Genomic DNA, 115,343 nt, shown 5'->3' on the forward strand with positions numbered 1-115,343 from the left:
ATTTAAAGCCTAGTGTGTAATCACGCTGAGTGCGCTTAACGTAGGTATTATTTGAAGTAGTCATAATTCGTCCTCAATGTGTAAACACATTTCAGGACGGGACATATGAGAGATTCCTTACTCGCCCCTTCGCGTTCGATGGAATAGCCGATGTGGGTTACTTTCTCAAATCTGGCGGAATCGGTAGCTCAGATGTTTTTAGGTTTGGACGCTGACCGCCTTTCTTACGGTATTGCTTAAGTTGAAATACATACGCAAGAATTTGTGCCACAGCGGTAAAGAGACCATCTGGGATCTCTTGCTCGAGTTCAGTGGAGTGGTACAGGGCTCGAGCTAATGGCGGAGCGGGTACGACATAAATATCATGCTCGCGGGCAACTTCACGAATTTTGAGAGCCATGTGATCCGTACCTTTTGCCACAACAATCGGTGCTCGGTCACTGTCTTGCTTATAGCGCAGTGCGACTGAGAAGTGCTCTGGGTTGGTTACGATAACGTCCGCCTGAGGCACCTCCGACATCATCCGGCGCTGCGCAGCTTCACGTTGCAACATACGGATACGCCCTTTCACCTCTGGCTTACCCTCAGTATCTTTATACTCGTCTTTGACCTCTTGCTTGGTCATTTTTAGCTGGTTCGCGTGTTGCCAAATCTGAAACGGAATATCGATCGCGGCAACAATCAATAATGTACAGCTAATCAGCAAAACAAAGTTAAGTAAGATATCCAATGCATGGAAAATATTTTGAGGATAAACATCCATACTCAGCTGGAAGAGGTCTTCTCGCGCCGCGCTGATAAGATAGAAAGCCATCCCTGAAACCAGAGCCACTTTTAGAATCGATTTGATCAATTCAACCCAGCTCTGCATGCCGACCATACGTTTTAAACCACTGAGCGGGTTCATTTTAGACCATTTAGGCATGGCCGCTTCGGCAGAGAAACTGATCCCACCAACACCTGCAGCCCCTGCAACAGCAGCAACAAACAAGGTCACGAGAATCAAGAGCAGTGGCATTAAAAGGCTGCCCATAGAGCCAATGACGATATCGAAAAGCTTAACGTGATCGAAAATCTCATCTCTTGATAAGCTGAATAGGCGACTCATCAATGTAAAGAGCGCGCGCGCTAGACTCTCCCCAAACCACATTAGGGCAACAGAACCAATGACTAAAACAGAAACCGACGCCAGCTCTTTTGACCTTGCAACCTGCCCTTTTTCTCGGGCTTGTTGCAAGCGTCTGGGCGTGGCGTCTTCTGTACGTTCTTGACCGTCTGACTCTGCCATTCAGCCTCCTAACAATCCAACCTGATGAACGAACAAATTTGTTGCTCACCTTGGATCCAGAATAGCTCATAGTGGTTATATAAACCGGCAATGAGGTACCAACAAATAAGTAAGCCCACCATTAAGGCGAAGGCAAAACCCAGTGAGAAAATATTTAGCTGCGGGGCAGCACGGGTCATAACACCAAATGAGAGGTTGATGGTGAGTAGAGCAATGATGCCGGATAACGACATGCTTAACGCAACTTTAAACATAATGCCGAGCCATAGAGCCAGCTCTCTGAAGTCAACGGTGGTAAGGGACCCAGTTCCAATCGGCAATGATTTAAAGCTCATCACCACCAGCATTATCATTTTTAAGTGACCATCAGTTGCGAGGAAAAACAGCGTCGCTAAAAACATAAATAGCTGACCTAAAACCGGAGTGTTTTGTCCGTTGGCAGGGTCAACCATTGACGCAAAACCCAAGCTCGACTGCATACCTAAGATTTGGCCCAATATGACGAATGTCTGAATCATAAACTGGGTTATCGTCCCCATAGCAATACCAATAATGAGCTGCTCAAGTAAGGTCATAAAGCCTTCAAACGAGAGCAGTTCAATGGTATCTGGTACGGCTGGAATCGCCGGCATAACCGCAAAAGTAATCGCCAAGCCTAGATAGAGGCGCACTCGTGTAAATACAAAACGCGCACCCGTCACCGACATCACCATTAACATGGCTGAGATGCGAGCATAAGGCCAAAAGTAGTTGGCCAACCAGTCTAGAACGAGCGTCGCTGGATATTCCATAGCGTAGCCTAGTAAAGCACCTGAGGCATTCGCTCAATCATGCTAAAGAAGAACTCCATCAAGGCTTGAGTCATCCAGTGAGCAAACATCATAAGTGCCAGTAAGGTCACGATCAGACGAGGTAAGAAGCTTAGTGTCTGTTCGTTGATAGAGGTAGCGGCCTGGAAAATAGCGACAACCAAACCGATTAAAAGACTCGGAATAATGATCGCACACACCATGATAAGAACTAACCATAGTGCATCTCGAAACAGCTCTACAAACATCTCAGGAGTCATTTAATCCCTCCCGTCACAAGGCGAAACTGCCGGCGAGCGTCGACAGTATTAGGTTCCAGCCATCCACCAGCACAAACAGCATCAGTTTGAATGGTAGCGATACGATCATTGGGGACAACATCATCATACCCATTGCCATCAAAACTGACGCCACGACAAGGTCGATGATCAAAAATGGCAAAAAGAGCATGAAGCCGATTTGGAAAGCCGTTTTTAGCTCGGAAGTTATGAATGCAGGGATCAATACCGCCATCGATACGTCTTCAGGGGCGGTCGCCGTATCGCCAGAAATATTCACAAACGTTTCGAGATCTTTCACCCTCGTCTGCTTGAGCATAAAGTCTCGCATCGGCCCTTGCGCCAGATCGAACGCCTGACGCGCTGAGATCTGTTCGTTGATATAAGGCTGTACGGCTTCTTCATTAATTTTGTTCAGCACAGGGGACATGATGAAGAAAGTCAGGAAGATAGCGATACCAATGATCACTTGGTTCGAAGGCGTTTGTTGTAGACCCATCGCTTGACGCAGTATCGACATCACAACCACGATTCGGGTAAAAGAGGTCATTAAAATAACCATAGCCGGCAAAAAGCCTAGCATGGTCATGAGGGCTAAGATCTGTAAGTTTACAGAGTAGTCTTCGCTCCCATCAGGGTTTGTCGTCATGGTCAGCGCAGGAATACCACTACCGCTTCCACCAACTAACGTGCTGGTTGAAATCGTTTGTGCGTTACCTTGGGTACTTTCCATCGCTGAGACTGTCACTGAATCACCCGCTGCAATATTCGCCGGGACATTAGTGTCTAGCTCTTCTTGTGCCCACGTTACTGCCGAAAACAGCAGAGCACACACCATAAGCAGTGTTGATGCGAACCTATTTGTTTGTATCATTCTTCTTCAGCAGCTGAGTCAATTGATTGGCAAATGGACTGGCAGCCATCTCCTCCTGAGACAAGGGTTTATCCAGTTTTGAGATAAGTTGAATTGATTGAGCTGTAACCCCAACCAAGAATTGCTCTTCACCCGCTTGTACAATCATAATTCGCTCTCGGTTGCCCACTGCGATTTGACGAACGACCGCAAGGCCTTTCTGATTAACCAGCGAAGGAACACGCATACGCTTTAAGAGCCAAGCGAGAAAGAGTATGAAGGCAATAACGAACAAGAGCGACCCAAAAGTGGTCGCCCAGTCTAACTGGCTGCCTGGGGTGGCAGCCATCGCGGTTGGTGTTAGTAAAGCCAGTGGGTAAAGTAAGTACCCCTTAACTTTTAACGTCATACATAACCTTATTTTAGCGAAGCTTCTTGATACGTTCAGTCTGGCTGATTACGTCAGTTAAGCGAATACCAAACTTGTCATTGACGACAACAACTTCGCCGTGCGCGATAAGTGTCCCGTTAACCAACACGTCCAGTGATTCACCCGCAAGACGCTCAAGTTCAACAACTGAGCCTTGGTTCAATTGCAGTAAGTTACGAATACTGATTTGAGAACGCCCTACTTCCATTGAGATAGTGACAGGAATGTCTAAAATCGTATCTAATTTGCGACGTTCATCATCTGAGATTGGTGTAGAGGTATCTTCCAGCTCATCAAGTTGAGCATTCATTACTTCATCAACATCAATACTTGGCGCACTTGGGTCCTCACCTAACGCTGCAGCCCATTCGTCCGCCAGTTTTTGGTCGTCACTCGGTTCCATACCTGTTACCTATCTAATCTTCTTTAATCGTCAATTTCGCCATCATCGTCTTCAAGATCGGAAATTACATCTTTTCCGAGGAAGGCGATATCGGTTTTCACCACATCAGGGCGTTTAATTTTTTCTGAAACTTGCACCGCAAGATTCTCACCAGAGCGTCCCATCTTAGTTCGGAAGGTTGGCAGTTCTTCCACGAACATAGTGGCGTGTTCTGGCATCGTAATTGGGATAATGTCGCCCGGTTGGAGCTCCATTAGATCTCGCAGTGAAATATCTTGCTCAAGCAGTTCAACCCTGAAATTCACCGGAACATCCATGATCTCTTCGCGAAGTGCCGTACTCCAACGTACGTCAGTCTCCATCTTATCTGACTGAACACCCGCATCGAGAAGTTCGCGAATAGGCTCTACCATTGAGTAAGGCATAACCACGTGGAAGTCACCACCACCACCATCCACTTCAATGTGGAAGGAGCTAACAACAATCACCTCTGTTGGGCTGACGATGTTGGCCATACTCGGGTTAACTTCGGAATCAAGATACTCAAACTCAACTCCCATCACTGGAGACCAAGCTTCTTTGTAGTCTTCGAATACAATTTTCAGTAGCAACTGAACAATGCGTCGTTCTGTCGGTGTGAATTCTCGACCTTCGATACGAGCGTGGAATCGACCATCACCACCAAAAAAGTTTTCTACCAATATGAAAACTAAGCGCGCTTCCATCGTGATAAGCGCCGTACCTTTTAGCGGGCGAAACCTCACCATGTTCAAACTGGTTGGAACGTACAAGGTGTTTTGGTATTCACCAAATTTCATCATCTGTACGCCGTTGATTGACACTTCTGCCGTTTTGCGCAGCATGTTGAACAAGCTAATTCGCATATGGCGGGCAAAACGCTCGTTAATCAGTTCTAGGGTCGGCATCCGACCACGAACGATACGGTCTTGTGAAGAGAAGTCGAAGTCTACGGCACTCGCATCGGAGGCAACAACCTCATCTTCTGCCTCATCAACATCATCTACACCGTGTAAGAGAGCATCAATCTCATCTTGGCTTAATAGATCCGTCACTCGTCACCTACTGAATTACAAAATCGGTAAACAGCACTCGTTCAATCACTGGCTGACCGACCGCTCGGGTTAAGCTTGCTTTAATGTCATCAGTCGCTTTATCTCGCAGCTCGACACGACCATTCACGCTTCGCAGTTGATCAACGGTGGCTGATGCAAATGTGCTAAGCAGTGAGCTTTCAATCAACGGTGAATGATAGCGTGCTAAATTCTCATTATCGCTACCTCGTACCATTAGCTGGACTTTAATCTGAACTAGACGGTCTTTCTTATCACCTGTCACATTAAACAAGAAAGGTTGAGGGATGTTCACATAAGCAACCGGATCAGTCGGAGTCACAACCTCTTGTTGAACTGCCGCTTGTTCCGCAGCTGGCTCATCTGAACCCATTAGAAAAAATGCCGCACCACCGCCACCTAGCAATAAGACAACGACAGCAACAATTATGATAATTAACTTACCCTTCCCTTTCGGTGCTTCCGTTTCGATTTCTTCGACTGCCATACTTAACGTTCTCTATTTCTTTATATTTTACAGTTTAAGCGTAATAACTAATTCCATCACGCTTTGCAGCGACATTCAAATCAAGATTGACGTCTGGTTCAAGATTTTCTTCACCAGAGAAGCCCTGATTGCCGCTACCTTGACCATTATTGTCTTGCCCTGCGTTCGCGTAACCTTTTTGCTGCTGCCCTGAAGATTGCTGCTGAACCGAGCTTTCGTTCAATTGTACACCTTGCTGAGCGAGCATCTCGCGTAATCTTGGCATGGATTGTTCAATCACGTCACGAGCCTGTTGGTTAGCAACTGTAAAGTGAACCGTTGTTCCATCACCGTTCATGTTCATGCGAATTTGCATACGTCCGAGTTCTGGTGGGTCAAGACGAATATCGATGTTCTTGAGATTTTTCGACATCATCATTTGAACTCGCTCCGCCACTTGATCACCCGCCATTTCACGGTTCAGCTGTAAGGGTGTTTGTGCTGCTGCTTGTTCAGCGCGAATTTGAGTCGCACTATTTGCTGTCTGTAGGCCCGCCGCTTGTGACAATTGTTGAGCAAAATTCGACTCTTGCCCAGCTTGTCCGCTCTCAGAACCTTTAGCCAATTGACCCACGGTTCCTACCGTTTTCGCTCCCAACGCCGCTTTCAGCAAAGCTTGATCTTGTGCCACAGCCACATTAGGTGCAGCAGCGACTTGTTGTAACTGACTTGCCACTAAATCATTTGGCATCGGGGCTACAGCATTCTGAACAGAGGCTTGGGATTGCAATGCCACTTGCGCAGCTTGAGCCTGCTGGGCTGACAGAGCTTGCTGTACAGATTGTGCGACCACAGCTTGCTGCGCTTTAGGTGCCATATCCGGTTTGACAGCCATCTGATCTGTAACAGGAGCATCAGAGCTTGAAGCCCAAGCGATTGCGGCGGCAGGCGCGGCAGCAGTCAGCGTCGGATCCACCGCTTCGCTACCTTCAACACCTACTGTTGAAGTAGCAGGATCCTGGCCAGACGTAGCCTGCTGAGACATAGCACCCGATGCTACCGCGCTTGTCGCGGCGACACTGGCACCAGCGACCACTGCGCTACTCGCAAGCTCGGCACTACCGACTTCTTCAACGTTCTGTGATTGAACCTGCTGAGATGATGCTTGTTGAGACAACTCTTCTGAGCCAACAGCTTTACTGCTCTGCTGCTCTACTAAACTATTTGAATCGAGTTTGGTTTGCCCTTGCACTGCAACTGCAGCGGTAGACGCAACAACAATGCCATCGTCACTATTGCTTTTAGCAACCACTTTCTCAACGTTCGCTACATCACTTTCGGCTGCGTCATTTGATTGCTGAATAAAAGGTTTCGCTGCAACAGGGATTTCAACCTCTTCACCTTGATCATTGAGAACGGTCTGAGTCTCTACTTTGTTAGGCTCAGTTGACGTGTCGTCACTCTTCGCGGTACGAGCACTGGCCGCCGCTAATGCGGGTGCACCATTTTCAGCAGTTACTGTTTTATCACTCTTACCGTCAACGCTATCCGATTTAACTTCTTTGGTTGGAGGCAACTCTTTGCCGTCTTTTGACTGAAGTGCACTGCTTGATTCATTCAATCGTTGGAGTACTTCTTCATTTTCAGAAACAATATTCTTTGCTGATGCAGAGGAGTCTTTAGCTACAACAGCTTCGTTTGATTTATCTGACTTATTGTTTTGGTCTGCCGTCTCGGCATCAGCCGCTACTTTTGAGCTTTCAGCCGACTCATCATCGCTCGAAAGCAATTCATCCGAACTCTGACCTTCGGTCTGAGCCTTTGTTACTTTAGCATCGTCGGAGCTGCCCTCAAAGCTCGCTTCAACCTCTTCGCTACCTTGAGTCGCTTTAACTGCCTCAACCTCACCTTCCGACTTACCCTCGCCTTTGATCATTGCTGTGAGCTTGGCAAAAAAGCCTCCTGACTCAGAAGTTTCTTCTGCTCCATCACTGCCACTAGCTACCCCTTTGGTCGCTTTGGGACTTTCCGATACTGATGATAGATTGATATTCATAAAACAATTCACTCACTGTTGCGCAAAGCAAAGAAGGTTGAAGTACTGAGCCGGTTGAGAGTAAACGACAATTTAATCTATAGCGGCAATCTTTGAAGTGAACTTTGCAAAAAATGAGCCAAGTAATAGGGTTATTAGGTCGGGTTAAAAATCACTGGATTGGCGACGAGAGAACTGCAAAGTCGAGAACTCATCCATTTGCTTTTGCTCGCGTTGATTTTCTAAACGCTGCTTCTCGGTCTGTTTTTTCTCTATTAGCCATTCATAGGAGCGGCGCTGTTTACGAGTTTCAAGCCAGTTTTGTTCGCAACCCTCGACTTGCCCTTTAAAGTGGGATTCTGCCTGCTTCTGTTTTGCAAGTGTTTCATCAAGAGTGGTAAGAAATCGATTCAAGTGCGCGTACTGACTGGCTGTCAAACCTTGCTGCCCACGTTCAATCAACTGCTGGCAGTAATCTAAGCGATATTTTTCAATTTGTTCAAGCTGTTGATAGTAACCATCTAACTCGGTACGAGCTTGCGTGAGCGCCATAACCGCTTGGTTTTCTCTCTCTTTGGCCTGTTCAACAAGAAATTCAAGTGCATTGTCCATAAACGATTACTCCCCGTGCAGCAGGCGGCTAAGCATGTTAACGCACATGTCGTAAGGGACGGTCTCTTTCATGGTCTGTTGTAAGTACTGATCAAGCTTAGGTTTGATGGTGAACGCACCATCAATGGCGGCATCCGTACCCGGTTTGTACGCGCCAATGGAAACGAGATCTTGATTCTTGCGGCATATTGATAACACTTGTCTGACCGCTTTCGACATCAGCACGTGTTCTTCCGTCGTGATTTGAGGCATCACACGGCTGACCGACTTCTCGACATCAATCGCTGGGTAGTGGCCTGCATCCGCCATTTCGCGAGATAATACAACGTGACCATCCAAAATCGCTCGAGAAGCATCGGCAATAGGATCTTGAAGGTCGTCGCCTTCGGTTAAGACAGTAAAGAATGCGGTGATAGAACCTTGATCAGGGCTGCCGTTACCTGCTCGCTCTACCAATGCAGGGAGCTTAGCAAATACAGAAGGCGGATAACCTTTTGTGGCAGGCGGTTCACCTACAGACAGGGCGATTTCACGCTGGGCTTGGGCAAAACGTGTTAATGAATCCATCAAAAGAAGGACATCAAGCCCTTGATCGCGGAAGTACTCTGCGATGGTCAATGCAGTCTGACAACCTTTTAGCCTCATCAAAGGCGATGAGTCGGCAGGCGCTGCTACCACGACAGAGCGTTGGCGCCCATCTACTCCTAAAATCTCTTCAATGAACTCTTTAACTTCTCGTCCACGCTCACCAATCAAGCCAACCACAACCACCTGAGCGGTTGTCCCTCGGGTCATCATTCCAAGCGTGACCGACTTACCTACGCCGGAACCAGCAAATAGACCAATACGTTGCCCCTTACCAACAGTAAGAAGGCCATTGATGGCTTTGATGCCAACATCCAGAGGTTCTGAAATAGGTTTTCGGGCGAGTGGGTTGATAGGCTCAGCGTTAAACGAGGCGCGTTTCTCAGTATAGATAGGACCAAGCCCATCAAGCGGGTTACCAACGCCGTCAATGACTCGGCCAAGTAGTTCCATACCAACGGGAAGACCAACTTCACCCGTCATTGGTGTGACTTTGGCTCCAGGTAAAATGCCAGTGATTTGCTCACTTGGCATTAGGAATAGGCTATCGCCAGAAAACCCGACGACCTCCGCTTCCATTTCACCTGTCATGGTTTCAACAATACATAGGCTACCAATAGGCGCTCGGCAACCCGTAGCTTCAAGGGTTAAACCAACAACACGAACTAATCGACCAGAGGCAACAGGGCGGCAAGTATGACCTTGCGCTTTGTATTGTGAAAGACGTTCAGCAAGTGCGAGCACTACTCACCACCTTGGTGGCGGTTCACCCCACAAAAGCTTTGAATAACGCTACGTATACGATCTTCCATGCGGTAGTTTACACTCGACTCACCCGCTTCGATCTGTACATCACCTCGGTTAAGAGCCGGTTCAGAAGCAAGCGTCCAGTTACGCATGTCGATCTCTTGCTCACCATATGCAGAGCGCACGATCTCAACATCATCAGGATGTAGCTTTAACGTAATGGCATGGCCTGAAATAGGCAGTGATTCAACGGACTGTTTGATCGTATCAAGAATAATTTGAGGATTGGTCTGCACTTCAACATGGACAACTTCTTTAACAAGGACCAAGACCATATCCACTAGCTGCTTTTCCACTTGAGCGTTCATCAGCTCTAGTGGCTGCGCAAACTGGTTTGCAAGACTAACGAAGGTTTGAACTTGTTGCTGAATAAACTCTTGCCCTGAAGCTACGCCTTCAATTTTACCTGCTTCCAGCCCTTCTTGATGACCATCTTGCAGACCTTGCTCTTTGCCTTTTTCGTAACCTTGCTTGAAGCCAGCTTCTTGCCCTTGATGGAGACCTTCCTGATACGCCTGTTGCTTAATCAGCTCGATCTCTTGCTCGGTCAGCTCAACAGGAGCTTCTTCTTTGCTAGGTTCAGAGATAGGCATCCAGCTTGGGTCATAGTTCATTGCGGTATCACGCGCTTTCTTATGGGCTTGTGCCGTGTAATCAGGCATGCCCCAGCGCTCTGGCTTTTCAACCAGTTCGTCATTATCTAGACGTAAAAAACCACGTTTGCGTTCCCCAGACATAGACACCTTATCTTAATTTATTGCGATTATAGGAATTCGTCCGCACCGCCACCCAGCATCAATTCGCCAGAGTCGGCCATGCGTCGTGCAATTGCCAGAACTTCTTTCTGAGCCGCTTCAACATCAGAGACTTTAATTGGCGGCATCGCTTCAAGATCGTCACGCATCATTTCAGCAGCACGCTTAGACATATTCTTGAAGATCTTCTCACGGAGACCATCATCAGCGCCCTTAAGTGCACGTTGTAGTGCATCTTGAGGAACATCACGCAGCAACTTCTGAATACCTTGATCGTCGACTTCGATAAGGTTTTCGAAGACAAACATAAGATCTTGAATTTGCGTCGCCATATCTTCGTCTTGGTCGCGGATCTGATCCATCAACACGCCTTCGACGTTGTTGTCCATGTAGTTCATGATCTCGGCCGCTGCTTTCAGGCCGCCAATTTTGGCCGCTTGAGCACCCGCTTGACCTGCGAACTGCTTCTCCATGATCTCGTTCAACTCTGCCAGTGCAGATGGTTGAACTTCTTCTAGGTTAGCAATACGCATCATCAGATCGAGACGGTCACGTTCCGCAAACTGAGAGAGAATTTCCGCTGATTGATCGGGCTCTAGGTAAGAAAGAACAATGGTTTGAATCTGAGGGTGCTCGTTGATAATGATGCTCGCCACTTGTCGTGGGTCCATCCATTTCAATGAATCCAGACCTTTAGAACCAGTACCCAATAGGATCTGGTCAACCAGGTTGTTCGCTTTATCTTCACCAAGGGCTGCGACTAACGCATTACGCATAAAGTCTTCACTGCCCATACCAATGTTGGTGTATTTCTGAATATCTTCCAAGAATGCACGATGCACAGCACCGACTTTATCTTGGCTCAGGTCGGCAGCTCGAGCCATCGCGCTACCCACTCGTTGTACTTGTTTTGGTTCTAAGTGGCGAATAATGCCTGCTGCGTCTTCTTCATTCAGACTCAGCAAAAGTATTGCTGCACGCTCTTCACCCGGAATGGTTGATATATCCACGGTGTTTTCTGCTACCTCACCGCCCTCTTCCTGTGGTACTAATTCGTTAGGCATCCTGCATCCAATTCTTCACTACTTGTGCTGCAAGTTCTGGTTCGTTGGCAACCAGTGCACGAACCGCTTTCAGCACATCTTCATCTTTATGTAAGTTAGGTAAGTCGATGCTAGAACCGAACTCAAATAACTCACCACCGTCTAAATCGCCACCGATCAAGCTCGTTTCACCATCAGCACCGATAGGCATGCCATCTGGGCCGTATAGTTGCTCATCATCGTCATCAGAGGCAGGGTTGAGCAGTTTCTTCATCGCAGGGCGAACGAGTACAAGCACAACCACAATAATAACTAACGCACTTGCGAACCAACGAATCCAATCGTTGAAGTTAGGATGCTCCCAGATCGGAACGTCTGCAATCACGTCTGTTTCTGGAATTGCAAACTGCATACTCAGTACGTTCAACAAATCACCGCGAGCTTCGCTAAAGCCCACAGTGCCAACCAATAGCTGTTTAATAGAGTTTAGTTCAGTCTCAGAGAGAGGCTGGTAAGTCGTTTCACCTGTATCAGGGTTAACCACTGGACGGTTCTTAACCGCAACCGCCACCGTTTGACGATTCACGACACCTGTTTGGCGTCGCTCATGACTGATCGTCGTATCGAGCTCAAAGTTACGCGTCGCTTCTTTATGAACCGAGCCTTGCCCCATAGCTGTACCGTCTTTCATTTGTGCCACATCTTGTGGAATCGACGCATCCGCTGGAGGCTGATTGCTTAAAGCCCCTGGTACACCCGCGACCACACTGCCGTTGTTGTAATCCTCTAACGTGTATTCACTTCGAGTTGCTGGCGTGTTTGGGTCAAAACGCTTACGGGTCTGTTCTACCGCACTAAAATCGAGTTCAATATCAACCTGAGCCGTATAGTTACCAAAGCCAAGAATTGGGATAAGTACAGAGTCAATTTTTTCACGCAGTGCTTGTTCTTGTTTACGCTCTAGCTCATGCTCTTTACGACGAGCGGCTGATGCAGGGTCTTGAGAACCCGAGCTTAGAAGACGACCATGCTGATCAGTCACGGTAATACGGTTTGGCTTCATACCTGGAACGGCACTTGCCACCATATCAACCACCGAGTCGACTTCTTCTTGTTTTAAGTTGGTACCTGTTTTGAGCGTCAAGAAAACCGACGCCGACGCCTCTTGATTATGACGAACAAACACACTCTGTTTTGGAAGAGCCAGCAACACGCGCGCTTTACGCACTTGCTTCATCTCTTCAATCGCTTTGGACAACTGACGCTCTCGACTCAGTTTTAAACGCTCTTGTTCAAGACGCTGAGACACACCAAAACCCATGTCTTGAAGCAGGATGTCGTCACCCGCTTGCTTCTCTTGGTTTAAGCCGGCACGCACCATATCCAGTTTAAGCGTATTGTATTCACTGGCTGGCACCAAGATGGTGTTGCCATCGAGGGTATAGTCAAGTTTCTGTTGGTCTAAGTAATCTAGAATTGGGATCAGTTCTTCTGTTTCATACGCACCAAGAGGTCGCATTTCAGGCTCTTTCACCCAGAAAAACAACATTACGATTAGCGCAACACAGATTGAAATAGAAAGGACAAGAACCACCTGACGTAGCAAGTCGAGATCACCGACCGCCATATCAAATTTGGAACTGCTTTTTTCGTCCAGATCAGGGTTTTGTACGTCAGAATCGAGATCCGATGTTGCTAGCATCGAGCTCTCAGCTGCGCTGTCTGAAACCGTGAGATCCGTTGAATGGTTTTGCTCTGCCACAGATATTACCTAACTTAAACTGGCATGTTCATCAATTCTTTGTACGACTCAACAAGCTTGTTGCGTACTTGAATTGTAGCTTCGAAAGCGACACTAGATTTGTTTCTAGCAATCATGACATCAGATAAAGACACATCGGCATCACCTCGGTCGAATCGCATCTGAAGGTTGCCTGATGTCTTCGAGAGGCTATTGACGTTGTTGATTGCGTTGTTCAATAGCTGGCCAAAATCCGCACCGACAGTTTGTCCAGTCGCAGTAGGTTTAGTCCCACTGGCTTCAAACATCATCGCCTGCATTTCGCTTTGAAAACCGTCAATTCTCATCAATACCTCAGTAGTCAACTCTTTGACTCAAATTTGTGCTAGATTAATGACGCTGCAATCCTCGTGCCACGTCATTAGGTAGGGCAAAATAACACGTTAGTTAGGAATATCAATCCCAGCATCACGCATTTTTGCTAACTTGTAGCGAAGTGTGCGCGGGCTAATGCCCAACTTCTCTGCCATCTCTTTACGGCGGCCATTACACTCTTGAAGTGTTTCTAGGATAATCGCGTATTCTTGATCTCTCAGTTCACCGCCTAACCCTGATCCTGCCGCCAAATTATTGTTCGCTTCCGCTATTGGTTTCACTGTTGGTGCGACAGCCTCACCACCTTCGACAGCAACTTGCAAGCTCGATGCATCTTGCCAATCAAGCCCTTCGAGTAAGATGTGCTCAGCATCAATATGGTTGTTTTCACTCAAAATGAGGGCACGTTGAACAACATTATCCAATTCACGTACGTTACCTGGCCATTGGTAAGCGAGCAGTTTGTTGACAGCACTTTCGCTCACACTTGGCACTGGCATGCCCAATTTTTGGCAATGACGCTCTACCAAATGTTTTGCTAATGGTTCGATATCACCTTGACGCTCATACAGTGCCGGCCATGCAATTGGGAATACATTTAAGCGGTAGTACAAGTCTTCACGAAAGTTACCCTCTTGAACATACTGCTTGAGATCGCGGTTACTGGTCGCCAATACACGCACATCAAGTTTGATGCTCTTACGGCTGCCCAAACGTTCAACCTCTCGCTCTTGCAGAACACGCAGTAATTTAGCTTGTAGGCTCAGATCCATTTCACTGATTTCATCTAGCAAAATCGTACCACCTTGAGCCTGTTCGAACTTACCCGGACACGCTTGGACGGCGCCTGTGAACGCGCCTTTCTCGTAACCAAATAAGGTCGCTTCTAGCATATTGTCTGGAATCGCCGCACAGTTGATCGCCACAAAAGGGCCATCTTTACGGTTCGAAGCGTTGTGAATATAACGAGACATCACCTCTTTGCCCGATCCGCTTGGACCAAGCACCATCACGCTCGCATCGGTTTTCGCTACTTTGTCGGCCAACGCAAGCAGCTTAATACTTTTCTCGTCGGCAACGACGGCATCACCGTTATCGTCAGATTTAACAGGCGCGTATCGACTGACCATATTAAGCAGAACTTCGGGTGCAAACGGCTTCGCCATGTAATCAATCGCACCGTCTTTCATCGCAGATACCGCATCTTCGATGTTGGCGTAGGCGGTCATCAGCAAAACTGGAAGATTAGGCCAGTGCTGCTTGATATTACGCAGTAGCGCGAGTCCACCCATGCCTGCCATCTGCACATCTGAAACGACAATATCAACGCTATTTGACTTAAGCTTGACCAATGCATCTTCAGCACTGTCGGCTTCTAACCACTCATAGCCAGCTAGAGCTAAGGTATCGACTAATGCTTCGCGTAGACCTTCATCATCTTCTACGATTAGTACTTTGCTTTGAGCCATTATCATTCTCCAGTCATAGCTTGTTGTTCAGTCTGTAGCTGACGGTCTAGCGGGATACACATGGTAAAACACGCACCGTCACCTTCTTCTGAAATGAGTTCTAACCTTCCATCATGCGCTCGGCAGACCATTTGAACGACTGCAAGACCAAGGCCTGTACCTTGGGAGCGAGTGGTGAAGAAAGGTTCCATAATTTTGTTTTGCAGCTCTTTTGGTACACCTGGGCCACTGTCTTGAACCGATATTTTGAGTTCACCATTTACCGGTCTAAAGAAAACGTCGACTTGTGACTGTTTGCCTGCAATTTGAATCGCGTTCATGACCAAGTTGCTGAGTGCAGAGGCAATCGCGTTGGAGTTACCCAGCAGTTCAATTTGTTCCTGCTCAACTTCTAGATAGTAATCGATTTGATTGTTATTAATTGCAGTCTCAACCATTGGTGAGAACTCTGCCACTAAACTTTCGATCGTGAACGGTTTCACGACCTTATTGTCCCCACCCTTTGCAAATAGAAGCATATCGTTGACCTGCTTTTCCAAATCATGCAGACGATCCATCAATTTGCCTTGAAAGCGATCTTTGGTTGCAGGTGGTAGGTTCGGAGCAGCTAAATTGGACGCATAAAGCATGGCGCTTGATAACGGCGTTCGCACTTGGTGAGCAAGCGAGGCGACCATTCGACCTATCGATGACAGTCGCTGCAAGTCACTAATGCGAGATTGCAGCAGGCGAGTTTCGGTTAGGTCCGTGATAAGGATAAGCTGCCCAGTCGTTGAGGCTGAAATCGCCAATCGAACCTTACGCCCATTTCGCAGTGATATCTCATGACCATCATCTTCACGAGGAGCAAAAGCTTGCTGGATAACTTCAAACCACTTTTCACCCACTAAAGGGATCTCTAGCAGACGGCTTGCCTCTGGGTTGGCTTCTTGTACCACCCCTTGGGTATCAAGCAGAATCACACCAGCAGGCATCACATCTAACACCTGCTGATAACGCTCTACTTGTTGTTCTAATGTACCGAGTGGTGTTGGGTTATCAGCCGGTGATGTTGAGTGCATGACGTATTTCTGCCTTAAAAAACTACAATAGCCTGTCATGCAATAAGCAAGCCAGGCTATTTTATATATTTTTCAATAAGTTAACTTTAAGTCGAAAAGTTGACAGTCAAATTTACATCGATTTTAGCGTTGTAAATTGTACTTTCGCATCTTCTCAACCAGCGTCGTCCGACGCATCCCTAGCATGTCAGCAGCACGAGCGACAACACCGCCTTGGGCTTCAAGCGCTTGATTGATCATATTGACTTCAAGCTCTGCTAGCATCTCTTTTAAGTTGACCCCTTCAGGCGGTAAACTTTGAGGTGCATTCTCGTTCTCTGGGAAGAAATCTGTCGACTCTAAGCTGAAGTCCTCAGAGAAAATATCATGCAAAGCATCACGCTCTTGATCTTCTACAGATTCAAGGTTGTTGTACTCAGGCTGGAACTCAGGGATATCACTGTAGCGATATTTCGTTGGCAGATGATTTACGTCCACCAAACTATTTGGATAGAGGATGATCATACGTTCAACAAGGTTGGCAAGTTCGCGTACATTCCCAGGCCAATCATGCTCGGTCAATGAATTCACCGCCCTTGGAGTAAAGCAGATAGGCTGTGCGCCCTCTGACTCCATACGTGTCATGAGCTCTTGAAGTAACAACGGAATATCTTCAATACGATCACGCAGTGCTGGCATTTCAATTGGGAAAACATTAAGACGATAATAGAGATCTTCACGGAAGGACTCTTCATCAATCATAGTCTCTAAGTTGCGATGAGTCGCAGCGATAACACGCACGTTAACACGGATAGTCGTGTTACCGCCCACACGTTCAAAAGTTCGCTCTTGCAGCACACGCAGTAGCTTGACCTGCATCGGCATTGGCATGTCGCCAATTTCATCAAGAAACAGCGTGCCGCCTTCAGCCAGTTCGAAGCGTCCCTTACGTGAGGTAATCGCGCCCGTAAATGCGCCTTTCTCGTGACCGAATAGTTCACTCTCAAGCAAATCAGGTGGAATCGCGCCACAGTTGATCGGCACAAATGGGCCTGTTCGACGCGCTGAATGATAGTGGATATTACGAGCTACCACCTCTTTACCTGTCCCTGACTCGCCAAGGATCAAGACATTCGCTTCGGTTCCTGACACTTGTTCAATAAGATGTCGGACATCTTTAATGCCATGGCTTTGACCAACCAAGCTACGAAACAGAGTATTTTTGCGTGTTGACGAAGGAACATTAACGCCTTTACGTCCGAGGAAATCTTTACAGTGGCGTAACGCCTCACTGAGTTGCGGATAATTTAGGGGATACTCCAATTCGCCGACATAGTTTGTCAGCTCTTCAACTGGATAAGAATGCTTTCCGGCAATCAGAAGTGGGACGTGATTGGCTTGTAGTAACTTATCACTCAGCTTGGTCGATAATTTGTCGTTGGCTAGAGAGCCTAAAATGCAACCTGCCCATACTTGAGACCAATCTAGATCCTCAAGTTGATCCGAGCTGATCGCCTCACACTGTTCTCCAACAAATTCTAATATATTACTGAGATTGATACGCGCTTGTACGTCGTCCTCAATCACGAGTAGTTTTGCTAAACCTTGCATAGGTGAGATTATTCGCCTTTTTTAATAAAACGTTGTGGCTGGGTAAAAATGCTAGCGTTAACAGTAACTATAGACTAGAAACTCGCCAGACAATGTATAATTTTCAGCAACAAAAAAAGCCACTAGGCTGTATAGTGGCTTCTATTCTATTTTAAAAAAAAAATAAGGCAACCAAGCAATTACTTGATGTGATGTTTACCCAAAAGCGAAATTTGAACAGCTCCGAAGAGTAAACTATATTTTCTATCTATATTTACCGTTCGTTATTTCGTTCTAGATACCAACTTCGCCTGCTGTCAGGTTGTGATATTCATTCGGAATTTGATCCCATGCAGACTTAATTTCGCGGATAATGTCGATAACATCATCAATTGGTGCAGGGTTATTCTGATGGTTTGCTTCGGTAATCTGAGTGATCATGAACTCATACAGTTGATCTAGATTTGAAGCGATATCACCGCCGTCATCCATCGATAGACAGCTACGTAGGCTGATGATGATATCTAACGCTTTACCCAAGCGTTCACCTTTCATTGGTATATTGCCTGCCTGCATAGCAGCTTTGCCTTGAATCAAACGTTCAATAGCGCCCGCCATCAACATCTGGACAATTTTATGCGGGGAGGCCGCACTGAGCTGGCTATCAACCGATACCTTCTTGTAAGCCTGTAATGAACCGCGCATAACAACCCTCTTAAAATCTATAAAAACTTTTGATACTGCTGAACGGAGCGCTTTCCGTGACGGTACTTTTGTAACGCCGCTCCTAATTCAGCAGTTTTACTCTGCATTAATTGTACAACAGATTGGGTTCGAGCCACTGTCTCTTGCCACTGCTGCAGCTGAGCCAACTCAGAGTTGGCCTGAATCGCTTCGAACAACTTTTGCAATATCTGTTCCCTTGTATCGACAAGATGGACAATTTCTTCAGCATTAATCTCGTCGGCTGCAAGAGTTTCACTAATTTTGAGATCTAAGTCACTAACTTTCGTGAGATTGGCCTCAAATTCATTATCCAAGAGCATTCATCATCCCTGCTAGCTGAGACTGCATCTTACTGGTGGCATCCTGCATCGCCGTAAATTTGGCGTGAGTACGTTTCTCTAGATTATCCATTCGACGATCTAGAGAGGCTTGATCATCTTCCAGTCGATAATTTCGCTCGACCAAACTACGTTCTCGGCTGCGGATTGAACCAGTTACCCCCGTCAAACCTTGAATTGCATCTTCCACTTTTTTAGCAAAGCCTTGATTACCGCCAAAGAAGTCTTCTAACTTGTTGAAGTTATTGTTGAGTTGGCGATCCAGCATGTCATAGTTGATTTCAAGGTTACCTTGCCTTGTCGTGGTAATGCCGAACTCCGTCAGAGTTTTTAAATCTTGTGGAGCGGGTTCCACGCGAGAGGAGAAAACCGCTTTCAAGCGAGAGTCCGCACTACGCACGATACTGTCGCCAGACAATGGGCCTGCCATCCCTGTTCTAGGATCGACGCCACCTAACTCTTTAGACACTTGATAGAATTGATTATATGCGGCAACAAATTGCTCGATATCTTCACGCACACCTTGACGATCGTATTCGATGTCGATCTCTGATGCCGGTTTACCTTTTTCGGTGCGGCCTTTAAGGGTCAAATCTACCCCATCGATCGCATCTTCAATGATGTTGTTGTCACTCGACAGTTGAGCAACTCCATCAAGCATGACTTTGGCATCTTGAGCCGATTGCACTTCCGTCATTCCTCGATACGTATCAAAGGACTCTTGTGCAGCATCGAGATCAGCCTGCGCTTGATCGATGCGTTCTAAATACTCACGTTGGTCTTTAGGAAGGTTGGCGCGTTCGAGCTCTTTCGCTTGTTCAGGCGTTAACTCACCAGAAGCAACACGCTGTTGAAGCGCCACTTTTTCATCAACAAAGCCTTGTTCAATGCGCGCCTTTTCAGCATCCAATTTCGCTTTAGCTTCTTTTGGCGTCACATAAGAGTCAGTCAATGTACCAGACGCAGCCGCAGACCAGCCTGGGATATCAGGCATTTTCTCTTTCGCTTTCGCATCAAGTTGCGGCTCTGGCTCCCAGTAAGAATCAAGTAATGTACCAGAAGCGCTTTCACTCCAACCCGGAATGCGCTCTTCGGGTTTAAGATATTTGTTCGCTTCAATCCCCGCTTGCGCTGCGGCTGCCGTTGCCCCACTCGACATTTCATTGCCAGGTGTCGCCTCTTTAGCGGCATTTGGATCGGCATTTATTGCCGCTTGCTTCGACGCATCGGCAATCTCTTGGTCTACAATTTTTGCCGCATCAATATTGCGCTGAGCAATTTTGTCTGCAATCAGCTGCTCGGCGGGATTAAGTGGAGAAAGCAGTGCTTGCGCCGCTGCCCTTGCGCGCTCTAAATCTTTAACGCGTTGTTCGAGTGTTTTATATTCAAGAAGTTTTAGTGAATCACCAGGTTTGGCGTCCACTGTCATAGAAACGTCGTTGGTTTCGCCCGACTTGTTCGAAGCAACAATGAGTCGCGGGCCTTGTGTATCGTTGATAACAGCGGCTCGAACACCAGGATTAGATTTGCTGCCATTGATACCGCGTACGACATCAATCAGCTTAGAATTTTGTTGTACATCGACAGAGAACTTTTGGTCCCCTAACGAAATCTGCAGCTTGCCCGGGCCAAATTTCGCATCTTCAGGAAGTACATCTGATGCAATTTTATGACTTTGAGCAAGCTGCAACACATCGATCGCATATCGACCAGCGATAGCTTCAGTGGTTGCTGTCGCAGATACGACCGCCTCGTCCGTAGTCTCGACGGTTCTTGCGGCAAAAGCTTTCTCCTGACGAAAGCTCGCCATTAAGTTTTTCATCGTATCCAGCGACTCTTTGAGTCTGCCATAGGCACTGATACTGGAATCAATATTGGTCCGCTCATTGTCGATACGTTGCTGTTTAGGCACACGCTCCGCATCTACAATTTTGCTGACCATAGAATTGATATCCATGCCAGAATTCATGCCTATAGGGCCAAAACTCATTCATTCACCTCAAGTACGATTACACCGATTGATTCACTAACCCTGAAGAGTATCGGGCCGTTTGTTCTCTCAATCGTCGTAATATTTCTAACATTTCCTCGTCGGGAATCTGACGAATAATGTCGCCAGTGTCCGCTTCGTAAATCGTTACAACATCCCTACCTGACTCTTCGTCAACACGGAAAGACAAACCTTTGTTGATTGATGAAATAAAATCATTCATCTCAGCAACTATCCGCTCTCGTTCTGCTTTATTCAGCTTTTCACGTTCTTTCGAAGCTTCTATCGCCTTTTCAACAGATTGAGCAGCTCGCTCTGTCATCTCCGATGTAGAAACCTGTTCCTTTTTTGAGGAAACCTGCTGTACACCATCGTACCTTGAAGCAAATTTAGTGCCACTTTCTGAGCCATAAGGCTGGATGTTCGATGTGTAGGATGGTATTTCCATAACGATCTCCCTTCCACCTTAGCAGGTTACAACATTCTGTTGCACCAATAAGCTCTAACCGAACTTATCGATTAACCTAGTAAGCTAAGAGCTGCCGACGGAGACTGCTTCGCCTGGGCTAGAATCGAAGTACTCGCCTGCTGAAGGATTTGCGATTTAGTCATCGCCGTCGTTTCCTTCGCATAATCAGTATCAACAATACGACTACGAGACGCGTTTACGTTCTCGTTGATGTTATCTAGGTTACTGATCGCGTGACCAAAACGGTTTTGGAAAGCACCCAATTCGGCACGTTGACTATCAACTGTTTTTAGTGCTCCATCGATAACAGAAACGGCCATCTGAGAACCCGCAACCGTTGTTACGTCCACATCAGAAACAGTACGCTGCTCCGCTGCACCAAAACCAATTTCACCGCCTAAACCACCTCCGATAGTGACGTCTGTAGCGACTTTGTTAGTCGCTGCAAATAGCTGAAGCTTACCGTCTTCACCAACAGAAGCTTTCACATCCTCACTTTGTCCATTGATGTACGTAGCTAGCTGCTCAATATCGTCGCCTTCTTTAGCGTTGATAGTGATGTTTTTCGCTTCACCATGTACATCAGTATAGCCTAGAGTTAGATCCGTCGAACCAGCAGAAACCGCCCAATCAGGAGCCTTAGCTGCAGCAGCTACATAGGCTTTACCGCCCATATCAGCGGTATCAGAACGCATGTTTCTGATCGAAAGCTGAACCGCCTCACCTGAGCTTGCTCCGATTTGGAATGATTTATCACCAAACGTACCGTTAAGAAGTTTGTTACCACCAAAAGAGGTCGTTTCTGCGATACGGTTTAGTTCATCATTAAGTGCGGTTACCTCTTCTTGGATCGCAATACGCTCACCACGAGAGTTAGAACCGTTTGAAGATTGAAGTGCCAAATCACGCATACGTTGAAGGATGTTGGTTGTCTCATTCATCGCACCTTCAGCGGTTTGAGCAATTGAGATACCATCATTGGCATTCTTTACAGCCATGTCTAGACCACGGCTTTGTGAGTTTAAGCGGTTGGAAATTTGCAAACCAGCAGCGTCATCACGAGCACTGTTGATTTTATAACCAGAAGATAGACGCTCCATCGATTTCTGCATGCCATCAGTCGCACCGTTTAGGTAACGCTGTGCGGTCATTGCAGACACGTTCGTGTTTACATTAATTGCCATGTTTGATCTCCTTAGGCATTAGGGCGATGTACCTTTGCGTCTCTCACCTCGCATCAGCACATCTCATTTCTCTCAATCCTTTAACGGCGAGTGAAAAAATACCTTTAGAGAAAATTTTAATTATTTCTTACTTTTTACAATTAACAGTATGAAATGTGATAAAGATCATCTATTTAGCAGACATAAAAAAATCCAGCCGAAGCTGGATTTTTTCGTGGTAACTAAGATTAACCTAGCAGACCTAATGCCGAGTTCGGCGCTTGCTTCGCTTGAGCAAGGATAGAGCTTGACGCTTGAGAAAGAATTTGCGACTTAGTTAGTGCCGTTGTTTCTTTCGCGAAGTCAGTGTCTTTGATACGGCTCTTAGATGCATTCACGTTTTCGTTGATGTTATCTAAGTTGTTGATAGCGTGGTTGAAGCGGTTCTGGAATGCACCCAGCTCAGCACGGTGGCTATCTACGTTTTTAAGTGCAGCATCAACGATTGCAACAGACTCTTGTGCACCGCCAACTGAGGTTACGTCGATAGTATCAACAGTTACCGATGTTGCTGCGCCCATTGCAAGTTCACCTGCTAGACCACCAGAGAAAGCAACTGCGCCATCAACCTTATCTGAACCAGCAAATACTTGTAGTTGACCATCTTCGTTTACAGACGCTTTAACTAAGTCAGTTTGACCGTTAATGTACGTTGCTAATTCTTCAATATCGTCGCCTTCTTTAGCGTTGATAGTGATAGTTTGAGCAACACCGTCAGTGTCAGTTAGGTTTACTGTTAGGTCGTTTGCGCCAGCAGCGACTGTCCAGTTTGCATCTTTCGCGTTTGCAGCTTGGAAGCTTTGACCACCCATTTTAGAGTCATCAGAGCGCATGTTGTTTAGTGAAAGCATTACTGCTTCACCGTTGTCCGCACCAATCTGCATTGATTTAGTGCCGAACGTGCCGTTTAGTAGCTTGTTACCACCGAAAGAAGTTGTTTCAGCGATACGGTTAAGTTCGTCGTTAAGTGCTGTTACTTCTTCTTGAATCGCTACACGCTCAGATTTTGAGTTTGAACCGTTCGCAGACTGTAGTGATAGGTCACGCATACGTTGTAGGATGTTCGTCGTCTCATTCATCGCACCTTCAGCAGTCTGCGCGATAGAGATACCGTCGTTCGCGTTACGTACAGCAACGTCTAGACCACGGCTTTGCACGTTTAAGCGGTTAGAGATTTGAAGACCCGCTGCATCGTCTTTAGCGCTGTTGATCTTAGAACCAGATGACAAACGCTCCATTGAAGTTTGTTGAGCATTGTTCGCGCTGTTTAGGTAACGCTGAGCTGTCATTGCTGATACGTTGGTGTTTACATTCACTGCCATGGTGATTTCTCCGTTTGATTTTCCGATGTTTCCGGTTTCCGACGTCTCGGAAAACCAAAGTAGTTCTCTCAAAGTTACAATTATTAACGGCGCTATTTTCGAAACCTTGAGGATTTTTTTAAGTTTTTTTTGAAAAAAGTTCGTTTGAAAGGAAAAGCGTGATTAAAGGTCAATAAAGTCATTTTTTTGCTAAAGCTTTCACTTTGGCTGTCGATAACCCTTTCTTGCTTCAAATTAGCCGAGCAAAGTTATGGCTAAATTAGGCTGTTGCTTGGCTTGAGCAAGTATTGAGGTACTGACTTGCTGAAGAATCTGCTGCTTGACCATCTGAGTCGTTTCTTTAGCGTAATCGGTATCTTTAATGCGGCTATTGGATGCTGAAAGGTTTTCGTTCACATTGCCTAAGTTGTTAATGGCATGCTCGAAACGATTCTGCATTGCACCTAGCTCAGCACGATGACTATCGACATACTTTAATGCCGTATCAATTACCGATACCGCTCTCTGGGCTCCACCGACGTCAGAAATATCTATATTATCAACCGCTTCATAACCCGAGAGGTTCATTCCTAGTTCACTGGCTAGCGCCCCAGAGAATGCAATAGTGCCTGACGTTTCACTGCCCGCCATAAAGATTTGCAACTGCCCTTCTTCATTCACAGACGCTGATACTTTGTCAGTTTGGCCATTGATATAAGTAGCTAACTCTTCAATATCATCCCCCGCTTTCGCGTTAATAGAGATGGTTTCTTGCTGGCCTTGCGCATTGGTGTATTGCATAGTGAGCGCTTCATTGCCTTGGGTGACTTGCCAACTATCATCAGCTTTACCCGAGGCCATATAGCTAAACCCGCCCATATCGATACTGTCAGAGCGCATATTTTTCAAAGAGACTTGAACGGCTTCACCCGAACTGGCACCAATTTGAAAAGAAGAAGATGAAAACGAACCATTGAGCAATTTTCGACCACCAAAAGCGGTCGTTTCAGCGATTCGATTCAATTCATCATTTAAAGCGCCCATTTCTTCCTGTAGGGCAACACGCTCTGACTGACTATTTGAACCATTGGACGACTGCAAAGACAAATCACGCATGCGCTGTAAGATATTGGTGGTTTCATTCATTGCACCTTCAGCGGTTTGCATAATTGAAATACCATCATTGGCATTACGCATCGCAACATCCAGGCCGCGCATTTGCGACTCTAGCCGATTGGAGATCTGCAAGCCTGCTGCGTCATCTTTCGCACTGTTAATTCGACTGCCCGACGCCAGTCTCTCTAGAGACTGGTTAAGCAAATCCGTCGCATTCGTCAGGTGACGCTGCGCGGTCATTGCAGAGACATTGGTATTAACAGTAATGGCCATAACAAGAGTTGATCCTTTTTCCGATTACTCTTTGTATCGGCCAAATGGTTAATTCTTTAATCAAAAAGGAATAAAAAAACCGAGCACTTGGCTCGGTTCATCATGATTCAATTTGTCGACTTAGCGATTTACTTTACAGATAGTGATTGAAGCATGTCCGCTGATGGTGCAAAGAAATAAGCGCCCGTCACTGCTTTAGTAAAGCGAAGCAGTTGGTCTGTCTTGCCATCTGTCACGCCATACATGCTTTCCAGCATAGCTTTGAAGTTATGCAGCGTATTACAGTAAGCAATAAACAGTAGACCATGTTCACCAGACACACTGCCGTATGGCAAGCTATGACGAACAATCTTCAGGCCTTTGCCCTCTTCTTTAATATCAACGCGACCAACATGAGATGCGGCCGGAACATCATCTAACTCGATAGAATCTGGCTTAGTACGGCCGATCACTTTCTCTTGCGCCGAAACATTCAAGCGGTTCCATGATGGTAGGTTATGAATGAAACGCTGCACCATCACATAGCTGCCACCAGCAAATTCACCTTGAGGAATGATTGCCACTTCTTCACGCTGAGCCTCTTTCGGGTTCTCAGTGCCATCAACGAAATCGGTCATATCGCGTGAATCTAGATAGCGGTAACCGTATGTTTCATCAACCACTGACACGTTCTCTGAAACTTGAGCAAAGAACTTACGCAATAGATAGAAATGCAGATCGTGACGATTCGAATGGCAGTGAATCAGAACATCCACATCAGAACTAGGCGCGACAACCTCTCCCTCACCAAGTTCTGGAAAATCGATTAACTCAGCAGGCATCTCAGCATTTAGCTTGCTCCAAAATGCTTTGGTAAACGCGATTGATAACGTTAGCTCTGCACCTGGCTGTTGAGCATTCAGTTCCGATACCAATTCTGGCAACGCTTTTAATTGCTCTAGAACGGCCTGTGGGTTTTGGCTTACCTTTAATAAGGTGTATTGAGCGAAAGGACCTGCTTCAGGAAGAATCGCACTTTGAGGGTATGACATTATTTTTTCCTCACTGTTCTAATTTTTGCTCAGTGTATTTCGTTTTGATTTATAAATATTGATAGTGATCATCGCTTGATAAGATCACGGTGTAGGAGGTGCCTGAAAGCTGTCTCGTACACTACGGCTGTTACCAATATAAAGAATTAACCATAGCAGTAGCAACATCTCGACACCATTAGTCCAACTAAAGGTGCCGTGCACAAGGTAAACATGGTAAAGGCTTTGCGATAACTGCGCTGCGGCGGTGATTAGGGTAATACTCCTTCCCCAAGCCACCATCTTATTCAATCGGGTTCTGTCGGGGTTTCTCAACCCTATCAACCACATCAATATAATACTAGGAACGCCCATTGCTAAACCTAGATACAGCATTGTGTGGTCAGGGTAGATAATAGATAAAATCTTGCTACCGCTTTCTCGGCTTGCGCCTGCAACAACAAAGACTATCCAAGCCTTAGCCAAAAACAGCCAACTCAGCCAAAGAAGTTTCGGGGCTTTTAAAAAACCATGTTTATCGTATTGTTCGATCGCGTAACGCACTGAGACTAAACCGCAATGATGATCTAAAGTTCCACTCTATACTAAACATGGGCATTTGCTAACTGATAGATTGAAGTCATCATGATTTTGTTCATCGCCCTATAATCAGATCATGATAGGATAACTTCATCTTTGATCTCGCAAGACCTATCATTATGAAAAACAAAGTCGTTCCGTCACAAGAAACGCAAACCGAAGCAATGAAAATTGCTAAAGCGACGCAAAAGCCAGGTCAAACCAAAGAGCAAACGAAACTTATTGCTCAAGGGATTGAGAAAGGTATCGCCCAATATAAGAAACAACAAAAAGAGCGTTCAAGACAAACTGACAAAGCTAAAAAGAAAGCTCAGAAATCAAAGCAAGTGGCTGCGCAAACTCAGCAATCTAACGTCGCAGTCGAGGAAACATCGCCAACCTCCACCAGCAAACACTCATTGCTACCTTGGGGGCTGCTAGCGCTCAGTTGGATAGGGTTTATCTTCTATGTTACGCAAAACTAAATCGCTACTTTTCGTTTTATCGGCACTCTTTATTGCAGGTTGTTCAACACCAACTAAACAGCTTCATGCCGAGGCTGAGGTGGTGCACTTAAGAATTGACGCATCGTTTGATGCTGACGACTGCGAATGGTTAGGAGAAGTTACGGGTAGTGAAGGACACTGGTACAGCTACTTGTTTTTTCCAAACGATGTGATGGTACAAGGAGCACAAAACGATATTAAAAACCGTGCGAAGAAGCTTGGTGCTAACACCGTCTTTATGGTCAACTCTCAGAACTTTGTTACCTCGTTTACATTGATGGGCAACGCTTACCACTGTCCAAATTAACTCACACCCTAAAACGAAAAAACCTAGCGTCTCATGCTAGGTTTTTTATATCTAGGCGTTGAACCCTAGGCTCGCGGCAATATCGGTTCGGCGATCAATGACCCATTGGCTATCAAAAGGCCCCCAATCGGACAGCTGATAATAACCATCATTGTGGCGTCGACCATCTTGCACAAATGCGAGTTCAATGCCTATCCCAGGTAGCGCTTTAATCACGTCTTGAATCGTACGACGTGGCCAGCCTGTTTGCTCAATCAGTTTTGGGACATTTGGGCGCTCTAAGTTTTCGACCAATAATGCAAGATACAAGCGCCTTGCAAAAACAGGACTCAATTCCATTGATACCTCCTATAAATTTCTAGAGTCATTATTTCTGTTTTGTCCTGCTATGTGTTGCGTTTGATCAAAAACTCTACGATCGCCATAGTTTGAAACACATTTTTTTTGCTCAATGAAATATATCCATCACACTTTTGTCTCTGTAGATAGTTCCTGATAGGATGCTTGAATAACAAAAAAGTCACTTTCAAAGGTTCAACAATGACAATCACTATGTATGGTATTCCTAACTGCGAGGCGTTTAGAACACTTCCGTACATTAAAGCAAAACCCCTTAACTGGTCGCTTTTATTAGAAAAATAGGAGTAATATGAACCAATTTCACTTTTGGCAGGTTACACACCAAAGCTTCTACTTAGAATTCAATGGTGTTCGCCTCGTCAAAGCTTCATATATCGATGAGAAGTCACACAAACACCAACTCAAGAGCAGCCATAGCGGCTTTGAAACATGTGATGGCGAGCAGGTCAACATCACAGTCAAGGAACGCTTTATTCAAAGCACTACTGATTATGTTATACAAAAAGGTTTGGCTTATATTTTTATTGACGAAAGTGCTTTAAAAACAATCAGTTACACATTTAGTCCTCTGCTTGGAGGGTATATCTACGCAGAAACAAAAGAGTCGTTACTTTCTCAATAGACTCAGAGCCTATGAATATTCCTTTCCCAAAAAGAAAAACCACCCTATTGGTTCACAATCGGGTGGTTCTTTAAGTGCGTCATTAGACTATGCCCCTAAGAAAAACTGTTCATTGGCATGACTAGGTTACTGCACTTTTTACTTTTTACTTTTTTGTTCCAAACATGGTGAAGCCCTACTGCACCAGCACCGACACATTTAACGGTAATCAAAGCAGGCGATATTGTAGTAGCTGCCGCAAGTACAACTCCAGCTCCAGCAACCGTACCTACTACCCCTACAGATTTAACCGACTTATCTAATGTATCTTTCGTTTTGTTTAATAGTGACATAGAAACCTCACTTCAATTATTTAATTCGATAAACACTTGAAAGACTAATACCTAGTTCAGTCGCTACCTGCGACTTACTCATACCACCAGCAAGCAATTCACGCACTTGCGCCTGTTTTGCTCTAGCCGTTGGTTTACGTCCTTTGTATTTGCCTTTCTGTTTAGCCAGTGCAATGCCTTCTGCTTGACATTCGAGAGATACTTATTCTTTGCAGAGTAAGACCATAAATTACAGAACAAAATACCAAAACAAGTTATAAAATGAAATACCGCTTATGGAAATGTGCTTTTATTTCCTTAGTCTCTAGCTAACGTGGGTTGAGCTAACTCATATGTAACGGTAAGCTGTCTGCACTTCTTAAGTGCTACTCCCAAAGGTTCAACAATGACAATCACTATGTATGGAATTCCTAACTGCGATACGATTAAAAAAGCCAAGAAATGGTTAGAAGCAGAGGGTGTCGAATACAGCTTTCACGATTACCGTAAACAAGGTGTTGATAAAGCGATGGTGGAGACATTTTGTCAGCAACTTGGCTGGGAAAATGTTCTAAATAAACGCGGTACAACTTACCGTCAGCTCACTCAAGAGCAAAAAGACTCGCTTAACGAAGCGAACGCAATTGAATTACTGGTCGAACAGCCAGCAATGATCAAACGCCCTATTCTTGTTACTGGTGATCGCTACCACCTAGGTTTTAAAGCAGACCAGTACGCCGCAATTTTCTCATAATTTTTCGAAAGGATTTCAAGGATGACAGATAGCCCAACTCTGGCTCTCGCTAAAGACTTAATTAGCCGCCAATCAGTCACACCAGAAGATGCTGGCTGCCAAGATGTAATGATTGAGCGTTTAAAAGCGCTTGGTTTTGAAATCGAAGTGATGGTGTTTGAAGATACGACTAACTTCTGGGCTCGCCGTGGTAGTGAAGCGCCACTGTTTGCTTTCGCCGGCCATACAGACGTTGTACCAGCGGGTAATCTAGACCATTGGAACACAGCCCCATTTGAGCCAACCATTAAAGACGGCTTACTATATGGTCGTGGCGCAGCCGACATGAAAGGCTCATTAGCCAGTATGGTGGTTGCGGTTGAGCAGTTCATTGCCGAAAACCCAAATCACAAAGGCTCGATTGGCTTCTTGATCACGTCTGATGAAGAAGGCCCGTTTATCAATGGTACCGTTCGTGTAGTTGAAACACTCATGGAACGCGGCGAAAACATCGACATGTGTATTGTGGGTGAACCATCAAGTACTGAAATCGTCGGTGATGTCGTGAAAAACGGCCGTCGTGGCTCAATTACTGGTGACCTCACAGTCAAAGGAATTCAAGGACACGTTGCTTACCCTCACCTAGCGAAAAACCCTGTGCACCAATCATTGATGGCAATTCATGAACTGGCGACAACTGAATGGGACCAAGGCAACGCTTACTTCCCGCCAACAAGTTTCCAGATCCCAAATGTTCATGCAGGTACTGGCGCATCAAATGTCATTCCTGGTGAATTTAACGTGCAGTTTAATCTACGTTTCAGCACCGAATTGAACAACGATGCCATCGTGTCTCGTGTTACTGAAACATTGAATAAACACGACTTGGATTACGATCTTAAATGGACATTCAATGGCGACCCGTTCCTAACCGATACTGGCGCCCTACTTGATGCCGTTGTCGATGCCGTTGATGCGGTTAACCAGACTAAGCCTGCGCTATTAACGACAGGCGGCACGTCAGATGGCCGCTTCATCGCTCGCATGGATTGCCAAGTGGTTGAATTAGGCCCGGTGAACGCGACAATTCACAAAGTGAACGAGTGCGTGAAAGTGGATGACCTAGAGAAACTGACTGACATGTACCAGAAAACACTCGAGAACTTACTGGCATGATCATGACGCCTGAGCAGCTGACTGGACAGGTAACCACTCACTTGGTTGAGACCCTATTTGGGCAAAAGCACTTTTTGGTTCACCGAGAGGTAAGCCAAGATCTTTTGGCTCTAAGAGAATCAGCAATTCAGGCGGGGTTTAATCTCAATATCGCCAGTGGCTTTCGCGATTTTGAACGCCAAAAAGTGATTTGGGAAAATAAAATGGCAGGTCGCACTGCCATTTTAGACACAGAAAGCCAGCCATTGAACGCCACTCTGCTCAGTGACTCTGAAAAAGTGTTTTCTATTTTGCGTTGGTCTGCACTGCCCGGCGCAAGTCGCCATCACTGGGGCAGTGACTTTGATGTGTTTGATCGCGACAGTCTACCAAAAGGTACCCAACTTCAATTGGAACCTTGGGAATACCTGAAAGGCCATCAACATGCCTTTTATCAATGGTTAAAAGAGAATATTGAGACTCACGGTTTCTTTTTCCCCTATGCTGAAGATAGAGGGGGTGTTGCCCCAGAACCTTGGCATATCAGTCATCGAAGTACGGCAACGGCATGTTTGCAGCAACTCGATATACCAACCTTAGAACAACAACTACGATCTGCCCCTATTTTGGGTAACCAAATAGTGTTGGAGCAGTTAGAAACGATCTACAATCAGTTTATTAGCAATATCCAACAGTAGGAATCGAGATGGACTTACTTACTAACCCTTGGGTTATCATCTTTATCGTTTTAAGCGTCGTGATTGGTAATATTGCTGCTCTCAAGTACACCGCCAATATGAAGTTCAATCAGCTTGATAAAAAACCTCGTACCGAGTCAGAGGAAGGCGAAGAAGAGTCGCAAGAGACAAAAAAAGACGCTTAATTTAGCGTCTTTTTTTTTCGTTCGAACTGACTTGATGCTCTATTTAATGTGATCCCAAGAGATGTTCGACACAATTCGGCAGTCATCGCATTTGAAGTAGAAAATATCATGCAGTGGCTCGTCTAACAGCCATTCGCCGCCACACTTAGGACATTTACGCGCTTTCTCGTCGGCTAAGCTTTTCCCACCAACGCGATACTGATAATAGTATGTTGGGATCTTACTGATGTACTCCATACGACCACGTAAATCCCACCCTCGCTTAAACAGCACACTATCAACATCACAGATTTCATGCAGCGCCGCATGTTCTGCTCGACAGCCGCCCGCCATTTGGATCTCGTCGCATGCTTGCCACTCAGTCTGCCACTTCACCACCGCTTTATGGTCGCCGTTAAGTGTCGGCGGATTGCGATAAAGAGGAATAGGCAACAAGGTCTCACCCGATCTCAGAGGGGAACAAGTATGAACATAGGTGGTGTAGAGCACTTGCCAACTCGGCACTTCATCTTCTGCCGCTTCTTCAGAGTTTAAGTCACGGCCAAGTAAGCGCATTTTCGGTGCCAGTAAGCTCGCATCCGATAATCGGTTTAAGCACACTTTAACAAAATCAGAGTGGTAACTTGGATGTAAGCTATCTTGTTCAGGACAAACAACTCGCACAAAGAATTCACCATCGCCCATGACAATTGGAAACTCACGACCGAGTACTTGGCCGTTATAACGCAGCGCATCCATCAAGCCGTTGATTGCTTTATCTACAGCAGAAACCGTTGTGTTATCAAAACACTCAAATTGAAGTTCAACAACGTACATGATTACACCGCAGGTTTCAGTTTAGTTAGGAACTCGGCCAAATCATCAGCAAGCACATCTCGCTTATCGGTGCCAAGGCGCTCAAGAATCACGTTGCCAGACAAATTACAGATAGAGATAACATCAAGTTCCGCATCTGTCGCCGCGATAAACACGGTTGGCTTTAACTTTAAGCGGCGCTGAGTCACCAAGTGACCTAAGATGTTTTCTTGCAGACGGACAAAGTCATCATCACTCCACACTTGCAGCAAGGTCAGTTCGTTCCCCTGCCAAGTGGCCTCCATATCGGCGCTGTATTGCGAGCCGTAAAAGGTTTTAATGTCTTCATGTAAACTAAGTTCAATGCCGTTCTCGACATTCGTGAAATCAGCTGGTGTCTCACGCTGAAACGCTTGCCACTCTACTGCCTGTTCAGTTTTACGTTCGACGCACGGTGAAACCAGATCCACCAGCTCTTCACTTTTCGGTAAATGACCAGAAGTATCAAGGTGAGCCTGACGGTATGTGTCACTGAATGAGAGTAGTGCTTGCAAGGCATTGTCAGCCATTAGATTCTCCAACATGAATATTCGCTTTTAAGGGCGGGATTGCGTAAAATTCTCGACATTCTAATAGAAAACGAACAAAAGTATGAGCAAATATTCTGATGCGAAAGAGCTTGCTGGCCTAACTCTAGGTCAAAAGACCGAATACGCTAACCAATACGACCCAAGCTTGCTGCAGCCTGTGCCCCGTAGCCTAAACCGAGACGACCTTGAACTCGGTGATGAGTTACCGTTTCAAGGCTGTGATACTTGGACACTGTATGAGCTGTCTTGGCTAAGTGAAAAAGGGTTGCCTCAAGTAGCGGTAGGTGAAGTGTCTATACCTGCGACGAGCCAGAACCTTATCGAATCAAAATCGTTCAAGCTCTACTTAAACAGTTTCAACCAGACTCGTTTTGCTAGCTGGGACGATGTCGAAAAAGCGCTAATCAAAGACCTGTCTGCATGCGCAGGCGAACAGGTATCTGTTACCGTTCGTTCTGTTGAAGACTACACTGACTCTCTGATTGTTACTATGGGTGGAGAGTGTATTGACGATCAAGACATCGAAATCACTAGCTACGACTTCGACCGCACTTTAATTGAAGGGGCAGCAACAGGCGAGATAGTCGATGAGACCATTCACAGTCATCTACTCAAATCGAACTGCTTAATCACCAACCAGCCAGATTGGGGAAGTGTTGAGATTCAATACACAGGTAAGCAGATCGACCGTGAAGCACTACTAAGGTACATTGTTTCATTCCGCGAACACAATGAGTTCCATGAACAGTGTGTTGAACGAATCTTCAGCGACATTATGGAGTTTTGCCAGCCGAGCACACTGACGGTGTATGCGCGATACACACGCCGCGGCGGCTTAGACATCAACCCATATCGTTCTAACATTCACGCTCAACCAAGTCACAATCAACGCATGGCGCGTCAATAGGGATATGCTCACCATGATTAAAGTACGCTGGCAACGCATTTTAGGTACTCTGTTGCTGATGCTGTCATCACCTTTGATGGCCAGTACGATCTACTCATCTGCAGTGCTCAATGAAGCAAACAGTCTTGTGGACATCGTACCTACACAGGCCAAACAATTGGCGTCTAACTATCTCGTTCAGCGTACTTTATCTGACAAAACAGAGAAGAGCCCTTCTTCGATTTCGCGTGATGAAACAGACACCCGCACCAGAACGCCAGGCGGAACCATTGATGCCTTACGCATTTTGGCACGTGCCGAGTTTAATCTTGGTAGCAAACGGAGTGCGTTACGTCATTTGGCAGAAGCGTTAAAGCTTGCTGAAACCTACAAGCTGCCCTATCTACAAATTGATATTAAACTGATTGCCGCGCGACTATCTTGGCTGATTGATAACAACGCAATTGTTGCACGCGAAAAAATTCAAGAGATCGAAAGCAGCTTTGTTAAAGTATCCAATCCTCAACTTATTGCCCGTGGTCTGGAATACAAAATCACCATGCTCAAGGCGGACATTGCCTCAGCAGAAGGGGAATTGGACCTCGCTAATAAGCTCTACCTTGACGCAAAACCTTTCGTCGATAGCGCCAAGTCGACTCATACCTTGATTGAGTATCACACAACGGTTGGTAAGCATTTACTCAACAACAAAAAATACAACCGCGCATTGTCTGAGCTTTTGATCAGTTATTGGAAAGCCATTGAATCCGATTCTGCTCGACAGCTAGCGGAAGTCAATCGACTACTAGGCCAACTGTTCTATGACCGCCGAGTGCTCGACAAAGCCAATGACCACTTTTCTCAGGCGGCTGACTTTTACGATAACTATGAGAACTCCCCGACGCTAGCGCCGATATTAAAGCGTATGGGTGATATCTACTATCACCAAAACAAGTACAACCTTGCGCTTGTTCACTACTTCAATGCGATGGATCATGAGCGAATGCAAAACAATATCGAGAGTGTTATCGATATTCGTATCTCTCTTGCCGCAACCTATTTGAAGCTAGTTAACTATACTCTTGCTGAACAGTACCTAGATCGAGCGAGAGAGCTGTTAGATTACGCCAACATTCCACGGTTGGAGGCGTATGCCTTACTACTTGAAGCGGGGTTAGCGAAACACAAACATGAACCAGAGCAAGTGCTAACTAACGCACGTAAAGCTCTGGAGATTGCTCAGAAGACCCAAGATCTTCGCACTCAAAAATCGGCCTACTTCTTACTGTATTTAGGTTACGAACTCAACGGCGAGTACAAGCTTGCACTAGAGTATCTCGAACACTACAACTCACTGTCCGTTATCCAGCAGCAAGAACTTGATCTGCTCAGTGAAGATGCGTTCCGTCAGCAAAAAGATTTTGTTGAGCAAAGCCTCCACCTGAGTGGCCAGCAAGAAGAGCTGGAAGACACGTACACTGAATACCGTAAGTTCCAAAAGATAACCCTGACACTGTTCATTTTGTCTGCTCTGCTCTTTATCTTCTTATTGCGTCGTGGGCATGTCATCAATGTGCAGAAGAATGAGCTCGAGATTCTTAACGATGACCTTTTCACGCACTCTCGTTCTGGGTTAAAAAATCTACGAATGCTGAACGCAAAACTGCCTGCGTCTTTGGAGGAGAGTAGCCATAAGTTTGAAAAGTGGCATGTCGGTGAGTTGATCCATGAGCCACTGAATGATCGCTTACGCTTCGTGATGATCGACATTCCATTCTTGAGAAATATGTACCTCCAACACGGATACCAAGCGGGACTAAAATTAGAGCGTGAGTTTGGCGATTATCTAAAACAGAAAGTCGATCACCCTGCTCGTATTTACCATTTCTCAGACGCGAACCTACTCTACATTGAGCCAAATAGTGAACAGAATACAGATCCAGAACAGCTGTTTGAAAAAGTGCAGCAATGGATCATGGAATTTGAGCCAGAACGTATTCTCAACCGAATCATTCGTATTGGTATGGCGGACTACCCGTTCCTACCTAGGGCTTACACGGCAGTTAATGATAAGGAACTAATTGATGTGCTACTGATGTCAACCAGTACCGCTCGCACATTAAGTATGAAAGAACACTCAAGCCAGTGGGTTTATTTGAAAGCGATAGAGAATGCACCTGCGGCAAGTTTGGCAACAGGTAATATCCGCAAGGCTTGTAAGCATTCCATTAACCAAGGGTTAATAAAAGTACACTCTTCGTTCAAGAATGAGGACAGCATCAAAAAACTATTAAAAGATGAGTAAAAGCGCATCAATCAAACGTACTAAACCGTGACGCCCGAGATTTATTTGATATTATCTACAGATTCATAAATAGAAGTAGATTATATCTTTAAGACTATATTTCATGGGCGTTCTCGAACAAGATCTTCAGTTACAGCTGCACAACCTGAAATCTCAATTGGAACAAGTTCGATTGACACAAAGGGATACCTCGTTCAAATTTAAAAGAGAACAGAAGGTACTTCAGCGCATTATTGCATCGCTGACTAGCGCCTATAAAAGTGAAAACCCACGACTTCAAGCGGGTTTAACGGAACTAAAACAAGCTATAGAGCAGCAGCAAGACGTTAGTACACTGATACCCAAACTCGCGGTATTAGAGCGCTTGCTTAAACAACAAGGCTTGGCTATGGATAAGCAAACCGAACACTTAGATACCCAAGTTAAGAGCAGTGGGGAAACACTTCTGCGCTTGACGGGCTTGCCTGCGAAAATCAAACGCGATCTTCGCGATCTCCTCAGCTATTCCAACGGCCTAAAGCACCCAAAAGCAGAGCAAGCCATGCGCCTGCTTAGCCTCTATGAACGTTCCGTAAAGATCATTACTTCAAACCCTGAATACAGCGTTAACCAAGTTGCGAGCAGTGCCGATCGCGAGTTACAACTGAGATTATCAGAAGAGCTCCAACATCTTATTACCGAGCTCGACTTTGAAGGTGAATCAGGTGAGTTGCTCGCAGATATTCGAGCTAAGTTACTGGTTGGAGTAAGCAGCCACAATTTGCTTGAACTAACGCTCGATACATTGAAGCTGGTCATTGAAGGTACGCATCACGAACGCAAGACTTCGGAACAGTTTCTTGAACAAGTAAATTCCTCTCTCTCTTCTTCATTGAAAAGTTCAGCGCAAAATACTCAACAGTCCCAGAGCTATTTTGACCATCGACAAGAGATGAATGTCGAACTAACCGAATTACTGAATAGCACACAAGAAAAGGTCACGAACGCCAACGACCTTGACACTCTTAAAGGCCAAGTAAATCCGCTCCTTGATCAACTCAGTTCGTTGTCAGAACGTTTAAAACACGCAGAGCAGCGTGAGCAAGCGTTAATTGAACGTATGAGTTATGGAAAGAACCAGTTGGAAGCGCTGTTTGAGGTCACACAAGATTATCGTCGCCGCCTTGAAGATCAAGCTCAACGAATGTTGCTTGATCCGTTGACTAAGGTCTATAACAGAGCCGCATTTGGTGATCGACTAGAGCTAGAGTATCGACGCTGGATTCGATCTCAACATACCCTTCGTATCGTTATTCTTGATATTGATGGCTTTAAAGCGATCAACGACAGTTTTGGCTATACCGCCGGTGACAAGGCACTGAAGATCATCGCTCGTACCATCAAGAAAGAGCTGAAAGATACCGACACCGTTGCACGCTTCTCAGGCGAAGAATTTATTCTGCTACTACCTGAAGTGGCGGACAGCGATGCGTTCAATTTGATCAAACTGATTCAAGAGCAAGTCTCTCAACTGCCGTTTAAATTCCGCGATCGTAACCTTAAAATCACGCTTTCTGCTGCAAGTACCGCATTTAAAGATTCTGACACACCTGAAGAAGTCTTAGAGCGTTTAAACCTGTGCTTAAACGAAGCAAAAAATATCGGCAAAAATCAGTTAGTGTGGCGCTAGGCCACACTGCTCTCTCCTCTCTTAACTCAAAAAGCCAACATTTAGATGCGTTACAACACGGTTTTGTGACTCCCCTTTATATATCAGTTAGTTAGCTTCCCTCTTAAACAAAACCTGCTAAGCTTAATAAACCACTGCCTTTTCGTATTTCTGTTTGTAGCTAGGCATTGGCAGGAAAATAATAACTATGACGCTTCGCTCTTTTCGAGTGTCGCTTTCGTCAAGGAGGTCACCATGATCACACACATCAGCCCTGCAGGTAGTATGGATCTGCTCTCTCAACTCGAAGTTGAGCGCCTTAAAAAAACTGCTGCTAGTGATCTGTATCAGCTATACCGTAACTGTACTCTCGCGGTATTGAACTCAGGTAGTCACACCGATAACTCAAAAGAACTATTGGACAAATACAAGTCGTTTGATGTCAATGTCGTTCGCCGTGAACGAGGCATCAAGCTAGAGCTGCACAACGCACCTGATCACGCGTTTGTCGATGGCGAAATTATCAAAGGCATTCAAGAACACCTGTTTTCTGTACTACGTGATATCGTCTATGTGAACATGCATTTAGCAGATAATCAGCGCCTGAATCTAACCAATGCTTCTCACATCACCAACCTTGTATTTGGTATTTTACGCAATGCAGGCGCACTCACTCCTGGTATTGAACCAAACCTTGTCGTTTGCTGGGGCGGCCACTCAATCAATGCTACCGAGTATCAGTATACCCGTGAGGTCGGCAACGAACTTGGCCTTCGTGAAATGAACATCTGTACAGGTTGTGGTCCTGGCGCAATGGAAGGACCAATGAAAGGTGCTGCGATTGGTCACGCAAAACAGCGTTACTACGAGCAGCGCTATCTCGGCCTCACCGAACCCTCCATCATTGCCGCTGAGCCACCAAACCCAATCGTCAACGAACTTGTGATCATGCCGGACATTGAAAAACGTCTTGAAGCCTTTGTTCGTATGGCCCATGGTATTGTGATTTTCCCAGGTGGTGCCGGCACTGCAGAAGAGCTGCTCTACATCCTTGGCATCATGATGCATCCTGAAAATTCAGACCAACCTTTACCGATCGTATTAACCGGTCCGAAAGAGAGCGAAGAATATTTCCGCTCCATCGACCGATTCATTGGTGATACCTTGGGCGAAGAGGCTCAAAAGCACTATGAGATCGTGGTTGATGACCCAGCGCGTGTTGCTCAGATCATGAAACAAAGCATGGCCGATGTACGCCAATATCGTAAAGATACTGGGGATGCCTATAGCTTTAACTGGTCACTGAAAATTGAACCTGAGTTTCAACTTCCGTTCGACCCAACTCATGACAACATGGCAAGTTTGGACCTCCACCTAAATCAACGACCAGAAAACTTGGCAGCGTCGCTTCGTCAAGCCTTCTCTGGTATTGTCGCAGGTAATGTGAAAGCAGAAGGCATTCATGAAATAGAACGCCACGGGCCGTTCATTCTTGATGGTGACATTGAGTTAATGAAGAAGATGGACAAGCTACTGAAAGACTTCGTCGCACAAGATCGTATGAAACTCCCAGGAGGAACCGCTTACGAACCGTGCTACCAAATTAAGACCACCAGCTAGCGGCTAGTATTCTCTCTCTCATGCTATACAATAAGGGCCTCGTGCCCTTATTATTTGATTTTTATGTCTATCCATCTTGTTATTATCGATGCATTAAACCTTATCCGCCGAGTTCATTCGGCTCAGCCAGATCCTTCCGATATAGCAAGAACCATCACAACGACTTCGCGCACGCTGAACCGAATTCTGTCAGAATCGCAGCCAACACACATTATCGCCGTATTTGATCACCACCTCCAAGAACGAGGCTGGCGCGCGGAGGTTCTGCCCGAGTACAAGCAAAACCGTAAGCCGATGCCTGAACCTCTGATGCAGGGGCTAGAGTCCATTCAAGATGCGTGGTGGAAACTGGGCATCGACTCTCTGTTGTCCGATGGGGATGAAGCGGATGATTTGGTCGCGACACTTGCTATGAAGGTAGCGAGCCACAATGAGAAGGTCACCATCATCTCTACCGATAAGGGGTACTGTCAGTTACTTTCACCGACCTTACAAATTAGAGACTATTTCCAGCATCGTTGGTTAGATGAACCTTTCATTGAAAAAGAGTTTGGTGTGAAATCTAACCAGCTCGCGGATTACTGGGGGTTAACTGGTGTGAGTTCGAGTCAAGTTCCAGGTATTCCAGGGGTAGGTCCAAAAGCCGCGAAAGAGATTCTGACCCAATATAACGACATCGAACAGGCGTATGTGAGCGATGAACTCGCGTCTAAATACCGAAAAAAGTTTGATGAGCATATTGAGTCAGCACGCAAATGTAAGTTGATATCCGCGCTGAAGACCGACATCGAGCTTGGGTTTAACCTGCAAGACTTACGCTTCAATGGGCCCAATGAATAACCAATAGAACAAAAAGGGTTGGCACTAAGCCAACCCTTTTTATTAGTCATTCGCACATTGTATTAACGCGGCGAAATGTTCGATAAACACTGAACGTGGACAGTAATCTCTTCACGGTCGTGATATAGATGCTTAGCTTGCAGCTTAAACTTCACACCGTTTTCAATCATGAACAATTTCAGGTTCTCAATATCTTCCAATACTTCGTCGTATCGGCCTTTCATTGGCAACTTGAGGTTAAAGATCGCTTCTTTAGCCCAACCGCTGATGATCCATTCACCCATCAACTGAGCCACACGTGATGGCTTCTCAATCATGTCACAAACCAACCAAGTCACGTTCTTACGTGCTGGTTCAAATTTGAAACCATCTTCTTGGTGGTGCTTCACCTGACCAGTATCCATTAGACTGTCTGCCATCATGCCGTTATCGACTGAGTGAACAAACATCGAACGTTTCACCAATTGATAAGTCCAACCACCAGGACACGCACCAAGGTCAACACCCCACATGCCCGCAGCAAGACGCTCATCCCACTCTTCACGAGGAATGAATACATGGAAAGCTTCTTCCAGTTTCAGAGTTGAACGACTAGGTGCATCCGCTGGGAATTTCAATCGAGGGATCCCCATAAAGAACTGTGAGTTGTTACTCGGCAAAGAGTAACCAATGAAACAGTGAGTAGGCCCAACAAAACAGATATGCAGCACTGGTTTTTTCGGGCTATCTTTCGGGAACAAGATCTCTTTACCACGTAATGCCTGACGCATTGGAACCGTGAACTTACGGCAGAACTTGAGAAGTTCTTTCGCTTCGTTGGTATCCGGTGTTTCGATACGAAGATCACCACAGCGCGGCATAGACTCAACAAAGCTTAAATCATGAAGAATTGGCGAAATACGGTCTTCTCTAGGAAGCTCTTGAATTTCAGCAGCAACAGCAAAGATTTGGCGAGCAAAGATCAGAGACTTAAAATCGAGCTCTTTGACAAGCTTTTGAGCATCACCGTCTTGGTAACATTCAAAAATAACATAGCCGCTGTTTCTTTTTACACGAGGAAAACCGAATACTTCTAGTTGAGTTGCACGATCTTGAATTTCACCTGCACACTCTTTTTCAAAGCCGCTACGGCAGTAGAGCATTAACTGTTTCACTGATTTACCTCTTTAGTCTGTAGTGCTGCATAAACAAACAACCCCCACCCCAGCATAAACGTTACTCCACCTAAAGGAGTAATTGGACCAAACCACTTGATCCCCGTTATCGCGAGCGCATAGAGACTGCCGCTAAAACAAAAGATGCCGATGATAAAGCAAATTGCAGCTAGGGCGAAATATTTTTGTGACTTATCCGACAATTTCTGTTGAAGCAAGAGACCACAGAGCAAAATCGCGATGGCGTGAATAAATTGGTATTGAACACCTGTGTTAAATACCTCAATCAGATACGGTGATAAAACCTTCTTTAAGCCATGAGCCGCAAATGCACCCAACGCCACACCTAGCCCAGAGAAAAGCCCACCAATCGCAAGTAAGTGTTTACTTTTCACCATACACCTCAAAAATGAACTGAGCTAAATGGTCAACCGCCAAAGCAATATTACCTTCCTCGGTATGCCCAGATTTCTTACGCGGCTTAAAGCTATGATCGCCATCTGGAACAAATTCAACGGACACTGAACTCGACAAAGTAAAGCCTTCAAACTCTTCACGTTTTCCGAATGTATCTCGTTCGCCTTGAAGAATGAGAGTTGGTTTGGTTAATTCAGCCAGATGGTCTCCTTTGAAGTTCTCTGGCTTGCCTGGTGGATGAAAAGGAAAACCTAAACACGCTATACCTGCAACATACTCATTGTCTGCTGAAAGGCTGGACATACGGCCTCCCATCGACTTACCACCAATGACTATAGGGCCTTGTGAGGAGAACTCTTCTATAACGGCTTGGTAAGCATCAAGCAACTTAGGCGCTCTGTCTGGCGGGCGTTTTTTGCCGTCTTCAGCACGCTTCACCATGTAAGGGAAGTTAAAACGAACAACTTGAATTCCTTTCGTTGCTAACCCTTTTGCGACCGACTCCATAAACGCATGATCCATGCCCGCACCCGCGCCGTGTGCAAAAATAAACAGTGGGTTTCCATTTTCACCATCAATCAGGTAATCAGTCATCAAGAAGTTCCTCTTGCTCACTTTGAGCTTTCGCTAACATCCAATCTCGGAAGGTGGCGATACGGCCCATGTCTGCTTGTTTGTCATGGCATACCACGTAAAACGCATTCTTCGATAAAAGTACCTCGTCAAACGGGGCAATGAGTCGCCCAGCTTCCATCTCAGGCTGCGCAAGTACATTGTTACCCAATGCGACGCCCTGACCGTGTGCTGCCGCTTGAAGCACCATGGTTGAGTGACTGAAGATTGGCCCGTGGTTGACATTCACTCCCTCAATACCATTTTGCTTAGCAAACTGTTTCCAATCTTTACGCGAGGTATCATGCAGCAAGGTATGTTGTTTCAAGTCACTTAGAGTTTCTAATGGTTTGTTGCCTAAAAGTAACGAAGGTGAACAGAGTGGAATCAAGAACTCTTGGTACAGCTTATCCGCACGCAAACCCGGCCAATTGCCACGGCCGTAGTATATAGCCACATCCACATCATCAGTCAAAGAACCTTCATCCATATCGACCGCTTTAATACGGACATCAATATCAGGCTCTTGCTGGTTAAAATCAGCGAGGCGTGGCACCAACCATTGAATAGCAAAACTAGGCGGCAAGCTGATCGTTAACGCCCCTTTCTCACTACGTTCAAGAACTTTATCAGTAGCTTCTGCTAGGGATGTAAAAATATCCTTTATATCAAGAAAGTAGCTCTGCCCCTCTTCAGTAAGAAGAAGCGAGCGATTTCTGCGTCGAAATAGTTTTAAGCCGAGGAACTCTTCAAGTGCTTTGATCTGGTGACTGACGGCAGCCTGAGTAACAAACAGCTCTTCTGCCGCACGAGTAAAACTCAGGTGGCGAGCTGCAGCTTCAAACACTTTTAAAGAGTTCAAAGGTGGCAATCTTCTAGACATAGTAGCCTTATATAAAATAGATTAGTTTTTTTTATCTGAAACATTATAAAATGTCCATTGCCTGACGACCAGAGAAATTCTATATTTCACACCGCAGCGAGAAGTCAGAACGGCTTGATTCCCTTTTGAATCAATTGACCTCTCACTGCGATGTTGTGTTTGCAAACTCGTATTTCGAGTTCGGTAGGTTTCTACCAGTTTTGTTTCCAAGTGAAACGAAACATATACTTCCTGTATTTATTTTGACCTGTCTGTCAAATTTTTTAGCACCGCCTATATGGCGGTGTTTTTTTATGTCTCAAGCAAGTTATACCAACCAGAATAAATATCTGGTCATTCTTGCTGGTTAAAATCGCTGATAGCATCGTTATAGATTTTGTAGGTAGTTCAACTAGCTAGCTGCAATCTATGCCTTGCTCTAAGCGATTTTTCCTGCGCAATTATCTGATCATCTATTTATCCCGGTTGGTATTTCAGACAATAAAAAAGCGCAAACCGATTTAACGATTTGCGCTTTCAGTGTTTACAAACAACTTAACGTTATGGGCGGTAAACCTTCACGTTATTGAAGCCTTGCTCTTGTAGGTATAAAGCCTGGAGACGGCTCATCACACCGCGGTCACAATACAGTAGGTAAGTTTTAGACTGGTCTAAGTCACCAAACTGCGTGCCTAGCTTGAAGAAAGGAATATGCTTAACTTCAACACCATCAATCTCTAATGGGTTATCGTCTTCCTCTTCTGGACTACGGATATCAAGAACAATTGCATGCTCTTCTACTGCTTGAACCTGCTCGACTTCTGGAGCCGCTTTTTCCGTCTCTTTAGCGATATCACGAATGTCCATCACTCGTGCATCTTGTACCACTTGTTCTAGAATCTCGAAGTTGAATTTCTCTTCTTCCGCTTCTAATCGCTTCTTCACCGCTTTAACAGTTGGCTTTTTAGAAATCACACCACAATACTCTGGCATTGTTTTGGCAAAATCTTCTGTACCAATGTCGCGAGCAAGGTTAATGATGTCTTCTTTGTCCCAGTTGATCAGAGGACGAAGAATCAAAGAGTCAGTCACACCATCAATGTGGCGCAAGTTGGTTAGCGTCTGGCTTGATACCTGACCAAGTGCCTCACCTGTCACCAACGCTTCAATCTTGAATTTGTTCGCAACCATACCAGCCGCGCGCATAAACATACGCTTCAAGATAACGCCCATTTGGCCATCATCAACTTTCTCAAGGATTTCAGCCACAACAGGTTCGAAGTCTACTGAGATAAAGCGCACCTTGGCAGATGAACCGTACTTGTTCCATAGGTAGTGAGAAACCTGTTTAACACCAATTTCGTGCGCAGGACCACCTAGGTTAAAGAAGCAGTAATGTACTTTCGAACCACGTTTGATGTGTAAGTAGCTAGATACACCTGAATCGAAACCACCAGAGATCAGGCTTAGTACGTCTTCTTGTGTGCCTAGAGGGAATCCGCCTAGACCTTTGTAACGTCCGATAACTTGGTTAAGTTTCTCGTTTGTTACTTCAACGTTTACCGTTACATCTGGGTTCTTCAGCTTAACGCTCGCACTTTCAACCGCTTGGTTCAGACCACCACCCACGTAGCGCTCTAGCTCGATTGAAGTGAAGTCATGCTTACCACGACGCTTCGCACGTACTACAAACGTCTTACCTTCCAATCTAGGACGGTTTAGTTCTAGTACCTGCTCATAGATATCATGCAGGTCTTTAAAGTCTGACTGTTGTACGTCAAGTACGTGGTGGATACCTGGCGTATGCGTTAGAACCTCTAGAGTCTCATTGTAGAACTCGTCAGATTCCGACGTCACCTCAATGTGGTCACGACGGTTGAATACCGCAACAGACTCAGTACGGCTCTTGACGATGTTGCGAATATTACATTCAAGAATCTTTGTGAAGCGCTTACGCACCGACTCACTTTTTACAAAAATTTCTGGATGGGGCTTTACGATAAATTTCATAATTCACTTCACAACAAGTTAAATAGATTCGCAGATTACATACGGCGAAGCATAGCCAGCCGCTCACTCTACATTGAGTTAATCTCTAAGGGCGCAAGATTATACATGAATGAATGACCATAAAAAAGACGAGCGTTTAAGCTCGTCTTTTTCTACTTGCTTGACTACTGCACGACGCGTACTTCGTCACTTTGTAGTGCCTCACCCTGCATTATACTGATCTCCACACGGCGATTTCGTGAACGCTGAGCTTCCGTATCGTTCGGACCTAGTGGGTCAGTATCGGCCATCCCCCTAACTTGGAGGCGTTGATGGTCAAAGCCACGGACTCTTTCCATCTCTTGTGCAACCGACACCGCACGCTGAGCAGAAAGGTCCCAGTTGGAGCGGTATAGCTCAGAATCAATACGCTGATTGTCGGTATGACCAGATACACGAATAACGCCTGGGATATCTTTTACTAAGTCTGCTATTTGGCGTACGAGCGGTCTAAACTTTGGTTGTAAGAAGGCAGAACCTTCTGGGAAAGCACCTTTCTCACGAATTCGAATATCAATTTGCTGACCGAGGTTTTCAACTTCAATCGCGCCCATCTCAATCTCTCGCTCAAGGGCTTTCTTAATGCTCTCCATTAAGGTTTCAAGCTCTTGAGACATTTCTGCCGACTGATCTTGCTCGCTATCTGACTCGGAATTCTGATTGTTCTGCGTTGAGGTATCAGGGGATTGTCCCCCCGTCAGCTTACCTTCATCGCGCTGTGTACCACCGGCACGGTCGGATTCTCCTTCATGAAACTCTAAGGTTTGCTGAGTAATGTCGATAGTCTGCTGCATGATGACATCAATCGGCGTCGGCTCAGGGCGCCCCGGACGGAACTCTTGTGCGATAATACTGGTACCTTTGGGAATGTCTTTTACTTCCAAACGGTTTTGAACACCAAACGCAAACTTCATTGAACCAGCAATCTGTTTAAACTTCAGTACATCCATTTCTGAGAAAGAAAGCAGAAGTACGAAGAAACACATCAGCAGAGACATCAAGTCGGCAAAGGTCCCCATCCAAAGCGGAAGGCCAGGGGGCGGACATTTGGGTTGTTCTTCTTCCATACCTTCGACCTTACTCGTTATCTACGTCAAGAGCGCGTTTACCTTCATTTAGGTAATTCTTCAGGTAACTATCAATAACACGAGGGTTTTGGCCATCTTGAATTGCAAGCACGCCATCCATAACCAAACGGCGGTTGAGTTTTTCTTGCTCACGGCGCAGAGACAGTTTGTCAGCAATAGGGAAGAACACCATGTTAGATAAGATCGCACCATACAGAGTGGTTAAGAGTGCTACCGCCATCGCGGGACCGATCGCTTTTGGGTCATCCATGTTTGAAAGCATGGCAACCAGACCAACCAGTGTACCGATCATACCCATCGCAGGTGCAACGTCACCGAAGGCCCTAAACACACTAGCGCCAAAGTCGTGTCGCTCATCGGTTAACACAATGTCTTTCTGTAGAGCCGCTCGTACGACGTCGGCGTCATGGCCATCCACCAATAGGTCGATGCCTTTCTGCATAAAGCCATTGGTAATTTCCATCTCTTCTAGAGCAAGGAAACCACCTTTACGAGCTGCGTCTGCCATTTCAACCACTTTCGCAATCAGATCTTCAGGCTCATCCGCTTTAAACATAAATGCTTTACCAGCAATTTTTGCTGCACCGAAAAATTGCCCCATCGTGAATTTCATCAACACCACGAAAATCGAGCCACCAACTACGATAAGAATCGACGTTACATCGATAAACATCATGATGCTTCCGCCCAGTATCATCGCCATGATAACGAAAGCGAAACCGCCAATCAGTCCTACCAGCGTTGCTAAATCCACAAAGCACTCCTCATGCTATTTTGAGCTTCTATCAAAGTATATCGGCAACCTGTTCAGATCTTTAGTTTTTTATTGATACTGTATTCACATAAATGTCGATGCTTAGTCGCCGTGAGTCAGACAGATATCCATATAAAGTAATGCTCACCCCAAGAGCGGCTGTTTTAGCTCGATTTTTCTGACAATTTTGCTCGGTTAAATTTGACCATCATAAGCCGCTAAGGTAACTTTCGTGCATCTTTGTCAACGTAGAATAGTTATGGCGAGCAAGAAACCTGAAAACATGACCTTTGAGGCCACCATTGATGAACTCGATGTCATCGTAGAAAACCTCGAAAATGGTGATTTAGCATTAGATGATGCGCTGAAAAAGTTTGAGCGTGGCATTGCACTTGCTCGTGCAGGGCAAACCAAATTAAGTGATGCTGAACAGCGCGTCAGCATCTTGTTACAAAATGATGATGAGTCGCCACTGAGTGACTTTGATGGCCAGCCTGAGTAATTGATTTAGATTATGTCTGTTATGCAAGAGGCATTAACCTCATTTCAGCAACGAAACAATGCGCAGCTTGAAAATTGGCTGCAGGCACTGCCACACCAGAACCTTCCGCTTATCGAAGCGATGCGTTATGGCTTATTACTTGGTGGTAAACGTGCTCGTCCATTTTTGGTCTACATTACCGGTCAAATGCTAGGCTGTGACGTCAAAGACCTTGATACCCCAGCTTCAGCAGTTGAATGCATTCACGCCTATTCATTAATTCATGATGATCTTCCAGCAATGGATGACGATGAGCTTCGTCGCGGCCAACCAACTTGCCACGTAAAATTTGATGAAGCGACCGCTATCTTAACCGGCGACGCGCTGCAAACCTTAGCGTTTACTATTTTGGCTGATGGTGAGTTAAATCCAAACGCTGAAATCAACCGTATTAAAATGGTAAAAGTGCTGGCCGATGCCTCTGGCGCCAACGGCATGTGTATGGGTCAGGCGCTCGATCTAGCCGCTGAAAATAAAGCCGTTTCACTGCAAGAACTAGAAGAAATCCATCGCAATAAAACTGGCGCATTGATGAAATCAGCCATTCGTCTCGGCGCTCTGGCAGCGGGAGAAAAAGGCTTAGAGGTGATGCATCTGCTTGATAAATATGCCGATGCAGTTGGTCTCGCATTCCAAGTGCAAGATGACATCCTTGATATCATTAGTGATACAGAAACGCTGGGCAAACCTCAGGGTTCTGACCAAGAATTAAACAAAAGTACCTATCCTGCCCTGCTAGGATTAGACGGAGCTATCAACAAAGCTCACACTCTGTTAAATGAAGCACTTCAAGCTTTGGAAGCAATCCCATACAATACAGAGTTACTCGAAGAATTCGCCCGATATGTCATCGAGCGCAAGAATTAACACAATAAGCGCGCAATTATATGACTCTTGATATTTCAAAATATCCGACACTCGCTCTCGCAGATACGCCTGATGAGCTGCGTAGCCTTCCAAAGGACGTGCTACCGACACTGTGTGACGAATTACGCACCTATCTACTCAACTCTGTGAGCCAATCTAGCGGACACCTTGCGTCCGGACTAGGCACAGTTGAGCTAACTGTAGCGCTTCACTATGTCTACAATACGCCGTTTGACCAATTAGTTTGGGATGTCGGCCACCAAGCATACCCTCATAAGATTTTGACTGGTCGTCGTGACCAAATGTCGACCATTCGCCAAAAAGATGGTCTTCACCCATTCCCATGGCGTGAAGAAAGTGAGTACGACACACTGTCTGTTGGTCACTCTTCAACTTCGATCAGCGCAGGTCTAGGCATGGCCATTAGCGCAGGCAAAGAAGGGAAGAACCGTAAAGTAGTCAGCGTGATCGGCGATGGCGCAATTACCGCTGGTATGGCTTTCGAAGCGATGAACCACGCGGGTGATGTGCATCCAGATATGCTGGTCATTCTAAACGACAACGAAATGTCGATTTCAGAAAACGTTGGCGCACTGAACAACCATTTAGCGCAAGTGCTTTCAGGTAACCTTTACACGTCTATTCGTGAAGGCGGTAAAAAAGTACTGTCGGGCGTACCACCAATTAAAGAGTTGGTTCGTCGTACTGAAGAGCACCTCAAAGGCATGGTGGTACCGGGTACTCTATTCGAAGAGCTTGGCTTTAACTACATTGGTCCTGTCGATGGTCATGATGTGAATGAACTGGTCAAGACACTGAAGAACATGCGTGAACTTAAAGGTCCGCAATTTCTTCACATCATGACGAAGAAAGGCAAAGGCTATGAGCCCGCGGAGAAAGATCCGATCGGCTATCATGGCGTACCTAAGTTCGACCCTAGCCATACTTCTTTACCGAAAAGCAGCGGAGGCAAACCAAGTTTCTCAAAGATCTTTGGTGACTTCCTATGCGATATGGCTGCTCAAGATCCAAAACTGAGAGCAATCACACCAGCCATGCGTGAAGGCTCAGGTATGGTTCGTTTCTCTAAAGAGTTCCCAGATCAATACTTCGACGTTGCTATCGCAGAACAGCACGCAGTCACCCTTGCGACAGGTATGGCAATCGCTGGTGACAATCCAATCGTTGCTATTTACTCAACGTTCTTGCAACGTGGCTACGATCAGCTGATCCACGATATTGCGATTATGGACTTGCCTGTTATGTTTGCTATTGACCGTGCAGGGCTTGTTGGTGCAGACGGTCAAACTCACCAAGGTGCATTCGATCTTAGCTTCATGCGCTGCATTCCAAACATGGTGATCATGGCACCAAGCGATGAGAACGAATGTCGCCAAATGCTCTATACAGGTCACAAACATACCGGCCCATCCGCTGTTCGTTATCCTCGTGGGACAGGTATGGGTACCGACATCGAGCAAGAGTTCACGGCACTTGAGATTGGTAAAGGTCGACTTGTGCGCAGTGGTGAGAAAGTTGCGATTCTGAACTTTGGTACCTTCCTAGGAAGTGCATTAGAAGCCGCTGAATCACTCAATGCGACGGTTGCCGATATGCGTTTTGTGAAGCCTCTTGACGAAGAGTTGGTCAAGCAGATCGCTGCAGATCACGATGTGATTGTGACTCTAGAAGAAAACGCCATTGCCGGTGGTGCTGGCGCAGGTGTGATTGAGTTTATGATGAAGGAAAAAATCCTTAAGCCAGTACTCAATCTTGGCCTACCAGATCGATTCATCGCACAAGGCACCCAAGACGAGCTTCATAAAGAACTCGGGCTTGACGCCACAGGCGTTGAGAATTCGATTCGCGAGTACCTTGCCAAATAAACGAAAAAAGCCCTCAACCGAGGGCTTTTTTGTGTCTAAGACTTTTCCATTGATGCTGAAATTAGTTAGGCAGTGCCCATCCAAACTCTTCACACAGCTTTAACCACGTGTCATCGACACCCGCTTTAATCACCACATTTTCATTGGTAAAAGGGTGTACAAACTCCAGCTTCGATGCATGTAACAACAATCGATGTGAATCATATACCTCTCGGTACATCTTGTTGTGCTTACCGTCCCCGTGGGTCGTATCGCCGACAATTGGGTGTCTTAGGTGAGCCATATGACGCCTTAACTGGTGCTTACGACCCGTTAGAGGCTTCATTTCCATTAGGCAGTAGCGCGTCGTCGGAAATTTACCGGTAGAAATCGGAACTTCTACCTTAGCCAGAGGCATATAGTCTGTGATGGCTTCTTGCGCTTCTTTCTCTTGGCTTGCATGCTTATCTGCAATTTTGTCCAACTCGACCTTCAGCGCGTAATCTAACCGCCCTGCCTCTTCTATCCAGCCTCGTACTATCGCATGATAGGTTTTTTCCATCTCATGATTAGCAAACATTGGCATTACTTCGGCAGCTACCTCACTAGACAATGCAAAGATAAGCACACCAGAAGTCGGACGATCTAAACGGTGCAGTGGGAAAACATGTTGGCCAATCTGATCGCGCAGCGTTTGCATCACAAACTGAGTTTCATGCTTATCTAACCAACTGCGATGAACAAGCATCCCCGCAGGTTTATTCACCGCGACAAAAAATTCATCTTGATAAACAATCTCAAGCATTTGAAGCGACCTCATCAAATTGTATAATTATCGATAGCAATGACTCGAAACTTGCTTGCTGTTTCCAACACTCTTCGAAATAGGGTGTCATAGAAAAGTGAGTAGGAATTGGCATGCCTTGATGCAGCATATAACGCATACGAGCAATAAAAATCCATTGCAACCACTCTTGCGGCTCTAAGGTATCGACAGCGAACGGCTCTTGGCTACTTAATGCTTCTGCACTTGGCGGTTCGTTTAACCACAACCCCAATAAACGCAACTCTTGCTCTAAAGTCACGAGCAGATCGGATATTTGTTTCTCTTTCGTCATTAATCTGTTTATCTGACCTTGAAAATTGCCCTAAGAGTACCATCTATATAGGAAAGAAAGTTAGGACAAATTCTCCAATGGAAACCATTCATACCCTCACCCAACTGTTAACCAATAGCGACTGTCATTTTCAGGTTTATGACCTAGGCCGTCGAATCAAGGCAATTGATGCTAAAACGTTTGCCGATACTGAAAAAGGCCAACTGCCTTACCCGTATCCGATGCAACGTAAAGCTCATCTCGCCATCGCGTATTGGAATGAACAAAAACAACCTTGGATTTGGTTTCTAAAGTTCGATCTCGATGAACGAGGCTTACTCAAGCAAGCCGATGTTGGAAACTTCTTGAAGTATGTCATCGAAGCAATGGGAACACGCCTTAACCAAGAGATGACAGAGGAGCAACAGGAGAAGCTGTCAAACAACCCTTATACCTTCAAGCCTGCTGAAGACAAAATGGCCGTATTCCACAGTCAAATTCGCGCTTCATTGGACCTGCCTTGTAGCCAATACTATGAACATGCTCAACACTATTTTTCAGGTGGCATGGAGTGGGACAAATGGCATACCGTCGGACTGCAAGGGGTGACAGATATTTGTAGTCGTCTGGGCCAAGAACAAAATGGGGTAAACCTACGTAAAGCTCTTAAGCATTTACCTAACGAGCCACTCTATGCACTGTTAGGCGCGCTAGAGCATACTGAACTGTCAGATAAGCTCGCCGCGAGTATTGCCGAAATGGCCATGAAAGAGATTCAAAATAACGAACCTGATTTGTTCCTTCTTTCAGCGCTGACTCGAGCACTATCTGGCGCGCCCGTTGCTATTGTGGCACCGATTGTGGACGCGATACTCTCTAGCCCACGCTTAAGTCATCAAGAAATCTTAATAGGTATTGCAGGACGCTGTTGGCACTGGCTTGCTGAAGCAAAAACGGCTGAACAATTTCTATTAAGGCTAGCGCAAACTGGCAACCAAGTGCTGTTTAACCAACTGTTTGCCGACCTTGTAATGCTCCCTGAATTACGAATGGTACTGCTACCACTATTACATTCAAGTCCATCAGAAGAGTTGGCTCAAGCCCTAATTCGCCTTCAACAGGCAACTAAGGCGTAGATTATGATTCATGACCTCTTTGCCATACTCGCTCTTTCCATTGTCTGTTTGCTATTTTGGCAACAGCGACGACAAGCTGAAATCGCCAAAAGTATTGCAGCGCGTAAATGTAAGGAATTGGACTTACAACTGGTGAGTGTGGCATTGAAGGGACATAAACTAAAAACGCCAGATGGGATCTGGCGTTGGCATACTGTTTATGAGTTTGAGTTTTCATCTTTAGGTGACGACTGTTACAAAGCGGAAATTATTATGCAAGGCTTCCACTTAGCGAAGGTGACGCTTCCACCTCATCGGATGTAAATACAAACTCCATATACGGGCCAAATGTATCCTTTTTATGAGCATTGAGAATAAAGCCCAATCTTTGCAAAATACTGATTGATGCTTCATGCCCGACGTTTGCGGTTGCATACACGTGAGTCAAGTTTAAATCGCGAAGTGCTTTAGGAAAAAAAGCATGAAGCACTTCTGATGCAATTCCTCTCCCCCAGTAGTTCTTATCAAAGATAAAACCAAGCTCGGGGTCATTATCTAAATCAGAGATAAACACATGTCCGATATAGTCTCTGGTTGCACTGTCCAATACGGCCATCGCATACACATTACGATCGGTCATGACCTTATTGAATAGCTTTTTAGCAGATGCAACAGTATGTGCCCCATTCATCTCTGCACGGTTAATCACACAGCAATTGAGCATAAGAAATTCTGATTGTAGAGATTCGTTATAAGGTACTAATAACGATCGGCGAGTCACAATAGTCATGACACATCCTTGTAAGCAGCAATAATTGTCTTATAAAACAAAGCCGAAAATTTATACCAACTGATCACAACCTATATTGATCTAGGTTGTTTTTAATGCACTGTTATTAGAGTTATTAGTAAAGGTGGGATCTAAGAAAAACCCCGACACGTTAGTATCGGGGTCTAAGTCTTACTCGCAGCTATCCGGCTACAAAAGGGGCTCCATGCATCTTCCTTAATAGTGACTGCGTCCTTCAGTCTAATCCTACTTTCGCCGTCCTAGCGGTGTCCTTATCTTCCTGATAGCTAACTTATCCTAGTTAGCACACTTCACTCTTTCCGTACGTGGTGTCCTTTGTATCGTCCTGATACTGATCCTACCTCGTCCTAGAGGTGTCCATTGCCGTCCTTGCCACCTAAAATCCTATAGGTGATTGTGTCCTTACAATGTCCTTTCGCTCCGTGCTTGGTTCACTTTCCTAGTAAACCAATCTTCTTCCTGAAGATTCCCAATCCTTGGTGTTTCCTGTTCCGTGTCGTTTCCCTGTCGACAAGGTTTAATTTACTCGAAACTTAGTTTTAGACAATTGGCTTAACAAAAAAACTTCGCGTAACAACTTAGAAACAAGTTCATTAACACTTAATATTCAATCACTTAAATCCAAGACAAGCATAACACCAAGGTTCTTAAGATAGTTTGGCTTACAGTATCTGTAAGAGATCTCGCACAGGCAATTGCTGTATTTTCCATTCGCTAATCTTCGTCTCGACAAGTATTATGTGAACTAGAAGCACTTTGGAGGTTTTATGCTTACTCAAGATGTTAGCCAAGAGCTAAAAGATATCCTTGAACAGTTGCATGCTGAAGGAAAGGAGCCCACCGTTGCACTCGTGAAAGCGCGCTTAAGTACGTCGGTTCCGATGCCAGCCTTGATTACAACGTTAAAAAGTTGGAAGAGTTCAAACCGAGTCCCTAAGGTTGAAGTCGCAGCGAAGAAAGAAAGCTCTGACGCAGAGCGTATCGAACTGCTAGAAAAGCAGGTTGCGGATCTGACTGCTAGATTGGTTGCGATAGAAAAAACGCTAGAGAAATAGATAACGCTCTCTGTCCGTCACTCTAAAGAATGACAAACTTTTGTAGCGCGCAAAAATAAAAGGCTTGGCACAATGCCAAGCCTTTTCGTATTCGAATCAGGTTAGATTACCAACCCGTGATCTCACGTAGACCTTTACCGATGTCAGCAAGAGACTTAACTGTCTTAACACCTGCTGCTTCTAGTGCTGCGAATTTGTCTTCCGCTGTACCTTTACCACCAGAAATGATCGCACCTGCGTGACCCATACGCTTACCTGGAGGAGCAGTAACACCTGCGATGTAAGAAACAACTGGCTTAGTCACGTTCTCTTTGATGAACGCTGCAGCTTCTTCTTCCGCAGTACCACCGATCTCACCAATCATTACGATTGCTTCTGTTTCTGGGTCTTCTTGGAACAGTTTTAGGATATCGATGAAGTTTGAACCTGGGATTGGGTCACCACCGATACCAACACACGTAGACTGACCAAAGCCTTCATCTGTCGTTTGTTTAACTGCTTCATAAGTAAGAGTACCTGAACGAGATACGATACCTACTTTACCTTTCTTGTGGATGTGACCAGGCATGATACCGATTTTACACTCATCTGGAGTAATAAGACCCGGACAGTTAGGACCGATCATGCGAACGCCAGTCTCTTCTAGCTTCACTTTAACGTCGATCATGTCTGTCGTTGGGATACCTTCAGTGATCGTTACGATCAGCTCGATACCTGCGTCAATCGCTTCTAGGATTGCGTCTTTACAGAAAGGTGCAGGAACGTAGATAACTGTTGCAGTTGCGCCAGTTGCTTCTACAGCTTCACGTACAGTGTTGAATACAGGTAGACCTAGGTGAGTTTGACCACCTTTACCTGGAGAAACACCACCAACCATCTGCGTACCGTATGCGATAGCTTGCTCTGAGTGGAATGTACCTTGACCGCCAGTGAAACCCTGACAGATTACTTTAGTGTCTTTGTTAATTAGTACAGACATTATTTCGCCTCCGCAGCAGCAACAACTTTCTGAGCAGCATCTGTTAGAGATTCAGCTGCAATGATATCAACATCAGAATTAGCAAGTACTTCACGACCTAGGTCTGCGTTTGTACCTTCTAGACGAACAACAACTGGTACGCTTACGCCTACTTCTTTAACCGCACCGATAATACCTTCAGCGATCATGTCACAACGCACGATACCACCGAAAATGTTTACTAGCACTGCGCTAACATTGTCATCAGAAAGGATGATCTTGAATGCTTCAGCAACACGCTCTTTCGTTGCGCCGCCGCCTACATCAAGGAAGTTTGCTGGTTTGCCGCCGTGTAGGTTAACGATATCCATCGTACCCATTGCTAGACCTGCACCGTTAACCATACAGCCAACGTTACCGTCTAGTGCTACGTAGTTTAGTTCCCACTGTGCTGCGTGTGCTTCACGCTCATCTTCTTGAGATGGATCGTGCATTTCACGCAGTTTAGGCTGACGGTACATCGCGTTTGAGTCGATGTTGATCTTACCGTCTAGACAAAGAAGGTTGCCTTCACCTGTGATTACAAGTGGGTTGATCTCTAGTAGAGCTAGGTCGTACTGAGAGAACATTTGGCCAAGACCCATGAAGATCTTAACGAATTGTTTGATTTGATCGCCAACTAGACCAAGTTTGAACGCTAGTTCACGGCCTTGGTAAGCTTGAGGACCTACTAGAGGATCAATCGCAGATTGGTGAATCAACTCAGGAGTTTCTTCAGCGATTTTCTCAATGTCCACACCGCCTTCAGTAGACGCCATGAATACAATTTTACGAGTTGCACGGTCTACAACCGCGCCTAGGTAAAGTTCGTTAGCGATGTTAGACGCTTCTTCAACTAGGATTTTAGTTACAGGCTGACCATTTGCATCTGTTTGGTAAGTCACTAGGTTTTTACCTAGCCACTTTTGAGCAAACTCTTTAACGCCTTCTTTAGTGTCATGTAGTTCTACACCGCCCGCTTTACCGCGACCGCCAGCGTGTACTTGACACTTAACAACTTTCTTTTCAGTAGAGATACGACCTGCAGCTTCGAAAGCTTCTTGAGGTGTATCACATGCGAAACCTTCTGGTACAGGCAAACCGAATTCTGCAAACAGCTGTTTGGCTTGGTATTCATGCAAATTCATTTTGATATTCCGTTTATTTTCCCTTAAGGGATTATTATTTCCATAACGCCGCTATGTTGCGGCATCTGTAGGGTCTTCTCAAATAAATCACTAATCATTTCAATAACAAACAGTGATTCAAGTGAAGGCCAGACAGTTGAGCTAGTCTAGCCTTTGAAACTATCGAACGTCTAGCTACCCTGTGTAACTAGACGTTTTAGCGATATTAAACGTCTAATAGCAGACGTGCTGGATCTTCTAGCAACTCTTTAATCGTTACTAGGAAGCCAACAGACTCACGACCATCGATTAGACGGTGATCGTAAGACAGTGCTAGGTACATCATTGGCAGGATTTCAACCTTACCGTCCACCGCCATTGGGCGCTCTTGGATCTTGTGCATACCAAGGATTGCCGATTGAGGTGGGTTGATGATTGGTGTCGACATTAGAGAGCCAAATACACCACCGTTAGTGATTGTGAAGTTACCACCCATTAGCTCATCAACAGTTAGCTTGCCATCACGACCTTTGATTGCTAGCTCTTTGATGCCCTTCTCTACGTCAGCGAAACCTAGAGTGTCACAGTCTTTCAGTACTGGTGTTACTAGACCACGCGGCGTAGATACCGCCATGCTGATATCGAAGTAGTTGTGGTAAACAATGTCATCGCCATCGATAGATGCATTCACTTCAGGGTAACGTTTTAACGCTTCTGTTACTGCTTTCACGTAGAAAGACATGAAGCCTAGACGAATACCATGACGCTCTTCGAATTGGTCTTTGTACTGCTTACGAAGATCCATGATTGGTTTCATGTTCACTTCGTTAAACGTTGTCAGCATTGCAGTATTGTTCTTAGCTTCTAGAAGACGATTCGCGACTGTCTTACGTAGACGAGTCATTGGAACACGTTTCTGGCTACGAGCAGCTGCTGGTGCTTCTGCCGCTGGCGCTTCTGCTTTAGGTGCTGCTTTAGCGTTTGCGATGTGCGCATCAATATCTTCACGAGTGATACGACCGCCAACACCAGTACCTTTAACTTGGCTAGCTTCTAGACCATGTTCTGCAAGCAGACGACGAACAGCAGGGCTTAGCGCATCGTTGCTTTCTTCAGTCAGCGCAGCCTTGTGACGCTTATCTGGAGACGCTTCTGTAGATTCAGTTGTGTCTGTTGTTGGTTCACCGGCTACTGCACCTGGCTTAAGCTTAGCGATTAGCTGTTTAGAAAGTACTGTCGCACCTTCTTCTTCGATGATTGCTTCTAGAACACCCGCCTCAGGCGCAGGTACTTCTAGAACCACTTTATCAGTTTCGATATCAACCAATACTTCGTCACGCTCAACAACGTCACCAGGTTGTTTGTGCCAAGTTGCTACTGTAGCGTCTGCAACAGATTCAGGTAAATCTGGAACCAGAATTTCAATTGTCATATCTGTTTCTTCCTTTAACTTCTAGTTCTTAGTCCGAAGTTTTTGTATTCACGTTCAGCGCATCTTCAATAAGCGCTTTTTGTTGTTTCAGGTGTACTGACATATAGCCTACTGCTGGTGATGCTGAAGCTGGACGACCAGCATACTTAAGGTCAGCACCTGCAGGGATTGCAGCACGGAAGTTGTGTTGGCTACAGTACCAAGCACCTTGGTTTTGAGGCTCTTCTTGACACCACACGAAATCTTCAACGTTCGTGTATTGTTCGATTGCGGCTTTTACTTCATCCAGAGGGAATGGGTACAGCTGCTCAATACGAACAATCGCAACATCATCTTGTTCATTGTTGCGACGCTGCTCTAGAAGGTCGAAGTAAACCTTACCTGAACAGAACACAACACGTTTCACTTTCGCTGCATCCAGTTGGTCAATTTCAGGAATTGCTGGTTGGAATGTACCTTCCGCAAGCTCTTCCATAGTTGATGTACATAGGGGATGGCGAAGTAGAGATTTCGGAGACATCACAATCAGTGGACGACGCATAGGACGAACAACCTGACGGCGAATCATGTGATAAACCTGTGCTGGTGTTGAAGGAACAACAACCTGCATGTTTTGCTCAGCACACAATTGTAGGTAACGCTCTAGTCGCGCTGAAGAGTGCTCTGGTCCCTGACCTTCATAACCATGCGGTAACAGCATTGTTAGGCCACATAGACGAGCCCATTTTTGTTCACCAGAAGAGATAAATTGGTCAATCACAACCTGAGCGCCGTTCGCGAAGTCACCAAATTGCGCTTCCCATAGCGTCAGACCGCTTGGTTCTGCCGTTGCATAGCCGTATTCAAATGCCAGTACCGCTTCTTCAGAAAGGACTGAGTCGAATACTTGGAAAGGACCTTGCTTATCATGAATATTAGCAAGTGGTACATATGTACTTGCATCGCTCTGGTTGTGCAGAACTGAATGACGGTGGAAGAAAGTACCACGGCCAGAATCCTGACCAGAAATACGAATTCGCTTACCATCATCAACAATCGTTGCGTAGGCCAGTGTTTCCGCCATACCCCAGTCAACCGCTTTCTCGCCGCTGATCATCGCTTTACGATCATTGTAAAGTTTGTTTACGCGGCTTTGCAGCTTATGGCTATCAGGATACGTTGTTAAACGGTTACCCAATTCGATTAGGCGTTGTGCGTCAAACTTGTTGTCCCACTCAACATCCCAGTCGTGGCCAAGATATGGTGACCAGTCAACAGAATGTAGAGCCATAGGACGCCACTCTTTAACGACAACTTCACCGTGGTCTAGAGCATCACGGTACTCATTCACGAGTTGAGTCGCTGTATCAATACCCAGAATATCTTTCTCCATCAACACGTCAGCGTAAAGCTTACGAGGTGTCGGATGTTTCTTGATCTTCTGATACATCAGAGGCTGTGTTGCGTTTGGCTCATCGGCTTCGTTGTGACCATGACGACGGTAACAAACGAGGTCGATAACAACATCGCGCTTGAACTCGTTACGATAATCAAGTGCGATACGTGTAACGAAGGCAACCGCTTCTGGGTCATCTGCGTTAACGTGGAAAATAGGTGCCTGTACCATCTTAGCGATATCAGTACAGTACATTGTAGAACGGGTATCGTTAGGGTTTGATGTCGTGAAACCAACTTGGTTGTTTACAACAATACGAACCGTACCACCAACTTGGAAACCACGCGCTTGAGACATGTTAAATGTTTCAGCCACTACACCCTGACCTGCGATTGCAGAGTCACCGTGAATAGTAATTGGAAGTACCGTGCTACCAGTCTTATCGCCTAGACGATCTTGACGTGCGCGTACCGAACCAATAACTACTGGGTTAACGATCTCTAAGTGAGATGGGTTAAATGCAAGTGCTAGGTGAACGTCGCCACCTGGTGTTGCGAAATCCGCAGAGAAACCTTGGTGATACTTAACATCACCTGTACCCCAAGTCTCGTCATGCTTACCAGCAAACTCATCAAATAGGTCTTGTGGTTTTTTACCCAACACGTTTACTAACATGTTAAGACGTCCACGGTGAGCCATACCAACAACGACTTCACGCATACCGCTCTTACCCGCGTGACGAATCAGTTCTTTCGTCATTGGAATAAGTGCATCACCACCTTCTAACGAGAATCGCTTAGCACCTGGGAATTTAGCCCCAAGGTAACGCTCTAGACCTTCAGCTGCTGTCAGCTCGTCTAGGAACATGTGTTTTTCTTCGTTAGTGAATGATGGTTGGCCTACTACAGATTCTAAACGCTGTTGAATCCAACGTTTCTGCTCTGTATCTGTCATGTGCATATACTCAGCACCGATAGATCCACAGTACGTTTTTTTAAGCGCAGAGTAGATGTCTTTCAACAGCATGGTCTCTTGCCCAATGGCAAATGAACCAACGTTGAATGACTCTTCTAGGTCATCTTCATTAAGATTGTGGAATGCTGGGTCTAGCTCCGCCACAGGTGGACGTTGCCATAAACCAAGAGGGTCAAGCTGTGCCGCTTCGTGTCCACGGAATCGGTAAGCATTGATTAATTGGAGTACTTTAACTTGTTTAGCGTCGACATCTGGATCACTAACCTGGACACTGTAATGCTTTGTTTCTTGAGCGAGTCGTCTGAAGTAGTCACGGACACGTGAATGCGGTTGTTCAACCACTTCTTCTGATGGCTTAGGTAAACCATCAAATACACGTTTCCACTCCTCACTAACCAGATCGGGGTCACTTAGATACAGTTCGTAGAGGTCCTCTACATACGTTGCATTGGCGCCAGCCAAGTGTGAAGACTCGAGCCATGCCTTCATCACGCCGTTGTGCATATTTTCCCTTAACCAGTAGTTTTCACGTTTGCTTCGGTCTTACGCCGAGCTATTAAGAGCCGACCCAAATTAGGTCGGCAATTTTTTGTTAATTAGACAGAGCGGTTAACCAACATCGTCTTGATGTGACCAATCGCTTTCGTCGGATTTAATCCCTTAGGACAAACACTTACACAATTCATGATGCCATGGCAACGGAAAACGCTAAATGCATCATCAAGATTTGATAGACGTTCATCTGTTGCTGTATCTCGGCTATCAATTAACCAACGGTAAGCGGCAAGTAAACCTGCTGGACCAATGAATTTGTCCGGGTTCCACCAAAAAGATGGGCACGACGTTGTACAACATGCACACATGATACATTCGTACAGGCCATCTAAATGAGCACGCTCATCTGGTGTTTGTAAGTTCTCTCTTGATGGTGGCAATGCGCCGTCATCAATCAAGAAAGGTTTAACTTTCGCATAGTTATCGTAGAACTGTGTCATGTCAACGATAAGATCTCGCACGACAGGTAGACCTGGAAGCGGGCGAATCACGATCTTGTCTGCTTGTAGTGCAGAAAGTGGTGTGATACACGCCAGACCATTCTTACCATTCATGTTTAAGCCATCAGAACCACAAACACCTTCACGGCAAGAGCGACGGAACGCGATGCTTGGATCTTGCTCTTTCAGCAGGATCAACGCATCTAGTAGCATCATGTCCGAACCTTCATCAACCTCTAGCGTGTAGTCTTTCATGTACGGCTTTTGGTCAACATCTGGGTTGTAACGGTACAAAGAGAAATTCAGTTTCATAATAATGTCCTCCTTTCCTTAGTACGTACGTGCTTTAGGCGGAAACGCTTCACGATGAATCGGTTCCATATTTACATCACGTTTAGCCATCGCTTCCGTTTCTGGGTTGTAGATTGAGTGACATAGCCACTGCGAATCATCACGGTCAGGGAAGTCAAAACGAGCATGTGCACCACGGCTTTCTGTACGGTAGTTAGCCGCAACCGCTGTCGCGTAAGCTGTTTCCATCAAGTTTTCTAGCTCTAAACACTCAATACGCTGTGTGTTGAACTCTGTTGATTTATCAGCAAGGTGAGCGTTCTTCAGACGTTCACGAATCACTTTCAGCTCTTCTAGGCCTTTCGCCATTGCATCACCTTCACGGAATACCGAGAAGTTGTTCTGCATACATTGCTGTAAGTCTTTACGGATTTGAGCAGGGTCTTCACCCTCAGTGCTGTTTTCCCAGCGGTTGTAACGTTCTAGTGAACGCTCAATGTCTGCTTCAGTTGCTGGCTTAGCATCAGCTTGCTTAGCTAGAGTTTCACCTAGGTGTAAACCTGTCGCACGGCCAAATACCACCAAGTCTAGTAGCGAGTTACCACCAAGACGGTTAGCACCGTGTACTGATACAGAAGCAATTTCACCACAAGCGAATAGGCCTTGTACTTCAACGTCAGCGCCGTTTTCGTCTTGCTTAATAGCCTGACCAGAAACCTGAGTTGGTACACCACCCATCATATAGTGACATGTAGGGATTACAGGGATTGGCTCTTTCACTGGATCAACGTGAGCGAATGTACGAGACAGTTCACAAACACCAGGTAGGCGTGACTCTAGCGTCTCCTTACCTAGGTGGTCCAGTTTCAGTTTAATGTGTGGCCCCCATGGACCATCACAGCCACGGCCTTCACGGATTTCGATCATCATTGAACGAGCAACAACGTCACGACCAGCTAGGTCTTTCGCGTTAGGCGCGTAGCGCTCCATGAAGCGTTCGCCATCTTTGTTAAGAAGGTAACCACCTTCACCACGACAACCTTCTGTTACAAGAACACCTGCACCAGCGATACCCGTTGGGTGGAACTGCCACATTTCCATGTCTTGCATTGGAACACCTGCACGTAGCGCCATACCAACACCATCACCAGTATTAATGTGCGCATTCGTTGTCGATGCGTAAATACGACCAGCACCGCCTGTAGCAAGGATGGTTGCTTTAGACTTGAAGTAACAAACTTCGCCAGTTTCCATACATAGAGCAGTACAACCAAGCACTACACCATCTTCATTCTTAACGATATCTAGTGCATACCACTCTGAGAATACGGTTGTTTTGTGCTTGATGTTCTGTTGATAAAGCGTGTGTAGAAGTGCGTGACCTGTACGGTCAGCCGCCGCTGCTGTACGAGCCGCTTGCTCACCACCAAAGTTCTTTGACTGACCGCCGAAAGGACGTTGGTAAATAGTACCGTTGTCGAAACGAGAGAATGGGAGGCCCATTTTCTCAAGTTCAATAACTGATTCAGGGCCGTTCTTACACATGTATTCGATAGCGTCTTGGTCACCGATGTAGTCAGAACCTTTAACCGTATCGTACATGTGCTGTTCCCAGTGGTCTTCGTGCGCGTTACCTAGAGCAACCGTAATACCACCTTGAGCAGAAACAGTATGTGAACGTGTTGGAAATACTTTAGAAAGCAATGCACATGATAGGCCTTGCTCAGAGATTTGTAGTGCAGCACGCATACCTGCACCACCAGCGCCGATTACAACGGCGTCAAATTCGCGAACTGGAATAGACACTTACGCACCCCACAAAATAAATAGACCAGAGAAGAAGTAACCAAACAGCACAGCAATAACCGCTAACTGTAGGCCGCCACGAAGCTTAGCGCACTTAATGTAGTCAGTAAGAACCTGCCATAGACCAATCCATGCATGAATCAGAACAGATACAAGTGCCAGCATCGTGAACACTTTGGTGAATGTGCCACCAAAGAACTGAGTCCAAGATACGTAAGAGATATCGGTGAAAGCACAAAAGCTCACCAGATAAATTGTGTATAGCGTCATAATGATCGCTGTAGCACGAATCAACAAGAAATCGTGTACACCATTACGACCAAAAGATGAAATATGTTTTACCACACCATGATCCCCGCTAGTAGTGACAGAACGGCTGTCGCTGCGAATGCAACCTTAGCGCTCATTGCGCCAGATTCCAGCTCTTCAAAATGACCTAAATCCATCAGAAGGTGACGGATACCACCTGCAATGTGATAGGCCAATGCCGTTAGAATTCCCCACAAGATAAACTTCACGAAGAAGCCGTCGACGATGTCAACTGCTTGTGTGTAACCAACAGGAGAGGATAAGGAAATGGATAGTAACCAAAGTAGGATCCCGACCGCGACAAACGTAATCACACCGGATACACGGTGTAAAATAGATGCGATTGCTGTGATCGGAAAGCGGATGGTCTGTAAATCTAAATTAACAGGTCTTGACTTTCTTTCTTTCACGGGCTTGCTCACTCAGCTCCATTGAGCATTTATAGTTATGAACGAATTTTGGTTGCAAACCTGCAAAAGTTAACATTTATTTAACATCCAACCCCATCAAATGACCAGGTATTTTGTAAAAATTTTGTTAACAACAAGGATTAAAACTTCACCTCACAATTGTTTCAAGCCTTGAATTTATAAGGTTTCCACCAAAATTGACGGTGCCACTATACGGCTGGCAACATTCTAATACAATTGATGTAACAATTTTTGCTACACAGACCAGATTTTTAACGTTTTACATTTAAAAAATAATAACAAGTGCACACATCAGAGGAGAAAAATTGACTTTGATAACGAAGACACGTACAAAAATGTCACACAAACATCCTGGACGGATTAAATAATAAACAAAGGAGATTGTTATGGCAGATAAGAAAGCTATCCTTCATGTTGAAGGTCAAGCGCCTATCGAGCTGCCGATTATGGAAGGTGCCCTAGGCACACCTGTGATTGATGTTCGTAAACTGGGAGCAAATGGATATTTCACTTTCGACCCAGGTTTTCTTGCCACTGCATCTTGTGAATCCCAAATCACCTACATTGATGGCGGTAAAGGCATCCTTCTGCACCGCGGTTACCCTATTGATCAGTTGGCTAACAATGCTGATTACTTAGAAGTATGTTACATCCTTTTATACGGTGAAGCCCCTACACGTGAACAGTACGAGCAGTTCAAAACAACCGTGACTCGTCACACAATGGTCCATGAGCAAATTGCAAGTTTCTTCCACGGCTTCCGTCGTGATGCTCACCCAATGGCCGTTATGTGTGGTGTCGTTGGTGCACTGGCTGCGTTTTACCACGATTCATTAGATATCAACAACGACGAGCACCGTGAAATTGCTGCTTACCGTCTGCTTTCAAAAATGCCGACGCTTGCAGCAATGTGTTACAAGTACACTATCGGTCAGCCGTTCATTTACCCACGTAATGATCTGAACTATGCAGAAAACTTCCTGCACATGATGTTCGCAAATCCATGTGAAGAGTACGACGTTAACCCTGTTGTTGCTCAAGCAATGGATAAGATCTTTACTCTTCACGCAGACCACGAGCAAAACGCCTCAACGTCAACTGTTCGTCTATCTGGTTCATCTGGTGCAAACCCATTTGCGTGTATTGCAGCAGGTATCGCTTCTCTTTGGGGCCCAGCTCACGGCGGCGCAAACGAAGCATGTCTGAAGATGCTGGAAGAGATCGGCAGCGTAGAGAATATTCCAGAGTACGTTGCACGTGCGAAGGATAAAGAAGACCCATTCCGTTTGATGGGCTTTGGTCACCGCGTTTACAAGAACTACGACCCGCGTGCGACAGTAATGCGCGAAACGTGTCACGAAGTTCTTAAAGAGCTAAACATCAAAGATCCACTACTAGACGTAGCTATGGAACTTGAGCGTATTGCTCTATCTGACGAATACTTCGTTTCTAAGAAGCTATACCCTAACGTAGACTTCTACTCAGGTATCATTCTTAAAGCAATCGGTATCCCTGTTTCAATGTTTACGGTTATCTTCGCGATTTCTCGTACTATCGGTTGGATTGCTCACTGGAACGAAATGCACAGCGACCCACTAAACCGTATCGGTCGTCCTCGTCAGCTATACACTGGTGAAGTTCAGCGTGAGTTCTCACCTCTTCATGAGCGTGAATAGTCAGTAATACGTTTTCGTAAATACAAAAAAAGCCCTTTATAGGGCTTTTCTTTTTTATATCACTAGTTTCTTAGTCTTATACGATAGGACTATGTTCTGTTAACTGATCGACCGCAGATTGGCATGACAAGACGATGTGTGACGTTAACACTTCAACAGCTCCCTCTATATCTCTGCTTAACGCCAGATCCAACAATTGCTTGTGTTGCCTATCGAGCTGAGCGCGCACTTCTGTATCCGGATCAGAAATTCGGCGATATTTATCAAGTGCCGTTCCAAGCCTTTTAGAGAAATCGATAAGATAAGTGGAATCAGCTCCCGACAGCAAAATTGAATGAAACTCTTCATGCGCTTCACTCCACGCATCAAGATGATCAACCGATAGTCGAAGTCGTTCTAAACGGTAGTGAGCAGCCACTAATTTTGACTCCCAATCCATATCGCCACTGTTCAATGACAAACGTAATGCTTCGGTTTCAACCAGTATACGGGTTTGTCGAATCTCTAGAATATCTCGATAACTCAATTTAGGGACCGAAAACCCTTTATTGATTTGCTGTTCAAGTAACCCCTGGGCAGATAGCTGGCTCAATGCTTCTCTCAGCGGTGTCAAGCTTACATCATACTCATTCTTCAAATGCGAGATATTGAGCTTTTGCCCTGGCTGCAGTACTCCTTCAGATAATTCACGTTTGATACGTTCATAAATGATTGCGCTTTTAGTTTGTGACAAAGGCAATTTCCTTATTGACTAGTTACACACCATGTGGTTTATTTGTTGCACACTTTAAAAATAATCGATTATTTTTAAAAAGTACATAAATACAAGGATGATGTGTTAATGAAATTTAAATATTCTTTCGCGATTGCTGCTATTTTGGGTTCTGTTTCAACAATTTCTTTTGCTCAAGACGACGTTAAACTACCGTGTAACACCGCTAAACTGATTGTTCCATGGGGTGCAGGTGGTGGTACCGACATTATCTTTCGCACAATCGTAGAAGAAGCAAATGCTCAAGGTGCGAAGCCAAAATTGCAAGTTGTTAACATGCCAGGACGCAGTGGCAACAAAGGTTCCAAGAAATTCTTAAAATCTCGTAAAAATGGCTGTGAGCTACTTGCCATCCACCAATCGGTTATGACGAGCTACCTTGGCGGTCAGGCTAAAGTAAATTGGGATGGATATCAACCAGTTGCGCAACTTACTGAGACTGCTGAGTACATCGGTGTAAATGGTCAGCAGCCGTATTCTACGCTGGCTGAACTTCAATCTTACGCAAAACAAAATCCAAACTCCGTCGTTGCAGCCGGTTCGTTGGGCTCGACTTCTCACTACACCATGCTAATGCTAGAAGATGCACTAGGCGTTAAATTCCGCCATGTCTCTTACGATGGTACACGTGAGCGTACCACTGCCCTACTTTCAGGTAATGCTCATATCGGTCTAGCGAACTTAACTTCTTCTCGTAAAAACGTAGAAACAGGCGCGATCAAGCTGCTAGCCACTACGTCTGAAGGCCGTCAAAGCCAACTTCCAGAAGTTCCATCAGCGAAGGAGCAAGGCTTCGATGTTGAATTCGGCGTTCGTCGTGGTATCGCACTTCCAAAAGGAACTGACTCTAAAATCGTTACTCATTACGAAGAATTATTCGAAAAGGCAGTAAATAGCCCTAAGGTACAAGAAACGCTACGTGTTAAAGGTACTGAGGTGAAATTCCTAGCTTCGAATGATTATGCTGCAGCACTAGGTAACGAGTTTGGTTCATGGGAAGCGCTTGCAAAGCAAGTTGGTATCTACAACGTTAAGTAACTCTTTTAAGGGCGGGGAAATCCGCCCTCTTTAATTCGATTACTTGTTAGGGAGAGCAGGTATGAATCTTATCAACAAGGATAGCGTTGTTAGTTTAATGCTACTGTTGGGCTGTGGTGTGTTTATCAACGCATTAGGTGATATCGAACGCACAAACTACGGCACTATCACCTCAAATATCTGGCCAACCATCGTATTGTCTGTTCTGACAACTTTATGTGCTATCTACTTTCTAACTTCTCTTAAGCCGACTCAAGAAGAAAAAGAGTCCTTCAACTGGAAAACCTTTTTCCCTCGTAATGTTGTGATTGTTTTTGCTTTGTTTGCAGGTTTTGTTTATTCACTTCCTTTCCTTGGCATGCTAATCGGCGGAAGTACATTTGTGTTTCTTGTACTTACTGCAATTGGTCATAAGACAATGAAGTATGTGTTTATTCACTTAGGTATTGCCATTGGCAGTGTTGCTGTTATGTACGGCGTATTCACTTATGGATTGAGTGTAATGCTACCTGAAGGCGAGTTGTTGTACTCACTCATGTATTAAAGGAAAAATCCATGTTTGTAGATGTATTAGAAGCTGCAAATCAGCTATTCACACTCGACACTATGATGTTGATGGCAGCAGGTACTTTTGGTGGCTTGCTCGCGGGTTCGGTTCCGGGCTTTACCATCACAATGGCGATTGTATTAACACTACCGTTCACATTCGGTATGACTCCAATTCAAGGCTTAGCAACGATGATTTCTGTCATGGTTGGTGGCCTATCAGGCGGTTTAATGTCTGGCATGCTAACAGGTATTCCAGGCACACCGTCTTCCATTGCAACCACATTTGATGGTTTTCCTTTAGTACGTAAAGGGAAACCGGGCTTAGCTCTTGGCCTTGGTGTTTGGGCTTCGTTTTTTGGCGGTATTTTCTCAGCCGTAGTATTAGTGGTACTCGCTCCGCAGCTTGCAAATATAGGCCTAGAATTTGGCCCATGGGATTACTTTTCTCTGGTTCTTTTTGCCCTAACGATTACCGCAAGTTTATCTAACGACAGCCTCGTAAAAGGTTTGATTGCAGGTGCCTTAGGTCTCCTAGTTGCCTGTATAGGTACTGATGATCTTAATGGCGTAGAACGTTTTACTTTTGGCACTGAGTTTCTAGTCGATGGTTTCGCGTTTCTCCCTGTTCTGATTGGTCTGTTCGCATTCTCTCAGCTACTAGGAGACATCTCTGATCGCAATAAAGCGAAAGAGCCTTTAATGAAAGAGACAGGACAAGCGACTAAAATCAATCACTTCGCGGCTATCAAGCAAGTATTGTCTAGCTGGGTTAACCTATGTCGTTCAAGTGCAATTGGTGTATTTACCGGTATTCTTCCAGCTGCGGGCAGTTCTATCTCAAACGTTTTGGCATATGACCAAGCTAGGAAGTCTTCTAAAGAAAAAGAAGAGTTTGGTAAGGGGCACCCTGATGGTATCATCGCACCTGAAGCTTCAAACAACGCAACGGCTGGCGGTTCTCTTATCTCAATGATGGCACTTGGAATCCCAGGTGATGTGGTTACAGCAGTAATGTTAGGCGCATTGATGGTTCATAACATTGTTCCAAGCCCTGGTTTCATCAGTGAACAACCTGTATTGGCAAACGGTATTTTCATTGCCTTCTTTATTGCCCACTTCTTTATGGTTGGTTTGCAGTCTCTATGCCTTAAAGCGTTTGTTCAGGTGACCCGTGTCCCAATGTACACTTTGGCGTCAGTAATCCTACTTTACTGCTCAGTTGGCGTATTTTCGCTAAACAACTTAGAAGCAGATATATGGACGCTATTCATCTTTGGTGTAGTTGGTTTCGTATTAAAGGGGCTTGGCTTCCCACTCGCACCTATGATTTTGGGTGTAGTCCTTGGACACATCGCTGAAGTGAACTTCTCACGAGCGCTGTCTACCGACTCAGATCTAATGGTGTTCCTAACTCGCCCATGGTCGGCATTCTTCATTGTATTGGCACTGTTCTCTTCATGCTTCCCTGCGTACCAAAAAGGTAAACGCACTAATGCAGCGTGGGCAGGTTACTTTATGCCAATCATGATGTTCTCTCTTTCTGTTCCTCTATTCATGATGGATGGTGTTGTTCGCTCGGTTATCGCTGCAATTATCGTTGCAGCTGGCATTTATAACCTTTACCAACACATGAGTAGCTTAAAAGTTGTAAAAAAGGAAATTAACAATGCTTAGTAATGACGGATTATCTTATCCATACTCGTCACAACGTATGGCTACCTACGCTAAAAATGGCATGGTGGCGACTTCCCAGCCACTAGCAGCTCAGATCGGTGCAGACATTTTAAAGCAAGGTGGTAATGCCATTGATGCTGCGATTGCTACAGCCGCCGCGCTTACCGTCGTAGAACCAACAGGCTGTGGTATCGGTGGTGATGCATTTGCCATTGTATGGGTTAAGGACAAGCTCTACGGACTAAATGGCTCAAGCTTTGCGCCTGAAGCACTGACACCAGAACTAATGGAGCAACAAGGTCATGACAAGATGCCTCTTTACGGCTGGACACCTGTCACCGTACCTGGTATCCCAGCATCTTGGGCTGCATTGAGTGAGCGTTTTGGTAAACTGCCTTTTGCTGACCTGATGGAACCTGCTGCCAAGCTGGCAGAAGAAGGATTCCCTGTTTCACCAACAATCAGCTTCCTATGGAATAAAGCTGCACAAACATTCGATGCAGAGCTAGAAGGTGAGGTAAAACAAGCTTGGTTTGATATGTTCACAAAAAGTGGCAACGCACCAACTCCCGGTGAACTTTTCACAAGCCCAGGTCATGCCAGCACTCTACGTTCGATTGGCCAGACTAAAGCAACCAGCTTCTACCACGGTGATATCGCAGATAAAATTGATGCCTTTTCACAAAAGACAGGCGGTTTGATTCGTAAGTCTGATTTAGAGCGCTATGAAGTTGAGTGGGTTGACCCAATCAAGGTTAACTACAAAGGCTACGACGTGTGGGAGATCCCACCAAATGGTCAAGGCATGGTCGCGTTAATGGCGCTCAACATGCTAAAAAATGATGAATTCAAGAGCCGTGATGACCTAGAAACTATCCATAAACAGTGTGAAGCGATGAAGCTTGCCTATGTTGATGGTCAAGCGTACATCACGCAACGCGATAAGATGTCTGTATCTGTTGAAGGTTTACTGTCTGACGAATACGCACAGACACGTCGCAACTTAATTGGCGACAATGCGATTAAACCAACGATTGGTAAACCACCAGCTGGCGGTACGGTGTATCTAGCCGTTGCAGACAACGAAGGCAACATGGTGTCGTTTATTCAAAGTAACTACCACGGATTCGGTTCTGGTGTTGTAGTTCCAGATACTGGTATTGCGTTGCAAAATCGTGGAGAAAACTTCTCACTCGATCCAAATCACGATAATTACCTACAGCCAAATAAAAAAACCTACCATACCATTATCCCTGGATTTATCACTAAAGGTGATCAACCTGTTGGCCCGTTTGGTGTAATGGGCGGTTTTATGCAGCCTCAGGGGCATATGCAGGTCGTCATGAACATGATCGACTTTGGCTTAAACCCGCAAGCTGCGCTTGATGCCCCTCGCTGGCAGTGGATGGGTGATATGAATATCGGCTTAGAACAAGCGATGCCGAATCATATTGTGACAGGCATGCTGCGCAAAGGGCATAAGGTCCAAGTCGCATCAGATTACACCACTTATGGCCGTGGTCAGATTATCGTAAAAGATCCACTGACAGGCGTATTGTGTGGTGGCACAGAAGCTCGTACTGATGGCTCAATTGCAGCATTCTAGAGGCAGTAATGAAAACACAAATTGATTTGTTTAATGCATTCTTCCGCATTGGAATTTTTGGCTTTGGCGGCGGACCAACCATGATTCCATTGGTGCATAAAGAGGTAGTCGATAATTACCAATGGATGGAAGACGAAGAGTTTTCTAACGTGCTCGCCATTGGTAACACCCTTCCAGGGCCAATCGCTACAAAAATGGCAGGCTATATCGGTTATAAAGTTGGCGGTGTTACGGGGTGTATCAATGCAGTGATTGCCACCATTGTTCCACTGATCATTGTTATGATTGCGGGGCTTGGCCTTCTTAATGAATATCGAGATACCCCTTGGGTATCGGGTATGGCGCAAGGTGTCGTACCCATCGTTGCTTGGATGATGGCCAAACTTTGTTATGACTTTTTCCTCAAAGGTCACAAAGCTGTCGGCGCAGTCGCCACTGGGCTACTAGCGGTTGGTTCTCTAGGATTGATCCTCGGCTTTGGCGTTCACCCAGGTTTAATTGTTGCAGCGGTTTTGGTTGCTGTATTAATAAAACCTGAAAAGAAGTCTGAACTAGAAACCAACGAGCAGAAGGGCTAATTATGCAGGTTTATATTGATATCTTTTTAGCGTTCTTTATTCCGAACATCGTTGGCTACGGTGGTGGTCCTGCGATTATTCCACTTATTGAGGCTCAAGTCGTTGGTCATTACGGTTGGATGGATGCTAACCGCTTTGCAGAAGTTCTCGCGCTAGGCAATGCACTACCAAGCCCAATCGCAACCAAAATGGCGGGCTACATAGGCTATGAAGTCGGTGGTAGCCTAGGTGCGTTTATTGCTGTGTTTGCAACTGCAGCACCAACGATTCTTATCATGATCGTAGCGATGAGTATCTTATACAAATATCGCAATGCGCCTAAAGTGAAAGCGCTGAGCGCATGGGTTTTGCCCGTGATAGCAGCGCTGATGGTCATTCTTAGCTACAAACTGGTGCTTTCTGGCATTGAGTCTGGCGTCGTGCATTTTGCTTTGCTGTTTGTGTTTGCAGCCATCGCACTCGAAAAACTAAAGATTCACCCGACTTGGGTCATCTGCAGTGGTTTAGCGTATGGTGCGATATTCATGGGTTAACCTCTTTATCAACCCACAGAGTAAAAGCGCCACTCAAGTCGAGTGGCGTTTTTATACCAATCTGGATAAATAGGTGATCAGATAATTGCACAGAAAAAATCGCTTAGAGCAAGGCATAGATTGCCGCTAGCTAGTTGACCTACCTACACCATTCTTTCAAAACATAGCTATAACGAAGCTATTAGCGATTTTAGCAAGCAAGAATGACCAGATATTTATTTAGGTTGGTATTACTTTTAAACTGGGTTATCGATGTCGATAAACTCAACTTCTAAGTCATGCTCTTTTGCTAACCATTCCCCTAACGCTTTAATACCGTAACGTTCTGTTGCGTGGTGACCTGCTGCAAAGTAATGAATATCCTGCTCTCGAGCGGAATATGTCGTACGCTCTGAAATCTCACCAGAGATAAACGCATCTAAACCATACTGAGCAGCAAGCTCTATATAATCTTGGCCGCCACCAGTACACCAGCCAACCGTTTCAATCATCTTATCTGAATTTTCTGGGGCAATATGCAGCGGTTGACGATTCAAAACTCTATTGATTCTTTCTGAAAACTCAGCGCCAGTCACAGGGTTCTTTAAACGACCGAACATAGCCACCGATTGAGGGTGACCTTCAAGTCCACCTTCGACTTCGATCTCTAGCAGTCTTGCCAACTCTGCGTTATTACCAAGCTCAGGGTGAATATCTAACGGTAAGTGATAGCCCAACAAGTTAATGTCATTTTTGATTAATGTGCGGATTCGTTTGCCTTTCATGCCGCGAATAGGCTCAGGTTCACCTTTCCAAAAGTAACCATGGTGAACAAGCAATGCATCGGCATTTAACTCAACAGCTTTATCAATCAACGCCTGAGAAGCGGTCACACCTGTCACAACTCGCTTTATCTCTTGCGCCCCTTCAACTTGTAATCCATTCGGGCTGTAATCTTTAATCAGTTGAGGAGATAACTTCTCGTTAATTATCTTTTCCAATTGCAGGTTATTCATGGTCACTTCCAATTAATTATTTTTGCCAAAGTGTATACCTATCTGAGTTCTAGGTACAATGGCCCCAATGCAGAATCAATAGGAATCAGGATGAACCAACTACAACGCTTTTATCAATGGGTAGCTACCTCCCCTTCCCTATTTGAACTGCACCCACCAATGGTTGATTTTTTAAACGACACAATTCCTCCTCTCAGCGACTCTCTTCAATATGATGGGAACCCACGATTAGGCTTTTTATACCAGTACTTATGTACTCACGTTATCGAAAACACCGAATATTTAAAGATTGAACTTGAGGAGATCCAGCTCAATGCTGCCTGTGGTCGCACATTGGGTGCCATTGATTTAATCCTTCATAATCAACAGAAGCAACGTTTTGAGCATTGGGAAGTTGCAATCAAATTCTACCTGCTTCATAACGGCATTTGGTATGGCCCGAATGCTCATGACCAATTAGATAAGAAACTAGACCGTATGCTGAGTCATCAGCTAAAAATGAGTCACACCGATGAGTTTCGTAACGAGCACTCTCAATATGAGTCATTGACTGAACAACTTTTAATGCAAGGCCGGCTCTATATAAACCCATTCTCTCCCGAACAAGTACCGAATGAGTGCTTGGGCTATCCGCTCAATCCAACTCAAATTAATGGCTATTGGTGTTACCAGAGTCAATGGAATTTGCTTGAAGAGCCACTTTATGAACTCGAAAAGCCTTTGTGGGCGATTGGACGAGAGGAGTTTACGACGCCTATTGAAAAACCAGATGGAAGGTTTGTGCACGCACAAACAAAAAGTGGTCAGTTTTGGTTTGTTGTGCCAGATAGTTGGCCGAACAAATAAAAAGGGCCGACACAATGTCAGCCCTTAAGCGTATTTAGCTTAGAAAATTACAAGCCCGCGTTGGCGAAAACCTGATTCACAATCTCTTGAGCTTCTGCTTCGATCTGTTTCAGATGCTCTGCACCTTTGAAGCTTTCACAGTAGATTTTATAGATATCTTCAGTACCTGATGGACGCGCGGCAAACCAGCCATTCTCCGTCGTTACTTTCAGGCCACCAATCGCAGCACCATTGCCAGGAGCATGAGTCAAACGAGCCGTAATTGCGTCACCCGCAAGCATTTCAGCCGTTACCATGTCTGGTGAAAGCTTGGACAGTACGGCTTTTTGCTCACCGTTTGCGACCGCTTGGATGCGATTGTACTCAGACGAGCCGTGCTTCGCAGCTAGCTCTTCATAGTACTCTTGAGGGTTCTTGCCCGTTACCGCTGTGATTTCAGCAGCAAGTAAACATAGGATGATGCCATCTTTATCTGTAGACCAAGGAGTGCCGTCTTTACGTAGGAATGAAGCACCCGCAGACTCTTCGCCACCAAAGCCAAACTTGCCTTCGTACAAACCATCAACAAACCACTTAAAGCCCACTGGTACTTCACATAACTCACGACCAAGGTCTGCAACCACACGGTCAATCAACGCGCTTGATACCAATGTTTTACCAACTGCGACATCAGCGGCCCAGCCTTGACGGTGACGGTATAGGTAATCGATACATACCGCTAGGAAGTGGTTTGGATTCATTAAACCTTTTGGCGTCACGATGCCGTGGCGATCGTAATCTGGGTCGTTACCAAAGGCGAGCGCATACTCGTCTTTCAGCGCTAAAAGGCCAGCCATTGCGTATGGTGAAGAACAGTCCATACGAACAACACCATCTTTATCTAGAGACATGAACTGGAATGATGGATCAATCGCTTCGCTCACCAGTGTTAGGTCTAGGTTGTATGCTTGACCAATTTGACGCCAGTAATCAATACCACTGCCACCTAGAGGATCAACGCCCAGCTTCAGGTTTGCTTTTTGGATGGCTTCCATATCGATCACGTTCACTAGATCATCGATATACGGTTTAACAAGATCTTTCTCGACAAACAATTCAGACGCTTTCGCTTTCGCTAAAGGCATACGTTTCACGCCTTGAAGCCCTTCAGCAATAAGAACGTTAGCACGATCTTGAATAGCTTGAGTCAAACTGCCTTCCGCTGGACCACCATGCGTAGGGTTATATTTGATGCCACCATCTTGCGGTGGATTATGTGATGGCGTGATGACAATGCCATCTGCCTTAGCGTCATTTTTAAGATTATGAGTCAAGATAGCGTGTGATACACCCGGAGTTGGCGTGTAGCCATTCTCTTTCTGAACAATAACTTGCACACCATTGGCAATCAGTACTTCAACAACGGTAGAAAATGCAGGCTCCGACAGTGCGTGAGTGTCTTTACCAACAAATAGAGGGCCTGTTGTGCCTTTTTCTGCTCGAACTTCTGCTACCGCTTGAGCAATCGCCAAAATATGATGCTCATTGAACGTAGATTTATCTGCTGTACCTCGGTGGCCTGAAGTACCAAATTCGACTTTATGGTTTGAGTTAGCTGGGTCTGGTTGAAGTAAGAAGTAGTTCGCAACTAGGGCTGGAATATTGTGCAGGTCTTGCGGTTGAGCTTTTTGTCCCGCTCGTGGGTGCATAGCCATTTTGACATCCTTTCTTAAAATTATTAGAAATAAAAAAACCTCATAATACGTTATCGAAACAGTGCATTATGAGGTTTAAATCAGAATTCTTTAAATTGAGTTAGTGACCTTCTCAATTAAGTCTGATGGGAAATTCATTCTCGCCATCAGCTGGTCGACCATTTGCCTTTTCCTGCTGGTGTTGTTGTTGGTAATCACCCAGAACGGAGAACCTGGAATCGCCTTTGGCTTAGTCGTATTACCGTTTGCCAATAAGGTTTGCTCATTATTCGCGAAGTAAACGCGTTTGCGACCTTTCACTTGTGTCGCTTCAGAGAAACCATTCGGGTTAATGTGATGCAGTGTAGATAGAACCAACATAAAGCGATCAATCGCTTTTTTAAGGCCTGCAAACTCGTCAGAGATCAGCAATGAACGCATCTCTTTAACCGTGTCTACTGACTCTTCTTTAATTGCATCTTTACTTACCACCACACCCTTTGGTTGCGCCATAACCTTTGGCTGAGCTGCTACTGGAGCCTTAGCATCTGTCATTAGTAGACGACGCAGGATGTCCGAAGCACTTTCGCCAATGTCCTGGGTTTGACTTGCGATGTAACGGTATAGATCCTCATCAACCTCAATTGTTTTCATTCGCTTTTCACAATCTCTATGTTTAAACTCTGGGGGATTATAGCGAGATCTTTAATGAGACTCTACGGTTTACCTGTAACGAATAAAATAAAATGTCACAACTGCTCAACTACAAAGTCGAAGGTGAGGGTCACACCATTGTTTTGATCCATGGATTGTTTGGTAATTTAGATAACTTAGGTTTACTAGCACGAGATTTAAAGAAAGATCACCAGGTGGTCAGTGTCGATCTTCGTAACCATGGAATCTCGTTTCAAAGCGAACAGCATGACTATGCCTTAATGGCGCAAGATGTCCTTAACGTACTGGATCATCTCCAGCTCGAACAATACAGCATTGTCGGTCACTCAATGGGCGGGAAAGTAGCAATGAAGCTGGCTGAGCTCGCCGGTGAAAAGGTGGTGAAGCTACTTGTCCTCGACATGGCTCCGGTTGAGTACACTCAGAGCCGACACGATAACGTTTTTAATGGTTTAAAAGCCGTCGAGTCCCAAAAACCTACCTCGCGTAAACAAGCGTTAGAGATTCTCGCAGAGCACGTAGAGATTGAAGGTGTTAGACAATTCCTTGGCAAATCGCTTTACAACACGGGTGAGCACTTTGCATGGCGATTCAATGTCACTAGCCTTTGGGATAACTATTGGAACATTCTTGGCTGGAAGCGTATCGAAAAGATTGATACACCGACATTGTTCCTCAAAGGCGGTGATTCAGACTATTTAACGGCACAGCACCAACCTGAAGTTCAGCAACAGTTCAGCCGAGCAAAAGCACATGTCATTGCCAACACGGGACATTGGTTACATGCAGAAAAGCCCGCTGAAGTATTGCGTGCAATTCGTAAGTTCATTGGCTAAATGAGAATGAGAGGTCAGTTACGCGATCGCCGTTAACTTTATCTATTAACAGTGGTATAGTTCGGCGCAAGTAATTTGGCATAAAGGGATTCCATGCTTTACGACTACATGAACATGCTTGAGTCTATTGGTCTCGATCTTCTTTTTGCGTCTATCTTTTTCTTAATTGGTATGGCGATTAAAGATGTCTTAAAAGCGGGCAATGTCCCACCTTTCGGTCGTCGCATTGTATGGTTAGTCCTATTCCTTGGCTGTGCTGGTTTTATCGCAAAAGGTATTATTCAGCTTAGTTGGGAAGGTGGTGGCATAGGTTAACTTGACCGAACCCACAACAGAAAATAGTTAAAGGTAACGAATCTATGGCAAGTGTAGGCATCTTCTTTGGTAGCGACACAGGTAACACTGAAGCTGTTGCAAAGATGATTCAAAAGCAACTAGGTAAACAACTGGTTCACGTACAAGATATCGCAAAAAGCAGCAAGGAAGACATCGACAACTTCGATCTCCTTCTTCTTGGTATCCCAACGTGGTACTACGGCGAAGCACAATGTGATTGGGACGATTTCTTCCCAGAACTAGAGCAAATCGACTTCTCTACTAAGCTTGTGGCTATTTTTGGTTGTGGTGACCAAGAAGACTACGCAGAGTACTTCTGTGATGCTATGGGTACTGTTCGCGACATCGTTGAAGCGAAAGGCGGTACTATCCTTGGTTACACTTCAACTGAAGGCTACGAGTTTGAAGCGTCTAAAGGTCTAGTTGAAGGCGATGACAGTCAGTTTGTTGGTCTATGTGTTGACGAAGACCGCCAACCAGAGCTAACTGAAGAGCGCGTAAACAACTGGTGTAAGCAGATCCACGAAGAGATGTGCTTAGCTGAGCTTGAAGGCTAATACGCTGTGAGCGAATAAAAACCTCCACCTGTTGGAGGTTTTTTTATACCTGTACACGACCAGTTAGGCCGTATTTGGCTCCGCTTCTTCTCTATATTTCGGCTTTTTGCGCACATAGAGTTTGCGCTGAACTTCTGAGACAACATTCCCCTGACTGTCTTTTACATAGGTAACAAATTCCGGAAAACATTTATCTCCATCAGAGGTTTGCTCAAGAATGCTTTGTAACTGATCTTGTGTAACACAAAACTCAGCAAACAAATCACTCTGGCCCGGTTTAATGAAATTGATACTCGCCTCTTTGTCCCACACGTAGTACTGCTCTCCTAAAATCCCCATGAGCATCAAAGAATAAACGGGGTCTGTGAGGGAGAATATGCTACCGCCATACTGCGTTCTATTAGCATTCTTATTCCACCAACGTAATTTAAGCTTCACCTTCACTTCACGAAAGTCATCACTGATAGACTCAATTTTAATACCCGCCCCCCAAAACGGCGGCCAAGCATTTAAAGCAAACCTAACGATGTTTGGCTTGTAAATTTTTGCCAATGATTTATCCATTCTCTATCCCTGAGCAACAAAAAAGACTGAATTGTTAATCAATTGTAACTGGTCGGACATGAGTAATCAGTGACGCCGCACCACTTTATAAAAAAAGAGTAGTAACCCTTTGAACTTCGTGGTTTATTGTTAATGTCTACTACCCTATAATGATAGGAATATTGAATTCTGTTAATTACTGCAGATCATCAACAGGAAAGTATATGTCAGACAATAACCAAGCACTCAAGGATGCTGGTCTTAAAGTAACCCTTCCAAGACTGAAAATTTTAGAAGTACTACAGCAACCGGATTGCCAACATATCAGTGCTGAAGAACTGTACAAGAAGCTGATTGATCTTGGAGAAGAGATCGGTTTAGCAACAGTATACCGAGTATTAAACCAATTTGATGATGCAGGTATCGTGACTCGCCACCACTTCGAAGGTGGTAAGTCAGTGTTTGAATTATCAACTCAGCATCACCATGACCACCTAGTGTGTCTAGATTGTGGCGAGGTAATCGAGTTTTCTGATGACATTATCGAAGAGCGTCAGAAAGAGGTTGCAGCTAAGTACAACGTGACTCTTACTAACCACAGTTTGTACCTATACGGCAAATGTGCTGACGGCAGCTGTAAAGATAACCCTGATGCGCACAAACCTAAAAAATAAATAAAATAGGTAGTCTCAACATGGTAAACGTCAGCGCAGGCTGGCGTTTTTTATGCCTACCAGATAAACAGACAAATACAAAAAAGCCAGTCATCTCTGACTGGCTTTTTATCAATAACCGCGTTACTTACTTAGCTTCAATCTTAGCCCAAGTATCACGCAGGCCAACCGTGCGGTTGAATACTAGCGCTTCTGGCTTCGAGTCTTTCGCGTCTGCACAGAAGTAACCCATACGTTCGAACTGGTAACCTTTTTCCGCTTCAGCAGAGACTAGGCTTGGTTCAACAAAACCCTTCATCGTCACTAGCGAATCTGGGTTGATTGTTTCTGCGAAGTTATCCGCAGCAGCTGGATTAGGTACCGTGAACAGGCGATCGTATAGACGAATTTCTGCTGGTAGACCTTTATCCGCTGATACCCAGTGGATTACACCTTTCACTTTACGGCCGTCTTCTGGGTTCTTACCAAGCGTATCTGCATCGTAAGTACAGAAGATTGTAGTGATGTTGCCTTCAGCGTCTTTCTCAATACGCTCAGCTTTGATCACATACGCACCGCGTAAGCGAACTTCTTTACCTAGAACAAGACGCTTATACTTCTTGTTTGCTTCTTCACGGAAATCTTCACGCTCGATCCAAACTTCGCGAGTGAACGGAACTTCACGTTCGCCCATTTCTGGTTTGTTAGGATGGTTAGCCACGTTTAGTGTCTCAACCTTACCTTCATCGTAGTTTTCGATAACAATCTTAACTGGATCAAGTACCGCCATCGCACGTGGTGCATTTTCATTCAGATCATCACGAATACAAGATTCTAGCGAACCCATTTCGATCATGTTGTCTTGCTTGGTCACACCAATACGCTTACAGAACTCACGGATTGAGCCAGGCGTGAAACCACGGCGACGTAGACCAGAAATAGTAGGCATACGTGGGTCATCCCAACCGTTTACTAGGTTTTCAGTCACTAGTGTGTTGAGCTTACGCTTAGACATCACAGTGTACTCTAGGTTTAGACGGCTGAATTCGTACTGACGCGGCTGACAATCAATCGTGATGTTCTCTAGAACCCAATCGTAAAGACGACGATTGTCTTGGAACTCAAGCGTACATAGAGAGTGAGTAATACCCTCTAGAGCATCCGAAATACAGTGCGTGAAGTCGTACATTGGGTAAATGCACCACTTATCACCAGTCTGGTGGTGCTCGGCAAAACGAACACGGTACAGAACTGGATCACGTAGAACGATGAAAGAAGACGCTAGGTCAATCTTCGCACGTAGACACGCTTTGCCTTCTTCGAATCCACCGTCACGCATTTTTTCAAATAGCGCTAGGTTTTCTTCAACACTGCGGTCACGGTATGGGCTTGGTTTACCCGGCTCTGTTAGCGTGCCACGGTATTCGCGGATCTGCTCAGGACTTAGCTCTTCAACATACGCTAAGCCTTTGTTAATTAATTCAACCGCGTACTCGTAAAGCTTATCGAAGTAGTTTGATGAGTAACAAATTTCATCATCCCATTCGAAGCCTAACCAGCTCACATCATTCTTAATTGACTCAACGTATTCTACGTCTTCTTTCTCTGGGTTAGTGTCATCAAAACGAAGATTACACTTACCTTGATAGTCCTGAGCAATACCAAAGTTTAAGCAAATTGACTTAGCGTGACCGATATGCAGGTAACCATTCGGCTCCGGCGGGAAACGAGTATGCACGCTTGTGTGTGTACCATCCGCTAAATCTTTATCGATGATTTGGCGAATGAAATTCGATGGACGAGCCTCAGCTTCACTCATCTATAGCACCTCAATTATTTTAGTATTGTCAGAGAAATTCTTGCATTGAACGTAATTAAGACGCTCAAAGCATATAACGACTAATGATCCACAATTCTCTACCAATACACAACTACAACCGAAGGTTTATTCGTAAATAATGGTCGATTTCTTTTGATAGTCAGCAAAAGCTGGTTAGCTTTTCATCGAATCTCTTTTCTTTACTCTGAAACGCAAAAAAGCCTCCCGAAGGAGGCTTTTCAATTATGTTGATTAAAACTTGCTTATGGCAGTTTTACATCAGATAGGTCTTCGTTTGCACCGATTGCTTTCATTTCGCCAGCAACGATTTCTGCAAGAGGACCAAGGATAACTTGAAGGTTGTTTTCACCTAGTTTAACAACACCTTTAGCACCTAGTTTCTTCAGTACCGCTTCGTCAGCTACAGAGCGGTCTTTTAGAGTAAGACGTAGACGAGTGATACAAGCGTCGATTGAAGTTAGGTTGTTGTGACCACCTAGAGCTTTTAGGTATTGACGAGCTAGGTCGCCGTTTTTAGCTTCACCAGCAGGAGCTGCGCCAGCTTCTTCGTCGTCATCTTCGCGGCCTGGAGATTTCAGGTTGAATGCGCGGATAGCGAATGTGAATGTGAAGAAGTATAGAGCACCGAAGCCAAGACCGATTAGAAGTAGAGTCACAGGCTTAGTTGCTAGACCCCAGTTCAATACGAAGTCGATTAGACCAGCAGAGAAACCGAAGCCGTGTAGCGTACCAAACATGTTAGCAACAACTAGAGATAGACCAGTGAATACAGCGTGCATTGCGTATAGAGCTGGAGCTAGGAATACGAACATGAATTCTAGTGGCTCTGTAATACCTGTTAGGAATGAACAGAAACCTACTGAGAATAGTGCACCACCAACTTGGCTACGTTTTTCAGCTGGAGCTGCTAGGTACATAGCTAGAGCTGCACCAGGTAGACCGAACATCATTACAGGGAAGAAGCCGTTCATGAATACGCCAGCAGACTTGTCGCCGCCAAAGTAACGGTGTAGGTCACCAGACTTAACTGTTTCAGTTACTTCTTTAACAGTTGCAGTGATTTCTGGAGTTACAGAGTTAGCGAATTCAAATGTGTGAGATTGACCAGCAACAAGAGTCTTAGCTAGAGCTGGGTCTACACAAAGTTGTTGTAGAGCAGGAAGCGCTTGACCAGCAGCTTGAGCACCAGTAACTAGAACTTCTTGACACGTACCCATACCGAACCAGAAGTAAGAGTTAAGAACGTGGTGAAGACCTACAGGGATTAGTGCGCGGTTAAGAGTACCGTAAACGAACTGACCAATTGCACCAGAAGTAGAAACAGCGTGTGCTAGAGCGTCAAGACCGCCTTGGATAGTTGGCCAAACAACACCAGAAACAGCACCTGCAACTAGCGCGAATAGACCAGCCATGATTGGTACTAGACGTTTGCCAGAGAAGAATGCCAACCACTCAGGAAGACGTGTAGCATGGAAAGCGTTGTAAGAGTGACCAGCAATGATACCAGCGATGATACCACCGAAGAATGACATGTTAACGTCAGCGTTGATTGTTGTTGCTGTTGCTGTCAGTACAAAGTATGCAACCGCACCAGCTAGGCCTGCAGCACCTTGACCGTCTTTAGAAAGACCGATTGCGATACCTAGACCGAATAGAAGTGGTAGTTGGCCGAAGATAGCACCACCAGCTTGCGCCATGAATGGGATATCAAGAAGGTCACCTTGACCTAAACGTAGTAAGAGCGCCGCAACTGGAAGCGTTGCGATAGGAAGCATAAGAGCTTTACCTAACTTTTGCGCATATCCAAGAATATTCACCTTAAGTTCCCCCTATAGGATTTTGTATTTTGGCTGAGCCACTTTTTTTAGTCGCTCAATTTAGTCATGCTCAGTTTATGATATTAATTTTGCTCCGCAAATTAAAACGTCATCATTTGTGATCCTAATCACCAGAAATTGGCAATAACCAAGGTTTTTGCTAGCGAGATCATAAAACTTATTTTACAATTCAAAAAAATAGCAATCATTAGAGTGAAATCAGGGTACTCTTAAACAATATAAATAGGCGATGAGTATTGCTAGCACTAGGTCTAAGAAGAATGACCGCATACTAAATAAGTGTTAGTAATCCCAGTACTAGCCAGTGTTGATACCCAATTTTTAAGACTCATTTTTTCGTTTGCTAAAGATATTTTGCGACCTAATTGAAGCTCACAAATAAAGTACAACTATCCAATAGTTATGTTTCATTTAGGCGACTAGAAGTATTAAGAATCTAACCTATAAGGATTAGCTAACCATGTATGCGCTAACTAACTGTAAAATTTTTACCGGCAGTGACGTCCTCGTTGAACATGCTGTAATCATTAACAACAACCTCATTGAAGCTGTATGTCCAATTGCAGAGCTTCCTGAAGGAATTGAAACTCGTGATCTTAACGGTGCAAATGTAAGCCCAGGCTTCATTGATTTACAGTTAAACGGTTGTGGTGGTGTCATGCTTAACGACGAAATCACCGCGGAAACCATGCAGATCATGCACGAAGCTAACCTAAAGTCAGGTTGTACTAGCTTCCTCCCTACCCTAATTACCTCTTCGGACGAAGATATGCGTCAAGCGGTAGCGGCTGCTCGTGACTACCATACGAAATACCAAAACCAATCGCTAGGTCTGCACTTAGAAGGTCCATACCTTAACGTTGCGAAAAAAGGCATCCACAGTGTTGATTTCATCCGCCCATCGGATGACAGTATGATCGACTTCATGTGTGAGAACGCTGACGTAATCGCAAAAGTAACGCTAGCACCTGAACACAACGAAGCGGCTCATATTGAGCGCTTGAAAGAAGCCGGTATCGTAGTATCGATTGGCCACACCAATGCAACGTATGCAGAAGCACGCCAAGGTTTCGACGCCGGCATTACGTTTGCTACGCACCTTTTCAATGCGATGACACCAATGGTTGGCCGTGAGCCAGGCGTTGTAGGCGCGATTTACGACACTCCAGAAGTTTACGCTGGCATCATTGCAGATGGCTTCCACGTTGATTATGCAAACATTCGTATCGCTCACAAAATTAAGGGCGAAAAATTAGTATTAGTGACCGATGCCACAGCTCCTGCAGGCGCTGACATGGATTACTTTATTTTTGTAGGTAAGAAAGTATATTACCGTGATGGTAAGTGTGTTGATGAAAACGGCACACTAGGCGGCTCAGCGCTTACAATGATTGAAGCAGTTCAAAATACTGTTGAGCACGTCGGTATCGCTCTGGACGAAGCACTTCGCATGGCTACTTTGTACCCTGCAAAAGCAATCGGTGTGGAAGAACAACTAGGCCGCGTTAAGAAAGGCATGGTTGCTAACCTTACTGTATTCGATCGTGACTTCAACGTTCAAGCGACTGTTGTTAACGGACAATACGAGCAAAGTTAAGAATGAATGGCGGACAAATAGGTAACGTAGATTTAGTAAAACAACTAAACAGTGCAGCTGTTTACAGACTGATCGATCAGCAAGGTCCTATTTCTAGGATACAAGTCGCTGATGTCAGTCAATTGGCACCTGCCAGTGTTACAAAAATAACCCGCCAACTTTTAGAGCGTGGCCTGATCAAAGAGGTCGCGCAACAAGCTTCAACAGGGGGTCGCCGTGCGATCTCCCTGACTACCGAAGTAGAGCCTTTCCACTCTGTGGCGATTCGTCTGGGTCGAGACTACATTCAGTTCAGTCTCTTTGATCTTGGCGGGAAAGAGCTTGCCTCTGACTACTGTGAATTCTTCTACACGACTCAAGAAGAGCTGATTGAAGGCTTACTTGAGCAACTCAAACAGTTTATTCACACCAACCAACCTAATATCAATCAACTGATCGCAATCGGTGTAACACTACCTGGTCTGGTAAACCCTGAATCAGGCGTCGTTGAATACATGCCTAACGTTTCGATTGATAACTTAGCACTATCAGAAATTATCCATAAATCATTCCACGTACAATGTTTTGTGGGTAACGATGTTCGTGGTATGGCATTGGCTGAGCACTACTTTGGTGCGAGTCAAGATTGCCAAGATTCTATCCTAGTTAGCGTTCACCGAGGCACTGGTGCCGGTATCATCGTTAACGGTCAGGTCTTTTTAGGCTACAACCGTAACGTAGGTGAGATTGGTCACATTCAAATCGATCCTCTCGGCGAGCAATGTCAATGTGGCAATTTCGGTTGTCTAGAGACTGTTGCAGCTAACCCTGCCATCGTTGAGCGAGTGAATAAGCTAATCAAACAAGGCTATGAATCGAGCTTAACGACATTAGACACCATTAATATCTCGGATGTTTGTGAGCATGCAAATCTCGGAGATGAACTAGCCAAGCAAAGCCTAGTTCGCGTTGGTAATAAGTTAGGTAAAGCGATTGCCATCACCATCAACCTATTCAACCCACAAAAAGTGGTGATTGCTGGTGACATCACTCAGTGTGAAGACATCGTATTCCCCGCAATTCGTCGTAACGTGGAAAACCAATCTCTAACGACGTTCCATAGCGGCCTACCAATTGTGGCATCTGAGATCGACCACAAACCAACACTTGGTGCGTTCGCAATGATCAAGCGAGCAATGCTAAATGGCGTCTTGTTACAAAAATTGTTAGAAGATTAGTCTTAGCTTACACAAGTAAGCAACTAATTGAGTTAGAATAACGGGCTACGATATGTAGCCCGTTTTTTTAGGACGAAACAACACACTCATGGAACTCATCTTAATTTCAGCGGCATTTTTAGCTGGCTTTATTGCACTGAAATGCAACCTCCCTCCGCTCGTTGGATTTTTACTCGCAGGTTTTGGTCTGCATGCGTTTGGTTATCAAAGTAGTGACACAATTACCACATTGGCAGATTTAGGTGTCACACTGCTTCTGTTCACTATTGGTTTGAAGCTTGATATTAAGACCCTACTTTCCAAAGAAATTTGGGCTGGTGCAACCATACACAACCTTTTATCTACAGCGATCTTTAGTGTTGCCCTACTCTGCTTTAAATTCCTAGGTGTCAGCTCTTTAGCTGCAATGTCATTAGATCAACTGCTGTTACTCGGCTTTGCACTTTCATTTTCAAGTACCGTTTTTGCAGTGAAATCTCTGCAAGAGAAAGGCGAGATGAACGCAACTTACGGGACCATAGCAATTGGTATCCTCGTCATGCAGGACATCTTTGCCGTCGTGTTCTTGACCGCATCTACAGGTAAAATCCCTGAGTGGTATGCCATTGCCTTGTTCGCTCTGCCTTTACTAAGACCCCTATTCTTCAAAATGCTCGATTGGGTAGGTCACGGAGAAATGCTCGTATTACTCGGTATTTTCTTTGCCTTAGTCGCTGGTGCAGGCTTGTTTGAACTGGTTGGAATGAAACCTGATTTGGGCGCTCTGATCCTTGGCATGCTATTAGCCGGACATAAAAAAGCGTCTGAGCTGTCGAAGTCTTTGTTTAACTTGAAAGAGCTCTTTCTTGTCTGCTTCTTTCTCAATATTGGTCTGTCAGCCACGCCAACGCTGTCGGGTTTTGCGCTGGCTATTCTGTTCCTATTGCTGTTACCGATTAAGGGTATCCTCTACTTCTTAGTACTTAACACATTCAAGTTCCGTGTTCGTACTTCTCTTCTTGCTTCGTTAAGCCTGTTCAACTTTAGTGAATTTGGCCTAATCGTTGGCGGTCTTGCTTTCAAGATGGGATGGATGAGCAGTGAAGTGATGGTTGGGCTCGCCCTAGCGGTTTCGATCTCTTTCGTCTTAGCTGCCCCAATAAACCGACACGGCCATGCGCTTTATCAACGTTCTGGTAGATGGTTACGTGAGCATGCTGCCGAAAAGCTCAACACACGAGATCAACTGATCAACCCTGGCCATGCTCAAGTTCTTATTTTAGGGATGGGACGCATCGGGACAGGTGCATACGACGAACTTCGCAATCGCTACGGAAAAATCAGCTTAGGCATTGAAGTTCGTGAAGACGCCGCCCACCAGCATAAATCTCATGGCCGTAACGTCATTGCAGGCGATGCGACTGACCCAGATTTTTGGGAGCGAATTCTCGACACTGCTAACGTAAAGTTAGTCCTTTTGGCAATGCCCCACCACCAAGGTAATCAGGTAGCATTGGAGCAGCTAAAACGTCGCAATTTCAAAGGTCAAATCGCAGCAATTGCGGAATACCCTGATCAGTTAGAAGCACTAGTAGAAGGTGGCGTTGACGCTGCATTCAACATTTATAGCGAAGCGGGTAGCGGCTTTGCTCGCCACGTTTGTGAGCAACTCAGTCCGCAATTTAACTCTCCTAAATAACCACGCTAAAGTCGTTCAAAAGAACGGCTTTTTTGTTCTACTGTCTACTTTTTAAACCAAATGTAGATTACATTCACCAAAATAACATTTAAATTAGAAATAATTCACCCTTTAACCGATAAAACTATTTTTTTCATCAACACTGGTTGATTTTTTTAATCAAGATGGCAAATTGAAGTCAGAAGGTTAAACAAAATTTAAAGGGAAGTTGTATGTGTTCTATTTTTGGTATTTTAGACATTAAGAGTGATGCAGAAGCACTGCGTCCAATCGCATTAGAAATGTCTAAAAAACTGCGTCACCGTGGTCCAGATTGGTCTGGTATCTACTCTTCAGAGAAAGCAATTCTAGCGCACGAACGTCTTGCAATCGTTGGTCTTAACAGTGGTGCTCAACCACTTTACAGCCCTGACAAAAAACACATCCTTGCCGTGAATGGTGAAATCTACAACCACAAAGAGATCCGTGCTCGCTACGAAGATAAGTACGATTTCCAAACAGATTCTGATTGTGAAGTTATTCTTGCACTTTACCAAGAGATGGGCGCTGACCTACTTGAAGAACTAAACGGTATCTTCGCTTTCGTTCTATACGATGAAGAGAAAGACACATACCTAGTAGGCCGTGACCACATCGGTATCATTCCTCTTTACCAAGGCCATGATGAACACGGCAACTATTATGTTGCTTCGGAGATGAAAGCACTGGTTCCTGTATGTAAAACCGTCAGCGAATTTGCTCCTGGTAGCTACTACAGTTCAACAGATTCAGAACCACAGCGTTACTACATCCGAGATTGGAATGAGTACGCGGCAGTTCAAGGCAACAGCACGAGCAAAGAAGAACTGACTGAAGCACTAGAAGCTGCAGTAAAACGCCAGTTAATGACTGACGTGCCTTACGGCGTTCTTCTTTCTGGTGGTCTAGATTCTTCAATCACTTCTGCTGTCGCAAAACGTTTTGCTGCAATGCGTATCGAAGATGATGAGAAGTCCGAAGCATGGTGGCCACAACTGCACTCATTTGCGGTTGGCTTAGAAGGTGCGCCTGACCTAAAAGCAGCGCGAGAAGTCGCAGATCAAATCGGTACTGTTCACCATGAGATGACTTACACGATTCAAGAAGGCCTAGATGCAATTCGTGATGTTATCTACCACATTGAGACATACGACGTTACAACTATCCGTGCTTCAACACCAATGTTCCTAATGGGTCGTAAGATCAAAGCGATGGGCATTAAGATGGTACTGTCTGGTGAAGGTGCCGATGAAATCTTCGGTGGTTACTTGTATTTCCACAAAGCACCAAACGCAAAAGAGTTCCACGAAGAAACAGTACGTAAGTTACTTGCTCTAAACATGTTTGATTGTGCACGTGCAAACAAATCACTCGCAGCATGGGGTGTTGAAGGTCGAGTACCATTCCTAGATAAAGAGTTCATCGACGTTGCAATGCGCCTGAACCCGGAAGATAAAATGTGTGGCAACGGTAAGATGGAGAAGCATATCCTTCGTGAGTGTTTCGAACACTACCTACCAGAATCAATCGCATGGCGCCAAAAAGAGCAGTTCTCTGATGGCGTAGGCTACAGCTGGATCGACACACTTAAAGAAGTAGCAGAAGCGAAAGTGACTGATCAACAGATGGAAACTGCCGCGTTCCGCTTCCCGTACAACACGCCAACAACAAAAGAAGGTTACGTTTACCGCGAAATCTTTGAAGAATTGTTCCCACTGCCATCAGCAGCAGAGTGTGTACCTGGCGGTCCATCAGTGGCTTGTTCTTCTGCAAAAGCAATTGAATGGGATGAGTCATTTAAGAACATGGCAGATCCATCAGGCCGTGCTGTACAGAGCGTGCACAACGACTCGTACTAAATATTATTCATACCTTAAAAAGGCACCATCTAGGTGCCTTTTTTATTTCTTCTCTAACAACTCATCCCAAAAACTTATAGTCGTAACAACTTGGTAATTCCAACTCAATTTTGAAAACTAAGTTTGTAGCACGATCATGACACCTACTGATCCACCAATTTATTCTTTCAATTCAACCAGTTAAAAACAAAACAAAGCTAAAGCTAAAATTTTCGTCATTTGCAGTGCATTTGCCCAAGGAGTATATGTAGTAACAAATAAAAAACTGTAATGATTACAATTAGTAAAACTTATGACAAACCAACATCAACAATTCTTCGGACATCCTAGAGGCCTGTTCCTACTATTTGGTACAGAGCTATGGGAGCGTTTCTCATACTATGCAATGCGCGCCATCTTAGTGCTCTATTTAACAGATGCGACAATGAATGGCGGTTTAGGCTGGTCGACTAAAGATGCTCTAGATCTATACGGCATCTATACTGGACTTGTTTACATTACCCCAATGATTGGTGGTTACCTCGCAGATAACTACCTAGGACAGCGCCGCTCAATTTTGATTGGTGGTGCTTTAATGGCTATCGGCCAGTTCACACTCGCTTTACCTGCTGACATGATTGGCCTTAGCGTGACACACAGCTTTTATCTTGGTCTTGCGCTATTGATCGTCGGTAACGGCCTGTTCAAACCGAATATCTCAACAATGGTCGGTGATCTTTATGAAGAAGGTGACAACCGTCGTGATGGCGCATTTACTATCTTCTACATGGGTATCAACTTGGGTGCCTTGATCGCAGGTGTTGCATCTGGCTCAGTAACCAACGAATTCGGCTGGAAAGCAGGCTTCTTAGTAGCAGGCCTTGGTATGTTGATCAGCCTAGTGATGCAGATGACGCTGGCTAAGTCATGGTTGGGTGACATCGGTGTTGTACCAGCGGCGGCTCGTGATCTAGAGAGAAAGAAATCAGCGACTAAGCAGCCTTTAACGAAAAAAGAAATCGACCGATTAAAAGTGATCATGGTGATGGGCTTGTTCGTCATCGTTTTTTGGGCGGGCTTTGAACAAGCTGGCGGCTTAATGAATATTTACACCCAGCAATACACTGACCGCATGATTGGTGGTTTTGAAGTCCCTGCAGCTTGGTTCCAATCGCTGAACCCATTCTTCATTATTACCCTTGCGCCTGTTCTTGCTGCGCTTTGGGTTAAGTTGGGCCCTAAAGAACCGAACTCACCAGTGAAATTTGCGCTTGCCCTATTCTTCTTAGCTCTGGGCTTCCTATGTATGGTTGGTGCGGTGATGGAGCAAGGCGGCGATACGACAGTGAAAACCTCAATGCTTTGGCTTGTCGGTGCGTTCTTCTTTCATACTCTCGGTGAACTTTGCCTATCACCTATTGGCTTATCGCTTGTCACTAAACTTGCACCACTTCGTCTCGCATCGCTAATGATGGGTGCGTGGTTTGGCTTCAATGCAATTGCTAACTACGTTGCAGGTCTTATCGGTTCACACGTTGGAGAGTTAGGTGCATTACCTATCTTCGGTGGCATTGCCATTGCAGCGACTGTATCTGGGGTTATTCTTTTGATGTTCTCAAATACATTGGTACGTTGGATGCACGGAGCTGAAACGCCAATCAGTAATGCCGAACAAGTAGAAGAACAACAAGCACAAGTGGCTTAGATAGCTCAATCTACTCATTACAAAATAAAAACGCCCGACCATTATTGGCCGGGCGTTTTTCCCTCTCTTAAAGATAAGAGGGAGGGGGAATTATTTCACGCTAGTCACGCGGCTTGTCTTCTCGCCTGTTGCAGATACTGTGCGGATAAACACTTCACCTTTCACATTTGGACGAGCGTCGTCTGCGTAAGTTAGCCAGTTGTCACCATCTAGAGAGTATTGAAGCTCAACACCTGGGAACTGAACGTTCATTGATAGAGTGCCACCTTCTACTTTCGCACCTGGTACAGGTAGACGGTAATCGATTCCTGCTTTTTCTAGCTTCGCCAGTTCACGTTGGCCAAGTACGTTCGCAAAGCGGTTGTAGTCTTGGTTTCGCGCAGCTTTGTCTACTAGGTTAGAGTTTTGCGAGTACTCAACACCCACTTTGTAATCGTTTTCCCAATCAGCACGGTGCCATGCACGCTCCGCTGCTGCTAATACGCGAGGGAATACCATGTACTCGTATTGCTCGTCGTTACGTACTGTCTCAGACCAAAGTTGTGCTGATAGACCGTAGAAAGGTTTCGCTTCGATTTCACCTTTACCAGTAAAGCCGTTGCCATCGCGGTCTACAGAGGTCTCTGCGTTCTGAGGCATGTTCTCTGGAGCAAAGCCAAACATCTTACGAGTGTCTGTTGCACGCGTTGCCCAGTAGTAACCACGCTCTTTCGGGTCAACTTCGTATGGCATGTCCATGTACACGTAGTCTGGGTTAGAAACGATCACGTCGTAACCTTTCTTAGACCACTCGTACACAGATGATGTGCCACCCCAGTAAAGAACGTCCCAGAAGTTAACACGTGTGCTTTCTGTTGCGAACGCTTTCTCGCCTTCACTATATTTAAGACCATCTTGCCAAGCTTGGAAGTTTGGAATGCCCTTCTCTGCCACAATCTTCGAGACTTCTTGTGCAAAATAGCTTGGTAGGTGACCAAAATCGCTCACTGTCCCGTCTGTAATAAGTGTCTGACACTGCGGAGATTGTGCAAATGGCTTGTCTTGTTTAGACAGGTCAATCGTACCCTTCCAGCTTACTTTGTCTTCAGCGTTCACATCTTGGAAACCAGCGCCTAGCTTAATGTTCTTCGCTTCGTCACCACCAAAGTGCCATGTTGTTAGCGGTGCGCCTGCCTCAGCATGCATTGCTGCCACTTCTGAAATCACTTTATCAACAAAGCGAGTTGAAGATTCCATACATGGGTTGATGAAGCTTTGCTTGTTGTAGAACTGAACCGTCGTTACATTCGATGTATCTTTAGGATCCATCAGGCGGTATTCATTCGCTTCTGCTTCTTTACCTTCTTCCATTAGACGGTCGTAACGCGCTTCCATTGATACTACTGCTGCACGAGCGTGGGCTGGCATATCAATTTCAGGAATCACTTCGATGTTACGCGCTTTCGCGTACTTCAAGATGTCCACGTAGTCTGCTTTGCTGAAGAAGCCAGAACCAAAGTTGTCTGTCGTTGCACCGGAGCCAAGCTGAGGCAGTAAACAGCTTTTCTCTTCCAAATCGAAACAACGGTTAGCACCCACTTCAGTCAGCTCAGGCAGACCCGGGATTTCTAAACGCCAGCCTTCATCATCTGTTAGGTGAAGGTGTAGTTTGTTCATCTTGTACGCTGCCATTTGGTCTAGCGTTGCAAGAATTGCGTCTTTAGAGTGGAAGTTACGAGCCACGTCCACCATCACACCACGGTAATCAAAACGCGGCGCATCTTTAATAGACAGTTGTGGTAGAGAATCAGCATTTTGGCTATCTACCAGGCCAAAGATAGATTGTACTGCGTAGAAAGCACCTGCTTGGTCAAACGCTTTAATCGCAATACCGTCGCCTTTGATGCTCATTTCGTAAGCACCAGATTTTGCTAATTCACCAGTGAAGTCTGCAGGAACAACAGTGATGCTTACAGGAAGATCACCACGAACATCCACACCTACCACTTCTGCACGATCTTGAATTGCTGCGTATTGAGTCGCATCGAATACGTCTTTAGGCAGCGCAATGCCCGCCGCGATATCTACCGTACCTTTACCTGCTTCAACAGACATTGGTGTTGGTAGTAGCGTGGTTGATACGTCTTGTTTCGCTAGGTCTTCGTTCTTCTCGAAACGAGATACAGCGTTTGCAAATACGTTGTTGTCATCTGGCGTACGTTTTAGGTTGTTGCCCTCAAGGCCAGTAACGAAAGAGGCAACATCTTCAGTGTTAAGAGAAGCGATCATCTTAGGCTCTGCGTTCGGTGCAGCAACGAAAGCGCCTGGCATGAAGTCAGTTTCAAATAACTGCCAGTATTCACCCACCAGCGGAAGTTCCACTTCTTCGCCCGCTGCAAAGCCATCAAACCTATCGGTTGGTTCTAGCTTGTGAAGGTCACCTGTTACGCGAGTGATTTTGAATTGCTCGTTGTCTACATCCAAAATCAGACGAATACTATGGAAGTAAATAGCCCAATCTTTAGAGTCAACCGCTTCACCTTGGTTAACTAGCGTCATGTTTACTTTGTTACAAGACGCCCACTCAGCACCCATGTCTTGACATGCAAGACCTTCATTTGCGCCGTGGTTGGTGAGAACTTGATATTGGATATCAAGGTTGTCAGCTAAAGTATTTACTACTTGTTGCTCGTTTGATTGAAATGATGCGCAACCTGCTAATGTTGCTAATACTGATGCAGCAATGAGACTTTGTTTAAACATCTTACTTACCCTTAAAAGTGGAGCGAAGCCGGAAATGTTCGGCGTCAAAATCAAGATGCAATCACAATAGCCCGAGTTATTTTTCATCGTAAAATTAATCCTTTGCGAAAGTGATCAAATTCAAACTTTATAAATACACACATTTTTAAATCTCGAATAAACAATCACTTACTCTCAACGTTAAATTTGTCGGACTTATTTTGACGAGATTACTGAGAAGTAAATCACAGCTTAGGAGCACAAACAGATGCAATACATGAATGATGATCACATTTGATTCAGGGTTGTCTTAAAATCAAATTTACGGGCAGAGCAAGAAACGTGATTATTCGCACACTTTTCTCTCGTCAAAATACGTTGATATTTTTGGTTTCGACAATTTTTCAGTAAGGCTCATTTCACTCTATGCGTAACTTATTACTTATCCTGTTTGCTTTGTGTTTCGCTTCTGCAGTATCTGCAGAGCCTTTATTTTGGCATGCTCAGAAAGGGAAACTTCACTACTACATCTTAGGCTCTGTTCACGTTGGCGATGAGAGCATGTACCCACTGCCTAAAAAGGTGATGGATAAACTCCAGTTAAGTGATGGGTTGATCGTTGAAACCGATATTCGAAAAAGCCAAGGAGTGACCTATCCCCCAATCAAGCTTTTGAGCAAAGATGTTTTGGATAAAAAGCAGCAAGACGAGTTAATCGGATTAGCCAATTTACTTGAAATGGATGCCACTCAACTACTTAACTCCCCACCTTGGGCGACAGCACTCGCCGTTCAAATGAAGCAAATTGAGTATTTAGGCTATAAGGCGGCTCATGGCGTCGATAGCCATTTGGTGTATAAAGCCACTTTCCAAAACACCCCTGTGCTTAGTTTGGAATCATTACAATCGCAAATCGATCTTCTCACAGGGCAAAAAGAGTCAGGCAAAGAACTGCTCGTCAGTGTCATCGATGAGTTTGATCACTCTGAAGAAGCAACCGTCTGCTTAATAAAAAGTTGGCAGGCAGGTGATTTGGAAAAGCTGAATGAATTTGCGAACCTAACAGAGATGTCGCCTGAATTTGAGTACGCATTCCTGACAGAAAGAAACATCAATTGGGCTAAACAACTTGCTACTCCTAGTTGGTCTAAAGAAAAAGAAGGCTCTTATTTGATGGTCGTAGGAACGCTGCACTTAGTTGGGGAAAACAGCGTGATTGATTTACTCAAGCAAGATGGATTTAAGGTGGCGCAACTTTCCAAAAGTGAACCCGCGCTTTGTGAGTTTGAGTATTGATACACAGCTCTATCGGGCGGATGAACCAATTGGGGAACTCTAATACTCTGCACACAGTATTAAGGGATTCCCCTACTCCTTCCTTCGTCAGTCTATGGAATGACAAATGTAAAAATGCAAAAAGGGCTCTACATTCATGTAGAGCCCTTTTTGACATGGTCGGTGAAGAGACATTCTTTGAACATCAGGCGAACCCCATTTTGGTTCGAATCCTATTTCCATATCTCCAAAACGACGAAAGCCTGCTTTAGAAGCAGACTTTCTTAATATGGTCGCTGAAGAGACATTCCTTGAACATCAGGCGAACCCCACTTTGGTTCGAACCCTATTTCTATACCTCTAAAACGACGAAAGCCTGCTTTAGAAGCAGGCTTTCTTGATGTGGTCGGTGAAGAGGGATTCGAACCCCCGACCCTCTGGTCCCAAACCAGATGCGCTACCAAGCTGCGCTATTCACCGAGATGTTTAACTGAGGAGTTATCCCCGTCAACGAAGGCGTATATTACGGATTCTAATTTTTTACGCAAGCCATTTTAGGTAACTTTTTCAATTTTATTGTCCGTTTGTATAAAACATCATCTAACACGTATAAAGTGTGAGCATTAACACATCAACAAAAACTATTCCGCAACCGAATAACAACAATTGATCCAGATCAGTGTTGCATATTTAACCACGCTTTATTTTAGGTCTGTCATCTCATTTTGTATCCTTTGGAGGAATTATGGACTTTTGGCTCGATCTCCTATTTGGTAATGCGGTAGGTCTATCTTCAATGATTGTGATCTTTGGTGCCTTCAGTCTTATGCTGTTTTATGGCGGTTACTTCATATACAAAGTGATGAACGACAAATCTCCTCACTAGAATCGCTTAGCTCTATTCCCTGAATAGACATTCGCTATGCACCGAAGTAGATAACTTGTCTGCTTCGGTTTTTTATTTTGCTACAAGCAAATAGTGATCAATGACCACTGCCTTAGGTATAATAGTGTTATTGATTTCCTGCCTTGAGATGTCGCTATGTCTCACGATGACGATTTCGCCCTCTTCCAAGAAATGATGGGGGATGTTAAGCCAATCCAACAAGATACCGCTGAACATAAGAAGCAACACCAGATTACAGACGCCCAGCTTGCAAAAAGAGAAGCAGCAATTTGGCTGACCGAAGAAGACCCTGAGTACCTTTCGATTGATCATGCCGAAATGATAAAACCTGATGACATCATTGAGTTCAAACGCGATGGTGTACAAGATGGCGTTTATAAAAAGCTTCGTCTTGCTAAGTATCCAATTCAAGCGCGTTTAGATCTCCACAAACGCACCCTCGAACAAGCCAGAGATGAAGTCGTGAAGTTTCTGAAACAGTGTATGCGTATGGATATCCGAACTGTCGTTATTGTTCATGGCAAAGGCGAGCGTTCTAATCCACCAGCAATGATGAAAAGTTTTGTCGCCCAGTGGCTCAAGCAGATTAAAGAAGTTCAGTGTGTACACAGCGCACAACGTTTCCATGGTGGAACAGGGGCTGTGTATGTCTTACTAAGAAAAAGTGCTGAGAAAAAGATAGAAACTCGTGAGCGTCATCAAAAACGATTGGGTTAAGTCACTCCCAGTGCTAGAATGCGCGCCCTCTGAGTGATGATACTTTCACCACTCCCGATTAACCGCCGTTGTGAAACGTTAGGAGAACAACATGTCACAAGATAACGCGAAACGCTTAAACAAATTTATCAGCGAAACGGGCTTTTGCTCTCGCCGAGAAGCAGACCGATTGATCGAGCAAGGTCGAGTCACCATCAATGGTCATGTACCTGAGATGGGTACTAAAGTCATGCCTGGTGACGATGTTCGCGTCGACGACAAGCCTATCGCTGCAGCAACAGACAAACCGATTTATATCGCGTTAAACAAGCCAACAGGCATCACGTGTACGACTGAACGCGACATTCCTGGCAACATTGTCGATTTCGTTGGTCATAAGAAACGTATCTTCCCTATCGGTCGCTTAGATAAACCTTCTGATGGTCTAATTTTCTTGACCAATGACGGTGACATCGTGAACAAAATCCTGCGTGCAGGTAACAATCACGAGAAGGAATATGTTGTTCGCGTCGATAAACCTATTAGCGATGAGTTCATCAAGAAGATGAGTTCAGGCGTCAATATCCTCGATACGGTTACTCTGCCATGTAAAGTTGAACGCGAGACCAAGTTCTCTTTCCGTATTACGCTGACTCAAGGCTTGAACCGTCAAATCCGTCGCATGTGTGAAGCACTAGGGTATGAAGTATTTAAGCTGCGTCGTGTTCGTATTATGAACATCACTCTCGATGGCATTCCTAACGGACAATGGCGTTACATGAGCGACGCGGAAATGGCAGAGATCCTAGCCATGTGTGAAGAGTCGAGTGGCACAGAAGAAGCTTCAAAAGTTGACGCAAAAGGCAAACGCATTCGCCGTGCGACCGATGCAAAGCTTTTTGATAGCCGTGAAGAAAACCAAGAGTCAACAGCTCGCCGAAACCAAAAGCAGCGCACCTTTAAAGGTCGTAACGCTGATGAGTTCCGCCACGCACCCAACTCTAAAAAAGGTCGCAACAGTGACAAACAGCGTGACTCAAAAGACAAGCCGAACAAAGGTAAGGCGTTCTTTAAGCCAAAATCTGACGGTGCTTCACGCCCAAGTAAGCCAAAAACTGGCGGCACGTTAAGCCTTAAAAAATAATTAGCTAACAAAAAGGGAGCCAATCGGCTCCCTTTTTTAATCATTCAACCTCGACAGCTTATAGCGTACCGAAGATCTTATCACCAGCATCGCCTAGACCAGGAACGATGTAGCCTTTGTCATTCAACTTCTCGTCGATTGCCGCAGTGTAAAGCTCTACATCTGGGTGCGCTTTTTCAAGTGCTTCAATACCTTCAGGCGCCGCAACAAGAACAAGAACCTTAATTGCTTTACAACCTTTCTCTTTTAGAAGGTCGATCGTTGCGATCATAGAACCGCCAGTCGCCAGCATTGGGTCCACAACAAGTGCGATACGCTCGTCCATGTTAGACGCTAGCTTGTTGAAGTATGGTACCGGCTCAAGAGTCTCTTCATCACGGTAGATACCCACAACACTGATACGTGCGCTTGGCATGTGCTCAAGTACACCGTCCATCATACCTAGACCAGCGCGCAAAATTGGCACTACTGTTACTTTCTTACCTTTGATTTGATCAATCTCTACTGGACCGTTCCAACCTTCAATGGTTACTTTTTCCGTTTCAAAGTCCGCAGTTGCTTCGTAAGTGAGCAGGCTACCAACTTCTGTTGCTAGCTCACGGAAGCGTTTTGTGCTGATATCACCTTCTCGCATTAGACCCAGTTTATGTTTAACTAGAGGGTGTTTCACTTCAACAACTTTCATTTCCATCTCCGGATATAAGGTAAAATTTAAACAAACCTCCAGATTATAAACGATTTCGTTCTCAAATACTGCTTTATTCCATAACAAAAAAAGTTGCGCAAACGTTTGCTCTTTATATTTAACCACTGTTAGAATAGCGCCGATTTCATATCCAACTTTCAAATTTGAGGACTTCCCTGTGAGTGCTGATAACACATCTCTTAGCTATAAAGACGCTGGCGTAGACATTGATGCAGGCAACGCTCTTGTTGACCGTATTAAAGGTGCTGTAAAACGTACACGTCGCCCTGAAGTCATGGGTGGTATTGGTGGCTTTGGTGCACTTTGTGAACTGCCAACGAAATACAAGCAACCGGTGTTAGTTTCTGGTACAGACGGCGTGGGTACAAAACTTCGTCTAGCTCTGGATATGAACAAGCACGACACTATCGGTATCGACCTTGTTGCTATGTGTGTAAACGACCTTATCGTTCAAGGTGCTGAGCCACTGTTCTTCCTTGACTACTACGCAACAGGCAAACTAGACGTAGATACAGCAGCAGACGTTGTTTCTGGTATTGCTGAAGGTTGTATTCAAGCTGGTTGTTCACTAATCGGTGGCGAAACAGCGGAAATGCCAGGCATGTACGAAGGCGAAGACTACGACGTTGCAGGTTTCTGTGTAGGTGTTGTAGAAAAAGAAGACGTTATCGACGGTACTAAAGTTGCTGCAGGTGACGCACTTATCGCTGTAGGTTCAAGCGGACCTCACTCAAACGGTTACTCGCTTATCCGTAAGATCTTAGAAGTATCAGGTGCAGATAAGAATGAAGAACTAGCAGGTCGCACTATCGGTGAGCACCTACTAGAACCAACAAAGATTTACATTAAATCAGCACTTAACATGATTGAGAAACACGACATCCATGCGATTTCTCATATCACAGGTGGTGGTTTCTGGGAAAACATCCCACGCGTTCTTCCTGAAGGTACCAAAGCGGTTGTTGATGGTAACAGCTGGGAATGGCCAATCATCTTCAAATGGCTACAAGAAAAAGGCAACGTAACGACTCACGAAATGTACCGTACATTTAACTGTGGTGTTGGCCTTGTCGTAGCGCTACCTAAAGACCAAGCAGACGCTGCGGTTGAGCTACTAAAAGCTGAAGGCGAAAATGCATGGGTTATCGGTGAAATTGCAAACGCTGAAGCCGGCGAAGAACAGGTAGAGATTAAGTAAACATGAAGAGTATTGTTGTTTTAGTTTCAGGGAACGGTTCTAACCTGCAAGCCATTATCGATGCATGTGACAAAGAAATCACCGAAGGCCGTGTGACAGCGGTGTTTTCTAACAAAGCGAACGTCTATGCCTTAGAACGTGCTGATAAAGCAGGTGCTGCCGCACATTTCTTAGATCCTAAAGCATTTGATACTCGTGATGCCTTTGACCACGAATTGATGAAGCAGATCGATGAATACAAACCAGATGTCATCGTTTTAGCGGGTTATATGCGTATCCTAAGTGGTGAGTTTGTTCGTCACTACATGGGACGTATGATCAATATCCACCCTTCTCTGCTTCCTAAATATCCAGGTCTTAACACTTATCAGCGTGCGATTCATGCAGGTGATGAAGAACACGGAACGAGCGTCCACTTTGTTACTGAGCAATTGGATGGCGGTCCTGTCGTGCTTCAAGCGAAAGTGCCAATCTTCGATGGAGACACGGTAGAGACTCTGACTGAACGTGTTCAAACTCAAGAGCACCGTATCTACCCAATGGTCGTGAAGTGGCTTGTCGAAGAGCGCTTAGTGATGAAAGATGGCAAAGAAGCTTATTTGGATGGCAAGTTACTGAGCATCCACGGATACGCTGAAGAGTAATCTCTCTATCATGATTTTAAAGGCGAGCTAGATGCTCGCCTTTTTTGTGTATGTGAATCGATATTAATCTCCTATTCATATTCTCCTCGTTAAGCTACCTACTAACAGTTGCGGAGGTATGTATGGATCTGAAAAGTTTACTCAATCAAGCGCTCAACTCTGATTTGGTTCGTCAAGGGCAGAACCAATTGAAACAGAGTTCGAACTCAAACACGCTTAAATCTCTTGGTGCAGGAGCAGTTGGTGGCGGCTTAGTAAACCTATTAATGGGCTCGAAAAAGAGTAAAAAGCTTGGTAAAAAAGTCGGTAAGAATGCACTGAAAGTTGGTGGTATAGCGCTACTTGGTGGCCTTGCATACAAAGTATATAACGACTATCAAAGCAAACAGCCTGACTCTGCTCCCCAAGAAGAGTTCAACGCCAATGACACCATTCACCAAGAACTGATCATTAAGGCGATGATTGCCGCAGCAAAAGCAGATGGCCATGTCGATCAAGCAGAGATGGCACGTATTGAAGAAGCCATAAGGCAGGCAGATGCAGATCAAAATCTTCAGCAACTCGTTCACCGTGAGCTCAACAAACCACTGGATCCCCGCGATGTCGCTAACCTCGCCCGCTCACCTCAACAGGCTTCTGAGATCTACTTGGCCTCTCTAATCGTGATTGATGAGCAAAATTTCATGGAGAAGGCTTACTTACAAGAGCTTGCTAAGCAGTTACATTTAGCGCCAGAAGTGACTCAACAACTAGCACTGCAGCTGCAAAACTGACGATGATTGTACAGATTGCGAGCATAGCAAAACGTTGCTTGAGCTAGGACAAGCTTAGACATTGAGTTGCTCAAATACTGTGTGTATATTTGAGAGCAGTTATCATTTATTGGAGTAATGCCCATGCAAGTCTATGGCTGCTGTGACCTAGTTCGTGAACTATACGCTCAAATCGGTAGTGGCGATCAAGCCTACGTTCCTCAAGCAATCTCTTGTGCCGTTCGTGCCCTGAATGACATCGCCGCTGATGAATCACTATCGAAAGAGACACGTGAAAAGGCTGCATTTGCTGCGGCGAACCTTCTCATTTCAGACTTCGAGGATAAGTGATGAACTTAGCGAACTTCGAATCGATGGATCCCGTCATGCTAATGAGTATCGTCAACATGAAACTTCGTGATGACTTTGGTGGTGACTTAGACAAACTCGCAGCCTACTTTGATATCGATAAGTCGGCACTAGAAACGAAGCTTTCTACTGCGGGCTTCGATTTCTTACCTGAAGCTGGCCAGTTCCGCTAATTCAGCAAACAGTTCAGATACAAAAAAACCGCCTCACAGGCGGTTTTTTATTGGATGACGATTGATTACTCTTCTTCGAAGAAATCTTCTTCATCTTCCAGTTCAGCTTGAACTGCAGCGGCTTTTTTCGCGTCTTCGTAACGCGCTTTCTTTTCTGCAGCTTCTTGAGCTAAACGCTCTTCACGCTCAACTCGAACTTTACGTGCTTCACCTTTACGCTCGTTACGAGCCGCTTGGTTCTGAATGAAGCCTGCTAGTTCTTTTTCAGCCCACTCTTGTGCTTGTGCTTCTGTTTCAAAACCTGTTTCACGCTTTGATACAGACGTCTTGCGTGAAGTTACTTGGCGAGTGATCTCTGCACACCAACCGTTGCGCTTTTCAGTCACACGGATAGCAAATTTTTGATTTTTAGACATTTACTAATTTCCTAAGGGATTAATCAGGGATTTGGTCAACTTGATAACTCCATCTAAGCTGAGCTGTTTAACACCATCCCTTGGCAAGGGCGGTATTAAAACTTAAAAGCCACCATTTGGCTAATGGTTTCTTTCAAAGAATGAAAAAAGCGCAGATCTTTCGATCTGCGCTTTTATTTATGCTGCTAAGCGAAAACTAAGGTCGTTGAATTAACCTACATTCTTACGTGCGTTTTGGAACATACGCATCCAAGCACCGTTCTCACCCCAACCTTCTGGAGACCATGAGTTCGCAACTGTACGGAATACACGCTCTGGGTGCGGCATCATGATAGTTACGCGACCATCTTGAGTCGTTAGACCTGTGATTGCGTTTGGTGAACCGTTCGGGTTGTTCGGGTATTGCTGAGTCGCATTACCGTGGTTATCCACGTAACGAACGGCAACAGTACCAGATGCTTCAATCGCCGCTAGGTGGTCCGCATCACGCACTTCTACGCGCCCTTCACCGTGTGATACTGCGATTGGCATACGAGAGCCTGCCATGCCGTCGAAGAATACAGAGTCAGACTTCTGAACTTCAACTAAGCTGAAACGAGCTTCAAAACGCTCAGATTCGTTACGAACGAAACGTGGCCATAGGTCTGCACCTGGGATTAGCTCTTTCAGGTTCGATAGCATCTGACAGCCGTTACATACACCTAGAGAGAACGTATCTTCGCGTTGGAAGAAGCCTTCAAACTGGTTACGAGCTTGCTCATTGAACAGGATAGACTTCGCCCAACCTTCACCCGCACCTAGTACGTCACCGTAAGAGAAGCCACCACAAGCCACAAGGCCTTGGTACTCTTCTAGAACCGCTTGACCGGTTAGGATGTCGCTCATGTGAATATCAGTCGCTTCAAAGCCAGCACGGTCGAACGCTGCTGCCATCTCAACGTGAGAGTTAACGCCCTGCTCACGTAGGATTGCCATCTTAGGCTTAGCACCTTTCGAGATGAATGGCGCTGCTATGTCTTCGTTCACATCAAAGCTTAGTTTAACGTTTAGACCTGGGTCAGAATTATCTTTCTTCGCTTCGTGCTCTTGGTCAGCACATGCTGGGTTATCACGTAGACCTTGCATCTTATGCGTTGTCTCAGCCCAGATAGTACGTAGTTCAGTACGGTTACGCTCTAGAACCACTGTTTCACCAGAAGTAATCACTAGCTCATCAGATGCTTCAACGCTGCCGATTACGTGTGAGCATGCTTCAAGGCCGTTCGCTGCTAGCGTTGAAAGTACAGAATCTAGGTCATCATTCTTAACTTGAAGTACTGCACCTAGCTCTTCGTTGAATAGCGCTGCTAGCGTATCTTCACCTAGTACTTCAATGTTCGCTTTAACACCACAGTGACCTGCGAATGCCATCTCAGCTAGAGTAACGAATAGACCACCGTCACCCTTATCGTGGTAAGCCACTACTTGGTCGTTTGCTACAAGCGCCTGTACGCCTTCGTAGAAACCTTTAAGCTGTGCAGCGTTGTCTACGTCTGCTGGCTTATCACCAAGCTGCTTGTATACCTGTGCTAGAGCCGTTGCGCCTAGACGGTTCTGGCCGTTACCTAGGTCGATAAGAACAAGTGATGTATCACCTTTGTCAGTACGAAGCTGTGGAGTAATTGTCTTACGAACGTCTTCAACACGTGCAAACGCAGTGATAACAAGAGATAGCGGAGAGGTTACTTCTTTCTGCTCGCCGTTCTCTTCCCACTTAGTCTTCATCGACATTGAATCTTTACCAACTGGGATAGTTAGGCCAAGTGCTGGACATAGCTCTTCACCTACCGCTTTCACCGCTTCGTAAAGACCTGCATCTTCTCCTGGGTGACCTGCTGGAGACATCCAGTTAGCAGACAGTTTAATGTGTTTGATATCACCGATGTTAGTCGCTGCAATGTTAGTGATTGCCTCACCTACTGCTAGACGAGCTGAAGCACCGAAGTCTAGAAGAGCAACTGGCGTACGCTCACCCATAGACATCGCTTCACCATGGTAAGTGTCGTAGCTTGCGGCTGTTACTGCGCAGTTAGCTACAGGAACCTGCCATGGACCAACCATTTGGTCACGCGCTACAAGACCAGTCACCGTGCGGTCACCGATAGTAATTAGGAATGTTTTCTCTGCAACCGTTGGTAGGCGTAGAACGCGATCTGCAGCTTCATTTAGCTCAATACCGTCACGGTTAACCGCAGGGTTGTTCGCTTTAAGCGTTGTCGCGTCACGGTGCATCTTAGGTGTTTTACCCAGAAGCACATCCATTGGCATGTCGATTGGCGTGTTGTCGAAGTGTGAATCTTCTAGTTTTAGATCACGCTCTTCCGTTGCCACACCCACTACTGCGTATGGTGCACGCTCACGCTTACAGATTGCATCGAATACTTCCATATTCTCTGGCGCAACTGCCATTACGTAGCGTTCTTGAGATTCGTTACACCAGATTTCAAGTGGGCTCATGCCTGGTTCGTCGTTTGGTACGTCACGCAGTTGGAAGATACCACCACGCTCGCCATCGTCTACAAGCTCAGGAAGTGCGTTAGAGATACCGCCCGCGCCCACATCGTGGATGAATGCGATTGGGTTCTCGTCGCCAAGCTGCCAACAACGGTCAATAACTTCCTGACAACGACGTTCCATTTCTGGGTTTTCACGCTGTACAGATGCAAAATCTAGGTCTTCTGCTGATTGACCCGATGCCATTGAAGATGCTGCACCGCCACCAAGGCCGATGTTCATCGCAGGACCACCAAGTACGATTAGGCTTGCACCCACTGGGATCTCTTTCTTCTGCACGTGCTCATCACGGATGTTACCCATACCACCAGCAATCATGATTGGCTTGTGGTAACCACGAACTTCTTCACCTGCATGAGAGTTAACTTTTTCTTCGTAAGTACGGAAGTAACCCAGTAGGTTTGGACGACCAAATTCGTTGTTGAACGCCGCGCCGCCAAGTGGGCCCTCTAGCATGATATCTAGTGCGTTAACGATGCGACCTGGCTTACCGAAGTCTGTTTCCCATGGCTGTTCAAAACCTGGAATACGTAGGTTAGATGTCGTGAAACCAACTAGGCCAGCTTTTGGCTTACCACCAATACCTGTTGCGCCTTCGTCACGGATTTCACCACCAGAACCTGTAGAAGCGCCCGGCCAAGGAGAGATAGCAGTTGGGTGGTTGTGCGTTTCCACCTTCATTAGGATGTGTGCTTTCTCTTGGTTGTAACCGTATTGGCGAGTTTCTGGGTTCGGGAAGAAACGACCTACATCAGAACCCACCATTACTGCTGCGTTATCTTTATATGCAGACAGTACGTTTTCAGGCGTTGTCTCGAATGTGTTCTTGATCATCTTGAACAGAGACTTCTCTTGCTTAACGCCGTCGATAGTCCAGTCTGCATTGAAGATCTTGTGACGACAATGCTCTGAGTTCGCTTGTGCAAACATCATTAGCTCGATGTCTGTTGGGTTACGATCTAGCTTATTTACGAACGCATCGTAAAGGTATTCAATTTCGTCATCAGCAAGTGCAAGACCTAGGGTAACGTTTGCGTTTTCAAGCGCAGCGCGACCGCCTTTTAGTAGGTCAACGTCTGCTACTGGTGCAGGCTCTGCAACTTGGAAAAGTGCTGCTGCTGATTCGAAGTCAGTGAAGATAACTTCCATCATGCGATCATGCAGAATCGCTTTAAGCTCAACCAGTTGAAGCTCAGAAAGTTCAGCCGATGATTCGATGTAGTAAGCCGTACCGCGCTCAAGACGTGCGATCTTGTCTAGACCACAGTTATTTGCGATATCCGTTGATTTTGAAGACCAAGGCGAGATAGTGCCTGGGCGAGGAGTTGCTAGTAGAAGAAGACCTTCTGGTGCGTGCTCTTCAATTGTTGGACCGTAAGTCAGAAGTTTCTCTAGTTTCTCAACTTCTTGATCATTTAGGTCTGCAGTTAGATCTGCAAAGTGCGCAAATTCAGCGTAAATACCTGTTACAGGTAGGCCAAGTTCACGACAAAGCTCTAAAAGCTTGTTAACACGAAATTCAGATAGAGCTGGGGAGCCACGAAAAATTCTCATGTGCTTAGGTCTCTTATGCAATTGATTAAGGTGATATTGGAATAAATTCAGTGGGTTAAACTGTTTTTCTTCGAAGCTATTCCGGAAGTAAGCCCGAAGGTTTTCAAACCTATGCCGATTCCACCTCTTGGTTGCGAGCGCATTATATAGCAATTGTTTTTGTGATGTAACACCAAAAGCAACCGTTTGCGTCATTTTTTTTGCCAATTTTGAAATTCGACAGAATTCGCTTGTTTTTGATTAACTGCACGAAGAGTTACAGGGATTATCTTGCCTTGTTATGACACTTTGATATAAATGCCCTATTGGATGTATGAGATTGCCATTAATGAAGAAGCATTACCTAACCCAACTCAAAACTCTCTGCCTATTTATACTTGGGGCGACACTACTCACTGGTTGCCAGATTGAGTCAGAGCCGAAGAGCGAACTTGATCTCATCAAAGAACGCGGCGTGCTACGAGTTGGGACTTTAAACAATCAATTGTCTTACTATATCGGTCCAGATGGCCCTGCGGGCTTGGACTATGAATTGGCTCGCGAGTTTGCCAACGAGCTAGGTGTACAGTTAGAGATGAAACCCGCTTATCGTATCTCTAGTCTCTACCCCGCATTAAAAAACGGTGAGATCGATATTATTGCAGCGGGCTTGAGTCAATCACCTGAACGCTTAAAGCAGTTTAGACCTGGCCCCGCCTATTATTACGTCAGCCAGCAAGTTACCTACAAAAAAGGCAACTGGAGGCCACGCAACCTTGAGCAACTTCTCGAAAGACAGCCAAAGTTGATTGAAGAGAACAACGGCGAAGATGTACTGAGCATTATTGGTGACTCTCACTTTAATCAGACTCTCACTGCGATCAAAGCAAAACACCCTGACTTTTCATACCACGTCAATCCAAATGCAGACGTGAATGACTTACTTAAAGCTGTTTCTGAAGGAAAGCTGCGTTTTACGGTAGCAGACTCAGTGGAAGTATCACTTTCACAACGCATCTACCCCGATATAGCCCTTGCTTTCGAACTGACAGAAGACCAACCTATTTCGTGGTTCCTACGTCGCTCACAAGATGAGAGCCTATATGGACTATTGATTGAGTTTTTTGGTGCTGTTAAACAATCAGGCCACCTTGCTGCTTTAGAAGAGAAGTATATCGGTCATATCGGCAGTTTTGACTATGTCGATACACGCGCTTTCATCCGCGCACTTGACTCGAAACTACCAAAGTGGGCTCCGCTGTTTAAAAAGTACTCTGACGAATTTGACTGGCGTCTAGTCGCGGCATTGGGTTATCAGGAATCTCACTGGAATCCAATAGCAAAATCGCCAACTGGTGTCCGTGGCATGATGATGTTAACTCTACCGACAGCAAAAAGTGTTGGGGTAACGAATCGTCTAGATCCGGAGCAATCTGTCCGTGGCGGTGTCGAATATTTACGTCGAATGGTATCTCGCATTCCTGACTCAATTGATGAGCACGAAAAAATTTGGTTTGCACTCGCATCGTACAACGTTGGCTACGGCCACATGATGGATGCTCGCCGCCTAACAAAATGGCAAGGTGGAAACCCAGATGCATGGTCTGACGTTAAAGACCGCCTGCCGCTGTTACGTCAAAAGAAATACTACAGCCAAACCCGTTATGGTTTTGCTCGTGGCGATGAAGCGAGAAACTACGTTGAAAATATTCGTCGTTATTACCAAAGCATCATCGGCCATGTTGAGCAGCAAGCCCCAGATGTAGAAGATGTCAGCGTTGATGATTTAAAAGTGATTGAAGCGCCCGACGTTGAACTTTCTGGCGCTCAAGCAGCATCTTCTGCAGAGGCTACTGACCCAGAAAACAAAGAGTAACCTCTAGGGTCTGTAGATCCTAATAAGTGCGCCGTCTTTGAACGAAGATTGCGCACTTGAAATCCAATCCTGCTACCCATATATAATATCGTGGACTGGATCACTTGCGAACTTTCTTAAAGTTGTAACAATTGGCCGGTATAAGACGTATAACGTCAATTATCAGGGGCTTTCAGAGAGAAAGTTACTGTTAGTGTATTAACTAGAAATAGGAGGTTGTTTTATGACAAAGCGTAAACTGCAGTCAAAACGCCTTAATAAAACCGTTGCTGCAAACCGCCGTAAGCGCATGCTCAGCAACAACAAGAAAAAGGTGATTGCACGTCACCGAGCATTTATGCAGCTAATCTGTGCCGCATAACCCCTGACAGCAAACATCTTGAACACAAGGTGTTTGCTTGAAAATCTCCCCTACTCCTTTCTACCTTTCTTCGCTTCATGCATTCGAGTAAAACGAGTCGCCTTACGCTCTTTCTTCTTCTCTTTGCGTCGACGTTTAAAGAAGGATTGAAGTTGGTGTCGACACTCTTTCTCGAATAACCCTTGCTCGACATCCGCGTAGTGGTAAGCCGCTTGATGTTCGAATAGATTCAATACTGTTCCAGCTGCTCCAGCTTTAAGATCTGGCGCACCAAAGACAATACGTTTCACACGGCTATGCAACAGTGCCCCAGCACACATTGGACACGGCTCTAAGGTTACGTATAGCGTTGTATCAAGCAGTCGGTAGTTCTCTAATACTTGACCAGCCTTACGCAATACCTGCATTTCAGCGTGTGCTGTCGCATCATGTTGACCAATCGACTCATTCCAACCTTCAGCAATGATCTCACCATCTTTTACCAGCACTGCACCAACAGGGACTTCACCTTGCGCTTCTGCTTGAGCGGCCAGCTCCATCGCTCGGCGCATAAACAGTTCATCTTGAGGGGAAAATTGAGATTCAGACAAAGAAAGCTCCAATTCGTTGAGTAAGCGACTAAGGATAGCGAATTCTACCCGTATGATAGAGGAAGTGGAAGTAAGTTAGGTATGCACAACTTACACGCAGGGCATAAAAAAGCGCCAGTCTTTCGACCAGCGCTTTCTACTCTCTAATATCGAAATAGTTGGTGTTGTAGCTAAGCCGCTACAGCGCCAACTATGACGGTATTTACATTGTGTAAGTGTATGGAGCTTGGATACCTAGAGGAATACCTAGCATCCAGTAAGCCACTAGGAAGATTGACCAACCGATTAGCATTGCAATCGAGAATGGCATCATCAGTGATGCAAGCGTACCGATACCTGTCGACTTCACGTAACGCTGACAGTAAACAACCACTAGAGGGAAGAATACCATTAGAGGTGAGATGATGTTCGACACAGAGTCACCTACACGGTATGCCGCTTGTGATAGCTCTGGAGAAATACCTACAGCCATTAGCATAGGAACTAGGATTGGACCAATCAGCGCCCATTTCGCCGATGCAGAACCGATTAGAAGGTTAACCGCAGCTGTTAGAAGGATCATACCAATGATGGTAGCTTCACCTGGTAGGTTCATCGCTTTCAGACCTTCTGCACCGTATAGCGCAAGCATAGTACCGATATTTGACTGAGCAAATGCAGATAGGAACTGTGCACAGAAGAACGACATTACAATGTAGGCACCCATTGTCGACATTGTGTCAGACATGGCTTTGATGATGTCGTTACTTGTTTTGAACGTACCTGAAACTTTACCGTAAACGTAGCCAGGGATGATGAACAGGATAAAGATCAATGGAACGATCGACTTCATCAGTGGCGCAGAGAACGCTGTGATTTCACCATCAGGAGAGCGAAGCGCTGAGTTTTCAGGAAGGATTGCTGCGATCAGTACTGCAATACCTGCCATCATAGCCCAACCCGCGTAGCGGAATGCTTTTGACTCAAGCTCAGTGAAAGAACCTAGATCTGGTGCTTGCTCTGCATCTTCATCAATTGGCGTATTCGCTAGGCGTGGCTCAATGATTTTCTCAGTCACATACCAACCGATAGCAACAATAAGCACTGAAGAAAGACCAGTGAAGAAGATATTCGCTAGAGGGTTGACGACATATTCTGGGTCAAGTACCTGAGCCGCTGTTTGCGTGAAACCAGCTAGTAGAGGGTCAATACCTGAAGGGATGAAGTTTGCAGAGAAACCGCCAGATACACCAGCAAATGCAGCTGCAATACCCGCTAGAGGGTGACGACCTGCTGCGTGGAAGATGATACCACCTAGAGGAATAACCAGTACGTAGCCCGCATCAGCAGCAGTGTGCGATACGATAGCCACTAGAATTAGCATTGGTGTCAGAAGCTTTGCTGGCGTGAAGTTCAGCATCTTCTTTAGACCCGTCGTGATGAAACCTGAAGAGTCAGCAACACCAACACCTAGCATCGCAACAAGAACGATACCTAAAGGCGCAAAACCTGTGAATGTTGTCACCATGTTCGCTAGGAAGCTTGCTAGAGATTCGCCAGTTAAAAGGTTGTTGATTGCAAGCGTTTCACCCGAACGTGGGTTAATAAGATCAAAACTAATGTTTGATAGTAGAGCAGATGCTGCCCATGTAATGACAAGTGCCCAGAAGAACAAAATTGCAGGATCTGGGATCTTGTTACCTGCGCGCTCGATAAAGTTTAAGAAGCGATCCATCCCACTCGGCTTGTCAGATGGTGCTTTGTTTACTGCTTGGTTACTCATGGTAACTCCATATGTGATGTTGTTGCCTTAGACCTTTATGGACTTATTTTCTCGGTCTATTTTCCACCAATCATTTTAGTAAATCCGCCTAAAGAAAGCACAAGATTCTATAGTTTTTTCCATAATTGGAGACATATTTTGCAAAAACACCATCAACGTGCAACAAAAGATCCACAAATATAGCAGCAGTAAACCAACATTATTACAACCAATTTTCAATATATAACATGACGTTTTAAAAGCTACTCATTCAACCAACCAAAAATGCATCTGATTACATATCAAATTCACTGTGAGATGAAAGCATGGTTTCTAAGGTTAGAGATTGACTCTCCCCTAAACGATCTGGCCATTCAACGTTGACTGAAATGCTTTTAAGTGAGGAGGAGAGCGTAGAAGATGGAGAGGCAACCTGCCAAGTTAACGAGTAAGGCGCATGAGAAGTTAGGTCTTGCCCATCAACAATGGTTGAAAATTCGCTCACCGCCATACTCGACATGGCAGATGACGCACCGCGAGTTCTAAACCATTCCAACTTTTGCTCAGCAATATTCATTGCCTGATTACTTTTTACAGCAAAGTCTGCGCGTTGCTCAACAAAGGATTGCATTTTCACCAAGCCCAACGAAGCAACCCCTATCAACAGAAAGGCGATAAGAACCTCAATAAAGCTAAAACCAGACTGCTTACTACTGCACATACCAGCCTCCTGCGACCCATGAGAGCTCTTTGGGTTTATTGCTTAAACTGTTTGATGAAGAATAGTCGAGGTTATAGGAGCCGTTTAAAACCACTTCTCCCCCCTCGGAATCAAAATTCATCCCGCCCTTAGGGTGAAATGCACCATTATCAAAGTAGATGGTTTTAGGTCCTAGATGACTGGTGATTACGCCATGAAAAGAGACATCATTCCAATAGTCAGCGATCTTAGCAGTCGTAAAATCACTCAAGCTCATGTCCACCATGTGATACACAGAACCCTCAAAAGTTAGAGCACTATTGGCCGCAAAAATACCATTTTCGACCACCAGTGAATGAGGGCCGTAAACCACTAACGGCATATTCACAATGCAGTGACCTTCAATCCAAAGCTTTCTATTGGTTGCGGTAAAGCGCGTGTTAATAATATCAGTGCAATCATGGCCATCTGCGACAGTTGGCAACGACACAACCTCATAGCCCGACTTAATCAGCGCAATGTTGCCCGGCGTTTTCTCCATATTGAAGTAGTTCTTAAAAGGGTCGAGTGAGGAGTCCTGTTTATAGTCATTACCAAAATCGTTCGGTGAAGACGTTGTGTCACTGTTAGAAGCCAATGTCGTTTTATGATCTGTAGAGCACTCCCCAGAAAAGCCGTCAAATGGCCCGTTCGTCATGGGCTCTGTTGTCTGTAACTTGTCTGATGACGTTGTGGTTTCATAGGTCACGACACTTTTATAGCGCACAGCCACACAATCATATTTTCCATCTGAGTTGGGCGACCTAGGGGCATCAGGGGCGATATCTGCACTGCCTCTGATTCGTAAGTCAGCCGTGGTTTGGATAGCCCCAAAACCGGTCTTAGAGGCGAAAAGAACTTGTTTACTCAGCTTATGGGTATCGCTATTGGCATGAATCGCGTATTTATCACTCCCCAGAGATTCAGCATACAACTCGTCCAAATCAAGACGGTTTTTACATGTTGCATCCAATACGGTGTTCGATGCGCTAGAAAGTGCAGCGAGCTGAGAGGTGTCGTCCGCGATATAGGCATACAAACATTCGACTCCCCCTTCTGACTGCCAATGTGCTTGCTGAGCCTTTACCTCATTTTGAGCGCGTTTGAGCTGGTAAAAGGTCGTCTTGTATGCGCCCATCGTTAACATCAAAGCGATAACCAGAAGCACTGACACGATAATCAAGGTCATGACACCTTGTTGCCTGCGTAACGATCTCATTGCCAATTCCTTTGCATCATTTGAATACTGGTTTGGTAAGAGACAGTCGGGTCGTCAACAAGGTGCCCATCAACAGAGACGGTTACCCATTGGCTTTTAGAAGTGCTTCCCTCAACTTGGCTAGTCGAAAAGTCGAAAGCCGTCACCGAAATCTGTTTGGTATCGAAGAGAGTAAAGCAATTGCCTCCAGGTCCCGACGTTGCAGCTGCGGAAACAGTGAGCAGCGCCGAGGAGTGCTTTTCACAGATTTTGAGAGAATCGCCTAGGGTCGAAACAGCTGAAGACTCACGTTTGTAGACAACATGCCTTATTGCACTTGTCCCAGAAGAGGCCACTCGGTAAACATACCCGATCAAATCACTTTCGGTATGAACAATATTGGCGGCACCAGAAAGCATCAAAGAGCTCGAGCCTATACCATCGAAACCCGCGCGTTGAACGTCTTCTTTTATTTGCTGCATCGCACTCGACAAGTTTTGAACTAGCATCAGTGATTTGGCATTTTCAGCAACCAGCTTTTGCCCTGTGACGAACACACTTCCCACGGTACCAATCGCCGCAAGCCCCAACATTGAGGCTACCAGTAGTTCAACCAATGAGGCGCCTTTTTGACGTTTCAACAACTTAACAGCTTGGGAATTCATAAACGGTTCCTCCCTCGCCACAGACTAAAATTCGGCTACCTCCAAATGATCCTTTTAGGCGTAACACTTTATCGGTCTGGTTTCGTACGTAAAAACGCAAATGACCGTCCTTGATCTTCCCTCTTACTCCATCGAACTTAATCTGCTCTGAGGTATAACCGGACACCATCACAATGTCTTTATAACTACTACCATCCAAGACCATCAGTTTATTACCGCTATTTTCTGTATCCGAATCAGTCAAGGTGAAGGTCCACTCACCCGCAGGGCTTGGATTCGACGCAGTAGAAAGGTGAGCCCAGAGATCTTTGTTTCTCCATACGGCTTCAGATTTGGCGTAGATTAAGAAGCCTTGAAGCTCATCAGCCAGGCGCTTCATCTGAGAGGTATTGTTTATATTGGTAAAGCTCGGGACTGCCACAACAAGTAGAGTTCCCAGAACAATCAAAGTAATAACCAACTCAAAAAGCGTAAAGCCGCGAGACATTTCTCAGATTCCTATGCAATGCAGTGTGATGCGTATTTCTCTCTTGAATAGATGCTATCACCTAACAAAAATGGTAGGAAAATCATAAGGAAGCATTCGAAATGATTCGAAGAAATGTTTGCAATCAAAGCAAGAAGTCATGGCAAGGAATGACACTGATCGAATTAATGATTGCTGTTGCCATTATCGGAGTGCTTGGGGCGATTGCTTATCCAAGCTATCAAGCTCACATACTCAAAGGACATCGAACGGTTGCGATGGCAGATTTAAGTAAAATTCAGTTTGAGTTAGAACGACAGTACCAAGGCAGTTATGCCTCTGCTGCCGCATCAGTATTATCAGGTGGTAGTTGCAGTTTCTGCGAAGTAGATAGTGACCAGTTTAGTCTAACTGTGTCCTCGTCAGTGACGAGTTACATGATTACAGCAACCGCTGAGGGTACACAGGCTAATGACAAATGTTCTAGCAACACATACTCAGCGTTGACTCTAGATCAACTCAACCAACGTGCACCTACTGACTGCTGGTAATAAAAAAGCCTGCATTATATGCAGGCTTCAAAATCGTTAATTATCCCGTCCTAAATAACGGTGATTAGCTTGTTAGGTCATCAAAGAACTTTTTCACACCATTGAAAAAGCCTTCAGACTTTGGCTTGTGCTTAGTCGCAGCTTCGCCACCACATGACTCTTCAAACTCTTTCAGTAGTTCTTTTTGACGTGAGCTTAGATTAACTGGTGTTTCTACCACTAGCTTCACAATCAAGTCACCTACGCCGCCGCCGCGAACGCCTTTCACACCTTTACCACGCATACGGAACATGCGGCTTGTTTGTGTCTCAGAAGGTACTTTCAGATTTACACGGCCATCAAGAGTTGGAACTTCAACTTCACCACCTAGTGCAGCCATTGCAAAACTTACCGGGACTTCGCAGTAAAGGTTGTTGCCGTCACGTTCAAAGATGTGGTGCTCTTTTACGTGTACTTGTACGTACAGATCGCCTGCTGGTGCGCCGTGCTCTCCCGCTTCACCCTCACCAGAAAGACG

116 protein-coding genes and 1 tRNA gene (1 of these 117 running past the window's edge) are annotated in these 115,343 nt (G+C 45.3%); 48 read left to right on the forward strand and 69 right to left on the reverse strand.

Annotation, left to right across the window (positions count from 1 at the left end):
• Nucleotides 1-157: 157 nt before the first annotated feature.
• From flhB to F0231_RS04095, 27 genes are all read right to left on the reverse strand, one after another.
• On the reverse strand, nucleotides 158-1,288 hold the full coding sequence (flhB, locus tag F0231_RS03965) for a flagellar biosynthesis protein FlhB (protein WP_171758429.1): 1,131 nt from the start codon (nucleotides 1,286-1,288) through the stop codon (nucleotides 158-160).
• 8 nt (nucleotides 1,289-1,296) lie between these two features.
• Entirely contained in the window at nucleotides 1,297-2,079 is a 783-nt protein-coding gene (gene fliR / locus F0231_RS03970; protein WP_171758430.1) for a flagellar biosynthetic protein FliR, read from the reverse strand.
• Between the two features lie 8 nt (nucleotides 2,080-2,087).
• Nucleotides 2,088-2,357 (reverse strand): flagellar biosynthesis protein FliQ, encoded by a 270-nt coding sequence (fliQ, locus tag F0231_RS03975; protein ID WP_171758431.1) that lies wholly within the window; start codon nucleotides 2,355-2,357, stop codon nucleotides 2,088-2,090.
• A gap of 13 nt (nucleotides 2,358-2,370) precedes the next feature.
• Nucleotides 2,371-3,249: a flagellar type III secretion system pore protein FliP gene (fliP, locus tag F0231_RS03980; RefSeq protein ID WP_171758432.1), complete on the reverse strand. Its 879-nt coding sequence runs from the start codon at nucleotides 3,247-3,249 to the stop codon at nucleotides 2,371-2,373.
• Nucleotides 3,233-3,637: a flagellar biosynthetic protein FliO gene (gene fliO / locus F0231_RS03985; protein WP_171758433.1), complete on the reverse strand. Its 405-nt coding sequence runs from the start codon at nucleotides 3,635-3,637 to the stop codon at nucleotides 3,233-3,235. Before fliO ends, fliP begins: the two co-directional genes overlap by 17 nt.
• A 13-nt stretch (nucleotides 3,638-3,650) precedes the next feature.
• Nucleotides 3,651-4,061: a flagellar motor switch protein FliN gene (fliN, locus tag F0231_RS03990; RefSeq protein WP_171758434.1), complete on the reverse strand. Its 411-nt coding sequence runs from the start codon at nucleotides 4,059-4,061 to the stop codon at nucleotides 3,651-3,653.
• A gap of 23 nt (nucleotides 4,062-4,084) precedes the next feature.
• Nucleotides 4,085-5,134, reverse strand: coding sequence for a flagellar motor switch protein FliM (gene fliM, locus F0231_RS03995; RefSeq protein ID WP_171758435.1), 1,050 nt, complete (start codon nucleotides 5,132-5,134; stop codon nucleotides 4,085-4,087).
• A 7-nt stretch (nucleotides 5,135-5,141) separates the two neighbouring features.
• Entirely contained in the window at nucleotides 5,142-5,639 is a 498-nt protein-coding gene (fliL, locus tag F0231_RS04000; protein WP_171758436.1) for a flagellar basal body-associated protein FliL, read from the reverse strand.
• Nucleotides 5,640-5,673: 34 nt separating this feature from the next.
• Nucleotides 5,674-7,674 carry a flagellar hook-length control protein FliK gene (locus F0231_RS04005; RefSeq protein ID WP_171758437.1) on the reverse strand — a complete coding sequence of 667 codons (2,001 nt, stop codon included), beginning with the start codon at nucleotides 7,672-7,674 and terminating at the stop codon, nucleotides 5,674-5,676.
• A 144-nt stretch (nucleotides 7,675-7,818) separates the two neighbouring features.
• Nucleotides 7,819-8,265, reverse strand: a complete 447-nt coding sequence (gene fliJ / locus F0231_RS04010) for a flagellar export protein FliJ (RefSeq protein WP_171758438.1) — start codon at nucleotides 8,263-8,265, stop codon at nucleotides 7,819-7,821.
• A gap of 6 nt (nucleotides 8,266-8,271) precedes the next feature.
• On the reverse strand, nucleotides 8,272-9,594 hold the full coding sequence (gene fliI, locus F0231_RS04015; protein WP_171758439.1) for a flagellar protein export ATPase FliI: 1,323 nt from the start codon (nucleotides 9,592-9,594) through the stop codon (nucleotides 8,272-8,274).
• On the reverse strand, nucleotides 9,594-10,394 hold the full coding sequence (gene fliH / locus F0231_RS04020) for a flagellar assembly protein FliH (protein WP_171758440.1): 801 nt from the start codon (nucleotides 10,392-10,394) through the stop codon (nucleotides 9,594-9,596). Before fliH ends, fliI begins: the two co-directional genes overlap by 1 nt.
• A 26-nt stretch (nucleotides 10,395-10,420) precedes the next feature.
• Nucleotides 10,421-11,476 (reverse strand): flagellar motor switch protein FliG, encoded by a 1,056-nt coding sequence (gene fliG / locus F0231_RS04025; protein WP_171758441.1) that lies wholly within the window; start codon nucleotides 11,474-11,476, stop codon nucleotides 10,421-10,423.
• On the reverse strand, nucleotides 11,469-13,217 hold the full coding sequence (gene fliF / locus F0231_RS04030) for a flagellar basal-body MS-ring/collar protein FliF (protein ID WP_171758442.1): 1,749 nt from the start codon (nucleotides 13,215-13,217) through the stop codon (nucleotides 11,469-11,471). Before fliF ends, fliG begins: the two co-directional genes overlap by 8 nt.
• Nucleotides 13,218-13,231: 14 nt before the next feature.
• Nucleotides 13,232-13,543: a flagellar hook-basal body complex protein FliE gene (gene fliE / locus F0231_RS04035; RefSeq protein WP_171758443.1), complete on the reverse strand. Its 312-nt coding sequence runs from the start codon at nucleotides 13,541-13,543 to the stop codon at nucleotides 13,232-13,234.
• Nucleotides 13,544-13,639: 96 nt separating this feature from the next.
• Complete coding sequence (locus tag F0231_RS04040) at nucleotides 13,640-15,040, reverse strand: sigma-54 dependent transcriptional regulator (RefSeq protein ID WP_171758444.1); 1,401 nt, start codon at nucleotides 15,038-15,040, stop codon at nucleotides 13,640-13,642.
• A gap of 2 nt (nucleotides 15,041-15,042) precedes the next feature.
• Nucleotides 15,043-16,101, reverse strand: coding sequence for a PAS domain-containing sensor histidine kinase (locus F0231_RS04045; protein ID WP_171758445.1), 1,059 nt, complete (start codon nucleotides 16,099-16,101; stop codon nucleotides 15,043-15,045).
• Nucleotides 16,102-16,224: 123 nt separating this feature from the next.
• Nucleotides 16,225-17,691, reverse strand: coding sequence for a sigma-54 dependent transcriptional regulator (locus F0231_RS04050; protein WP_171758446.1), 1,467 nt, complete (start codon nucleotides 17,689-17,691; stop codon nucleotides 16,225-16,227).
• A gap of 273 nt (nucleotides 17,692-17,964) precedes the next feature.
• Entirely contained in the window at nucleotides 17,965-18,375 is a 411-nt protein-coding gene (fliS, locus tag F0231_RS04055) for a flagellar export chaperone FliS (RefSeq protein ID WP_171758447.1), read from the reverse strand.
• Between the two features lie 17 nt (nucleotides 18,376-18,392).
• Nucleotides 18,393-18,716 (reverse strand): flagellar protein FliT, encoded by a 324-nt coding sequence (locus F0231_RS04060; RefSeq protein WP_171758448.1) that lies wholly within the window; start codon nucleotides 18,714-18,716, stop codon nucleotides 18,393-18,395.
• Nucleotides 18,703-20,724 carry a flagellar filament capping protein FliD gene (gene fliD, locus F0231_RS04065; protein ID WP_171758449.1) on the reverse strand — a complete coding sequence of 674 codons (2,022 nt, stop codon included), beginning with the start codon at nucleotides 20,722-20,724 and terminating at the stop codon, nucleotides 18,703-18,705. The genes F0231_RS04060 and fliD overlap by 14 nt, the downstream gene beginning before the upstream one ends.
• 19 nt (nucleotides 20,725-20,743) lie before the next feature.
• Nucleotides 20,744-21,172 (reverse strand): flagellar protein FlaG, encoded by a 429-nt coding sequence (gene flaG, locus F0231_RS04070; RefSeq protein WP_171758450.1) that lies wholly within the window; start codon nucleotides 21,170-21,172, stop codon nucleotides 20,744-20,746.
• A gap of 71 nt (nucleotides 21,173-21,243) precedes the next feature.
• Nucleotides 21,244-22,377: a flagellin gene (locus F0231_RS04075; protein ID WP_171758451.1), complete on the reverse strand. Its 1,134-nt coding sequence runs from the start codon at nucleotides 22,375-22,377 to the stop codon at nucleotides 21,244-21,246.
• A 227-nt stretch (nucleotides 22,378-22,604) separates the two neighbouring features.
• Nucleotides 22,605-23,738 carry a flagellin gene (locus tag F0231_RS04080; RefSeq protein ID WP_171758452.1) on the reverse strand — a complete coding sequence of 378 codons (1,134 nt, stop codon included), beginning with the start codon at nucleotides 23,736-23,738 and terminating at the stop codon, nucleotides 22,605-22,607.
• Between the two features lie 234 nt (nucleotides 23,739-23,972).
• Nucleotides 23,973-25,106 (reverse strand): flagellin, encoded by a 1,134-nt coding sequence (locus F0231_RS04085; protein WP_171758453.1) that lies wholly within the window; start codon nucleotides 25,104-25,106, stop codon nucleotides 23,973-23,975.
• Between the two features lie 128 nt (nucleotides 25,107-25,234).
• Nucleotides 25,235-26,137: a Dyp-type peroxidase gene (locus tag F0231_RS04090; protein WP_171758454.1), complete on the reverse strand. Its 903-nt coding sequence runs from the start codon at nucleotides 26,135-26,137 to the stop codon at nucleotides 25,235-25,237.
• 84 nt (nucleotides 26,138-26,221) lie between these two features.
• The gene (locus F0231_RS04095; protein WP_171758455.1) at nucleotides 26,222-26,680 is read right to left on the reverse strand and encodes a DUF2919 family protein; all 459 of its coding nucleotides are present in this window, start codon (nucleotides 26,678-26,680) and stop codon (nucleotides 26,222-26,224) included.
• A gap of 155 nt (nucleotides 26,681-26,835) precedes the next feature.
• Here F0231_RS04095 and F0231_RS04100 point away from each other — a divergent pair, with 155 nt between their 5' ends.
• Together F0231_RS04100 and F0231_RS04105 are read left to right on the forward strand one after the other, a co-directional pair.
• Nucleotides 26,836-27,180, forward strand: coding sequence for a DUF2956 domain-containing protein (locus tag F0231_RS04100; protein ID WP_171758456.1), 345 nt, complete (start codon nucleotides 26,836-26,838; stop codon nucleotides 27,178-27,180).
• Nucleotides 27,164-27,508 (forward strand): DUF4156 domain-containing protein, encoded by a 345-nt coding sequence (locus tag F0231_RS04105; protein ID WP_171758457.1) that lies wholly within the window; start codon nucleotides 27,164-27,166, stop codon nucleotides 27,506-27,508. Before F0231_RS04100 ends, F0231_RS04105 begins: the two co-directional genes overlap by 17 nt.
• Before the next feature lie 51 nt (nucleotides 27,509-27,559).
• On the opposite strand, the gene F0231_RS04110 is transcribed toward F0231_RS04105, so the two are convergent.
• Nucleotides 27,560-27,847, reverse strand: coding sequence for a helix-turn-helix domain-containing protein (locus F0231_RS04110; protein WP_171758458.1), 288 nt, complete (start codon nucleotides 27,845-27,847; stop codon nucleotides 27,560-27,562).
• A 310-nt stretch (nucleotides 27,848-28,157) separates the two neighbouring features.
• On the opposite strand from F0231_RS04110, the gene F0231_RS04115 reads away from it, so the two are divergent.
• Entirely contained in the window at nucleotides 28,158-28,490 is a 333-nt protein-coding gene (locus F0231_RS04115) for a hypothetical protein (protein ID WP_171758459.1), read from the forward strand.
• Nucleotides 28,491-28,585: 95 nt separating this feature from the next.
• On the opposite strand, the gene F0231_RS04120 is transcribed toward F0231_RS04115, so the two are convergent.
• The gene (locus F0231_RS04120) at nucleotides 28,586-28,822 is read right to left on the reverse strand and encodes a hypothetical protein (RefSeq protein WP_171758460.1); all 237 of its coding nucleotides are present in this window, start codon (nucleotides 28,820-28,822) and stop codon (nucleotides 28,586-28,588) included.
• A 16-nt stretch (nucleotides 28,823-28,838) separates the two neighbouring features.
• Nucleotides 28,839-28,997, reverse strand: coding sequence for a helix-turn-helix domain-containing protein (locus F0231_RS21115; protein ID WP_367613460.1), 159 nt, complete (start codon nucleotides 28,995-28,997; stop codon nucleotides 28,839-28,841).
• 210 nt (nucleotides 28,998-29,207) lie between these two features.
• Between F0231_RS21115 and F0231_RS04130 the strand changes: the two genes are divergently transcribed.
• The 4 genes from F0231_RS04130 to F0231_RS04145 are packed head-to-tail and all read left to right on the forward strand — an operon-like array spanning nucleotide 29,208 to nucleotide 31,572.
• Entirely contained in the window at nucleotides 29,208-29,555 is a 348-nt protein-coding gene (locus F0231_RS04130) for an ArsC family reductase (RefSeq protein WP_171758461.1), read from the forward strand.
• 21 nt (nucleotides 29,556-29,576) lie between these two features.
• A complete protein-coding gene (gene dapE / locus F0231_RS04135; RefSeq protein ID WP_171758462.1) occupies nucleotides 29,577-30,710 on the forward strand; it encodes a succinyl-diaminopimelate desuccinylase in 1,134 nt (377 codons plus the stop codon).
• Nucleotides 30,707-31,387, forward strand: a complete 681-nt coding sequence (locus F0231_RS04140; protein ID WP_171758463.1) for a M15 family metallopeptidase — start codon at nucleotides 30,707-30,709, stop codon at nucleotides 31,385-31,387. The genes dapE and F0231_RS04140 overlap by 4 nt, the downstream gene beginning before the upstream one ends.
• Before the next feature lie 8 nt (nucleotides 31,388-31,395).
• Nucleotides 31,396-31,572 (forward strand): DUF2897 family protein, encoded by a 177-nt coding sequence (locus tag F0231_RS04145; protein ID WP_171758464.1) that lies wholly within the window; start codon nucleotides 31,396-31,398, stop codon nucleotides 31,570-31,572.
• A gap of 39 nt (nucleotides 31,573-31,611) precedes the next feature.
• On the opposite strand, the gene F0231_RS04150 is transcribed toward F0231_RS04145, so the two are convergent.
• Nucleotides 31,612-32,388, reverse strand: coding sequence for a Zn-ribbon-containing protein (locus tag F0231_RS04150; protein ID WP_171758465.1), 777 nt, complete (start codon nucleotides 32,386-32,388; stop codon nucleotides 31,612-31,614).
• Nucleotides 32,389-32,390: 2 nt separating this feature from the next.
• Entirely contained in the window at nucleotides 32,391-32,936 is a 546-nt protein-coding gene (syd, locus tag F0231_RS04155; protein ID WP_171758664.1) for a SecY-interacting protein, read from the reverse strand.
• 82 nt (nucleotides 32,937-33,018) lie between these two features.
• Between syd and queF the strand changes: the two genes are divergently transcribed.
• The 5 genes from queF (at nucleotide 33,019) to xni (ending at nucleotide 40,256) form a co-directional block, all read left to right on the forward strand.
• Nucleotides 33,019-33,864 carry an NADPH-dependent 7-cyano-7-deazaguanine reductase QueF gene (gene queF / locus F0231_RS04160; protein ID WP_171758466.1) on the forward strand — a complete coding sequence of 282 codons (846 nt, stop codon included), beginning with the start codon at nucleotides 33,019-33,021 and terminating at the stop codon, nucleotides 33,862-33,864.
• Between the two features lie 13 nt (nucleotides 33,865-33,877).
• On the forward strand, nucleotides 33,878-36,148 hold the full coding sequence (locus F0231_RS04165; protein WP_171758467.1) for a lipopolysaccharide assembly protein LapB: 2,271 nt from the start codon (nucleotides 33,878-33,880) through the stop codon (nucleotides 36,146-36,148).
• Nucleotides 36,149-36,251: 103 nt separating this feature from the next.
• Nucleotides 36,252-37,817 carry a GGDEF domain-containing protein gene (locus tag F0231_RS04170; protein ID WP_171758468.1) on the forward strand — a complete coding sequence of 522 codons (1,566 nt, stop codon included), beginning with the start codon at nucleotides 36,252-36,254 and terminating at the stop codon, nucleotides 37,815-37,817.
• A gap of 234 nt (nucleotides 37,818-38,051) precedes the next feature.
• Nucleotides 38,052-39,416: a nucleotide 5'-monophosphate nucleosidase PpnN gene (ppnN, locus tag F0231_RS04175; RefSeq protein ID WP_171758469.1), complete on the forward strand. Its 1,365-nt coding sequence runs from the start codon at nucleotides 38,052-38,054 to the stop codon at nucleotides 39,414-39,416.
• 63 nt (nucleotides 39,417-39,479) lie between these two features.
• Nucleotides 39,480-40,256: a flap endonuclease Xni gene (gene xni, locus F0231_RS04180; RefSeq protein WP_171758470.1), complete on the forward strand. Its 777-nt coding sequence runs from the start codon at nucleotides 39,480-39,482 to the stop codon at nucleotides 40,254-40,256.
• A 62-nt stretch (nucleotides 40,257-40,318) separates the two neighbouring features.
• On the opposite strand, the gene rlmM is transcribed toward xni, so the two are convergent.
• From rlmM to pomA, 7 genes are all read right to left on the reverse strand, one after another.
• On the reverse strand, nucleotides 40,319-41,410 hold the full coding sequence (rlmM, locus tag F0231_RS04185) for a 23S rRNA (cytidine(2498)-2'-O)-methyltransferase RlmM (protein ID WP_171758471.1): 1,092 nt from the start codon (nucleotides 41,408-41,410) through the stop codon (nucleotides 40,319-40,321).
• On the reverse strand, nucleotides 41,407-41,805 hold the full coding sequence (locus tag F0231_RS04190; RefSeq protein ID WP_171758665.1) for a DUF423 domain-containing protein: 399 nt from the start codon (nucleotides 41,803-41,805) through the stop codon (nucleotides 41,407-41,409). The genes rlmM and F0231_RS04190 overlap by 4 nt, the downstream gene beginning before the upstream one ends.
• Complete coding sequence (locus F0231_RS04195) at nucleotides 41,795-42,421, reverse strand: alpha/beta family hydrolase (RefSeq protein WP_171758472.1); 627 nt, start codon at nucleotides 42,419-42,421, stop codon at nucleotides 41,795-41,797. The genes F0231_RS04190 and F0231_RS04195 overlap by 11 nt, the downstream gene beginning before the upstream one ends.
• Nucleotides 42,414-43,322: a transcriptional regulator GcvA gene (locus F0231_RS04200; protein WP_171758473.1), complete on the reverse strand. Its 909-nt coding sequence runs from the start codon at nucleotides 43,320-43,322 to the stop codon at nucleotides 42,414-42,416. Before F0231_RS04200 ends, F0231_RS04195 begins: the two co-directional genes overlap by 8 nt.
• A gap of 540 nt (nucleotides 43,323-43,862) precedes the next feature.
• Entirely contained in the window at nucleotides 43,863-45,311 is a 1,449-nt protein-coding gene (gene thiI, locus F0231_RS04205) for a tRNA uracil 4-sulfurtransferase ThiI (protein WP_171758474.1), read from the reverse strand.
• 164 nt (nucleotides 45,312-45,475) lie between these two features.
• Nucleotides 45,476-46,417: a flagellar motor protein MotB gene (locus F0231_RS04210; protein WP_171758475.1), complete on the reverse strand. Its 942-nt coding sequence runs from the start codon at nucleotides 46,415-46,417 to the stop codon at nucleotides 45,476-45,478.
• 10 nt (nucleotides 46,418-46,427) lie between these two features.
• Entirely contained in the window at nucleotides 46,428-47,141 is a 714-nt protein-coding gene (gene pomA, locus F0231_RS04215; protein ID WP_253825727.1) for a flagellar motor protein PomA, read from the reverse strand.
• Between pomA and F0231_RS21225 the strand changes: the two genes are divergently transcribed.
• The 4 genes from F0231_RS21225 to dxs all read left to right on the forward strand — a co-directional run bounded on the left by F0231_RS21225 (nucleotide 47,050) and on the right by dxs (nucleotide 50,486).
• Nucleotides 47,050-47,268: a hypothetical protein gene (locus F0231_RS21225; protein ID WP_367613461.1), complete on the forward strand. Its 219-nt coding sequence runs from the start codon at nucleotides 47,050-47,052 to the stop codon at nucleotides 47,266-47,268. The two genes, pomA and F0231_RS21225, sit on opposite strands and share 92 nt — an antisense overlap.
• Before the next feature lie 183 nt (nucleotides 47,269-47,451).
• Nucleotides 47,452-47,694, forward strand: a complete 243-nt coding sequence (xseB, locus tag F0231_RS04220; RefSeq protein WP_171758477.1) for an exodeoxyribonuclease VII small subunit — start codon at nucleotides 47,452-47,454, stop codon at nucleotides 47,692-47,694.
• A gap of 21 nt (nucleotides 47,695-47,715) precedes the next feature.
• Entirely contained in the window at nucleotides 47,716-48,600 is an 885-nt protein-coding gene (gene ispA / locus F0231_RS04225; RefSeq protein ID WP_171758666.1) for a (2E,6E)-farnesyl diphosphate synthase, read from the forward strand.
• 20 nt (nucleotides 48,601-48,620) lie between these two features.
• The gene (gene dxs, locus F0231_RS04230; RefSeq protein WP_171758478.1) at nucleotides 48,621-50,486 is read left to right on the forward strand and encodes a 1-deoxy-D-xylulose-5-phosphate synthase; all 1,866 of its coding nucleotides are present in this window, start codon (nucleotides 48,621-48,623) and stop codon (nucleotides 50,484-50,486) included.
• Between the two features lie 61 nt (nucleotides 50,487-50,547).
• On the opposite strand, the gene truC is transcribed toward dxs, so the two are convergent.
• Nucleotides 50,548-51,270, reverse strand: a complete 723-nt coding sequence (truC, locus tag F0231_RS04235) for a tRNA pseudouridine(65) synthase TruC (RefSeq protein ID WP_171758479.1) — start codon at nucleotides 51,268-51,270, stop codon at nucleotides 50,548-50,550.
• Complete coding sequence (locus F0231_RS04240) at nucleotides 51,263-51,583, reverse strand: YqcC family protein (protein WP_171758480.1); 321 nt, start codon at nucleotides 51,581-51,583, stop codon at nucleotides 51,263-51,265. Before F0231_RS04240 ends, truC begins: the two co-directional genes overlap by 8 nt.
• 77 nt (nucleotides 51,584-51,660) lie before the next feature.
• Here F0231_RS04240 and F0231_RS04245 point away from each other — a divergent pair, with 77 nt between their 5' ends.
• Together F0231_RS04245 and F0231_RS04250 are read left to right on the forward strand one after the other, a co-directional pair.
• The gene (locus F0231_RS04245; protein ID WP_171758481.1) at nucleotides 51,661-52,698 is read left to right on the forward strand and encodes a DUF3549 family protein; all 1,038 of its coding nucleotides are present in this window, start codon (nucleotides 51,661-51,663) and stop codon (nucleotides 52,696-52,698) included.
• 3 nt (nucleotides 52,699-52,701) lie between these two features.
• Nucleotides 52,702-53,001 carry a DUF3301 domain-containing protein gene (locus F0231_RS04250; protein WP_171758482.1) on the forward strand — a complete coding sequence of 100 codons (300 nt, stop codon included), beginning with the start codon at nucleotides 52,702-52,704 and terminating at the stop codon, nucleotides 52,999-53,001.
• Here F0231_RS04250 and F0231_RS04255 read toward each other — a convergent pair.
• Nucleotides 52,949-53,467, reverse strand: a complete 519-nt coding sequence (locus F0231_RS04255) for a GNAT family N-acetyltransferase (RefSeq protein ID WP_171758483.1) — start codon at nucleotides 53,465-53,467, stop codon at nucleotides 52,949-52,951. The two genes, F0231_RS04250 and F0231_RS04255, sit on opposite strands and share 53 nt — an antisense overlap.
• A gap of 788 nt (nucleotides 53,468-54,255) precedes the next feature.
• Between F0231_RS04255 and F0231_RS04260 the strand changes: the two genes are divergently transcribed.
• Entirely contained in the window at nucleotides 54,256-54,543 is a 288-nt protein-coding gene (locus tag F0231_RS04260) for a hypothetical protein (protein ID WP_171758484.1), read from the forward strand.
• Nucleotides 54,544-54,649: 106 nt separating this feature from the next.
• Here F0231_RS04260 and sucD read toward each other — a convergent pair whose 3' ends face one another.
• The 8 genes from sucD to sdhC all read right to left on the reverse strand — a co-directional run bounded on the left by sucD (nucleotide 54,650) and on the right by sdhC (nucleotide 64,272).
• The gene (sucD, locus tag F0231_RS04265) at nucleotides 54,650-55,522 is read right to left on the reverse strand and encodes a succinate--CoA ligase subunit alpha (protein WP_005476019.1); all 873 of its coding nucleotides are present in this window, start codon (nucleotides 55,520-55,522) and stop codon (nucleotides 54,650-54,652) included.
• Nucleotides 55,522-56,688, reverse strand: coding sequence for an ADP-forming succinate--CoA ligase subunit beta (gene sucC / locus F0231_RS04270; RefSeq protein WP_171758485.1), 1,167 nt, complete (start codon nucleotides 56,686-56,688; stop codon nucleotides 55,522-55,524). The genes sucD and sucC overlap by 1 nt, the downstream gene beginning before the upstream one ends.
• 205 nt (nucleotides 56,689-56,893) lie before the next feature.
• Nucleotides 56,894-58,099, reverse strand: coding sequence for a 2-oxoglutarate dehydrogenase complex dihydrolipoyllysine-residue succinyltransferase (odhB, locus tag F0231_RS04275; protein WP_171758486.1), 1,206 nt, complete (start codon nucleotides 58,097-58,099; stop codon nucleotides 56,894-56,896).
• Between the two features lie 28 nt (nucleotides 58,100-58,127).
• Nucleotides 58,128-60,953, reverse strand: a complete 2,826-nt coding sequence (gene sucA / locus F0231_RS04280) for a 2-oxoglutarate dehydrogenase E1 component (RefSeq protein WP_171758487.1) — start codon at nucleotides 60,951-60,953, stop codon at nucleotides 58,128-58,130.
• 92 nt (nucleotides 60,954-61,045) lie between these two features.
• Nucleotides 61,046-61,756, reverse strand: a complete 711-nt coding sequence (locus tag F0231_RS04285; RefSeq protein ID WP_171758488.1) for a succinate dehydrogenase iron-sulfur subunit — start codon at nucleotides 61,754-61,756, stop codon at nucleotides 61,046-61,048.
• 18 nt (nucleotides 61,757-61,774) lie between these two features.
• A complete protein-coding gene (sdhA, locus tag F0231_RS04290) occupies nucleotides 61,775-63,541 on the reverse strand; it encodes a succinate dehydrogenase flavoprotein subunit (RefSeq protein ID WP_171758489.1) in 1,767 nt (588 codons plus the stop codon).
• The gene (gene sdhD, locus F0231_RS04295; protein ID WP_004413188.1) at nucleotides 63,542-63,886 is read right to left on the reverse strand and encodes a succinate dehydrogenase, hydrophobic membrane anchor protein; all 345 of its coding nucleotides are present in this window, start codon (nucleotides 63,884-63,886) and stop codon (nucleotides 63,542-63,544) included.
• Nucleotides 63,880-64,272 carry a succinate dehydrogenase cytochrome b556 subunit gene (sdhC, locus tag F0231_RS04300; protein WP_171758490.1) on the reverse strand — a complete coding sequence of 131 codons (393 nt, stop codon included), beginning with the start codon at nucleotides 64,270-64,272 and terminating at the stop codon, nucleotides 63,880-63,882. The genes sdhD and sdhC overlap by 7 nt, the downstream gene beginning before the upstream one ends.
• 395 nt (nucleotides 64,273-64,667) lie before the next feature.
• Here sdhC and F0231_RS04305 point away from each other — a divergent pair, with 395 nt between their 5' ends.
• A complete protein-coding gene (locus tag F0231_RS04305) occupies nucleotides 64,668-65,957 on the forward strand; it encodes a citrate synthase (protein ID WP_171758491.1) in 1,290 nt (429 codons plus the stop codon).
• 76 nt (nucleotides 65,958-66,033) lie between these two features.
• On the opposite strand, the gene F0231_RS04310 is transcribed toward F0231_RS04305, so the two are convergent.
• A complete protein-coding gene (locus tag F0231_RS04310; RefSeq protein WP_171758492.1) occupies nucleotides 66,034-66,690 on the reverse strand; it encodes a GntR family transcriptional regulator in 657 nt (218 codons plus the stop codon).
• Between the two features lie 108 nt (nucleotides 66,691-66,798).
• On the opposite strand from F0231_RS04310, the gene F0231_RS04315 reads away from it, so the two are divergent.
• From F0231_RS04315 to F0231_RS04340, 6 genes are all read left to right on the forward strand, one after another.
• On the forward strand, nucleotides 66,799-67,767 hold the full coding sequence (locus F0231_RS04315) for a tripartite tricarboxylate transporter substrate binding protein (RefSeq protein ID WP_171758493.1): 969 nt from the start codon (nucleotides 66,799-66,801) through the stop codon (nucleotides 67,765-67,767).
• Between the two features lie 61 nt (nucleotides 67,768-67,828).
• Nucleotides 67,829-68,311 carry a tripartite tricarboxylate transporter TctB family protein gene (locus tag F0231_RS04320; protein WP_171758494.1) on the forward strand — a complete coding sequence of 161 codons (483 nt, stop codon included), beginning with the start codon at nucleotides 67,829-67,831 and terminating at the stop codon, nucleotides 68,309-68,311.
• A gap of 11 nt (nucleotides 68,312-68,322) precedes the next feature.
• The gene (locus F0231_RS04325; protein ID WP_171758495.1) at nucleotides 68,323-69,990 is read left to right on the forward strand and encodes a tripartite tricarboxylate transporter permease; all 1,668 of its coding nucleotides are present in this window, start codon (nucleotides 68,323-68,325) and stop codon (nucleotides 69,988-69,990) included.
• Complete coding sequence (gene ggt / locus F0231_RS04330) at nucleotides 69,983-71,596, forward strand: gamma-glutamyltransferase (RefSeq protein WP_171758496.1); 1,614 nt, start codon at nucleotides 69,983-69,985, stop codon at nucleotides 71,594-71,596. Before F0231_RS04325 ends, ggt begins: the two co-directional genes overlap by 8 nt.
• Before the next feature lie 8 nt (nucleotides 71,597-71,604).
• Complete coding sequence (locus F0231_RS04335; RefSeq protein WP_171758497.1) at nucleotides 71,605-72,174, forward strand: chromate transporter; 570 nt, start codon at nucleotides 71,605-71,607, stop codon at nucleotides 72,172-72,174.
• Between the two features lie 2 nt (nucleotides 72,175-72,176).
• Nucleotides 72,177-72,707 (forward strand): chromate transporter, encoded by a 531-nt coding sequence (locus F0231_RS04340; RefSeq protein ID WP_171758498.1) that lies wholly within the window; start codon nucleotides 72,177-72,179, stop codon nucleotides 72,705-72,707.
• A gap of 236 nt (nucleotides 72,708-72,943) precedes the next feature.
• Here F0231_RS04340 and F0231_RS04345 read toward each other — a convergent pair whose 3' ends face one another.
• Nucleotides 72,944-73,702 (reverse strand): Nif3-like dinuclear metal center hexameric protein, encoded by a 759-nt coding sequence (locus F0231_RS04345; protein WP_171758499.1) that lies wholly within the window; start codon nucleotides 73,700-73,702, stop codon nucleotides 72,944-72,946.
• A gap of 90 nt (nucleotides 73,703-73,792) precedes the next feature.
• On the opposite strand from F0231_RS04345, the gene F0231_RS04350 reads away from it, so the two are divergent.
• Nucleotides 73,793-74,548 carry a DUF1853 family protein gene (locus tag F0231_RS04350; protein ID WP_171758500.1) on the forward strand — a complete coding sequence of 252 codons (756 nt, stop codon included), beginning with the start codon at nucleotides 73,793-73,795 and terminating at the stop codon, nucleotides 74,546-74,548.
• A gap of 47 nt (nucleotides 74,549-74,595) precedes the next feature.
• Here F0231_RS04350 and pgm read toward each other — a convergent pair whose 3' ends face one another.
• Nucleotides 74,596-76,242, reverse strand: a complete 1,647-nt coding sequence (pgm, locus tag F0231_RS04355; protein WP_171758501.1) for a phosphoglucomutase (alpha-D-glucose-1,6-bisphosphate-dependent) — start codon at nucleotides 76,240-76,242, stop codon at nucleotides 74,596-74,598.
• Nucleotides 76,243-76,332: 90 nt separating this feature from the next.
• Nucleotides 76,333-76,875 (reverse strand): replication initiation negative regulator SeqA, encoded by a 543-nt coding sequence (gene seqA, locus F0231_RS04360; RefSeq protein WP_171758502.1) that lies wholly within the window; start codon nucleotides 76,873-76,875, stop codon nucleotides 76,333-76,335.
• A 92-nt stretch (nucleotides 76,876-76,967) separates the two neighbouring features.
• On the opposite strand from seqA, the gene F0231_RS04365 reads away from it, so the two are divergent.
• The 3 genes from F0231_RS04365 to fldA all read left to right on the forward strand — a co-directional run bounded on the left by F0231_RS04365 (nucleotide 76,968) and on the right by fldA (nucleotide 78,625).
• Nucleotides 76,968-77,732 (forward strand): alpha/beta fold hydrolase, encoded by a 765-nt coding sequence (locus F0231_RS04365; RefSeq protein ID WP_171758503.1) that lies wholly within the window; start codon nucleotides 76,968-76,970, stop codon nucleotides 77,730-77,732.
• Nucleotides 77,733-77,825: 93 nt separating this feature from the next.
• A complete protein-coding gene (locus F0231_RS04370; RefSeq protein WP_004413180.1) occupies nucleotides 77,826-78,047 on the forward strand; it encodes a DUF2788 domain-containing protein in 222 nt (73 codons plus the stop codon).
• A 44-nt stretch (nucleotides 78,048-78,091) separates the two neighbouring features.
• On the forward strand, nucleotides 78,092-78,625 hold the full coding sequence (gene fldA, locus F0231_RS04375; protein ID WP_171758504.1) for a flavodoxin FldA: 534 nt from the start codon (nucleotides 78,092-78,094) through the stop codon (nucleotides 78,623-78,625).
• Nucleotides 78,626-78,688: 63 nt separating this feature from the next.
• Here fldA and F0231_RS04380 read toward each other — a convergent pair whose 3' ends face one another.
• Entirely contained in the window at nucleotides 78,689-79,189 is a 501-nt protein-coding gene (locus F0231_RS04380; protein WP_171758505.1) for a DUF4442 domain-containing protein, read from the reverse strand.
• 203 nt (nucleotides 79,190-79,392) lie between these two features.
• On the opposite strand from F0231_RS04380, the gene fcrX reads away from it, so the two are divergent.
• The gene (gene fcrX / locus F0231_RS04385) at nucleotides 79,393-79,842 is read left to right on the forward strand and encodes a ferric iron uptake transcriptional regulator FcrX (RefSeq protein WP_171758506.1); all 450 of its coding nucleotides are present in this window, start codon (nucleotides 79,393-79,395) and stop codon (nucleotides 79,840-79,842) included.
• A 127-nt stretch (nucleotides 79,843-79,969) separates the two neighbouring features.
• Here fcrX and glnS read toward each other — a convergent pair whose 3' ends face one another.
• A complete protein-coding gene (gene glnS / locus F0231_RS04390; RefSeq protein WP_171758507.1) occupies nucleotides 79,970-81,640 on the reverse strand; it encodes a glutamine--tRNA ligase in 1,671 nt (556 codons plus the stop codon).
• 263 nt (nucleotides 81,641-81,903) lie between these two features.
• On the reverse strand, nucleotides 81,904-83,478 hold the full coding sequence (gene nagE / locus F0231_RS04395) for an N-acetylglucosamine-specific PTS transporter subunit IIBC (RefSeq protein WP_171758508.1): 1,575 nt from the start codon (nucleotides 83,476-83,478) through the stop codon (nucleotides 81,904-81,906).
• A 481-nt stretch (nucleotides 83,479-83,959) separates the two neighbouring features.
• Between nagE and nagA the strand changes: the two genes are divergently transcribed.
• The 5 genes from nagA (at nucleotide 83,960) to F0231_RS04420 (ending at nucleotide 91,552) form a co-directional block, all read left to right on the forward strand.
• Nucleotides 83,960-85,096 carry an N-acetylglucosamine-6-phosphate deacetylase gene (gene nagA / locus F0231_RS04400; protein WP_171758509.1) on the forward strand — a complete coding sequence of 379 codons (1,137 nt, stop codon included), beginning with the start codon at nucleotides 83,960-83,962 and terminating at the stop codon, nucleotides 85,094-85,096.
• A 2-nt stretch (nucleotides 85,097-85,098) separates the two neighbouring features.
• Nucleotides 85,099-86,313 (forward strand): ROK family protein, encoded by a 1,215-nt coding sequence (locus F0231_RS04405; protein WP_171758510.1) that lies wholly within the window; start codon nucleotides 85,099-85,101, stop codon nucleotides 86,311-86,313.
• Between the two features lie 88 nt (nucleotides 86,314-86,401).
• Nucleotides 86,402-87,991 carry a cation:proton antiporter family protein gene (locus F0231_RS04410; RefSeq protein WP_171758511.1) on the forward strand — a complete coding sequence of 530 codons (1,590 nt, stop codon included), beginning with the start codon at nucleotides 86,402-86,404 and terminating at the stop codon, nucleotides 87,989-87,991.
• A gap of 212 nt (nucleotides 87,992-88,203) precedes the next feature.
• The gene (asnB, locus tag F0231_RS04415) at nucleotides 88,204-89,868 is read left to right on the forward strand and encodes an asparagine synthase B (protein WP_171758512.1); all 1,665 of its coding nucleotides are present in this window, start codon (nucleotides 88,204-88,206) and stop codon (nucleotides 89,866-89,868) included.
• Nucleotides 89,869-90,160: 292 nt separating this feature from the next.
• A complete protein-coding gene (locus F0231_RS04420) occupies nucleotides 90,161-91,552 on the forward strand; it encodes a peptide MFS transporter (protein ID WP_171758513.1) in 1,392 nt (463 codons plus the stop codon).
• A gap of 90 nt (nucleotides 91,553-91,642) precedes the next feature.
• Here the strand turns inward: F0231_RS04420 and F0231_RS04425 are convergent, their stop codons facing one another.
• A complete protein-coding gene (locus tag F0231_RS04425) occupies nucleotides 91,643-94,294 on the reverse strand; it encodes a beta-N-acetylhexosaminidase (protein WP_171758514.1) in 2,652 nt (883 codons plus the stop codon).
• Between the two features lie 405 nt (nucleotides 94,295-94,699).
• Between F0231_RS04425 and F0231_RS04430 the strand changes: the two genes are divergently transcribed.
• Nucleotides 94,700-95,569, forward strand: coding sequence for a TraB/GumN family protein (locus F0231_RS04430; protein ID WP_171758515.1), 870 nt, complete (start codon nucleotides 94,700-94,702; stop codon nucleotides 95,567-95,569).
• 382 nt (nucleotides 95,570-95,951) lie between these two features.
• Here F0231_RS04430 and F0231_RS04435 read toward each other — a convergent pair.
• Nucleotides 95,952-96,028 (reverse strand) — tRNA-Pro (locus F0231_RS04435).
• A gap of 265 nt (nucleotides 96,029-96,293) precedes the next feature.
• Here F0231_RS04435 and F0231_RS04440 point away from each other — a divergent pair.
• The 3 genes from F0231_RS04440 to rluF all read left to right on the forward strand — a co-directional run bounded on the left by F0231_RS04440 (nucleotide 96,294) and on the right by rluF (nucleotide 98,295).
• Nucleotides 96,294-96,434, forward strand: a complete 141-nt coding sequence (locus F0231_RS04440) for a DUF3149 domain-containing protein (RefSeq protein ID WP_171758516.1) — start codon at nucleotides 96,294-96,296, stop codon at nucleotides 96,432-96,434.
• A gap of 156 nt (nucleotides 96,435-96,590) precedes the next feature.
• Complete coding sequence (gene smrA / locus F0231_RS04445; RefSeq protein ID WP_171758517.1) at nucleotides 96,591-97,172, forward strand: DNA endonuclease SmrA; 582 nt, start codon at nucleotides 96,591-96,593, stop codon at nucleotides 97,170-97,172.
• Nucleotides 97,173-97,263: 91 nt separating this feature from the next.
• Nucleotides 97,264-98,295, forward strand: coding sequence for a 23S rRNA pseudouridine(2604) synthase RluF (gene rluF / locus F0231_RS04450; protein ID WP_171758518.1), 1,032 nt, complete (start codon nucleotides 97,264-97,266; stop codon nucleotides 98,293-98,295).
• Between the two features lie 58 nt (nucleotides 98,296-98,353).
• Here the strand turns inward: rluF and upp are convergent, their stop codons facing one another.
• Nucleotides 98,354-98,980, reverse strand: a complete 627-nt coding sequence (upp, locus tag F0231_RS04455; RefSeq protein WP_171758519.1) for a uracil phosphoribosyltransferase — start codon at nucleotides 98,978-98,980, stop codon at nucleotides 98,354-98,356.
• A 178-nt stretch (nucleotides 98,981-99,158) separates the two neighbouring features.
• Between upp and purM the strand changes: the two genes are divergently transcribed.
• The 5 genes from purM to F0231_RS04480 all read left to right on the forward strand — a co-directional run bounded on the left by purM (nucleotide 99,159) and on the right by F0231_RS04480 (nucleotide 102,137).
• Complete coding sequence (gene purM / locus F0231_RS04460; RefSeq protein WP_171758520.1) at nucleotides 99,159-100,199, forward strand: phosphoribosylformylglycinamidine cyclo-ligase; 1,041 nt, start codon at nucleotides 99,159-99,161, stop codon at nucleotides 100,197-100,199.
• Nucleotides 100,200-100,201: 2 nt separating this feature from the next.
• On the forward strand, nucleotides 100,202-100,843 hold the full coding sequence (gene purN / locus F0231_RS04465; RefSeq protein ID WP_171758521.1) for a phosphoribosylglycinamide formyltransferase: 642 nt from the start codon (nucleotides 100,202-100,204) through the stop codon (nucleotides 100,841-100,843).
• Nucleotides 100,844-100,965: 122 nt separating this feature from the next.
• A complete protein-coding gene (locus F0231_RS04470) occupies nucleotides 100,966-101,616 on the forward strand; it encodes a tellurite resistance TerB family protein (protein ID WP_171758522.1) in 651 nt (216 codons plus the stop codon).
• 123 nt (nucleotides 101,617-101,739) lie between these two features.
• Entirely contained in the window at nucleotides 101,740-101,946 is a 207-nt protein-coding gene (locus F0231_RS04475) for a YaeP family protein (RefSeq protein WP_171758523.1), read from the forward strand.
• Nucleotides 101,946-102,137 carry a DUF4250 domain-containing protein gene (locus tag F0231_RS04480; RefSeq protein WP_171758524.1) on the forward strand — a complete coding sequence of 64 codons (192 nt, stop codon included), beginning with the start codon at nucleotides 101,946-101,948 and terminating at the stop codon, nucleotides 102,135-102,137. The genes F0231_RS04475 and F0231_RS04480 overlap by 1 nt, the downstream gene beginning before the upstream one ends.
• 65 nt (nucleotides 102,138-102,202) lie before the next feature.
• Here the strand turns inward: F0231_RS04480 and F0231_RS04485 are convergent, their stop codons facing one another.
• Together F0231_RS04485 and purL are read right to left on the reverse strand one after the other, a co-directional pair.
• Complete coding sequence (locus F0231_RS04485; protein WP_171758525.1) at nucleotides 102,203-102,553, reverse strand: DUF3622 domain-containing protein; 351 nt, start codon at nucleotides 102,551-102,553, stop codon at nucleotides 102,203-102,205.
• A gap of 210 nt (nucleotides 102,554-102,763) precedes the next feature.
• The gene (gene purL / locus F0231_RS04490; RefSeq protein ID WP_171758667.1) at nucleotides 102,764-106,660 is read right to left on the reverse strand and encodes a phosphoribosylformylglycinamidine synthase; all 3,897 of its coding nucleotides are present in this window, start codon (nucleotides 106,658-106,660) and stop codon (nucleotides 102,764-102,766) included.
• A gap of 328 nt (nucleotides 106,661-106,988) precedes the next feature.
• On the opposite strand from purL, the gene mltF reads away from it, so the two are divergent.
• A complete protein-coding gene (gene mltF, locus F0231_RS04495; RefSeq protein WP_171758526.1) occupies nucleotides 106,989-108,515 on the forward strand; it encodes a membrane-bound lytic murein transglycosylase MltF in 1,527 nt (508 codons plus the stop codon).
• 223 nt (nucleotides 108,516-108,738) lie between these two features.
• Nucleotides 108,739-108,876: a hypothetical protein gene (locus tag F0231_RS04500; RefSeq protein ID WP_171758527.1), complete on the forward strand. Its 138-nt coding sequence runs from the start codon at nucleotides 108,739-108,741 to the stop codon at nucleotides 108,874-108,876.
• Between the two features lie 50 nt (nucleotides 108,877-108,926).
• Here the strand turns inward: F0231_RS04500 and tadA are convergent, their stop codons facing one another.
• The 6 genes from tadA to F0231_RS04530 form a co-directional block, all read right to left on the reverse strand.
• Complete coding sequence (tadA, locus tag F0231_RS04505; RefSeq protein WP_171758528.1) at nucleotides 108,927-109,466, reverse strand: tRNA adenosine(34) deaminase TadA; 540 nt, start codon at nucleotides 109,464-109,466, stop codon at nucleotides 108,927-108,929.
• Nucleotides 109,467-109,668: 202 nt separating this feature from the next.
• Nucleotides 109,669-111,228 carry an AbgT family transporter gene (locus tag F0231_RS04510; RefSeq protein ID WP_171758529.1) on the reverse strand — a complete coding sequence of 520 codons (1,560 nt, stop codon included), beginning with the start codon at nucleotides 111,226-111,228 and terminating at the stop codon, nucleotides 109,669-109,671.
• A gap of 274 nt (nucleotides 111,229-111,502) precedes the next feature.
• Nucleotides 111,503-111,928, reverse strand: coding sequence for a prepilin-type N-terminal cleavage/methylation domain-containing protein (locus tag F0231_RS04515; RefSeq protein WP_171758530.1), 426 nt, complete (start codon nucleotides 111,926-111,928; stop codon nucleotides 111,503-111,505).
• On the reverse strand, nucleotides 111,918-113,165 hold the full coding sequence (locus F0231_RS04520; RefSeq protein WP_171758531.1) for a hypothetical protein: 1,248 nt from the start codon (nucleotides 113,163-113,165) through the stop codon (nucleotides 111,918-111,920). Before F0231_RS04520 ends, F0231_RS04515 begins: the two co-directional genes overlap by 11 nt.
• The gene (locus F0231_RS04525) at nucleotides 113,162-113,809 is read right to left on the reverse strand and encodes a PilW family protein (RefSeq protein WP_171758532.1); all 648 of its coding nucleotides are present in this window, start codon (nucleotides 113,807-113,809) and stop codon (nucleotides 113,162-113,164) included. Before F0231_RS04525 ends, F0231_RS04520 begins: the two co-directional genes overlap by 4 nt.
• The gene (locus F0231_RS04530) at nucleotides 113,790-114,296 is read right to left on the reverse strand and encodes a GspH/FimT family pseudopilin (RefSeq protein WP_171758533.1); all 507 of its coding nucleotides are present in this window, start codon (nucleotides 114,294-114,296) and stop codon (nucleotides 113,790-113,792) included. The genes F0231_RS04525 and F0231_RS04530 overlap by 20 nt, the downstream gene beginning before the upstream one ends.
• A 101-nt stretch (nucleotides 114,297-114,397) precedes the next feature.
• On the opposite strand from F0231_RS04530, the gene F0231_RS04535 reads away from it, so the two are divergent.
• The gene (locus tag F0231_RS04535) at nucleotides 114,398-114,826 is read left to right on the forward strand and encodes a type IV pilin protein (protein WP_171758534.1); all 429 of its coding nucleotides are present in this window, start codon (nucleotides 114,398-114,400) and stop codon (nucleotides 114,824-114,826) included.
• Nucleotides 114,827-114,890: 64 nt separating this feature from the next.
• On the opposite strand, the gene dnaJ is transcribed toward F0231_RS04535, so the two are convergent.
• A protein-coding gene (gene dnaJ, locus F0231_RS04540) for a molecular chaperone DnaJ (RefSeq protein WP_171758535.1) crosses the window boundary here: on the reverse strand, nucleotides 114,891-115,343 show its final stretch. 693 nt of this gene lie beyond the right edge of the window; only the last 453 of its 1,146 coding nucleotides appear in the window; the start codon falls outside the window, past its right edge — the gene reads right to left on this strand; it ends in the stop codon at nucleotides 114,891-114,893.

Source organism: Vibrio sp. RE86 (assembly GCF_013114545.1).
Classification (GTDB): domain Bacteria; phylum Pseudomonadota; class Gammaproteobacteria; order Enterobacterales; family Vibrionaceae; genus Vibrio.

Bases quoted from the DNA above. Each gene is read 5' to 3' on its own strand.
- fliH (WP_171758440.1), bottom strand. From the start codon at position 10,394: ATGTCTGGGGAACGCAAACGTGGTTTTTTACGTCTAGATAATGACGAA.
- fliJ (WP_171758438.1), bottom strand. From the start codon at position 8,265: ATGGACAATGCACTTGAATTTCTTGTTGAACAGGCCAAAGAGAGAGAA.
- F0231_RS04105 (WP_171758457.1), top strand. From the start codon at position 27,164: ATGTTACGCAAAACTAAATCGCTACTTTTCGTTTTATCGGCACTCTTT.
- flhB (WP_171758429.1), bottom strand. From the start codon at position 1,288: ATGGCAGAGTCAGACGGTCAAGAACGTACAGAAGACGCCACGCCCAGA.
- F0231_RS04100 (WP_171758456.1), top strand. From the start codon at position 26,836: ATGAAAAACAAAGTCGTTCCGTCACAAGAAACGCAAACCGAAGCAATG.
- mltF (WP_171758526.1), top strand. From the start codon at position 106,989: ATGAAGAAGCATTACCTAACCCAACTCAAAACTCTCTGCCTATTTATA.
- F0231_RS04090 (WP_171758454.1), bottom strand. From the start codon at position 26,137: ATGTCATACCCTCAAAGTGCGATTCTTCCTGAAGCAGGTCCTTTCGCT.
- F0231_RS04480 (WP_171758524.1), top strand. From the start codon at position 101,946: ATGAACTTAGCGAACTTCGAATCGATGGATCCCGTCATGCTAATGAGT.
- fliL (WP_171758436.1), bottom strand. From the start codon at position 5,639: ATGGCAGTCGAAGAAATCGAAACGGAAGCACCGAAAGGGAAGGGTAAG.
- F0231_RS04370 (WP_004413180.1), top strand. From the start codon at position 77,826: ATGCTTTACGACTACATGAACATGCTTGAGTCTATTGGTCTCGATCTT.
- F0231_RS04145 (WP_171758464.1), top strand. From the start codon at position 31,396: ATGGACTTACTTACTAACCCTTGGGTTATCATCTTTATCGTTTTAAGC.
- dapE (WP_171758462.1), top strand. From the start codon at position 29,577: ATGACAGATAGCCCAACTCTGGCTCTCGCTAAAGACTTAATTAGCCGC.
- xni (WP_171758470.1), top strand. From the start codon at position 39,480: ATGTCTATCCATCTTGTTATTATCGATGCATTAAACCTTATCCGCCGA.
- F0231_RS04165 (WP_171758467.1), top strand. From the start codon at position 33,878: ATGATTAAAGTACGCTGGCAACGCATTTTAGGTACTCTGTTGCTGATG.
- fliN (WP_171758434.1), bottom strand. From the start codon at position 4,061: ATGGAACCGAGTGACGACCAAAAACTGGCGGACGAATGGGCTGCAGCG.
- fliE (WP_171758443.1), bottom strand. From the start codon at position 13,543: ATGAGAATTGACGGTTTTCAAAGCGAAATGCAGGCGATGATGTTTGAA.
- F0231_RS04200 (WP_171758473.1), bottom strand. From the start codon at position 43,322: ATGTCTAGAAGATTGCCACCTTTGAACTCTTTAAAAGTGTTTGAAGCT.
- F0231_RS04285 (WP_171758488.1), bottom strand. From the start codon at position 61,756: ATGAAACTGAATTTCTCTTTGTACCGTTACAACCCAGATGTTGACCAA.
- F0231_RS04410 (WP_171758511.1), top strand. From the start codon at position 86,402: ATGGAACTCATCTTAATTTCAGCGGCATTTTTAGCTGGCTTTATTGCA.
- F0231_RS04085 (WP_171758453.1), bottom strand. From the start codon at position 25,106: ATGGCCATTACTGTTAATACCAATGTCTCTGCAATGACCGCGCAGCGT.
- F0231_RS04535 (WP_171758534.1), top strand. From the start codon at position 114,398: ATGATTCGAAGAAATGTTTGCAATCAAAGCAAGAAGTCATGGCAAGGA.
- purN (WP_171758521.1), top strand. From the start codon at position 100,202: ATGAAGAGTATTGTTGTTTTAGTTTCAGGGAACGGTTCTAACCTGCAA.
- F0231_RS04485 (WP_171758525.1), bottom strand. From the start codon at position 102,553: ATGTCTAAAAATCAAAAATTTGCTATCCGTGTGACTGAAAAGCGCAAC.
- pomA (WP_253825727.1), bottom strand. From the start codon at position 47,141: ATGGCGATGATACTGGGCGGAAGCATCATGATGTTTATCGATGTAACG.
- ggt (WP_171758496.1), top strand. From the start codon at position 69,983: ATGCTTAGTAATGACGGATTATCTTATCCATACTCGTCACAACGTATG.
- queF (WP_171758466.1), top strand. From the start codon at position 33,019: ATGAGCAAATATTCTGATGCGAAAGAGCTTGCTGGCCTAACTCTAGGT.
- F0231_RS04525 (WP_171758532.1), bottom strand. From the start codon at position 113,809: ATGAATTCCCAAGCTGTTAAGTTGTTGAAACGTCAAAAAGGCGCCTCA.
- purL (WP_171758667.1), bottom strand. From the start codon at position 106,660: ATGAGAATTTTTCGTGGCTCCCCAGCTCTATCTGAATTTCGTGTTAAC.
- F0231_RS04115 (WP_171758459.1), top strand. From the start codon at position 28,158: ATGAACCAATTTCACTTTTGGCAGGTTACACACCAAAGCTTCTACTTA.
- F0231_RS04195 (WP_171758472.1), bottom strand. From the start codon at position 42,421: ATGACTGATTACCTGATTGATGGTGAAAATGGAAACCCACTGTTTATT.
- F0231_RS04405 (WP_171758510.1), top strand. From the start codon at position 85,099: ATGAATGGCGGACAAATAGGTAACGTAGATTTAGTAAAACAACTAAAC.
- F0231_RS04515 (WP_171758530.1), bottom strand. From the start codon at position 111,928: ATGTGCAGTAGTAAGCAGTCTGGTTTTAGCTTTATTGAGGTTCTTATC.
- F0231_RS04240 (WP_171758480.1), bottom strand. From the start codon at position 51,583: ATGACGAAAGAGAAACAAATATCCGATCTGCTCGTGACTTTAGAGCAA.
- F0231_RS04120 (WP_171758460.1), bottom strand. From the start codon at position 28,822: ATGTCACTATTAAACAAAACGAAAGATACATTAGATAAGTCGGTTAAA.
- fliD (WP_171758449.1), bottom strand. From the start codon at position 20,724: ATGAGTTTTGGCCCTATAGGCATGAATTCTGGCATGGATATCAATTCT.
- F0231_RS04150 (WP_171758465.1), bottom strand. From the start codon at position 32,388: ATGTACGTTGTTGAACTTCAATTTGAGTGTTTTGATAACACAACGGTT.
- F0231_RS04250 (WP_171758482.1), top strand. From the start codon at position 52,702: ATGATTCATGACCTCTTTGCCATACTCGCTCTTTCCATTGTCTGTTTG.
- sucA (WP_171758487.1), bottom strand. From the start codon at position 60,953: ATGCACAACGGCGTGATGAAGGCATGGCTCGAGTCTTCACACTTGGCT.
- nagA (WP_171758509.1), top strand. From the start codon at position 83,960: ATGTATGCGCTAACTAACTGTAAAATTTTTACCGGCAGTGACGTCCTC.
- syd (WP_171758664.1), bottom strand. From the start codon at position 32,936: ATGGCTGACAATGCCTTGCAAGCACTACTCTCATTCAGTGACACATAC.
- F0231_RS04260 (WP_171758484.1), top strand. From the start codon at position 54,256: ATGCTTACTCAAGATGTTAGCCAAGAGCTAAAAGATATCCTTGAACAG.
- F0231_RS04075 (WP_171758451.1), bottom strand. From the start codon at position 22,377: ATGGCAATTAATGTAAACACGAACGTGTCTGCAATGACCGCACAGCGT.
- F0231_RS04255 (WP_171758483.1), bottom strand. From the start codon at position 53,467: ATGACTATTGTGACTCGCCGATCGTTATTAGTACCTTATAACGAATCT.
- F0231_RS04050 (WP_171758446.1), bottom strand. From the start codon at position 17,691: ATGCAAGGTTTAGCAAAACTACTCGTGATTGAGGACGACGTACAAGCG.
- F0231_RS04530 (WP_171758533.1), bottom strand. From the start codon at position 114,296: ATGTCTCGCGGCTTTACGCTTTTTGAGTTGGTTATTACTTTGATTGTT.
- glnS (WP_171758507.1), bottom strand. From the start codon at position 81,640: ATGAGTGAAGCTGAGGCTCGTCCATCGAATTTCATTCGCCAAATCATC.
- F0231_RS04045 (WP_171758445.1), bottom strand. From the start codon at position 16,101: ATGCACTCAACATCACCGGCTGATAACCCAACACCACTCGGTACATTA.
- F0231_RS04110 (WP_171758458.1), bottom strand. From the start codon at position 27,847: ATGGAATTGAGTCCTGTTTTTGCAAGGCGCTTGTATCTTGCATTATTG.
- F0231_RS04340 (WP_171758498.1), top strand. From the start codon at position 72,177: ATGCAGGTTTATATTGATATCTTTTTAGCGTTCTTTATTCCGAACATC.
- F0231_RS04060 (WP_171758448.1), bottom strand. From the start codon at position 18,716: ATGCTCTTGGATAATGAATTTGAGGCCAATCTCACGAAAGTTAGTGAC.
- fldA (WP_171758504.1), top strand. From the start codon at position 78,092: ATGGCAAGTGTAGGCATCTTCTTTGGTAGCGACACAGGTAACACTGAA.
- F0231_RS04305 (WP_171758491.1), top strand. From the start codon at position 64,668: ATGGCAGATAAGAAAGCTATCCTTCATGTTGAAGGTCAAGCGCCTATC.
- F0231_RS04335 (WP_171758497.1), top strand. From the start codon at position 71,605: ATGAAAACACAAATTGATTTGTTTAATGCATTCTTCCGCATTGGAATT.
- F0231_RS04365 (WP_171758503.1), top strand. From the start codon at position 76,968: ATGTCACAACTGCTCAACTACAAAGTCGAAGGTGAGGGTCACACCATT.
- F0231_RS04475 (WP_171758523.1), top strand. From the start codon at position 101,740: ATGCAAGTCTATGGCTGCTGTGACCTAGTTCGTGAACTATACGCTCAA.
- fliP (WP_171758432.1), bottom strand. From the start codon at position 3,249: ATGATACAAACAAATAGGTTCGCATCAACACTGCTTATGGTGTGTGCT.
- dxs (WP_171758478.1), top strand. From the start codon at position 48,621: ATGACTCTTGATATTTCAAAATATCCGACACTCGCTCTCGCAGATACG.
- F0231_RS04500 (WP_171758527.1), top strand. From the start codon at position 108,739: ATGACAAAGCGTAAACTGCAGTCAAAACGCCTTAATAAAACCGTTGCT.
- F0231_RS04425 (WP_171758514.1), bottom strand. From the start codon at position 94,294: ATGTTTAAACAAAGTCTCATTGCTGCATCAGTATTAGCAACATTAGCA.
- fliS (WP_171758447.1), bottom strand. From the start codon at position 18,375: ATGCGCGGTTCATTACAGGCTTACAAGAAGGTATCGGTTGATAGCCAG.
- thiI (WP_171758474.1), bottom strand. From the start codon at position 45,311: ATGAAATTTATCGTAAAGCCCCATCCAGAAATTTTTGTAAAAAGTGAG.
- fcrX (WP_171758506.1), top strand. From the start codon at position 79,393: ATGTCAGACAATAACCAAGCACTCAAGGATGCTGGTCTTAAAGTAACC.
- ppnN (WP_171758469.1), top strand. From the start codon at position 38,052: ATGATCACACACATCAGCCCTGCAGGTAGTATGGATCTGCTCTCTCAA.
- F0231_RS04040 (WP_171758444.1), bottom strand. From the start codon at position 15,040: ATGGCTCAAAGCAAAGTACTAATCGTAGAAGATGATGAAGGTCTACGC.
- pgm (WP_171758501.1), bottom strand. From the start codon at position 76,242: ATGGCTATGCACCCACGAGCGGGACAAAAAGCTCAACCGCAAGACCTG.
- sucD (WP_005476019.1), bottom strand. From the start codon at position 55,522: ATGTCTGTACTAATTAACAAAGACACTAAAGTAATCTGTCAGGGTTTC.
- F0231_RS04440 (WP_171758516.1), top strand. From the start codon at position 96,294: ATGGACTTTTGGCTCGATCTCCTATTTGGTAATGCGGTAGGTCTATCT.
- F0231_RS04510 (WP_171758529.1), bottom strand. From the start codon at position 111,228: ATGAGTAACCAAGCAGTAAACAAAGCACCATCTGACAAGCCGAGTGGG.
- fliR (WP_171758430.1), bottom strand. From the start codon at position 2,079: ATGGAATATCCAGCGACGCTCGTTCTAGACTGGTTGGCCAACTACTTT.
- F0231_RS04170 (WP_171758468.1), top strand. From the start codon at position 36,252: ATGGGCGTTCTCGAACAAGATCTTCAGTTACAGCTGCACAACCTGAAA.
- F0231_RS04140 (WP_171758463.1), top strand. From the start codon at position 30,707: ATGATCATGACGCCTGAGCAGCTGACTGGACAGGTAACCACTCACTTG.
- F0231_RS04130 (WP_171758461.1), top strand. From the start codon at position 29,208: ATGACAATCACTATGTATGGAATTCCTAACTGCGATACGATTAAAAAA.
- fliQ (WP_171758431.1), bottom strand. From the start codon at position 2,357: ATGACTCCTGAGATGTTTGTAGAGCTGTTTCGAGATGCACTATGGTTA.
- fliG (WP_171758441.1), bottom strand. From the start codon at position 11,476: ATGCCTAACGAATTAGTACCACAGGAAGAGGGCGGTGAGGTAGCAGAA.
- odhB (WP_171758486.1), bottom strand. From the start codon at position 58,099: ATGACAATTGAAATTCTGGTTCCAGATTTACCTGAATCTGTTGCAGAC.
- F0231_RS04350 (WP_171758500.1), top strand. From the start codon at position 73,793: ATGAACCAACTACAACGCTTTTATCAATGGGTAGCTACCTCCCCTTCC.
- F0231_RS04420 (WP_171758513.1), top strand. From the start codon at position 90,161: ATGACAAACCAACATCAACAATTCTTCGGACATCCTAGAGGCCTGTTC.
- rluF (WP_171758518.1), top strand. From the start codon at position 97,264: ATGTCACAAGATAACGCGAAACGCTTAAACAAATTTATCAGCGAAACG.
- F0231_RS04210 (WP_171758475.1), bottom strand. From the start codon at position 46,417: ATGGAAGAAGAACAACCCAAATGTCCGCCCCCTGGCCTTCCGCTTTGG.
- F0231_RS04380 (WP_171758505.1), bottom strand. From the start codon at position 79,189: ATGGATAAATCATTGGCAAAAATTTACAAGCCAAACATCGTTAGGTTT.
- fliO (WP_171758433.1), bottom strand. From the start codon at position 3,637: ATGACGTTAAAAGTTAAGGGGTACTTACTTTACCCACTGGCTTTACTA.
- truC (WP_171758479.1), bottom strand. From the start codon at position 51,270: ATGCTTGAGATTGTTTATCAAGATGAATTTTTTGTCGCGGTGAATAAA.
- F0231_RS04520 (WP_171758531.1), bottom strand. From the start codon at position 113,165: ATGAGATCGTTACGCAGGCAACAAGGTGTCATGACCTTGATTATCGTG.
- xseB (WP_171758477.1), top strand. From the start codon at position 47,452: ATGGCGAGCAAGAAACCTGAAAACATGACCTTTGAGGCCACCATTGAT.
- F0231_RS04315 (WP_171758493.1), top strand. From the start codon at position 66,799: ATGAAATTTAAATATTCTTTCGCGATTGCTGCTATTTTGGGTTCTGTT.
- ispA (WP_171758666.1), top strand. From the start codon at position 47,716: ATGCAAGAGGCATTAACCTCATTTCAGCAACGAAACAATGCGCAGCTT.
- F0231_RS04325 (WP_171758495.1), top strand. From the start codon at position 68,323: ATGTTTGTAGATGTATTAGAAGCTGCAAATCAGCTATTCACACTCGAC.
- F0231_RS04245 (WP_171758481.1), top strand. From the start codon at position 51,661: ATGGAAACCATTCATACCCTCACCCAACTGTTAACCAATAGCGACTGT.
- F0231_RS04320 (WP_171758494.1), top strand. From the start codon at position 67,829: ATGAATCTTATCAACAAGGATAGCGTTGTTAGTTTAATGCTACTGTTG.
- seqA (WP_171758502.1), bottom strand. From the start codon at position 76,875: ATGAAAACAATTGAGGTTGATGAGGATCTATACCGTTACATCGCAAGT.
- sucC (WP_171758485.1), bottom strand. From the start codon at position 56,688: ATGAATTTGCATGAATACCAAGCCAAACAGCTGTTTGCAGAATTCGGT.
- F0231_RS04430 (WP_171758515.1), top strand. From the start codon at position 94,700: ATGCGTAACTTATTACTTATCCTGTTTGCTTTGTGTTTCGCTTCTGCA.
- asnB (WP_171758512.1), top strand. From the start codon at position 88,204: ATGTGTTCTATTTTTGGTATTTTAGACATTAAGAGTGATGCAGAAGCA.
- flaG (WP_171758450.1), bottom strand. From the start codon at position 21,172: ATGGAAATACCATCCTACACATCGAACATCCAGCCTTATGGCTCAGAA.
- smrA (WP_171758517.1), top strand. From the start codon at position 96,591: ATGTCTCACGATGACGATTTCGCCCTCTTCCAAGAAATGATGGGGGAT.
- F0231_RS04345 (WP_171758499.1), bottom strand. From the start codon at position 73,702: ATGAATAACCTGCAATTGGAAAAGATAATTAACGAGAAGTTATCTCCT.
- F0231_RS04470 (WP_171758522.1), top strand. From the start codon at position 100,966: ATGGATCTGAAAAGTTTACTCAATCAAGCGCTCAACTCTGATTTGGTT.
- F0231_RS04080 (WP_171758452.1), bottom strand. From the start codon at position 23,738: ATGGCAGTGAATGTAAACACCAACGTATCAGCAATGACAGCTCAGCGT.
- F0231_RS04005 (WP_171758437.1), bottom strand. From the start codon at position 7,674: ATGAATATCAATCTATCATCAGTATCGGAAAGTCCCAAAGCGACCAAA.
- upp (WP_171758519.1), bottom strand. From the start codon at position 98,980: ATGAAAGTTGTTGAAGTGAAACACCCTCTAGTTAAACATAAACTGGGT.